Below are 99,519 nucleotides of genomic sequence, written 5' to 3' on the forward strand. Positions count from 1 at the left end.
GGCGTCCGGCTGTTCCGGCTGCTCCTGCGCTAGTGTCCGCCGATACCGGGAAGCTGTTCGCGGCCCTTGACGTTGAGCTTGGCGTAGCTGCGGTAGAGATGGCCTTCAACCGTGCGCACGGACACCTGGAGTTCGGCGGCAATCTGCCGGTCGGTGAGGCCGCGTACAGCGAGCGCCACAATGTCGCGCTCGCGCCGGGTCAGTATGCCGAGCGAGTCATCGCTCTTGGCCGCTTCCTCACCGGGGAGGTCGTCGGCCCGGTCCAGGCACCGCTTCCGCTGGGAGTTCGCCATGCGCTCTCTCAGGGTGTCGCCGGCGGCCCGGTAGGCGTGCGCCGCGGCGTCGTAGGCAAGGGCGGCAAAGGCCCACAGTTCCGCAGCTTCACAGGTTTTCGCGGCCTCAAGGTGGTCTGCCGGGTTGTCCGTGCTGATGGCTGCGGCGTAGGCGCAGATTGCGGCGGGCCGTGGGCCCTCAAGCCCGGCCCGGAGTTCGAGCAGCCTCGGCGCCGAGTCAGTGTCCCCCAGGGCCAGGCAAAAGGCCAGCGCGTCGAGTTCGAGGCCGGGGGTGTCCAGCTCCGGGTCCGGGTGTCCGAGCCGCTTCAGTTCCGCGATGGCGCCCGGGTAGTTCCCGAGCCGCGCTTTCCCATAGACCACGGCCATCGCGGCCAGCGAGCGCATGTACCGCGGCAAAGCCGCGGGGGCGGCCTCGAAGTCGGCGAGGAGAAGCTCCGCCTTCGCCTGGGCACCGACTTCGGCGGCCGCCGCGAAGGCCATGGCCGCCGTGAGGGCGAACAGCTGCTGGGGGTCGGTCAACCGCAGGGCTTCGAGCGCGGCACTCAGGGTGTTCAGGGCTTGGGTCGCCTTGCCTTGATAGAGCAGGATGACGCCGTGGGCCGCATGGACTCCCCCGCCGAAGGAAATCAGGCTGGGCCCGGATCCGGCGACAAAGCTGGTCAGGAGCGTTTCCGCCCCCTGCCAGTCCCCGGAGTGGATTGCGGCGGCGGCGGAACGGACCACCAGGAAGTCAGTGAGGAAGTACAGCTCATCGTGATCGGCTCCGGCGGCCTCGATTGCCCGGGACATCACGGCGACGGCGCTCAGTCCCTTGCCGCCGGCGAGGAGCCGCTCCGCGTCGAGGCAGAGCCGGAACACCTTTTCGAGAGTGTTCGCCGCCGGCCGGGGAGCGGCGCCCGCCACCTCCGCAGCCGGGGCGTCCGCCGTGGCGGGGGCCGCCGCGTACTCGCCTGCCAGCGCCAGGACCATGGCTTCCATGGTGTCCAGCCGCGCCGTTGTGGCACGCTGAATGGCTTCGGCGTCGTCCGGCCGGGCCGCGGCGAGGCGTTCGGCGGCACGTTGGAGCACCTGCGCCCGTTTCATGATCTCTGCCGGCGTGTGGCCCAACGCTGACATGACGGCGGCCCACAGGAGCGATCCGGCCAAGAGGCCGGGGACGCTGTTGCCCTCGCCGAAATCGGCGTCGAGGATGTCCCGCGCCGCTAGGTAGTCGGAGGCGTTGTAGCGGGTCCGTGCTATCACGGCACGGGCCGCCATCTGCAGTTCCGGATCCTTGACAAGGGCCGCAGCTTTCCGGGCGAGCTCATCCTCGAAGAGCCGGCTGGCCAGCACGGCCGCGCGAAGGAGCTGCCGGTCCTCGACTTCCGCACCGCATTCGATCGACCAGCTGACGTGGCGCAGCAGACCTTCGGCCGACGTCGGCTCGCTGTCCATCTTGCGCAGCAGGCTCTGCCGAAGTTGCAGGCTCCTCGCCGGCGAGATCAGGTTCCGCAAGGTGTCGCCGTACACGGTATGCCACAGCCGCAGTTCTCCGGTTGCGCGGTCCGTCACGCGGATCAGTTCACTGTCGATCAGCGATCCCACGGCCTCTTCGCCGGCCACAGACTCGATCAGGTCCCTGGACACGGGTTCAGCCAGCGCCACCAGATTCAGGGCCTGCCGTTCTTCCGGCGAGCGCAGCATCAGCTGACGGCGCACGACGTCGGTCAGCCGTTCGCCGTGGCTGTTGAGGTGCCGGGTAAACAGCCAGACACCGTTGCGCCGGAGCAGCGTCCCGTCGTTCTTGGCGTCGTCGAGCAGCCCGTTGAGGAGCATCGGGTTGCCGCCGGAGGCCTCCCAGAGGATCTCGGCGACGTTCGGCAGCACTTGGGAGCCGAGCTCGCCCTCCAGCATCTCTGTGGTTTGCGGGAGGGTGAGTGGGCGCAGGTCGTGCCGTTCGGCGATGCCTTCAAACCACAGCTGCAGGAGCGGTTCCGGCAGTCCGGGCCGGGCGGCCGCACCCACGAGCAGTTTCGCCCAGCCGGCCGCAGCCAGTTCCGCCAGGATACCGGCCGTCGCCTCGTCGAGGTCGTGGGCGTCGTCGACGACGAGCAGCAGAGGCTTCTGGGTGGCACGCTTCTGCTCCTCCAGGTGCGCCCACAGCGTTCTCAACACGGCCAGCTGCGACGTTGCTTCCTGGACCGGCAGTCCGACGATAAAGGGGCCGAGGACACCGTACGGCACCTTGGTCAGCGACGCGCTGCCATGGATCGGCACCGGCGTCACCTCGGCGCCCAGCTCCGCCACAACGGCTTCGATGAGTCTGGATTTGCCCATCCCGCTGTCGCCGAGGACGAATACGGCCACATGGCTGCCGCCTTGAAGGGCCTCGACTGCCGACAACAAATCTTCCGACCTCCCGGTCAAGGCGCGGGTCGGCGCCGTGCCGGGGTTTCCGGCCGGACCCTTAGATGAGTCCAAGGAGATCACTTCGCGAAGAAACGCCGAGCTTCGTGAACACCTGGTACAGGTGGCCCTCCACAGTTCTGACGGAAATGCCCACTTCCAGGGCGATGTCCTTGTTGGAGACCCCGTTCCCGGCAAGGGTGGCGATCTGCCGCTCGCGCTCCGTAAGCAGCGGGCCCTTATTGCGGGGGATGATGGGCAGCGCCGGAACGGATTCCGAGAGGCTCTCGAGCATGCTGTACGCGGCGTTGGCGCTGGCGGTCAGCCCGGCGCCCTTCGCGAAATCGAACGCGAGTGCCGCGCACCTGGCCTGGACAGCGTCCAGTTCGAGGGCCGCGGCCTGCTCGGCGGCTTCGAGCATGATCGCTGCGTCCTTCTTCCGGCTGCCGACGGCGACCGTTCGGGACAGCTCGGCAAGCGGCCCCTGCCGCAGCCCGGCGATTTCCTCCATGAAAAGAAAGTCCTTGACGGTTCCGTTGACAGTGGCTCCGAGCATGCAGATGCCGGCCAGGGTGTGGCGGCCCTTCCGAAAATGTGCCTCCGCCGACCGTACCAGCCGGTTCTTCGCCTCGGGGTCACCGAGCCACCGCGAGGCCATGTCCAGGCAGAACTCCGTGGAAGTGCCGACAGTGAAGCGGGCCGGGCCGTCAGCCGAACGGGCCCGGTCCAGGTAGATCGTGGCCTGGACCGAGTTGCCGGTCTGGGCGTAGGCAAACGCGGTGGCGGCATAGGCCTGGCGCAGGGACTGCAGGCTCGCCCGGACCTCCAGCTGGGCGATCGCGGCCAGCAGCGGGTCCAGTGCCATGTAGCCGCGGCCGGCATAAACGTAGGCGAGCCCGACCGCGAGGTCGGTGGCGGCGCTGCCGGAATGCAGCCCGTGCCCTGCCCGGCCGCTGGCGTCCTTGAGCATGTCGATGGCCTGGCGCCACAGGCCGGAGACGAGCAGCACGTTGAAGGAGCGCCAGGCGAAGTTTTCGCGGATGCGCGGCACGTTGGACCACTCGCCCAACTGTCCGCCGATTTCCCGCATGAGTTTGCGGGCATCGAGTTCGTGACCCGTGAGGGACCAGGCCTCCATCAGGATGATGGCCGACCTGAGCCGGTGCACGGGGTCTGCGCCCGGGACGTCTGTGGTGGCCGCGGTGGTGAGCCGCTCCATCATGGGCTCGAAATCACCGATAAAGGAGAAGTAGTTGAACTCGCAGAGATCCAGGCACAGCGCCGCCCGGGCAAGTGCCGCAGGGGCGGCGGCCGGCCCGTCCAGGCTCAGGTCTTGGAGCCGGGCCCTGGCCTGCCGGAGCAGCTCGGGAACCTGGCCGGAGCGGTCCTCAAGCCAGGTCATGCAGTCAGCTTTCGCCGCAACGAATTCGGCAAAGTTTTCTGCCGCGAGATCGTTGACATGCTGTTCGGAGACATCGTCCAGCGCGGACATGGCCTGCAGCGGCAGGCCGAGCTGAAGGTAGGCCGCCGCTTTTTGGAGCTGTCCCTCGGCCCACTCAGGGTCTGAGGGAGACAGGCTGCCGGCGCATTTGAGGGCAAACTTCGGGTCGAAGAGCCTGACGGCGGCGCTGGCAGCGGCCACAGCGTGGGCGGGTGCGAGCTGGGCGTTGCAGTCATGGGTCCACGCCGCGTAGGCCAGCAGGTCCTCGACTGTCAGCTCATCCAGCTCATGTTTCTGGTGCCCGGGGACCTTGTCCCGGAGCTCCAGCCGGCGCTCCACGCTAAGCCAGTTGCGGACGATGTCGCCGAGGTAGCGGTCGCCCAGCGTGACGAGGTGCCGGTCCGTGCGGTCAACGACGATCTGGCCCGCTTCTTCCATGTCCGCGATAACACCGGGGCTGTACATCCTGGCAAGCCGGGACAGGGGCAGCGTCCGGGCGCATGAGAGGACGTCGATGACCTCCCGGGCCTCGGGCGTTTCCCTGGCATACCTGGCCCGGACAATATCCTCCAGCGCCGTCCGGCCATCCAGCACCACCTCATCGACGAGTGTCCACACCGATCCAGACAGGACAAGGTTCCCGCGTTCGATTTGTTCGGAGACGACGGCCTGCAGGAGCGTGGGGCTGCCGCCGACCAACTGGTGCAGCTGGCTTGCCAGGGCGGTCGAGACCCGATGGCCCAAGGCTGACTGCAGGACCTCTAGTGTTTCGAGTTCGGTGAGGTTGGCGAGCCGGACCTCGGCAAGCTGGCCCGAGGTGATGAGCCAATAGAAGTCCGGCGGAAGGTCGGTCGTGCGCTGGGCCGTTGCGATCAGCCGGGCGGTCCGGGTCTGCAGGAGGTTCAGCAGGACCCCGGTACTGAGTTCGTCGAGGGACCCGGCGTTGTCGAGCAGGATCACGCACTGGCGGCCGGCGGCGTCGTCGCGGATCAGCGAGGTAATGCCGTGCAGGATGGCGGTCGGGGAGCCCAGGGAGCTCTGCGGGAGCCGCGCGAGGGTGAAGGCGAGGCAACCGTACGGGGTTGCCGAACCCGGCCCCGAGCTGCGGAGCTGGATGGTGTACACCTCGGGGCCGAATTCCGCGAGGGCTGTCCGGCCGACAAGCGTCTTGCCCACTCCGCGGTCGCCCGTGATGACAACGCCCATCCGGTCCTGCGCCAGCAGTTCCTTGCGGACACGCTCGGCATCACCGTGCCGCGCCAAACCGGACCAGCCGTGCCTCGCGACCGGACCGGCAGCATGTTCTTCTTCGGCGGGTGCCAATGTAGTGGAAACATTCCCCCAGCCCAGCGAATCCCTCGACATGTAGTTTCCTTCGTACCGCTTTGCAGACAGCAACCCCGGACTGCCCACTTAGAAGTAGCGTATCCCTATCCCCCGACAGGAGAGTAGACAGATCATAGCCGGAATGCCGAAAGCTTGAAAAGGAAACACGTAATGCGGATGCAACTCAACCGCCCGGTGCCTGCCGCGGAGCCGGGACCACGGCGTTTAAGGGCGCTTTGGCCGCGTTGACGTAAGGCGGCGTTTTACTGGCCCTTGGCTTACTGGGCCTTGGCCGGGTGGAACTTTTGTTGGGCGGCGGACAGACCGTCCCTGACCAGGACTTCGACGGCGTCGGCCGCTGAATCGATGAGGAAGGGCAGTTCCTTCTTCTCCGGCGCGGAAAAATCGCGCAGGACGAAGTCCGCAGTCTCCATCCGGCCGGGCGGACGCCCGACGCCCACCCGCACGCGCAGGTAGTCCTTGGTGGCCAGGGCCTTGGAGATGTCCCTCAGTCCGTTGTGGCCGCCTTCGCCGCCGCCGATCTTGAGCCGCACGGTGTCGAAGGGGATGTCGATCTCGTCATGGACGGCAATGACATGGGCGGGGTCGATGCCGTAGAACTGGGCCAGGGCCGAGACGGGGCCACCGGAGACGTTCATGTAAGACAGCGGCTTGGCCAGCACGATCCGGGGCCCGCCGATGCCCAGACGCCCTTCCAGGACCTGGGCGCGCGACTTGTGCGACTTGAAGCCGCCGCCGACGCGCGAGGCGAGTTCGTCCAGGACCATCTGGCCGACGTTGTGCCGGTTGTGGCTGTACTCGGATCCGGGGTTGCCAAGGCCTACGATCAGCCAGGTGTCGGTCATGGATCAGTCCTTCGGTGGGACGCGGCAGGGTGGGACGACATCAGAGACGACGGCGGCCGGGCCCCTGAGGGACCCGGCCACCGGCAAATCGCAAGAATTACTCGGCTGCGACCGAGGAACCTTCGGTGGTTTCAGCCGAAGCCTCTTCCTCGGAGACCTCGGTGGCCTCGGAGATGTGAACGACGAGAGCCTCGGCGTCGGCCAGCAGGACGGAGCCCTTCGGCAGGACGAGGTCGGAAGCGTGGATGTGCTCGCCGGCGGTGCGGCCCTCAATGCTGACCTCGATGGCGGTCGGCAGGTGGGTTGCCTCGGCCTCAAGGGAGACGGTGGTCATTTCCTGGTTGTAGACGTTGCCCGGAGCCAGTTCGCCGTTCAGGTGGACGGGGACGTCAACGGTGACCTTCTCGCCGGTGCGAACGGTCAGCAGGTCGAGGTGCTCGATGATCTGCTTGATCGGGTTGCGCTGGATGTCCTTGACGAGGGCCAGGTGCTGTTCGCCGTTGATGTCCAGGGTCAGCAGGGCGTTGGCCTTGCGGACGGCCAGGGTGGTGGCCTTCGCCGGCAGGGTGATGTGGATCGGCTCGGCGCCGTGGCCGTAGATGACGGCCGGGATCAGGTTGGCCATGCGGGCGCGGCGGGCGAAACCCTTGCCGAATTCGGTGCGGACTTCTGCTGCGAGCTTCTGCTCAGACATGGATATCTCCTCGTGGGATTTCAAGCTGTGGGACTAAACGGTATTCAGCAAGGGCGGAGGTCTGTTTGCGACCTTCAACGCCGGGCTGCCGTGCAGCTGCCCTTCCGAAGGAGATTCAGACCCAGTCGATAACGGAGACCAGCAACCGGTTGCCGATTAATTTTCATTAATACGGATTACCGGCGCTCTCCCTCGCCAAGGTTTCGGTACAAGGCTACCAGCGGCGGGCCCGGATTCTAAATTCGGGCCCGCCGCGGGCCGGATCAGGCCTGGCCGTCGAACAGGCTGGTGACGGAGCCGTCGTCGAACACTTCACGGATGGCGCGGGCGATCAGCGGTGCGATGGACAGCACAGTCAGCTGCGGGAAGCGCTTGTCGGCGGTGATCGGCAGCGTGTTGGTGACCACTACTTCGCGGGCGCCGGACTCGGACAGCCGGCGGGCTGCCGGGTCGGAGAACACGGCGTGGGTCGCGGCGATGATGACATCCTTGGCGCCGGCGTTCTTGAGCACCTGGACGGCGCCGGAGATGGTTCCGCCGGTATCGATCATGTCGTCGATCAGGACACAGGTGCGGCCTTCGATCTGGCCCACGACCGTCTTGGAGACGGCCTGGTTGGGCACGGTGAGGTCCCGGCTCTTGTGCACGAAGGCCAGCGGCGCGCCGCCGAGGCGCTCGGCCCACTGCTCGGCGACGCGGACGCGGCCGGTGTCCGGCGAGACGACCGTGACCTTGTCCGAGCCGACGCGGGTGCGGATGTAGTCGGCCAGGAGCGGGATGGCCATGAGGTGGTCCACGGGGCCGTCGAAGAAGCCCTGGATCTGGGAAGTGTGCAGGTCGACGCTCATGATGCGGTCGGCGCCGGCGGTCTTGTACAGATCGGCGACGAGGCGGGCCGAGATCGGCTCGCGGCCGCGGCCCTTCTTGTCCTGCCGGGCGTAGGGGTAGAACGGGGACACGACGGTGATGCGCTTGGCGGAGGCCCGCTTGAGCGAATCGATCATGATCAGCTGTTCCATGAGCCAGTTGTTCAGCGGGGCCGGGTGGGCCTGGATCACGAAGGCGTCGGTGCCTCGGACGCTCTCGCCGGCCCGCACGTAGATCTCGCCGTTGGCGAAGTCGTAGGCGTCCAGGGGCAGCAGTTCGGTGCCCAGCTCCTTCGCGATCTCCTTGGCCAGCTCAGGGTGCGCGCGCCCCGCGGCGAGCACCAGCTTCTTCTCGCCGTGTGCCGTAATTTCGCTCATGATTGCTAGCCCTCTTCTGTTGGTGCCGGAGTAGTGGAGGATGTTGGGGCGACGCTGGGGGCGCCTGTATCGACCGCGCCGGCGGACTCGGCCAGGGCGGACTGGGCCAGGGCGGCGGAGGCGGAGCCGGGGCGGTTGGCCGCAACCCAGCCTTCGGAGTTCCGCTGCTTGGCCAGGGTGACGGCCAGGGCGCCGGCCGGGACGTCCTGGCGGATGATCGCGCCGGCCCCGCTGTAGGCGCCGTCGCCCACGCGGACGGGAGCGACGAACACGGTATTGGAACCGGTGCGCACGCCCGAGCCGATCACGGTGCGGTGCTTCTTTTCGCCGTCGTAGTTGGCGGTGATGTTGCCGCAGCCGATGTTGGTGTCCTCGCCGATTTCCGCGTCGCCGGCGTAGCCGAGGTGGGACAGCTTGGAGCCGCGGCCGATCGTGACGTTCTTGGTTTCGTAGAACGCACCGATCTTGCCGGTCTCGCCCAGGACGGTGCCGGGGCGCAGGTAGGTGAAGGGGCCCACGCTGGCGCGCGCACCGATCGTGGAGCCGGAGCCGTGGGTGCGGATCACCTTCGCGCCCGCCCCCACGGCGACGTCGGTCAGTGTGGTGTCCGGGCCCACGACGGCGTCGCGCGCCACGGTGGTGGCGCCGTGCAGCTGCGTGTTGGGCAGGAGGCGGACGTCCTCGTCGAGCGTCACCGTGGCGTCGATCCACGTGGTGGCGGGATCCACGACGGTCACGCCGGCGCGCATCCAGGCTTCGACGGTGCGGCGGTTGTGTTCGGCTCCGAGCACCGAGAGCTGGACGCGGTCGTTGACGCCCTCCACCTGCCAGCGGTCCTCGGTCACGACGGCGGCGACGCGGCCGCCCGCGGCGCGGGCCAGGGCCAGGACATCGGTGAGGTACTTTTCGCCCTGGGCGTTGTCCGTGGTGACGTGGACCAGCGCGTCGCGCAGCACGGCGGCGTCGAAGGCGTAGATGCCGGAGTTGACCTCACGGATTTCGCGTTCGGCGCTGGTGGCGTCCTTGTGCTCGCGGATTCCCGTGACGGTCCCGTCGTCGGCACGGAGAATGCGACCGTAGCCGGTGGCGTCGTCGAGCACGGCGGTGAGGACAGTGACGGCGTTGCCCTCGGCCTCGTGAGTGGCGACGAGCTCGGCGAGGAGGCCGCCGGTGAGCAGGGGGACGTCGCCATAAGTGACAACGACTGTTCCGCTCAGCGGACCTTCAGCGTCGAGGGCTTCCAATGCGGCTTCGACCGCGCGGCCGGTGCCGGGCACGTCATCCTGGTCCACGATCAGGGCTTGCGGATCGAGGGCGGTGACGTGGGCGGCCACGAGGTCGCGTTCATGCCGGACCACGAGGGCCAGTTCGCGGGGGTCGATACTGCGGGCCGCCTGGAGCGCGTGGCCGACCAGGGAGCGGCCGCCGATCTCATGGAGAATTTTTGGGGTACGGGATTTCATCCGGGTACCGGCCCCTGCAGCTAGGACAATCACGGCGGCTGGGCCAGTGTTCTCGGGGCTCACGTATTGGCTCTCCTTGCTAGGTTGCGCAGTGTCTCTCGCCAGTTCCGCCCATAGGACTCGAACCTATACTCCACGGCTCCAAAGGCCGGGGTGCTGCCATTACACCAGAGCGGACCGTGCCGGGCTTGACCTGTGGCACGAGAACCAATTCTGCCACGAAGGTTGATGCTCGTGCGACTCAGCGCCGCGAGAAGGGCTGCGGGCCGGCGCGGCCGGACGGTAGGGCGGCGGGTGGGGCCGGTGGGGCGCGTGGGGCCGAGCGGTAGGGAGCGGGGCGGTGCGGTGGCGGGCCGGTGCGGCCGGACCGTAAGGCATGATGGTGCTGTGAGCAAGAGTGCAGGGGCATCCGGTGGGGCGGACGGCGGCAACGGCGGGCCCCCGCGTGCCCCTGGCCACGTTGTCCGGCCCCGCATGACTGGCCTGCAGCGCCGCACGCAGTTGATGGGTATCGGCCGGGGGCTTTTCGCTCTCCGCGGCCTGGACGGCACCACCATCGAGGAAATCGCCGCCTCCGCGGGCGTCTCCAAACCGGTGATCTACGGGCACTTCGGCTCTAAGGAAGGCCTGTATACGCAGGTGGTGGAATATGAGTTCCGCATCCTGCTGGCCTCCATCAACGATGCCCTGGCCGAGGACGCCAAGCCACGCGTCCTGGTGGAACGGGCCGCCCTTGCCCTGCTGACCTACATCGAGGACCGGACTGACGGCTTCAAAATCCTCATGCGCGACGCGCCGCCGTCCCAGCCGGAAGGGGCCTTCTCCACGCTGCTCTCGCAGGTGACGTCCCGGGTGGAGCACATCCTCGAGGACGAGCTCGCACGCCGCGGCTTCAGCCCCGCGGACGGGGCCATGTACGCCCAGATGCTCGTGGGAATGGTTGCGATGACCGGCCAGTGGTGGCAGGACAGCCGGACGCCGGACAAACGCGAAGTCGCCGCGCACCTCGTGAACCTGGCCTGGAACGGCCTGACCGGGCTGCAGAAGGATCCGGGGCTCCGCAGCCAGGACTGAATCCCTGGCTGGTGGGGCTCGCTTGCTGCCGCGGGACATGCTCAGTGGGATTCACGCGCTCCGCGGGACATGCTCAGCGGGATTCACGCGCTCCGCGGGACATGCTCAGTGCTAGTCCCGAGGAATGGACATAACACCAACATGCCCATCCCTGGCCCGCGCCGAGGCACATGTCCAGCGGTTTTTCAGCCCGGCGAGGGACATGCTCAGTGTTGGCCTGCGCAGTGGGACATGTCCTGGGGCCATCCAGCCCTCCAGGGATGTCTTCCTCGGTGCGCGCCGAGGCCCCTACGCGCTCCCCTGGACATGCTCAGTGCTGGTCCCGAGGGATGGACATAACACCAACATGCCCATCCCTGACCCGCGCCGAGGGACATATCCAGCGGGATTCAGGCGCTCCGTGGGCATGTGGGACATGTCCAGCGGGTTTTCAGCCCGGCAAGGGACATGCCCAGTGTCGGCCCGCGCAGTGGGACATGTCCCGTGGGGGACACGCGCTCCGAGGGGCATGTCCAGCCGTGCCTGAACGCACTGGGCATGTCCCGCGACCCGCCAGGAGGTTACTCCCCCAGCACTTCCAAGGCCTCGAGCCATTCGAGTTCGAGGGCTTCGCGTTCGCCGGCAAGTTCCTGGAGTTTCGCGTTGAGCCCGGCGAGCTGGTCGAACTTGCTGGCGTCCCCGGCCCCGGCCGTCATCTGGGCGTGGATCTTGTCTTCCTGCTGCTTGAGTTTGCCCAGCTGGCGGTCGATCCGGTTCTTGGCCTTGCGGGCGTCGCGCTTTTCGGCCTCCGAAGGGCCGGCGGCGGCCTGCGCGGCACCCCCTCCGGAGGAGGTGACGGGGTTCCCGCCGCCAGTGATCGTGGAGCCCGCGAGGGCGCCTTCGCGCAGTTCGAGGTACTGGTCGACGCCGCGCGGCAGGGCGCGGATCTTGCCGTCGCCGAGGAGCGCCATCTGGTGGTCCGTGACGCGCTCCAGCAGGTACCGGTCGTGGCTGACCACAACGAGGGTGCCGGGCCAGCCGTCGAGCACGTCTTCGACGGCGGCGAGGGTATCGGTGTCGAGGTCGTTGGTCGGTTCGTCAAGCATCAGCACGTTCGGCTCGCCCACGAGCAGGCGCAGGAGCTGCAGCCGCCGGCGTTCGCCACCGGAGAGGTCCTTGACCGGGGTCCACTGCTTCTCGTTGGTGAAGCCAAGCTGCTCCACGAGCTGGCCGGCGGTGAATTCCTTGCCGCCGACGTTGAAGGAGCGCTTTTCACGCTCGATCACTTCGATCACGCGCAGGTCCGAGACGTCGTCGAGTTCCTTGACCTCCTGGGTGAGTACCGCGGTGACCACCGTCTTGCCGCGCTTGAGCTTCCCGGAGCTGGGCTGGATCTCGCCGTTGAGGAGCTTGAGCAGGGTGGTCTTGCCGGCGCCGTTGACGCCCACGAGGCCCAGCCGCTCCCCCGGTGCAAGCCGCAGCGTGATGTTGTCGAAGAGCTTTTGACCGGCGTCTCCGCCCAGGAAGTCCAGTGAGACGTGCTCGAGGTCCAGGACGTCCTTGCCGAGCCGGGCGGTGGCCATCTTGCTCAGCGCCGTCGAGTCGCGCGGCTCGGGCACGTCGGCGATCAGGGCGTTGGCTGCCTCGATCCGGAACTTGGGCTTGGCGGTGCGGGCCGGGGCACCGCGCCGGAGCCAGGCGAGTTCCTTCTTCACGAGCTGCTGGCGCTTGCTTTCCACCACGGAAGCGGAGCGGTCACGTTCGGCGCGGGCCAGCACATAGGCGGCATAGCCGCCGTCGAATGGGTCCATGATCCCGTCGTGGATTTCCCAGGTCTTGGTGCAGACTTCGTCCAGGAACCAGCGGTCGTGGGTGACCACGAGGAAGGCGCCCTGGTTGGCCCGCCAGCGGGTCTTCAGGTGCCGGGACAGCCACGCGACGCCTTCGACGTCGAGGTGGTTGGTGGGCTCGTCGAGCATGATGACGTCGTGGTCCTCGATCAGCAGCTTGGCCAGGGCCACACGCCGCTTCTGCCCGCCGGAGAGCGCGTGGACATTGGCGTGCCAGTCGACGTCGGACACGAGTCCGCCCATGACTTCGCGGATCTGGGGGTTGCGGGCCCATTCATAGTCAGCCTGGTCCCCAACGATCGCAGCACCGACGGTGAGGTCACCGTCGAGTACGTCGCTCTGGTCCAGGTAACCGATGTTAACCTCGCTGCGCTTGGTCACCCGGCCGGAGTCCGGGGTGGAGCGCATGGCCAGCAGCCGCATGAGGGTCGACTTGCCGTCGCCGTTGCGGCCCACCATGCCGATCCGGTCGCCCTCTTCAAGGCCGAGGGTAATGCCGTCGAGGACGGTACGGGTTGCATACGAAACCGTGAGGTTCTCGCCGCCGAGCAGGTGTGCCACTGGGAACTGCTTTCTTAGGTGTATCGGTGAAGTGATGCGGTGAAGTCATGGGATGCGGTGCGCCAAAAGCTCCTAAAGGAGCGTATCGGAGATGATGCGGGCCCCGTGCACCGGGCCGTGCACCGCCATGGCGTCGAAACTGTGGTGCCGAAGATCATCGGCCAGCCCCTCGGCCGCCGCCGGGTTGTGCGCAAGGAACGCGACCGTGGGTCCGGAGCCGGAGACGATTCCGGCGATCGCCCCCAGGGATTCACCGAGTCCGAGGGTGTCCCTCAGGCCCGGGGCGAGTTCGATCGAGGCGCGCTGCAGGTCGTTGACCAGGACACGGCTCAGGGCGTCGGCGTCGCCTCCGCGCAGGGCCTGGAGGATCATCGGGTCCACGGCGGTGGGTTCCTCGATCGCCGCGCCTTCGGCCACGCGCAGCCGGTCCAGGGCCCGGTAGACCTCCGGGGTGGGCAGGCCGAAGTCCGCCGTGACGAGTACCCAGTCGGTCTGGGCCTTGACGAGGGCGGGCGAGAGGTCGTCGCCCAAGCCGAGCCCCACCGCCGTACCGCCGAGCAGCGCGAAGGGGACGTCGGCTCCGAGTTCGGCGGCCAGGTGGGCCAGCTCGTCGCGGGACAGGCCGCTGTTCCACAATGCGTCGCAGGCCAGCAAGGTGGCGGCGGCGTCGGCGGAACCGCCGCCCATGCCGCCGGCCACGGGCACCCGTTTCGTGATCTCCAGGTGGACACCGGTGGAGTGTTCCGAGACGTCTGCCATGATGGCTGCCGCCTTGTAGGCCAGGTTGCGGTGATCGAGCGGGATGTCCACGCCGTCAAGTTCCAGAGTGCTCGCGTTGCTGATGCTGACGGTGATCTCGCCGGTATCGGTGCTGGTGGCGGCAACTTCTTCATAGAGTGAGACGGCCAGGTAGACGCTGGCAACCGAGTGGTAGCCGTCCGGTCGCAACGGTCCGACGTCCAGTGAGACGTTTACCTTGCCTGGAGCCTTGACTCGAACAGTCCTCGCGGCAAAGCGCTCTCTCACTGCGTTCATGGCTCCACGCTATGGCATTGCGGCCCGGGCTCCAAGCAGGGAACTGCTCCCATGGGGACCCATAAGGAGCTCACGACGATCTCAGGCGACCGGCTGCTCGTGGGCTTCGGCGATTCTGGCGAACGCCGCAATGTCGATCACCTCACCGCGGGCGGCGGGGTGGACGCCGGCGGCCCGCAGGCAGCGTTCGGCTTCGGCGGCACTGCCGGCCCAGCCGGCCAGTGCAGCCCGGAGCGTCTTGCGGCGCTGCGCGAAGGCGGCGTCAATCACGGCGAAGACCTGCTCCCTGGTGGCAGTCGTGACCGGGGGCTCCCGGCGTGTGAACGCGACGAGTCCGGAATGGATTTTGGGCGCGGGCCAGAAGACGTTCATGCCGATCACGCCGGCCTTGCGCATGCTGCTGTACCAGGCGGCCTTGACCGAAGGCACGCCGTAGGTCTTGGACCCGGGCCCTGCCGCGAGGCGGTCGGCGACTTCATCCTGGACCATGACCAGGCCGTGCTGCAGGCTCGGGAAGTGCTGCAGGAGGTGCAGCACCACGGGGACGGCGACGTTGTAGGGAAGATTCGCCACGAGCGCGGTCGGCTCGACAGGAAGCTCGGTGACCCTCATGGCGTCAGCCAGGACGAGGTGGAAATTCCCGACGGCGTCCGGCCGCCACTGGCCCACCGTGGCCGGCAGGCGCCCGGCGAGGACCGGATCGATTTCGACGGCGACCACACTCCGGGCGGCGTCCAGCAGGCCAAGGGTCAGCGACCCGAGTCCGGGACCGACTTCCAGGACTGTCTCATCGGCCCGGATGCCAGCGGTATTCACGATCCGCCGGATGGTGTTGCCGTCGATGACGAAGTTCTGGCCGAGGGTCTTCGTGGGCCGCACGCCGATTTCCTCTGCCAGCCGGCGGATATCGGAGGCACCCATCAGCGGTGCGGGCGCCGCTCCGGGGAGGCTTTCGGGGGCGGAGGGGCTCGGTTCAGTCACCTAGGTATCCTATCCCGGCGCCGGTACGCCACAGGCCGGGTCCGGAGGGAATCCGGACCCGGCCTGTGCGGTCCCCTGGCTGTGGTCAGCAGCCGCGGAGTCGGGCGGTTAGTGGTCGGCCCTCAGCCGCCGGGCTGGCGTACTGATCTGGCCTACTGGTCTGGCTGGCTAGCTGGAGGCGGCCCAGCCGCAACCCCAGGGCTGCAGGCCGCGCTGGGCGTAGACGCGGTTGGCGACGTCGATCTGCTGGGCCTTGGTGGCCGCAGCGGCGTTCGGGGCGTAGGCACCGCCGCCGGAGCTGAGCCAGGTTCCAACATCGAACTGCAGACCACCGTAGTAGCCGTTGCCGGTGTTGGTGGACCAGTTGCCGCCGGATTCGCACTGGGCGATCTTGTCCCACATACCCTGGTTCATCATGGCGGGGGCGGATGCACCGGTGTTGGCGGCCGGCTCAGGCTTTGCCTTGGTGCCGACAGTCACCTTTTCGGTGACGGGCTGGGCGCTGACGGTCTCGGATACCAGGGTCCGGGAGGCTTCGCGGCCGTCCACGAGGACCAGCTTGAAGCTCTTGCTGACGGTGCCGGCGGCGCCGGCCTGGGTGACCTTCTTCTCACCCTTGAACATGTCCGTGCTCTCGGTGGTGAGTGTTTCGAAGGCGATGGGCTCGGTGGTTTTGGCCGTCTTGCTGACGTCGACGCGGGACACCTTGATCACCATGTCATTGACCACGGGAGCGTTCCCGGGCTGGGAGACGCGGTCGCTGGCCCCCAGCTTAAGCCCGGCGTCCTCCAGCACCTTGGCCACTGTGGCCGCCGTCGTGGTGGTCGCGGCTGCCTTGCCGTTCGCCACGATGCTCACGGTCTTCGGGGTCGAGATGGCAACGAAGGAGCCGGAGACGGCGAGCTGGGCGTCCTTGGGCACGGAGACCTGCGAGGCACTGGCCACACCGAGTTCGGTCACGAGCCCTTCGACGGTGGGCGAGGTAGTGGAGATGGTCCGTTCGGCGCCGTCCAGGCTGACCTTGACGGCCTTTGCGAGGTTCACGTTGATGACTGACCCGTCCTGCACATGGGCGTCCGCCGAAGGCGACACCTTGTCGGATGGCTGCAGTTCAACCTTGGCACCCTTGACGACTTCCCCGACAGTTCCGCCGAAAGACTGGACGGAGCTGACTTTGCCATCCACGTTGAGTGTGATCGTCTTGTTGTTGCCGACGAAGGCCACTAGGCCCAGCACCAGTGCCACCAGCACTACGAGCTGCGTGCCAACCTTGACGAAGCTGAACTTGCCGTCCGATGTGAAGAACTTGACCACAATTGCCCGAATCTCTTGGACCTTCCGGGCACGGGGATAAGTGCACGTCACCACCCTCCGTGAGCGCGCCAACGGCGGCTCCGGACAGCGTCCGGAGTGTCACGGAACATGCGTGCACTGCCTCACCCAAAACGAGAGCGCACATGTGGTTCGTTGGCCACAATGCACGCCCTGCTGGAGTGAAATTATCCGTAGGCCTTCCCCGACCCCGGCTAATAGTTGACCACTGTAATCGAAGCGTTATAAAGGAGCCAAGAAATCATGCATACCCGGTATCTATGCCGGGGGCCTGAAAGGGGGCGATTCAGTCCCAGGATCCGTACGCCCGCACAGTATTAGCGGCGATCTGCGCGCACAGCTCGGAAAGCTCCGACCCAGTCATATCGGCCATGGCCCGAACCGTATACGGAACCATATAGCTCGCGTTCGGGCGGCCGCGGTGCGGGTGCGGGGTGAGGAAGGGCGCGTCGGTCTCGACCAGGATCCGGCTCGGCTCCGCGACGGCCAGCGCTGCCCGCAGGTCCGCCGCGTTCTTGAACGTCACGGTTCCGGCAAAGGACATGTACCAGCCCTCCTCGTTGCAGGTCCGGGCGAGGGCTTCGCCGCCGGAAAAGCAGTGGAAGACCACGCGCTCCGGGGCCCCCTCTTCGCGCAGCACCTGGACGACGTCGTCGTGGGCATCGCGGTCGTGGATTTGAAGCGTCAGTCCGAGCCGTTTGGCGATGTCGATATGGCGGCGGAACGAATAGCGCTGGTGCGCCAGGCCCTCCCCCTCGGTCCGGAAGAAATCGAGGCCGGTCTCACCGATCGCCCGGACCCTCGGATGGCCGGCCAGGGCCTCGATTTCGGCCAGGGCGGCCTCCAGTCCGCCGCGCCGGGCGTAGCCGGGGGCGTCGTTGGGGTGGAGGGCAACAGCGCCCAGGAGCCGCGAATCAAGGTCCACCGCCTTGACCGTAAACCGGGACGATTCAAGGTCGCAGCCCACCTGCACAGCACCTTGGACCCCCACCGCTGCGGCGGCGTCGAGGGCGTCCTTGATGCCCACCACGAGCTCCGCATCGGGAAAGTCCAGATGCGTGTGGTTGTCCATGACCGGTACGGGAAGCGGCTCCGGAGCGGGCGGATACCCGCTGCGTCCGGTACCGTCATTTCCGGGCGCCCGGAACGGGACGGGAGTAAGGGGATTGAGCATTCATCCACCCTAACCGGCACCCAGAAATCCCCGGAACTCTCTGTCAGGCCCGGCAGTTGTGTTAGTAGTCTGTTAGTACTCTGTTATTTCCCCGTTAGGAAACAGGCGAACGCCACTGCGGGGTCCGGCGGCCGCTGGCGGTCAGTTCCGGGACCCACCAGGGCTGAAAGGCTGCCGATGGATTACCAGCGCACTTCCGTAGACGACATGCTCCCCGAAGGACAGAGCCTCCGGGGCCGCCCGGCCATGGACCCAGCCGGACACCGGTCCACGGGGCCGGCCATGGACGCGGACGCCTTCCACTCAGCCAGCACCCGGATCCTGACGGCCATTAATACAGTCATCGACGGCAAGGCCGAAGCGGCCAAGCTGGCGCTCACCGTGCTCCTCGCTCAGGGCCATCTGCTCCTGGAAGACGTCCCGGGGGTGGGCAAGACGTTGCTGGCCAAGACCCTGGCCCGCACCATCGACTGTTCCGTCAGCCGGATCCAGTTCACGCCGGACCTGCTCCCGTCCGATGTCACGGGCGTGTCCATCTACAACCAGGCGACCCGGACCTTCGAATTCCGGCACGGCGCGGTCTTCGCCAATATCGTCATCGGCGACGAAATCAACCGCGCCTCGGCCAAGACCCAGTCAGCACTGCTGGAATGCATGGAGGAGCACCAGGTCACGGTGGACGGCACGTCCTACCGGCTGGATGAGCCGTTCATGGTGGTGGCGACGCAGAACCCCATTGAGATGGAGGGCACCTACCCGCTGCCGGAAGCGCAGCGGGACCGCTTCATGGCCCGGATTTCCATGGGCTACCCGGACCGTGAGTCCGAGATGGAGATGCTCGAAACCCACCAGGCATCGTCTCCGCTGGCCCGCGTGACGGCAGTGGTCACCGCGGCGGAAGTAGCCGCCATGATCGCCACGGTGCAGCAGGTCTACGTGTCCCGTTCCATCAAGGAGTACACGGTGGCCCTAGGACGGGCCACGCGTGACAGCGGGCTTCTCCGGCTCGGTGCCAGTCCGCGGTCCATGCTGCAGCTCTTGCGTGCGGCCAAGGCAACCGCCGCGCTGGAGGGCCGGGACTTCGTGCTGCCGGACGACATCGTCAGCGTCGCCGAAGCGGTGCTCGCCCACCGGATCATCCTCGACCGCAAGGCGGCCAGCGCGGGCGAGACGCCGCAGAGCGTCATCCGGGCCATCATCGCCAAGATCCCCGTCACCCCGGAAGTGACGGGTTCAACCAACGGAACCGGCCGCCCTGGCCGGAAGAAGGCCTCGGCCATGGCGGCCGCGCCGTCACCCAAAACGCCGAATCCGCGCTAGGAAATGGTTCCGCCGTGGCGTTGAGGGATCGGTTGCCCGGACACTTCTTCAGCACCCGCGGCTGGGGCTTGCTCGGCGCGGGTGCGCTGTCCCTGCTGGCCGCGCAGATCATGGGGCGCCGGGACCTGCTGGCGCTGGCCGTGCTGCTGCTTATCCTGCCTGTGCTGGCCCTGGCCGGAACCCGTGTCCTGAAGCCGAGGTTCGAGGTCTACCGCGAATTCAGCCCGTCTCCGGTCGAAACGTCCGCGCGCACCACGGTGCGCCTGGCCGTCGCGCGGAGCGGGGCCGGGGCAGGGCACGCGGTTATGGAGGAACACTTGCCGGACCGGTTCGGCGAATCCCCCGTCTTCCGATTCCCGGCACGTGCGGCCGCCGGCGGCACCAGCCGCTATGAGTACCACCTTCGCTCGGCCCGGCGGGGCCAGTTCCTGATTGGGCCCGTCACGGCGGAGTTCAGCGACCCCTTCGGGCTGTCCTTCCACCGCCACGCGATTGACGACGGCGACCTCCTGACCGTGACGCCCGCCGCCGTGGAGCTCCCGGAGACGGGGCTGGCCGGCGCCCGCGGACACGACGGCGTCACGCCCACGCGGGCCCGGGCCAATCCAAGCGACGACGACGTCATGACGCGCGAATACCGCCACGGGGATCCACTGCGCCGCGTGCACTGGGCCGCGACCGCCCGCCATGGGTCCCTCATGGTGCGGCAGGAGGAATCCGTCACCACCCCGGAGGCGACCATCATCCTGGATCAGCGCCTCTCGGCTTATCCTCACGGCGTGTTTGGCCACAGCGCCCATTCTTCGGGCGGCCACTCCGGGAGCGGGGACGGGGACCGCCATGATTTGCTGACCTGCGACGCCTTCGAATGGGCCGTCACGGCGGCGATGTCGATCGGCGCGCACCTCGCGGAACGGAACTACTCGCTGCGGTTCCTGGACAGCGCGGGCGCGCCCGCGTTCCGGAACTCGCCGTCCGCTCCCGATCCGGAGGCCGAGGAATACACCGGAACGGCCGGGCTGCAGTCCATCGCGGAAAGCCTGGCCGCCATCCAGCTTTCCGGCCCGCACCACCCGCACCACCACCCCCACCCGTATCGTGACCGCGCCCCGCAGCCCCGCCCGCAGGAGGCGGCGGCGGGAGCCAGCGCCGCACCTTCCGGGCAGCGTGCCGTCCGCGCCCGGAGCGCCGGGGGCCCTACAGGCACTCCGGGCGCCGTGGGCCCTACAGGCACTACAGGCACTACAGGCACTACAGGCACTACAGGCACTACGGGCGCCCGGGGCGCCCGGGGCGCCCGGGGCGCCGGGGGCACTACGAGCACTACGGGCGCCGGGAACGCCCCGCACGTCTTCGACGACGCCCTGATGGACAAGCTCTCCGCCCATCGGCTGCGGGGACCGGTCCTGGCGGTCCTGGGCAGCCTGTCCCCGGCGGAGGCCCGGGCGCTGTCCGCGGCAGCCGGGTTCGGCGCGAATGCCTTCGCGCTGCTGGTCAGGGACCATGCACACGACTCCGGTGAGATGCCCGAGGTGCTGGAGGCCTTGCGGCTGGGCGGATGGCGGGCCGTGGCGGTAACTGCGCGGAGCTCGCTGCCGGACGCATGGGCAGCCTTCGACCAGGCAGACCCGGCGATGTCCGCTGCGGCCGACGTCCGCCGCGGCATGCGGGGCCGGCCATGACACTCGCACCGCACCGCAGCTCCGGATCTGACACCGGCACGGCCGGCACGGAAGATCCGACAGTCCTGTCCCGCGGCCCGGCGTCCCGGCCGGACGGCCCCGGCGCCCAGCCCTGGGTGATGGGGACCGCCGTCGCGGTGGCAGTCGCGGGCGCCGCGCTCGGCTTCAATGGCGTTCTGCGTGGGTGGGCCTGGTACTCCCCCGTGTTCAGCACCGTTCTCTCGGTCGCGTTCTCCATGGCGATGCTCCGGTCGCTGCGGGCCCGGACATGGCTCGTCGCTGCCGGCGGCCTGGTGGCGCTCATAGTGGCCCTGACCTTCATTTTCTTCCGGCAGCACAGCATTGCCGGGTTCATCCCGGTCCCGGAGACCATGAACTACTTGGGAAAGTTCCTCCGGCGGGCCAGCGAAACCGTCCTTGCCGAGAGCACCCCGGTGGCCCCCAACGCCGGAATCGTCATGCTGATCTGCGCGGTCCTCGGGCTGCTGGTGATCCTCATCGATGCCCTGGCGTTCCCGCTGTCGCTGCCGGCCACGAGCGGGCTGGGGATCCTGGCCATCCTCGTGGTGCCGGCCATGGTCAAGCCGCAAAGCGTGGGAGTGCTGGGGTTCGTGGGCGCCGCCGTCGGGTATCTGTTGATTCTCGGGTGCAGCCATTGGTTCAAGCCGGATGCCCGCACCCTGGCCGACACCGGCCGGAACCCCGGGCAGCTCCGGCGCGGAGCGGTCACGGCCGTCGCGGCGCTGACCGTCACGCTGCTGCTGCAGCCTGTCATCCCGGGTTTCGATCAGGGCACGTTCCCGCAGGGCTCGCGGCTGAACCCCTTCGGCAAGGCCACTGGCCTGAATCCGATGATCAGCCTGGGCAACAGCCTGCGCAGCCCCTCGGGCGAGGGCCGGATCACCTTCGCCACGAACGCGCCGACGACTCCGTACCTGCGCTCGGTGACGGTGGACGGCTTTGACGGCGATTCCTGGTCACCCGACGACCGGGAGTCGGCCCGGCAGCCGGGGACCGGCAGGATCGAGTCCGGGCTTGATAGGGCTCCCACCGAGCTCCGCGTGATCACGGCCGTCAACACCGGCCAGTACACGAGCCCGTACCTGCCCGCGCCGTATGCGCCGGAAGCCGTCAACGGCCTCACGGGGCGCTGGAGCTGGGATCCTGCCACGCTGAGCATCAAGGGGGTCGACACCAACTCCCGCGACCAGCAGTACGTGGTCACGTCCGTCACCCCGCAGCTCACCGCGGCGCTGCTGGCGGGGGCCTCCGAGCCGGTGCGCGGGATCCCCGAGCAGTTCCTGCGGCAACCGTCGAACGTTCCGGAGGTTGTGACGAGCACGGCCAAGACCGTGACGGCCGGAGCCGCCTCGCCGTATGCGCGGGCCATGGCCATCCAGCGGTACCTGCGCTCTACCGAGTTCAGCTACTCCCTGCAGTCCCCTGTGCAGGGCGGCTACGACGGCAACGGCCTGTCCGTGCTGGCCGATTTCCTGAACCAGAAGAGCGGCTACTGCATTCATTTCGCCTCTGCCATGGCCGTGATGGCCAGGCTGGAGGGCATTCCGAGCCGGATCGCCGTGGGCTACGCGCCGGGACGCCCCACCGGGGCCACGGTGGCGGTCTCGGGCCAGGGTCCGCTTCCGGAGTTCGAGGTCGATGCCCGGGACGCGCACGCCTGGCCCGAACTCTACTTCCAGGGCGTCGGCTGGGTCGCGTTTGAGCCGACCCCGTCCCGCGGCGTCGTTCCGGCCTACGCCACGGATGCGTCCTCGCCCAGCGGCGCCAGCACCAACGACCGCAACGACGCCCTGACCCCCGGGGACGGTTCCACGCAAGCACCGGTCCCGGCCCCGGGGACGGTTCCGCTGCCCGGGGCGGGGACGCCGGCGCCCGGGGACGGGGGAGCGGCACAGGCGCTGTCCGGGATTGGTGCGGTGCTGCTGCTGGCGCTGCTGGTGGCCTCCCCGCGGCTGGTGCGCAGCGGCGTGCGGCGCCGCAGGCTGACGACGGCGGCCCGCGGCTATCCCGGCGCCGCGGGCGGGTCGGCCCTGCCGGCCTGGGCGGAACTGCGGGACCTGGCCACGGACTACGGCGTGGCGCCCGGAGCGAGCGAGACGCCGCGACATTTCGCGGAGCGGTTGCGCGCCTCGGCGGCGTTGGGGGAACCCGGCGGCGCGGACGGGCCCGGGCAGCGGGCAGCGGCCGCCCTGACCGAGGACTTTGAACGTGAGCAGTACGGCCGCCCGGGCGGCGCCGCCGGACCGGCGCAGAACGCAGACTCCCAGAATCTTGCCGACTCGGCCGCGGCCAGGATCGCCCTGGTGCAGGCCTCGCTGCGGGCCAACGCGAGGCCCTTGGTCCGGCTGCGCGCGGCCTGGCTGCCGCCGTCGGTTATGTCCGGCTGGCGACGGGCCCTCACGCTGCCCCGCGGGATCCTCTCCCGGACAGCACAGCGCACCCGGCAGGGGTTCGCGGGATCCTGGGGGAAGATCCGCAACTCCGTCCGCCGGGTGCGCCGCGGCTAGCTGGTGTGACTAGCCGGCGTACGGGTCGGCGATGCCGATGTACTGGGTGTAGAGGTATTCCTCGATGCCCTCCAGGCCGCCTTCGCGGCCCAGGCCGGACTGCTTGACGCCGCCGAACGGGGCGGCCGCGTTGGAGACCACGCCGGCGTTCAGGCCCAGCATGCCGGTCTCGAGCCGTTCGCCCATCCGGATTCCCCGGTTCAGGTCCCGGGTGAAGACGTAGGCCACCAGCCCGTACTCGGTGTTGTTCGCGAGCCGGACGGCCTCGTCCTCGGTGCCGAAGGTGATGATCGGGGCGACGGGTCCGAAGATTTCCTCGGACAGGATCCGGGTGCCCTCGGTGACGCCGGTGAGGATGGTGGGCTGGTAGAAGTAGCCCGGGCCCTCGACGGCGGAACCGCCGGTCACCGCGACCGCGCCGGCGGCGACGGCGTCGGTGACGAGCTCGTGGACCTTGTCCCGGCTCTTGGCATCGATCAGCGGGCCGACCTTGGACTCAGCCTCGGTGCCCCTGGCCGTGGTCATCTCCTTCATCTTCGCGGCGAACTTTTCCGCGAACTCCTGTGCGACGGACTCGTGCACGATGAACCGGTTCGCCGCGGTGCAGGCCTCACCCATGTTCCGCAGCTTCGCCAGCATCGCCCCGGCGACGGCGGCATCGACGTCGGCGTCTTCAAACACCACGAACGGGGCGTTCCCGCCGAGCTCCATCGAGGTCCGCAGCACCGTCTCGGACGCATCCGAGAGCAGCCGGCGGCCGACCTCGGTGGATCCGGTGAAGGACAGTTTCCGCAGACGCTGATCCTTGATCAGCGGCCCTGTCGTGGCGCCGGCGGTGGAGGTCGGGATGACGTTCAGGACACCGGCGGGCAGCCCGGCCTCGACCATCACGGCCGCGAACAGCTGGGAGGTCAGCGGGGTCAGGTTCGCGGACTTCAGCACCATGGTGCAGCCGGCGGCGACGGCCGGGGCGATCTTCCGGGTCGCCATGGCCAGCGGGAAGTTCCACGGTGTGATCAGCAGGCACGGGCCCACCGGCTTCTTCGTCACCAACAGCCGGGACTTCCCGTCCGGGGAAACCGAGTAGCGGCCGAAGGCGCGAACGGCTTCCTCGGAGAACCAGCGCAGGAACTCCGCGCCGTAGGTGACCTCGCCGCGGGCCTCGGCCAAAGGCTTGCCCATCTCCAGGGTCATCAGCAGCGCGAAGTCCTCGGCCCGCTCGGTCACAAGCTCGAAGGCGCGGCGCAGGATCTCGCCGCGTTCCCGGGCCGGAACCTTCGCCCAGGACTCCTGCGCGGCAGCGGCCGCGTCCAGGGCCGCCTTGCCGTCCTCGGGACCGGCGTCGGCGATGCTGAGCAGGACCTTCCCGGTGGCGGGGTCCTCGACGTCGAAGGTCTTCCCGGACGCGGCCGGACGCCACTCGCCGTTGATCAGCAGGCCCGTCGGAACGGAGGCCAGCAGGGCGCTCTCCCGCTCCGCGGAAACAATAGGCTGGGCAGTTACAGTCACAATGACTCCCTCGTCAGCAATTCGGTTGGCCCGAGTTAGTTGGTACTAGTTTGGTGGAATTAGTTTTGGTGCAGGCGCTCGTTCCCGCAGGCAGGCTCGGCGTCTGGATTACTGCCACGGTACTGCTGCGCTCACGGGCAAGTCTATGCATGCGCGCACTACTCGATCCAGAATATGCTGTGCAGCTGCACAACCGCCCCGTGCGACCCGTGGGGATCCGGCTCCAACCAGCCGATGAGGCTCGGAGGCGCCCGGAACCCGCCGCTTTCATCACCGCGCGGCGAGGACCGCGGCGTAGAGTTCGCGCTTGCTGACTTTCGCGTCGTCGGCCACTGCGGCGACGGCCTCCTTCAGCCGGATGCCTTGGGCTATCAGCCCATTGACGGCAGCCACGTGATCCTCGGGACGGCCGGGTTCGCGTTCGGCAGCGCCGCCCACCACCACGGCGATTTCGCCGCGTACCTCGTTGGACTCGGCCCATTCGAGCAGTTCGCGCAGGGTGCCGCGGATGACCTCTTCGTAGGTCTTGGTGAGTTCACGGCACACGGCGGCCCGGCGGTCGGCGCCGAAGCTTTCGCGCAGCGCCCTCAGCATGGGTTCGAGCCGGTGCGGCGCCTCGAAAAACACCATGGTGCGCCGCTCGGCGTCGAGGTCTCCCAGCCGCGAGGAGCGTTCGCCCGCCTTGCGGGGCAGGAATCCCTCGAAGCAAAAGCGGTCCGTCGGCAGCCCGGAGAGGGCCAGGGCGGTCAGCACGGCGGAGGGTCCCGGCGCCGCGGTGACGGTGAGGCCGGCCGCCACCGCGCCTTCAACCAGCCGGAACCCCGGGTCCGAGACGGACGGCATGCCGGCGTCGGTCACCATGACCAGAGTCTTGCCGGACCGGACCTGGTCCAGCAGGTCAGCAGTCTTGGCTGCCTCATTGTGCTCGTGATAGCTGATGATCCGGCCGGCCACGGTGATGCCGAGGTTCTGCACGAGGCGGTGCAGCCGCCGGGTGTCCTCCGCGGCGACGATGTCGGCCGTCGTGAGCAACTCGACGAGCCGCGCCGAGGCGTCTCCGGCGTTCCCGATCGGCGTCGCCGCGAGGACGATCCTGCCGGGGCCGCCGACGGTGGGAACAGGGGCAGGGACGACGGCGGCCGTGCTGTCGTCGAGGGGAGGAAGGGGGGAAGTGCTGGGTTCGTGGTCCACAGGACCAGCCTACTGCCGACGGGGCGCGGCCCTGCGAGCACAGCTGTGAAAGGTAGCATGGGCAACGTGACCCAGACCCCCACGCGGCCGCCCGAGACGGACCCAGCCGCATCGCCGACAACAGGTCCGAGCAGCGCCAACGGCAGAACCGGAGGCAGCGCCAACGGCAGAGCCGGCGGCCGCTTCGGCACCGGCCGCAATCTGGAGGGACACCGCTGGATCGGCCGCCCCGCCGAGGCCAACACCCCGGAGGCGCTCCGGGATCGCCTGATCGGCAGCCTCCAGAGCTGGCGGGACTACCCGGCGTCGCTTCGGCTCTGGTACTGGCTCGTTCCGGCCCTCACGGCCGCGCTGGGCGGCGTCCTGCGGTTCGTCCGCCTGGACACGCCGCGAAACCTCGTCTTTGACGAAACCTACTATGTGAAAGACGCGTACTCATTCCTGGTCAGCGGGTACGAGCGCAGCTGGCCCGACCGGGCGAACGACTCCTTCATCGCCGGCAACCCCGGAGTGCTGCTGAACACGCCGGAGTACGTGGTCCACCCGCCGGTCGGCAAATGGATGATAGCCGCGGGCATGTGGCTGTTCGGGGCCGACAATCCTTTCGGCTGGAGGTTCGGTGCCGCCCTGACGGGGACGCTGTCCATCCTCCTGCTGGCCCTGATCGCGCAAAAGCTCTTCCGCTCGCTGACCCTGGGCGCTGTTGCGGGCCTCCTGCTCGCGGTCGACGGCCACCACGTCGTCATGTCCCGGACCTCGCTGCTGGACATCTTCCTCATGTTCTGGGTCCTCGCCGCGTTCGGCGCCTTGCTGATGGACCGGGACGACGGCCGGCGGCGGCTGGCGGCCCGGCTCGGCCGGCAGGCCGAAGCCTCTGCCACGGGACGCCCCACGGCGCTCCAGCTCACCGCCGGGCCCTGGCTCGGCGTCCGGTGGTGGCGCCTCGCGGCGGGAGTGTGCCTGGGCCTGGCGGTCGGCACGAAATGGTCCGCGCTGTTCTTCCTGGCCGGGTTCGGCCTGCTGACCGTCTTCTGGGACCTCAGCGCGCGGCGCATAGCCGGCGTGCACGCCTGGATCAGCGGCGGCATCCTCAAAGACGGCGTCCCGGCCTTCCTGAGCATCGTTCCGGTGGCCGCCGTAGTCTACGGCGCCACGTGGACCGGCTGGTTCCGGTCCACGGACGCCTATTTCAGGCACTGGGCGGAGACCAACCCCTCGGCCGAGTGGGGCTGGCTGCCGAACGCCGTACGGTCCCTTGCGCATTACCACCTTGAGGCATACAAGTTCCATCAGGGCCTGAGTTCCGACCACCCGTACGAGGCCAGCGCCTGGAGCTGGCTGGTCATGGGCCGGCCCACGTCATTCTTCTACGAATCCCCCGGGCGGGGCAGCCCGGGCTGCGATCTCAGCAACTGCACCACCGCCATCCTCTCCGTGGGCAACCCGCTGATCTGGTGGAGCGCGGCCGTGAGCCTGGGCGTCCTGCTCTTCTGGTGGGCGGGCCGGCGCGACTGGCGCGCGGGCGCGGTCCTGGCTGGAGTGGCCGCGGGTTACCTCCCCTGGTTCATGTACCCGGAGCGCACCACCTTCTTCTTCTACGCCGTCTCCTTTGAACCGTTCCTGGTGCTGGCGCTCGTCTATTGCCTGGGGCTGGTGCTCGGTCAGCGCGGCGACCCCCTCTGGCGCCGGCGATCCGGGTTCTACCTGGTGGCGCTGTTCGTGGTGGCGGCCGTGCTTGTGTCCGCGTTCTTCTACCCGGTCTGGACCGCCGAGGTGATCCCGTACCAGGACTGGCGTATCCGGATGTGGATGCCGTCCTGGATCTAGGGCAGGATTGCAGGGGAAAGTCCGCCGGACTCCGGGCGGACCAGGAAATGGAGACTCGGCTGTGAGAGAAGCAAGCACCGGACTGCTCGTGGAGCTGGACCCGGAGAGCAACGTGACGGACCTGCTCCTGGAGCAGCACGCGAAGGACCCCGTGCACGCCCTCTACTCCCGCAAGGGCCCCGGCGGCTGGACCGATGTCTCCGTCCAACACTTCCTGGAGCAGGTCACGGCCCTGGCCAAGGGCCTGATTGCCGGCGGACTCACCCCGGGCGAAACTGTCGCCGTCATGTCCGCCACCCGGTATGAGTGGACGGTGGTGGACTTCGCCATCTGGTTCGCCGGTGGCGTCACCGTCCCGATCTACGAGACCTCCTCCGCGGCCCAGGTCGAATGGATCCTCCACGACTCGGCGGCCCGGCGGGTGTTCGTCGAGAACCACGCCAAGGCCGCCCTCGTCCAGGGCGTCCTGGACGCTTCCACCGTGCTCGGGGACCGGCTTGTCTCCCTGGTACGGATGGAGCACGACGGCGCGGCACCGAACTTGGCGAGCCTGGCCGCGGCCGGCACCGGGGTGACCGACGCCGAGCTCGAACGCCACCGGTCGTCTGCGTCCCTGGCCGACGTTGCGTCCCTGGTCTACACCTCGGGCACCACCGGCAAGCCCAAGGGCTGCGAGATCACCCACGCCAACTTTGCCCTGGTCGCGAAGAACATCGTCCTCTTCCTGCCCGAGATCCTCCTGCAGCCGCGCTCCCGGACGCTGATGTTCCTGCCCCTGGCGCACGTTCTGGCCCGGGCGGTGCAGGTCATCTGCCTGAGCTCCGGCTCCACCGTCGGCCACAGCGCAAACGCCAAGGAGCTTCTGGAAGACCTGGCCAGCTTCAAACCCACTTTCCTGCTGGTGGTCCCCCGGATCTTCGAAAAGGTCTACGCCGGAGCCGCGCAAAAGGCTGCCGCCGCCGGCAAGGAGCGCATCTTCACGGCTGCGGCGGCGGCCGCGATCGGCTACTCCAAGGCCCTGGACGCCGCCTCCCGGGGCAACGGCCCGGGACCCGGGCTCTTCCTGCGTGCCCGCCATGCAGTCTTCGACCGGCTGCTGTACCCCCGGCTCCGGCAGGCCTTCGGCGGCCAGCTGCGGTATACGGTCTCCGGTGCCAGCCCACTGAGCTCCAGCGACGCCCATTTCTTCCGCGGCGCCGGCATCCCCGTCTTTGAAGGCTACGGCCTGACGGAAACCACGGCGCCGTGCACGGCCAACACCCCGGCACGGACCAAGGTGGGCACAGTCGGCATCCCGGTGCCGGGAACCACGGTCCGGGTGGCCGACGACGGCGAGATCCTGGTCAAGGGCATCGGCGTCTTCAAGGGCTACCACGCCGACGAGGCCGCCAACGCGGAGGCGTTCGTGGACGGTTTCTTCCGGACCGGCGACCTCGGCTCCCTCGACGAGGACGGCTTCCTGACCATCACTGGCCGGAAGAAAGACCTGCTGGTCACGGCCGGCGGGAAGAATGTCGCCCCCGGCCCGCTCGAGGAGAAGATCCGCGAGCACCAGCTGGTCGGACAGGCCGTGGTCATTGGAGACGGCCGGCCGTTTGTCTCGGCACTGGTCAACCTGGACCCGGACGGACTGCATGACTGGTGCACAGCGCGGAAGATGCCCGTCATGGCTCCGGCCGAAGCCGCCGCCAACGAGACGGTCCGGGCCTCGATCCAGGGCGCCGTCGATGAGGCGAACCTCCTGGTCTCCAAGGCTGAGTCCATCCGCAGCTTCGTCATCCTGGACACCGACTTCACCGTGGAGTCAGGGCACCTGACCCCCTCGCTCAAACTCAAGCGGGCCGCCGTCGTGCGGGACTACGCAGAGCACATCAACCGCATTTACGGCTGACCCCCGAGGGCAACTGGCCCCCTTAGACGGTGTGCCGGGTGTGCGCTGTTCCCTCTGCCTCGGTGACGGTGCTGCCGGCCGGCCCGGCCGCCGCGGGCGCAGCCTCGGCGGTGGCGTCAGTGCCGGCGTCAGTGGTGGTGTCCCTGGATCTGCCGGCCTTCTTGCCAAGGCCGCGGCGCCGGCGCGTGGGCCAGGTCAGGATGAGGGTGAGAACGGACGCAAGCAGAACAAGGGCCCCGATGACAATCCCGGCGTCCATCCAGAACTGGCCCGGGAAGAGCCTGATCAGGGTGTCCTGCAGCGTAAATGTCCAGGTTCCGTTGGCGAAGAAAATATGGTGGAAATCGGTGAAGAACTGCTCCCAGCCGAGCACCGCCAGGGTTCCAAGGCCGATGATGATCGCGAGTGTGACGATCGAGCCGGCGAACAGGCCGCGGCGGACTCCCCCGTTGTGTTTCCGCTTCAGGTAGATCACGGCAACCAGGCCCAGCAGGATCAACAGCGTGCCGGCACCGAACGTGGACAGGATGACCGCCTTGACGTCGGCCATGTGGCTGACTTCGCCGTCCTTGAACAATCGCTCGCCGCTTTGGTCCACAAGATCGCCGAGGTAGCGCGGGCCCGACCAGTTGCTGAGGTAGTCCACCGCGTAGGAGCCGTAGGTCATGCGGTCATCGGCGCTGAAGCCGTAGCCGTCGCCGGGGAAGCCTGGACGGTTGTATTCCACCCAGAGGAACAGGGGGCTGGTCACGGCGCGGACGGCGAGCACCAGCAGGATGATCGGGTAGAACACGGCGAGCAGCACCTGCATCACCCGCGGCAGCACGGGCTTGGCCTTGGCCGCCTGCTCGCGTTCGGCATTGCGGCGTTCGGCATTGCGGCGTTCGACGTCCTCCTCCGACGGGACAGCTTCCGACGGAGCAGCATCCGACTGGCCAGCATCCGAATGGCTTGTAGCGGCGGCCTCCGCCGCCTTGCGGTCGGCGCGGCTCTCGGGCTGGCTGGCGGTGGGCGCTTCCGACGGCGCTGCCGTGCCGGTTGCGACCGTTCCGGTTGCTGCCGTGCCGGTTGCTCGCGCGAGAGGGTCGTTCTTGGCTGCCGGCCCGGCTGCCGGGCTGGCGGTGGACTTGGCCGTGGGGGCCGGCTTCATCCAGTCGAACGCCGGTTCGTCGGTGTCGTCCGTCGGATCCAGGTGAGGATCCGGCCGGTCGGGAGGGGTGGGACTCTTGTCAGTCACGTGGAGCTTCGCTTCCGTAGGCTTCTGCGCTGCCCGGCCTGCACCGGCTGCGCAACTTATCTGGCTCCGAGCCTACCGTCAGAGAATTAGGCTCGGCGGGGTGCCACCCCGTCAGTTGGCGTATTTGGCCCAAGGGATGTTCCAGTCCCCGTAGCCGTCGTCGAAGTTGGCGTACTCCCCCTCGGTGTTGACCACCTGGACGACGTCGCCGGTGGTCATGTGGTCGAAGACCCACTTCGCGCCGTCCGGGCCGAGGCCAATGCAGCCATGGGAGAGGTTCTTCTTGCCGATGTACGGCATTGCGGAGTCCGTGGCCTGGTGGATGAACTCTCCGCTGGGCGTCAGGCGGGTGGCGTAGTTCACGTCAAGCTGGCCATAGTAGGCCGGGTCCCCGGGTTTGAGCCCGATGGTAGAGGCGTCCATGTGCTCCACGCGGTGCTGTTCCATGAGGACCAGGTAACCCCGGGCCGAGGGGAACCGTTTGTCACCCATCGTCGCCGGCCACTTCCCGGCCGGCCGGCCGTTGATGCTGACCGAGAACGTGTGGGCCTCGGCGTCGGCGACCGCGACCTTCTTGTCGCCGATGCGGATGGTCACCGTCTTGTTGAAGTTGCCGACCTGCCCGTTGCCGAGTCCGACGCCGAACAGCTTCATGTCCATGGTGATGGTGCTGTTCGCGGTCCAGAAGTCTTTCGGCCGGTACCTGACGGTGTTCTTGTTGAACCAGTGGAAAGCGCCCACCTGGCCGGAGGTGGAGGTGATCTTGATGGCCTTTTCGACGGCGTCACGGTTCAGGACAGGCTCGCTGAAGACAATCTGCAGCGGCTGGGCCACGCCCACCTTCATCCCGTCCAGCGGGTAGATCGCGGCGTCAGCCTCGTTGGCGGTGGAGACGGTGGTGAATTCGCGGGTGCTGTCGGTCGTGCGTCCTGCTCCATCAAGCACGGAGTACGTGTAGCTGTACCGGGTGTTGAATTTCAGGTTGCCGGTCGAGGTCCAGGCCGATCCGTCCGCGCTCTGGGTGCCGTCCACGGCGTCGCCGTCATCGCTTGTCAGGGCCACCCGGTCGATCCGGCCGTTCGTCACTTTGAGGGACACCGGGGCCGCGGGGTTGACCTGCTCGGCGCCGTCGGCGGGCGTGACGGCGAGTTCCGCGGGAGCCACCACCGGGACGGCAAGGCCCGGAGTCGTCCGTGCCGGCGATCCCGCTTCGGAGGAAATCGTGGACTGGGCAAGCCCAGGGGCCGCCGCGGCGAAGGCCCCGCCGCCGCCGGCCAGGGCACAGACCACCCCCAGCAGGGCGATCTTGCGGCCGGTACTCCAGGTTTTCAGGGCCATCACAGGACCCCGGCGTTTCCACACGTCATCCTGCCAGCATAATTGAGTTAGCTTGGAACCCCGGCCGGATTCGACCACGATCCGGTTACAAAAGCGTTCCCAAAACGGTCACAGCGAGCTCCCAACATAGTCCAGCAAGGGACCCCGGACTATCGTCCGGGGTCCCTTGCTGGATTCTAGTAGCGGTAGTGACCAGGCTTGTACGGGCCGGCCACCTCGACGTCCAGGTACTCGGCCTGTTCCTTGGACAGCTCGGTCAGCTCCACGTCGAGGGCACCCAGGTGCAGGCGGGCGACCTTCTCGTCCAGGATCTTCGGCAGGACGTAGACCTGCTTCTCGTATTCACGCTCGCCCTCGGGCTGGCCGGCCTTCGTGAACAGTTCAATCTGGGCGATCGTCTGGTTGGCGAAGGAGTTGCTCATGACGAAGGACGGGTGTCCGGTGGCGTTGCCGAGGTTCAGCAGGCGGCCTTCGGACAGGACGATGATGGAGCGCTGGGCGTCGGTGCCTGCTTCGAAGACCCACTCGTGAACCTGGGGCTTGATCTCGACCTTCTTGATGCCGGGGACCCGGGCCAGACCGGCCATGTCGATCTCGTTGTCGAAGTGGCCGATGTTGCCCACGATCGCCTTGTCACGCATCCCGGCCATGTGCTTGGCCATGATGACGTCCTTGTTGCCGGTGGTGGTGATGAAGATGTGGCCTTCGCTGAGGACGGATTCCAGTTTGGCGACCTGGTAGCCGTCCATGGCCGCCTGGAGCGCGCAGATCGGATCGATTTCCGTGACGATCACGCGCGAACCCTGGCCGCGGAATGCCTCCGCGGCGCCCTTGCCGACGTCGCCGTAACCGCAGACGACGGCGACCTTGCCGCCCATCAGCACGTCAGTGGCGCGGTTGATGCCGTCCGGCAGGGAGTGGCGGATGCCGTATTTGTTGTCGAACTTGCTCTTGGTGACGGAGTCGTTGACATTGATGGCCGGGAAGAGCAGCTTGCCCTGCTCCGCCAGCTGGTACAGGCGGTGCACACCGGTGGTGGTCTCCTCGGTGACGCCGAGCAGGAGCGAGCCGATGCGGGTCCACCTCTGCGGGTCGGCCTGGAGCGAAGCGCGCAGCACGTCGAGGAAGACCCGGCCTTCCTCGGAGTCGTCCTCGGTGGCGGCGGGCACAGCACCGGCGGCTTCGAATTCGACACCCTTGTGAACCAGCATCGTGGCGTCGCCGCCGTCGTCCAGGATCATGTTCGGACCCAGCTCAGGGTTGGCGTCGGCGCCCGGCCAGGTGAGGATCTGCTGGGCAGTCCACCAGTATTCCGCCAGCGTCTCGCCCTTCCAGGCGAAGACGGGGACACCCTGGGGGTCTTCGACGGTGCCGGCGCCGACTACCACTGCGGCAGCGGCTTCATCCTGGGTGGAGAAAATATTGCAGGAGGCCCAGCGGACTTCGGCGCCGAGGGCGGTAAGGGTCTCGATCAGCACCGCGGTCTGGACCGTCATGTGCAGCGATCCGGCGATCCGGGCGCCCTTGAGCGGCTGGCTGGCGCCGAACTCCTCGCGCAGGGACATGAGTCCGGGCATCTCGTGCTCGGCGAGGCGGATCTGATGGCGGCCCGCCTCGGCCAGGGAAATGTCCGCAATCTTGTAATCGAAAGTCATGTGAATCCTTTGTTGTGGCCGGTGTCGTTGCGTGTCTGGAGCTGCGTAGTTCTAGGTGATTCTGGCGCTAATCAGCCATTCGCTGCCGTGGGCGTCCGTGATGGGTGGGCGGCAGGTTTTTTGGGCGCCCGTTATTCCGCGGCGTGGCGCGGGGCTGTGCCGTGCTGGCCGGCGTCGTGCTGATCGGCGGCTGCCGCCGCTGCGGCCGGCAGGAGTTCTGGCGGCAGCAGCAGAGGGATTCCGTCCTCGATCCTGTACCGCAGCTTGTTCCCGGCTTCATCCGCCGTGACGGTGACGAGCTCGTCGCCTTCCTGCACCAGGCCGGACCCGGTGACGGGGCATCGCAGGACAGACAACAGTTCGGGGCTGAGCTTGGGCATGGTGAACGCTCCCTGATGGGCGCCGCGAAAGGGCGCCGGTGGCTGACGGCTTTTTGCAGTTTCCACCCTACCGCCAGTTGGCGCCTTAGGAAGGTTCGCGCAGGACGCGCAGATGCCCGCGCCTGGTGCCCTCCGCCGGGGCCGGTGCTTCCAGCGCCGGGTGCAGCGTGCGCTGCCCCTTTGCCGGTTCCGCCGCGGCCGAACCGGAGGCGGCCTCGCGGACCGCGTTGGCGAGGGCCAGAAGGTCGTCGGGGCCGGGACCGGCCGGGGTTGCCGGCATTGCCAGCCGCATGACTTCCCAGCCCCGCGGTACGGTCAGCGAGTCGGCGTGCTGTTCGCACAAGTCGTAGCAGTGCGGTTCGGCATACGTGGCGAGCGGGCCCAGGACGGCCGTGGAGTCGGCATATACGTACGTCAAAGTGGCCACCGCAGAATTGCGGCAGGCAGACCTCGAACACAGACGAATTGCACCCACGACATGACAGACTACTCCCCCTCGGGCCGGGGGCTGCGCATTGAAACGACTGTTGTTGTGCCGCGGCAGGGCCGCGGCGTGGCGGCGGCGGATCGCCGCCTGCCCATATCGCGTAAATCATTCCGCGGGTTTAGAGTCATGATATGCAGTCATCGCACCACGATTCGGGTTTCACGGTCCGGTTGGCTGACCCCGACGCCGGACGTACAGGCGCCAGTTCCGGCCCCGCCGGCGCGCCTCTGACCGGATCGCCCGCCGCTGTCCAGGGAAAGAACTTCCGAGAGCGCCGCAGGAACCGGCACGGCCGGGGGCTTCGCGGCGAGCTCATGCTCCCCACGCTGCCCGGCTACCGGACCCGCTCCGACCGCTTCGATGACTTCGTCCTGGACTCGGCGCAGCGGCTGCACGACATCTGGGGCAAACCCCTCGACGGCGTCCGCTTCGCCGTCGACGAGATCCCTCCGGGCCTGGAGCAGCTCGTGGTGGACCGCACTCCCGCGCCGATGGGCGCCTTCACGGCCGCGACGGCCGAGGACGGACCGGTCATCACGCTGTATCGCCGGGTGGTGGAACAGGCGTGCGGAACCCGGGACGAGCTCCAGGACCTGGTGCACGACGTCGTCGTGGAATACACGGCCGAGATGCTCGGCGTCCCCCCCGAGTCCCTCGACCCGGTCTATCGCCGCCGGTACTAGCCGGACCTAGTACCCCAGCGTGACGGGGACCTGTCGTTGTCCTGCCGCTTCCGGTGCCACGGGAACCGCGGAAATGTCCTGCCGGCCCTCCCGGCCCAGGACCAGCGCCCCGTAGGCCGGGTCCCCGGCGGCGGACACCACATAGCCCACGAGCGGCGAGCCGCCCAGGGCCGCGGGGACCTTGATGGACACCGTGGTTCCGCCGGCAATATCGGCTCTGCCGGCAGTCCGGATCTTGCCATCCGCCGTGATGGGTGTGTAAGAGACTGTCGCCCGGCCTGCGGGTGCACCGAAAACGAGCCGTCGGTCGCCCATGCTGGGAACCGGAACGATGTGCTGGCTGCCCAGCCGGGCCGAGGCTGCGGAAAACGCAACGTCCGCGGCGTCCCCGGACTGCAGTCCCCGCGTGAGCCGGGCAGTGGCGGCGAAAGAGACATCCGAGCTCGCCGCGACTGTGTAGGTGCCGGCCGGGACCCCCGCCAGCGAAACTTCCGTGACCGCGCCGGCCTTCGCCGTGACCACGCCGCCGCGGGGCAGCGCCTTCTGGCCGTCGCGTCCATACAACTTGATCTCGACCACGGCGTCCGCGGCGCCGGGCACTGCGATTTCCAGCGCCGGTCCTGCATCGGCGAAGCCGGGCTTCGCCGTGAGCGCGGCCAGGGCCGCCGGATCCTGGATCTCGAGACCCCCGGCCACCTGGCTGACGGACGGGGCGGTGCCGGGGGTGATGAAATCGACGCCGCCGGGAGTGAGGCCGCGGAGCACGCTTTGCTGGATGACGGCAGCCACCGGGCCGCCGGTGCTGCGGACCCGCACGCCGAGCCGTTCCTGTCCCGGCGCGAGCCCGGCCAGGACTATCGAGCGGGTGCTGTCGGGCGCCACGAGCAGGCCGCGGCTTCCCGGCGCCTGGATCAAGCCCTCCGAGCCAAAGAGATCCAGGCTCACCGTCGCTGGCGTGCTGGAGGCATTGGTGAGGTTCAGGACTGCCGACCGGCCCAGGGCCGTGTTGGCGCCGACCAGCCAGAGATCGTTGCCGGGTTGCTGGCAGGCGGCGGCCGCGGAACCTTGGAGGTCCCCGTCCTCGGCCGTGTAGCTCAGGACGGCGCCGGCAGCTGCCTGGCGGTTGTCCTGGGCATCGGCGCTGAGGACGCTGATGTTGTCCACCTCCCGCTGGGGCACGACACCGGCGACCAGCGCGGGCGTGCGGGCCGCAGCCTCGGAGGCGGCCGGCGCAGCCGCGGCGCGCTTGGCGATTTCGGCGAGCGGTGCGCCCGTGAGCGGCGCCAGCCGGCTGCCGGGAATGACGCCCGCGCTTGAGCCGAGCACAGCGGCGCTGACGGCGGTCTTCGCGGTGGCGGAATCCGGACTGAACTGGGGGTCGGTTCCCACGGGAGTGCCCTCGAGCAGCCTGGCCGGGCCCGGGCAGACGCCGACGCTGCTGCCGGCCGGTACCGAGGCCACGGGGGCCTCGAGATGCCGGCTGGCGGGGCTTTGGGGTGTCAGGGACGCCGCCGACACGAGGCCTCCGCCCGCGGCAACGAGGGCGACCGCGGAGAGGATACCGCCGATCACGCCGGCCCGCGGCACGCCCCACTTTCGCAGCGCCGCACCGGCGCCGGACAGAACAGCGGCCGGCGCACCGGCGCCGGTAACGCCAGCGTCCCGGGTTTCGGTCATGGAAGATGCGTCGGTGGAGGTGTCCGGGCCCGGACCGTCCTGCTTTATGTTTTCGTTGTTGTTTTCGCCCTTAGACATGCTGATGTTCCTTACGCAGGGAGGCTTCGTCCCTGGACAGGCCGGCGTTGGACCGGCGGGCAGGCATGGGCACGGCCAACAGGACGGTCAGTCCGATCATCGCGGCCTGGGCGATTCCGATCAGGACGGCCCAGGGCGCTTCATAACGGATGCTCAACTGGCCGCCCTGGGCGGGCAGGGTGAATGCCTGGGCCCATCCCGACGTCGTTGAGGTCAGACGGCGGCCGTCGAGCCAAGCGCTCCAGCCCGGATCGGCACGGTCGGCAAGAACCACCAGGCGGCCCTCGGGGCCGGCCGGGACAGCGCCGGCGGCCGAGACTTCCTCCGAGGGGAGCAGGCCGACGGCAGCGCCGGTGCCGTCCACCACGCGGACCCTGTGTGCGACGTCGGAAGCCTTGATACCGGGCCGGTCCAGCGGACTGACCCGCCAGAGCCAGCCCGTACCCGTCTGTCCGACGGCCACGAGCCCGGGGACGGCGTCCATGCGGCTGGCCGTCAACTCGGAGGCTGAATCGGCAACCCGGAGCACGACAAAGCCGACGCCGAGCCGCTCGAGATCTCGCCGCGGATCCACGCCTTCGCCGGCCACAATGGTGGCCACGACGTTCCGGAGCGATCCGGCGACGGCGTCGTCGTCGCGGACCGTCTCCTGGCCCGGCTCCCCCATGATGCTGCGGGCCGCGGCGATCGTGGACAGGGCGTCCAGAGTGGTGCCGGCGCCGCGCATGAGTGTTGCGTCGAAGCTTCCGTCCTCGTTGCTGGCAATCAGCAGCGTCCTGGACTGTTCCGGGCCCTCACCGCGGTCAACGGCCGTGGCGGGTAGGGTGCGGGCCTGGGCAGGCTGGACGAGCCTCGGGGTCCCGAGGCCGGCGGGGTCTCCGCCGGCTGCCGGTGCCGGTGCCTGTGTTGGTGTCTGCGACGTGGACTGCAGCAGGTTTTGCGCGCTCCACAGGGTGAACCCGGCCAGGGGGGCGGCCAGCAGAAGGACCAGGGCTGCCGCGGCCGTGCCGCGGATCAGGACTTTCCGTGCCGCCCCGGCACCGGCCGTCCGGTCGGCGGCGTCCAGGAGTCCTTCTGCCGCGATAAGGGCGGCCCCCAGGAGGGCGAAGGCGGCCGCCGAGACGGCGGGGCCGGGGAACGGCGTGACCAGGACATCGGCGCTGGCGCCGGAGGCGACGTGCCCGGCGAGCCAGCCGCCGGCCAGCATCAGGACGGCGACGGCCCACAGGCAGCGTGCCGTCCAGGTGCGTCCTGCCAGCACCAGCCGGCGCGGCATGAACAGCGCGGCGAGGGCCAGCAGCAGCACCGGCAGCCCGAACAGCAAGGCCAGCAGGAGTGCCCACGGCAGCCCGGCCGAGCCCGCGGCGGACCCGCCGAAGGCGCTGAGTCCGGTGAGTCCGGCGTCGGCGTCGAAGCTCAGCGGCTGGCCCAGGGCCTGCTGCCACAGCGGGGCGGCGTCAAAACCGAGCGGCAGGCCCGGGTCGGCCAGGAGCGCCCGCGGCCGGTCCAGGACCGTGAACGCGAACGGCAGGAACAGTGCCAGGCTGGGCAGGAGCGCCCACCACACCGTGCGGCCGCGGCTGCCCAGAAGCACGCCGCACAGGGCAACGACGGTCATGGAGGGCACCAGCAGCGACGGCGCCGCGGCGGTGACCACGGCCATGGCGAGGCCCGCAGCGGCCGCAGCTGTCCAGGAAGGCGTCCCGTTGATGCCGGGGCGGGCGGCGGGCAGTGGGGTGAGCCGGGCGTGGCCCGGCGCCGGGACGGCATGGACGCCGCGGCCTGCCGCCGTGCCGGTCGCCCGGAGCAGCGCCAGGACCAGCACCGGGATCATGACGTGCGCAATCAAGGCGCCCAGCCGGCCCTGATTGAGGGAAACCTGGAGCGCCGGTGCCGCGGCCCAGACCAGGGCGGCCGCCAGGCGCAGCCTCCTGCGCGCGGTCAGGGCGCCGGCAGCGAACCACGCGCCGAGCGCGCACAGTGGCATGGCCAGGATCAACAACCAGCCGACGGCGCCATTGGCGTCGCCGGCACCGAGCACTCCCAGCACCCACAGGAGGTAGCCGAAGGGGTCGCCGTGGCCCGGGAGGCCCGCGCCGAGACTGATCCACCAGGTGGAGGCATGGTTCCAGATTTCGGAGAGGCGCAAGGAGACAGGGATCAGCGCGCCGCCCGAAACTGCCGGGGCCCGGAACAGACTGAGCAGTCCGGTCAGGGAGACCGCCAGGGTCAGGAGGATGGCCAGCACGGCACCGTTGCCCACCCAGCCGCGGTCCGGGGCGGCGATGGCGGCGAAGTCGTCGGCATCGCCGGTTGGCTGCTCCGCCAGCGGATCGGTGCCTGTCAGTCCGCCGCCGAAGTCGTCGGCGCCCAGCGCCTCGATCAGGGAGCGCCGGTGCGCCCAGACCTCACGGCGCGGCGTCTGCAGACCTTTGATGACGGAGCGCCGGATCCGGCGCGTACGCGCGGCGTTGCGCCGTCCGCGGATCACCGCGGCCGGCCGGCCCAGCGCGGCAAAGGTTGCCAGCAGCTGGGAGAACCCGTGCCCTGGGTCCTTGACTGCAATGCTGAGGATGAGTTTGAAGAGGCTCCCCAGGAGCGCGCCGGCAGCGTGCAACGGGACTTTCCAGCCGGCCGCGTGCTTGAGCCGCAGATGGACCTGTGCCTTGCGCGCGGCGGCCGCGTTGCCCAGGGCACGGGGACGGTGCGCGACATGGAACATCTTGGCGCTGGGGACCACCACCACGCGGTGCCCGGCGAGGCGGTTGCGCCAGCAGAAGTCGACGTCGTCGCCGCTTCCCGGCAGTGCCGGATCGAAGCCCCGCAGTTCCTCCCAGATCTCGCGGCGGACCAGCATGCCGGCGGAATTGACGGCAAAGGTATCGCTGCGGCCGTCGTACTGGCCCTGGTCGAGCTCGTCGGCGTCGATCAGCGTCAGCCGCTCGGCCCAGCGGCTCGTGGAGAGGCCGACGTCGATCAGCCGCCGCTCGGCATGCCAGTCCAGCTGCTTGCAGCCTGCCACCGTGACCGACGGCGCGCGCTCGACCGCGTGGAGGAGTTCGGCGAGGGCCTCGGGTGCCGGTGCGGCGTCGTCGTGCAGCAGCCAGATCCACTCGGCGCCCGCCGCACCGCCGGCACCGTCCGCAGGCCACGGCGCGAGGGCCTTGAGCCCGGCCATGACGGCGCCGCCCATCCCGGACCTCGGCTGGTCGAAGACGGTGACGTTGGCCTTGCCCAAGTGCTGCTCGAGGAGGGCGGCGGAGTGGTCGCGGGAGCCGGTGTCGACACCGATTACGGCGTCGGCAGGCCGCGTTTGGGCCGCCAGCGCCGCAAGGGTCCTGGGGAGAAAATCACCGCCGTCGTGGGAGACCACGACGGCGGTGACTCGTACTTCTTGAAGAATTAGACTGCTCGCTTCCTAAGCCGGCGCCGCTCGCGCTCGGAGAGGCCTCCCCAGATCCCGAAGCGCTCGTCGTTGGACAAGGCGTATTCGAGGCACTGTGAACGCACGTTGCAGGCGCCGCAGACCTTCTTAGCGTCGCGGGTGGAGCCACCCTTTTCAGGGAAGAAGGCTTCAGGATCCGTCTGGGCGCACAGCGCATCGGTCTGCCAGCCGAGCTCGCCCTCGTCGTCGAATTCCTGCCGGGACGGCAGTCCGATCCAGACGGGCTGCGCGGGGGAACCGGAACCGGATGAATGGAGCTCCATCGGCGGGTCGAGGGGATCGCTGTCATGATCCGGGCCAGCAAGGAGTTCGTCGTGCGCTGCGAGGAAGGCCGTGGCGGCGTCCTGCAGGGAATCCTGGGTGTGTTCGTTATAGCGGTCAGCTGCGTCCGGATCGGCCGGATCTACGTACCAGTCACTCGGCACGCCGCGTGAACGGTATTTCGCCGTGGCCTGGCCGGAAACTACAGCATCGTCATGGATACGCTCTGCTAGCCCCATGGCGTCCCCCTCCTGATTTGCAGCCACTGCAAGACCCCCTTGGCACTCGGTTGAGTGCCGGTTTATGCGCAGTGGCTTTAGATAACTAATTACACGCGTGTAAGTATCCGGGAGTCAAGCCACGGCGGAGATAATAATCAACTTGATACACAAAGTGCAGGCACGCCACGCCCGGAATTTTTTCGGCTCTTCCGCAGGAACCCGCGGAATAATCAGGGTACTGAGCACTTCTGGGGGTTTTCATTGAGTTCTCGGGAAATTTTTCCGACCACCGCGCGAAGGCCGCCGGACGCGGCAATAGCCGGCGTGATGGACGTCACGGCGGTCGCGGCTGATTGGCCGTCACAAGAGCCGTGACAAGATGAGGACATGAGCATTCCGGCAATCGATTTGATGACAGCGCTGCGGTCCGGCCAGTCCACAGCGCCCCGGCTGACCTGGTACGGCCCCGATTCGGAGCGGGTTGAACTCTCTGGCCGCGTGCTGGACAACTGGGTGGCGAAGACCTCCAACCTGTTGCAGGACGAACTCGACGCCGAGCCCGGAATGCGGCTGCGCCTGGACCTGCCCGCGCACTGGAAGTCCGTGATCCTCGCCCTGGCGGCCTGGCAGCTCGGCATGGAAGTGGTCTTCGACGACGCGGAGGCGGAGCTGCTGGCCACCTCGGACCCGGGGCCGGGCGCTGCCGGGGGCGGGTTCGACGCCGTCCTGGCTGTGTCCTTGCCGGCGCTGGCCATGCGGTGGACAGGCGAACTGCCCACCGGCGTCCTCGACTACGCCGCCGAGGTCCGCTCTCACGGGGACATCTTCATGCCCCACGTGGACCCGGAAGCAGAACGCCTCGCGGTCCGCACCTCGGACGGCACGGTCCATGCGCACGGCGCGCTCCTGGACGATTTTGCCTCGGGCCGCGACACGGGCCTACGGCTGCTCATTCCGGCGGCGGACGGCCTCGAAGCGGTCCTCGCGCAGTCACTGGGAACCTGGAAGGCGGACGGTTCCGTGGTCCTGGTGCACCCCGAGGTCGAGGTGACCGGCAAGCTGCGGGCCGCCGAGCGCATCAGCGGGAACTGAACCTCAGGTACTGAACTTCAGTTACTGAACCCGAAATACTCAACCCCAAATACTCAACCTCAGGCCGGCGGGCCGGGCAGCTCCGGATCCTTGACGGCCGTCCTGGAAACGCTTGCGCTCGGCTGTTCGTCCTGCAGCGCGTGCGGGTGCCGTTCGATGATCTCGTGGTCGTGCGAGAACTCCGGCTCTGCGTCGAGTTCCTGGTTGAACACGAGGAAGCGGTAGGCAAAGAACCGGACCACGGTCGCGACAAGGATGCCGACCACCCCGGCCAGGAAGAGCATGTTCTTGTCGGTGACACCCATGCCGTACTTCGCGATGGCTGTGAGGCCGGTGGAGATGCCGATGCCGATCCCGTTGATGATGAGGAACATCACGAATTCGCGCAGCACGTTGGCCTGCCGGCGGTGCCGGAACGTCCAAAATCGGTTCGCAATCCAGGAGAACACGGTGGCCACGCTGGCCCCGAAGAAGCGGGCCTTGGCCTCGCTGTCGGTCATGGGGCCGTGCATCAGGTAAAACGTCAGGCCGTTGTCGATGACGAACGCTATGCCGCCGACGGCGCCGAACTTGGCCACCTCGCGCCAGAACAGCGAGACCAGCCCGCGCATGCGCTCGTTAACTGTAGTAATCATGACCCTCCGTGGCCTTCTGGAACTGTCGGCCATTGGGCCAAACGCCTATTTTAGCGCCGTTTCCCGGGAGTCCGCCCTCAGTGGCCGTTCAGACTGCTCCCTGCGCACCCGACGCCGGGCGGCGCCGGAGCGGGCACGAACCCTCCAATCGGCGCCCTTCCCGCCCTTGCCAATCCCTAAAAGACGGGTTCCCGTGAGGTTTTCGGTAGGCTGGGACTTGTGACTTTTCCTGTAATCGGTGTTGTTGGCGGCGGCCAGCTTGCCCGAATGATGGCCCCCGCCGCGACCGCCCTGGGCTTTGAGCTCCGTGTTCTCGCCGAAGGCGAGGACGTCTCTGCAGTCTCTGCCGTGGCCAACGCCCCGGTCGGCGACTACACGGACCTGGAGCATCTGCTCGAGTTCTCCCGCGGCCTGGATGTTCTGACCTTCGACCACGAACACGTCCCCACGGCGCACTTGCGGTCCTTGATCGGCGCCGGCGTGAACGTCCATCCCGGCCCGGATGCCCTGGTCAATGCCCAGGACAAGCTGGTGATGCGGGCCGCGATCGACCGGCTCGAGCTGCCCAACCCCAAGTGGGCCGCCGTCGCCAATGTCGCGGACCTCGTCACCTTCGGGGAGCAGACCGGCTGGCCGGTGGTTTTGAAGATGCCCCGCGGCGGTTACGACGGAAAGGGCGTGCGCATCGTGTCTTCGGCCGAGGACGCGGCAGGCTCCGCCGACTGGTTCGAGGCCATGTCCCCCCTGCTGGCCGAAGCCAAGGTGGACTTCAGCCGCGAGCTCTCGGCCATGGTCGCAAGGACGCCGGACGGTGAAACGCGGGCCTGGCCGGTGGTGCACACGATCCAGGTCGACGGGGTGTGCGATGAAGTGATTGCCCCTGCCCTGGGCATCCCCCTCGATGTTGCCGCGGCCGCGGAGAACGCCGCCGTCCGGATCGCCAGCGAGCTCGGCGTGACCGGTGTCATGGCCGTCGAACTCTTCGAGACGCCGGGCGTGGGCGCGGGCTTCCTGATCAACGAGCTCGCCATGCGCCCGCACAACACCGGGCACTGGACCCAGGACGGCTCGGTGACGAGCCAGTTCGAGCAGCACCTGCGGGCCATCCTGAACCTGCCGCTGGGCGCCACGGACCTGCTGGGGCCCGTCGTGGTGATGAAGAACTTCCTCGGCGGCGCCAACCAGGACCTCTATTCCGCCTACCCAGCGGCCCTCGCGAACGAGCCGGCCGCGAAGGTGCACTGCTACGGCAAGGCCGTCCGGCCGGGCCGGAAGATCGGCCACGTCAACCTGGTCGGGACCTCAGCCGCCGACGTCGACTCCGTGCGGCAGCGGGCCACTGCCGTGGCCGACATCATCCGCAATGGCCGGGCCCACGCCGGCACTATGCCGGCAACCTCCGAGGAGACCGCATGAGCACCGCACGCAGCCCCAAAGCCAACACCGCAGCAACACCACTCCCCGGCACCCGCGCGGACACCCCGATCGTGGGCCTCGTCATGGGCTCGGATTCGGACTGGCCGGTCATGGAAGCCGCCGCAGAAGCCCTCGCAGAGTTCGGGATCCCGTTCGAGGCCGACGTCGTCTCGGCCCACCGGATGCCCACGGAGATGATCCGCTACGGCCAGACCGCCCACGAGCGCGGCCTTCGCCTCATCATTGCCGGTGCCGGCGGTGCCGCCCACCTTCCCGGCATGCTCGCCTCGGTCACCCCGCTGCCCGTGATCGGCGTGCCCGTACCCTTGAAGACCCTGGACGGCATGGATTCCCTGTTGTCCATCGTGCAGATGCCGGCCGGTGTTCCGGTCGCCACCGTCTCGATCGGCGGGGCGCGCAACGCCGGCCTCCTGGCCGTGCGCATGCTGGCCTCGGGCACGGACGAACTCGCCGTCCAGCTCCGGGCGGACCTCCTGGACTTCGCCCAGGAACTGAACGACGTCGCCACCCGGAAGGGCGCGAGCCTGCGGCACAAGGTCAGCGAAGTGTTCGCCGGCGGCAATGTCGCCCCGCGTAGCAGCAAATAAGGCAGCCATTAGGATTCCCGGTATGAGCAGCAGCTACGCCCCCACGCACCGCACTGAGAGCCCTGGGCAGTCCGGGCGGGTACTGAGCGACCCGGTCCGGCACCCCTCCGGAGCCCCGGCCCCGGTGCTGACCAAGCGGGCGTTCGTCCTGATCCTCCTGACGCTGCTGGTGCCCGGCAGCGCCCAGATCGTCGCGGGCAAGCGCCGGCTCGGTCGGGCTGCGCTGCGCGTGACCTTCACGGTCTGGGCGCTGGCCCTGCTGGCCGTGTTGCTCCTGCTCGTGTCCCGCTCCACGCTGATCAACATCCTCGCCGGCCCGGTGCCCTCACTCTTGCTGGTGCTCGGCCTCGCGCTGCTGGCCATCGGCTGGGCTGCCCTGTTCCTGAACACCCTGCGGCTGATCCGGCCCGGGCTGCTCGCCCCCGGGATCCGCCCCGCGGTGGTGCTGTCGCTCGTGCTGGCCATGATCCTCAGCAGCGGGTCCCTGGGCTACGCGGCCTACCTGCTCAACGTCAGCCGCGACGCCATCGGCACCATCTTCTCCGGTTCCGGCCCCGCCCTTGAGCCTTCCGAGGGCAGGTACAACTTCCTGATGATGGGCGGCGACGCCGGGGCCGACCGCACGGGCCGCCGGCCGGACAGCCTCTCAGTGATCAGCGTCGATGCCAAGACCGGCAGCACGGCGATGATCTCCGTGCCCCGCAACCTCCAGAACGCCCAGTTCAGCGCGGAATCCCCGATGCGCCAGGTGTATCCGGAAGGCTACAACTGCGGCGACGAATGCCTGATCAACGCGATCAACACCGAGGTCACTAACGAACATCAGGACCTCTATCCCGGGGTGGCCGACCCCGGCGCGCAGGCCACCCTGGAAGCAGTGTCCGGAACGCTGGGCATCAAGGTCCAGGCCTACGTGCTCGTGGATATGGACGGTTTTTCCAAGCTCATCGACGCCATGGGCGGCATCCGGATCAAGGCCGGCGGCTGGGTCCCCATCAGCGGACCGACGGTGGATGAGGCCAACGGCATCCACGGCATGCCGGAGGGCTGGATTCCGGCGGGCAACCAGACGCTCGACGGCTTCCACGCCCTCTGGTACGGGCGGTCCCGGGAATTCGTGGACGACTACGCCCGCATCCAGCGCCAGCAGTGCGTGCAGCAGGCGATGCTCAAGCAGCTCGACCCCGCAAAACTGCTGGCCAAGTTTGAGGACATCGCCAAGGCGGGCACCAAGGTGGTCGAATCGAACATCTCCTCCGGCCAGCTCGGCAGCTTCGTTGACCTGGCCATGAAGGCCAAGGGCCAGAACGTCAGCCGCCTGACCATCGGTCCGCCAGACTTCAACGCTGCCTTCTCCACGTCGCCGGACTTCAACGTCATCCACCAGAAGGTGGCCAAACTGCTGGCCAGCCCGTCCGCCGGCGCCGCTGAGGACACCGTCGTGGAGCCCGGCACCACCGCCGGGCCGCTCTCCGCCGCCGGGCCGCTCTCCGCAGCCGGTGCCGCGCCTGCCACCGAGCCCCCGCCCTCGCCGTCGGACTTCACCCCGGTGACCACGACGCCGGACGGGCGGCCGATCACCGAAGAGATGCTCAACCAGTTCAAGCTAAACGGGGACGAACAGTCCATCCGCGACCTCGTTGCCACCAACGGCAAGTGCGCGCCGCTCTAATGCCCGGCCGCACGGCGTCCACCCGCGCCCGCTGCCCGCGGCGCGGGTGCCCGGATCAGAGTGACCACCTTTCATTGACGAGACATTTCATTTGAGAAGACAGGGACCAGGCCATGTACGAACTTGAGAACGTCCTCCGGCCCTATGCCTGGGGCTCCCCGACGGCCATCGCCGAACTGCTCGGCAGGCCGGCTTCCGGCGGTCCCGAAGCGGAGCTCTGGATCGGCGCCCACCCGGATTCCCCGTCCGTCGTGCTGACGCCGGCGGCCGGCGGTGCCGGACGGCATGCGCCCGAAACGCAGGACGGCGGACGGCTGGCGCTGGACGCCCTGATCGCCGAGAATCCGGAACATTGCCTGGGCGGCGCGAGCGTGGCTGCCTTCGGTCCGCGCCTGCCGTTCCTGCTCAAAGTCCTCGCGGCCGATGCGCCCCTGTCCCTGCAGGTGCACCCGACGCTCGCCCAGGCCCGGGAGGGCTTCGCCCGCGAGGAAGCCGCCGGCGTCGACCCTGCCGCCCCGGAACGCAACTACAAGGATGCCTTCCACAAACCGGAAATGATCCTGGCGCTGACCCCGTTCGAGGCGCTCTGCGGTTTCCGGCCGGCCACGGAATCGCGCGCACTCTTCCTGCACCTCGCGGCGTGCTTCGAGCTCGCCGGGCTGGAGCTGCCCCCGCTTGTTCCGCTGCTGCTCGAAGATCTGGCGCAGCCGGACGAGCCGGCGGCCCTCCGCTCCGCCTTCGAGCGGCTCATCGCGGGCGGCGAGGACGTCTCGCACGCCACGGCGATGATCGTGGCGGCCCTCGTCTCCGGTGCGTCAATGGGAACGCACGTGGCGGAGCTGACCACGGTGGTGAACCTCAACCATGACTACCCCGGAGACCCGGGTGTCCTGATTTCGCTGCTGCTGAACCGGATCTCGCTGGCTCCGGGTGAGGCCGTCTACCTGCCGGCCGGAAACGTCCATGCCTACCTGCACGGCCTCGGGATCGAGGTCATGGCGTCCTCGGACAACGTGCTCCGCGGTGGGCTCACGCCGAAATTCGTGGACGTGCCGGAACTGCTCCAAACGGTCGCGTTCGAGGCCGTCGCCGTGCCCATGCTCCCCGCCGAGACCACAATGCTCGGCCAGGAACTCTTCCGGCCGCCGTTCCGGGAATTCCAGCTGCAGCGCATTGAACTGGCGCCCGGGGCGGAGCCCGTCCCGCTGGCGCAGTCCGGTGCCGCCGTCGTCATTGTCACGGGCGGCTCCGTCCGCCTCGACTCCCCGAAGGGTGAGCTCCGGCTGGAACGGGGCGCCAGCGCCTTCCTGCCTGCTGCGGAGGCCCCGGTCAACGTCCACGCCGTCTCCGGCGCCGCCGGCCCCGCCCTGGCATTTGCCGTCACCACCGCATTGGAAGCCTGACACCATGGATTATTTCCTGCAAAGCCCGCAGTGGGCACAGTTCCAGCGCGCTCTGGGACGCACCGTCCACGAACAGTCCGGGCCCGGGTGGCGCTTCCTTGCGGTGGAGGAATCCAACCCGGCCGGCAAACTGCTGTACTCCCCTTACGGCCCGGTCGCCGAGTCGCTGGCAGCGTTCGACGCCGCACTGGCGGCCCTCACGGACCTCGCCCGGACCAGCGGGGCCGTGTTTGTCCGCGTAGAGCCGGTCACCGCAGGGTTCACTGCCGCCGAGGCCGACGCGGTACTCCGCAGCCGCGGCCTGCAGCCGGCTCCGGTCAGCCAGCAGCCCGAGCTCAGCTGGATTGTGGACCTCGACCGGGATTTCAAGGACGTCCTGGCGGACATGAAGCCGGCGAACCGGAACCTGTTCCGCAACATCCACAAGAAGGGCGTGACATTCCGTTCCAGCCAGGATCCGGCAGAGATCGCCGTCCTCCTGGAGTTCTTGCACATGACGGCCGCCCGCAACGGCTTCAAGCCGCAAAGCGACGAGTACCTGAGCCAGGTGGCCCGCTCGCTGATGCCCGCCGGTGCCGCAACGCTGTTCATCGCGGAGCTCGACGGCCACCCCATCGCCGCAGCCCTGGCCTACGATTCGGCCGACACCCGGACCTACGCCCATGCCGCCCTTGACGACACCCACCGCAAGCTCAGCGCGGGCATTCCCCTGCTCGTCACCCTGATCGCGGACGCCCAGGCCAAGGGCCTCAAGCACGTGGACCTCTGGGGCGTGGCGCCCGCGGACCAGCCCGACCACAAATGGGCCGGGTTCACGGCGTTCAAGAAGTCGTTCGGCGGCCGCGGGATCGCGTATCCCGGAACGTGGGACCTGCCGGTCCGGAAGGTCCGGTACAGCAGCTACCAGCTGGCCCGCAAGGGTGCCCAGCTCGCCAAGAAGCTGCGTGCCCGGTCCCGGGTCCTCGCAAACCGCTAGGACCCTGCCGGCGCCCCTGGCGCCGCGGCCGGCCGGCCTGCGCTAGCTGGCAGCGGTAATCGCGCGGCGCTGGGCGTCGTAGGCGCTGGCCACCATCTGCTCCACGGAGTGCCGCATCTTCCAGTCGAGATCGCGGGCAGCCAGCGTGCCGTCGGCCACGATCCGGTCCGGATCCCCGGCCCGGCGCGGGCCGATTTCCGGTTCGAAATCGATTCCCGTGACGTTGGCCATCGCCGTCATGATCTGGCGCACGGACAGCCCGTCCCCGGATCCGAGGTTGTACACACGTTCCAGCGGCTTGCCCGCCGCGAGGGCCTGGGCGGCGGCCACATGCGAGGTTGCAAGGTCGGCCACGTGCACGTAGTCGCGTACGCAGGTTCCGTCCGGTGTGTTGTAATCGACGCCGTTGATCCGCGGCGTCTGGCCCGCTGTGAGCGCCCGCAGCACAATTGGGAATAGGTTGTGGGGGCTGGTGTCGTAGAGCTCGGGCGCGCCGGAGCCCACCACGTTGAAGTACCGCAGCGAGGTGTGGTTCAGGCCCCGGGCCCGGCCTTGGTCCCGGATCAGCCATTCGCCGATGAGTTTGCTCTCGCCGTAGGGCGATTCCGGGTTGGTGGGCGTGGCCTCGGTGACCACGTCACCGGGGGGCGTGCCGTAGGTGGCCGCGGACGAGGAGAAGACCAGTTTGTCGACGCCGGAGAGCTCCATGGCCTTGAGCAGCTGCGCGGTGCCCGTGACGTTCTGTTCGTAGGTCAGCAGCGGCTCCTGGACGGAAACCCCGGCGTACTTGAAACCCGCCAGGTGGATCACGCCGGTCACCGCGTGGTTCCGCAGCGTGTGGGCCACGAGGTCGGCGTCGAGGATGCTGCCGTGGATGAACGGCACGTCGGCCGGCACGAACTCACGGTGCCCGCTGGAGAGGGAGTCAATCACCACCGGCTGGATCCGGGCCCCGCGCAAGGCGGAAACCACATGAGAACCGATATATCCTGCACCGCCAGTTACGAGCCACGTCATGGCTCCACCCTATCTAATCCAGCGGGCCCTGGCCGCCCCGCGGCAATAGACACGGCATCAGCAATAGACGCGGCATCAGACACCGCGATTAAGACGACGAATCCCGGGACGCGGAGGCGGCCCGGGATTCGCGGTATTCAGTTGTGCAGTTCAATGTTGCTACGCAGGTGCTAGCTCTTGCGGGCGTAGCCTTCCCACTTGCTGGCCTGGTGCTCGCCGTCGACAAAGCGGATGGTGCCGGACTTGGAGCGCATCACGATGGACTGAGTGAGGACCTTGTCCTTGGAGTAGCGGACGCCCTTGAGGAGGTCGCCGTCGGTGATGCCGGTGGCCGCGAAGTAGCAGTTGTCGCTCGAGACGAGGTCGTTGGTCGAGAGCACGCGCTCAAGATCGTGGCCGGCGTCGATCGCCTTCTGCTTCTCGTCGTCGCTCGTGGGCCACAGGCGGCCCTGGATGACGCCGCCGAGGGACTTGATGGCGCAGGCCGCGACGATGCCCTCCGGGGTTCCGCCGATGCCCATGAGGGCGTCGACGCCGGTGCCGGCACGCGCAGCGGCGATGGCCCCCGCGACGTCGCCGTCCATGATGAACTTCGTGCGGGCGCCGGCTTCGCGGATTTCCTCCACGAGGGGGCGGTGCCGGTCGCGGTCCAGGATCATGACGTTGAGCTGGTTGACCTTGACACCCTTGGCCTTGGCGATCAGGTGCAGGTTCTGCTTGACCGGCAGGCGCAGGTCCACCATGTCGGCCGCTTCCGGACCCGTGACGAGCTTTTCCATGTAGAACACGGCGGAGGGATCGAACATGGAGCCGCGTTCGGCCACGGCCAGGACCGCAAGGGCATTGTTGATGCCGAGGGCGGTCAGGCGGGTTCCGTCGATGGGGTCGACGGCGACGTCGCACTCGGGGCCGGTGCCGTCACCGACGTGCTCGCCGTTGAACAGCATCGGGGCTTCGTCTTTTTCGCCCTCGCCGATGACCACGACCCCGTTGAAGTGCACCGTCTGCAGGAAGGAGCGCATAGCGTCGACGGCGGCGCCGTCGGCCTTGTTCTTGTCGCCGAAGCCCACCCAGTGACCACCGGCGATGGCCGCGGCCTCGGTGACGCGGACAAGTTCCAGTGCGAGGTTGCGATCAGGCTCGTCGATCCCGACAGCGAGCGACGGGGAAAGCGTGGAGTACTTCTGGGACATGGGCGCTGGTGTCACGTGAACCTCTTCTTCGAGTGGCGGTCGTTGAACCCGTACGGCCAGGATCGATCCGTCGCGGTGATTCGTCTGATAATGATCATAGTCGGGGCGGGCCCGCAAGGTCATGGGATGACCGACGCGTGACGCACTTCACCTCTGGGCGGCCTCTGCGCCGCGAATGTGAGATCGGCCCGGACATGCGCGACTATAGAGGGGTGAGTGAATTGCAGGACACCTCCCCCGCCGCCCCCGGTTCTCCGGCTGGCAGCTCCCCCGCGGCAGGCCCGGACACCTCCGGACAGCCACCGGTGAAGCCCGTCATCGCCGCCGCTGCGGCCAAACGCGCCAACGCCTCTGTCATGGGCATGATCATCGCCCTGGTGGTGAGCATCGCCGCGTTCCTGCCGATCGTCCTCATGAACCCCTCCCCCAAGTCCGACGGGTACCGGCCCAACATCAACGTCAGCGCTACCGCGCAGAATGCGGCGGGTGTGGCGGGGTTCACACCCGTGGCGGCCGATACCGGCGACACATTTAGCGCCAACTACGCCCGCTGGGAGTCCGGCGCCGGCAGCGGCGTCCCCACCTGGGAAGTCGGCTACGTGACGCCCAAGGAATCCTTCATCGCCCTCGTGCAGACCCGCGAGACAAACCCCACCTGGCTCCTTCAACAGACAAAGAACGCGCCTGTGACCGGCATCCGTAACACGGGCGGCCGGAACTGGGAACTGCGCGACACCGGCAAGGGCGAGAAATCCATGGTGCTGGCCGAACGCGGCACCACCGTGATCTTGTCCGGATCCGCGACGCTGGAGGAGTTCTCCACCCTGGCCGAGGCAGTGGTGAAGTCGCTTGAGAGCAATCCGCCTGCGGGCAAGCCGGCGCTCACGCCGGGCGCAACAGTTTCCCCGTCGGCCGCAGCAAAGAAGTAAAGTCGGGGCGTGGCCACTTATCTCACCCCTGCACTTGCCTGGCGGCGTCTCCGCGAAGGCAACGAGCGTTTTGTCTCCGGCGCGTCCTCACACCCCAACCAGGACGCCTCGCGGCGCTCGTCGCTTGTGGAGAACCAGCACCCGTTCGCCGTGATCTTCGGTTGCTCCGACTCCCGCCTCGCGGCCGAGATCATCTTCGACCTCGGCCTGGGGGACGCGTTCGTGGTCCGGACCGCGGGCCAGGTCATTGACGACGCCGTGCTCGGCTCCCTGGAATACAGCGTCAGCGTCCTCGGCGTGCCGCTGATCGTGGTTTTGGGGCACGACCGCTGCGGTGCGGTCACCGCCACCAAGACGGCCGTGGAGACCGGCCAGATGCCGGTCGGATTCATGCGCAGCCTGGTCGAACGCATCACTCCCTCCGTGCTGACCTCGCTCCGTAACAATCAGGACGACATCAACGACATGGTGGTCGAGAACGTCAAGCAGACCTCGCAGCGCCTCGTGGACAGCTCCCGTGTGATTTCGGACGCAGTGGAAAGCGGCCGTGCCGCCGTGATCGGCCTCGCGTACAGCCTGGCCGACGGCAAGGCTGGCCTCGTGTCCGGAATCGGCGAGCTCTAGGCTCAACTCTCCAAGCCTGCGTTCCCCGCCACGGCTGCCGCGGCGGCAGCCGTTCACGGTTTTCGATGGGACCCCCACTCCCAATAAGCTAGGCCCATGACTTCCACAGATGAGTTGAACACCGAAGAGTTCCGCATTGAACACGACACGATGGGCGAAGTCCGCGTTCCCGTGAACGCCCTGTACCGCGCACAGACGCAGCGGGCAGTCGAGAACTTCCCGATCTCCGGCAAGACCCTCGAGCGCGCCCACATCGAAGCCCTGGCACGGGTGAAGAAGGCTGCTGCCCAGGCGAATGCAGAACTGGGGGTGCTCGATGGCGAGCTCGCCCAGGCGATCGCCGACGCCGCCGACCAGGTTGCGGCCGGCAAGTACGACGGCGACTTCCCGATTGACGTCTTCCAGACCGGGTCCGGCACGTCCTCGAACATGAACACCAACGAGGTCATCGCCGAGCTCGCCTCGCGGGCCCTCAAGTCCGCCGGGAGCGACAAAGTTGTCCACCCGAACGACCACGTCAACGCCTCACAGTCCTCCAACGACGTCTTCCCCACCTCCGTCCACGTCGCCGCCACGTCCGCGCTGATCAATGACCTGATCCCGGCCCTCGGCTACCTGGCAGAGTCGCTGGAGCGCAAGGCCGCCGAGTTCAAGGACGTCGTGAAGTCCGGCCGCACGCACCTTATGGACGCCACCCCCGTCACCCTGGGCCAGGAGTTCGGCGGCTACGCCGCCCAGGTCCGCTATGGCATCGAGCGCATCAATGCCTCCCTCCCCCGCGTCGCCGAGGTCCCGCTCGGCGGAACCGCCGTGGGCACCGGCATCAACACACCGGCCGGCTTCCCGGAGCGCGTGATCGAACTGCTGGCGGCCGACACCGGGCTGCCCCTGACCGAGGCCCGCGACCACTTCGAAGCCCAGGCGAACCGCGACGGCCTCATCGAGGCATCGAGCCAGCTGCGCAACATTGCGATCTCCTTCATGAAGATCAACAACGACCTGCGCTGGATGGGCTCCGGCCCCAACACCGGCCTTGGCGAAATCGCGATCCCGGACCTGCAGCCGGGATCCTCGATCATGCCCGGCAAGGTCAACCCGGTCATCTGCGAAGCCTCCATCATGGTTTGCGCCCAGGTGATCGGCAACGACACCGCCATCGCGTGGTCCGGCACCAACGGCGCCTTCGAGCTCAACGTCGGCATCCCGGTCATGGCCGCCAACCTCCTTGAATCCGTGCGCCTGCTGGCCAACACCAGCCGCGTCATGGCCGACAAGATGATTGACGGCATCACCGCCAACGTGGAGCGCGCCCGCTTCCTCGCCGAGGCCTCGCCGTCGATCGTGACCCCGCTGAACAAGTTCATCGGTTACGAGAACGCCGCCAAGATCGCCAAGAAGGCCGTGGCCGAGGGCCTGACCATCCGCGAAACCGTCGTCTCCATGGGCTTCCTCGAGCGCGGCGAACTGACCGAGGAGCAGCTGGACACCGCCCTGGACGTCATGTCCATGACGCGCCCGCCGCACAAGGCCTAGCGACTCCGGGCCCCGGCCCCGCCCCGCGGAGAACATCCCCGCCGCCGGCCGGCACCTTTCCTGGAAGGGTGCCGGCCGGCGGCATTTCTGCACCGCATGTCAGAACACCGCATCTCTAAAGCTAGATCCGGCGCGGTTCCCCGCCGGCTGCCTCCCGCTCCTGCGCCGTGTAGGCCGCTGCCGCGGCGGCGTCCGCCATGCTGGCACCGCCGATCCGTGCCTCCCGCAGCCGCCGCGTCTTGGCGGACTGGACGGAAAAGGCGGCATCGACGTTCCCGGCGGCATAGGTCAGGGCGTCTTCGGCGCGGATGCCCAGGCCGCCCGCCGTCATCACGGCGTCCTGATTGGCGCCCAAATACGTGAATTGCCAGCCCCACTGGCTCTGCTGCCGCTGGACCAGGGCCTTGACCAGATCGCCGGTGGCCTCGCGCGAGGAGTTCTCGTGCCCGTCCGTCAGCACGGCCACAAGCACGGTGCCGGGGCGCTGGTCCTCCGGGAGGCCCGCGAGTTCCGCACCCGCCTCCCCGATCAGCCGAACCATGGCATCGTGCAGGGCGGTGCTGCCCCGCGGCTGCAGGTCCAGGGCCGGCACGTCCTGGATGTCCACCGAGGCGTAGACACGCTCGTAGGTGTCATCGAACTGCGCGAGCGAGAGCCGGCACCGGCCCGCCACCGCCTGCTGTTCGCGGACGAACGCCGCAAACCCGCCCACTGTGTCATCGGCGATGGCGCTCATCGACCCGGAACGGTCCAGAAGGACGTACACGTGGGTCAGGGCTGAATCTGTCATGCTTCCCCATTTCCGGCCTGGACGGGGCTTCCGCCTCGTCGTGGGCCACCTGTTGCCAGCAGAAAGGCTGGACAGGAGCAGGCTACGGCCGGGCAACGACAATATTGTCCCCAACAGCCCCGCAGCGTCTTTTGCACTATTTATGAACAAGTGCAAAAATACACTCTATGGGAAACAGTGCAATTAATGCGGGCGGCCTCCGCGAGCGCAAGCGGGCCGCAACACGGGCGACCATCACCGCCGTCGCGCGTTCCCTGACCGCCGAACGCGGCCTCAGCGGTTACACCGTGGAGGAAGTCTGCGAACGGGCGGGCATCTCCCGCCGGACCTTCTTCAACTACTTCCCCACCAAGGAAGACGCGATCCTCGGCCACATCGACGACGACTTTCCGGAAGAGGTGGTGGCTCGGTTCATGGCAGGCGGCGCAGGCTCGCCCGCCGGCGAAATATCGGCGTCCCTTCTCGACGACCTCGTGCGGCTGTCCCTCGATCTCTCCGAACGGATGAGCGCCTCCGAGGAAGAGACCCGCCAGCTGATCGGGGTGATCAAGAAGGAACCCCAGCTGATGCTCCGGATCATCGGCGCCACGGAGGAACGCGAGGCCGACTTCGCCCGACTGCTCGCGGCCAGGGAGGGCGTTGCTGCCGACCATCCCGTGGTCCGCATGGCCGTAGTCCTCCTGGGCAACGTCGCCAGGAAAACCAGCGCCGACTACTTCTCCGAAGGCAACACCCGCCCGTACAAGGACATGCTGCTGGAAAACATTTCCGCCGCCCGCACGCTCTTCTCCCTGCCGTTCACCATGTCCTCATCCGACACCTCCCAGTCCAACCCTTCCGAAGGAGCGCAATGAGCGCCGCCGTCAGCACCAAACCAGCAGCCGAGCCGCTGCTGCTGACCCAGAAACGCATCTGGATCATCTTCTCCGCCCTCATCGCCGGCATGCTGCTCTCCAGCCTTGACCAGACCATCGTGTCCACCGCCATGCCCACGATCGTCGGCAAGCTCGGCGGCGTGGAACACCAGGCCTGGATCACCACGGCCTACCTGCTGGCTACCACCATCGTCATGCCGATCTACGGAAAATTCGGCGACATCCTGGGGCGCCGGAACCTGTTCCTCATCGCCATCGGGCTCTTCACGCTCGCCTCTGTCGGCTGCGCCCTCGCCACGGACTTCTGGGGCTTCGTGATCTTCCGCGCCGTCCAGGGCCTCGGCGGCGGCGGCCTGATGATCCTGTCCCAGGCCATCATCGCCGACATCGTTCCGGCCAAGGAGCGCGGCAAGTACATGGGCCCCCTGGGTGCAATCTTCGGTCTCTCCGCCGTCGCCGGACCCCTGCTGGGCGGTTTCTTCGTGGACCACCTGACCTGGGAATGGGCCTTCTACATCAACATCCCGATCGGCATCGCCGCGTTCACGATTGCCTGGTTCACCCTGACGCTGCCCAATAAGAAGGCCGAGAAGCGGATCGACATCCTCGGCGTCCTGCTGCTCTCCACGGCCACCACGTGCCTGATTTTCTTCACCGACTTCGGCGGCAAGAAAGACGAGGGCTGGGATTCGCCGCTGACGTGGGCGTTCGGCGCCGGGCTGGTGCTCGCCGCAACCGCCTTCGTCTTGGTGGAGCGCCGGGCCGAGGACCCCATCATTCCGATGAGCCTGTTCAAGAACCGCATCTTCGTGAACTCCACCGCCATCGGTTTCACCCTGGGCCTGGGCATGTTCGCGGCGATCGCCTTCGTCCCGACCTTCCTGCAGATGTCGTCCGGCACCTCCGCCGCAGAATCCGGCCTGCTGATGCTGCCCATGATGGTAGGGCTCATGGGCATGGCCATCTTCTCCGGCATCCGCATTTCCAAGACCGGCAAGTACAAGCTGTTCCCGGTCCTCGGGGCCATCCTGACCATCGCGGCAATGCTGTGGTTGACCACGCTCACCGCCGCCACCCCCATCTGGGTCATCTGCGTGCAGCTGTTCGTCTTCGGCGCCGGTCTGGGCTCGATCATGCAGGTGATCGTCCTCGTGGTGCAGAACTCCGTGCCGGCGGACCAGATCGGCACGGCGACGAGCACCAACAACTACTTCCGTGAGGTCGGCGCCTCCCTCGGGGTCGCAGTGTTCGGCTCTATCTTCACCACCCGGCTCTCCGAGTCCCTGACCAATGCCTTCACCGGAGCCGGGGCGTCTGCTGAGCAGGCGTCGCAGTCCACCCGGACGATGGACCCGCAGATGCTCAGCCAGCTCCCGGCGCAGCTCAAGGATGCAATCATCAACGCCTACGCTGACTCGCTCGCCCCTGTCTTCTGGTACCTGCTGCCGTTCCTGGGCATCGCCCTGATCCTGGCTCTGACCCTCAAGGAGATCCCGCTCTCGGACACCGCCGGCATGGTGGCCCGCGGAGAAGCAGTCGGCGGCGAGGAAGCCGAGCGGCTCGAGGCGGAACGGACCGCAGCCCGCAACGCCGCCGACAGCTCGGACCACACGAACGCCGATCAGCCGGAAGGGCCCACCGCGCACAGCAACGCCGGCGAGCCCAGTCACGACGACGAGCTCACCCGCCTGCGCGGCTGACGGCCCGGATTCGGGCCCAGCCGCCGGCTCCCGCCAGCGGTGCGGGCCAGCGCCAGCCAGGGGCGCCGCAATCTTTGGGGGTTGCGGCGCCCCTGCTGCGTGCCGGGCCGGTCGGCTGGCCAGCCCGGCCCGGTGCCGCTTTTCATCCCGTAGCGTGCTGTTGGCTTCGGGGCGAAGATAGTTCAGGATTTGAGCATCAGGTTCAGCGGCACGGCGCAGAACAGCCGGGCCCATGCACCTTTACTCGCGCCCAGGGGGAAGCGGACGATGAGCGGAATCGACGATCTCATGCCCAAGTCCAACGACCGTTGGGCCACCGCCACAAGAAGAGCGCAGGGCATTGCAGACCTGGGCCTCGGGGGTGCACTGAAGACCTACTACACGCTCTATTTCCCGGCCGGCGTGATCATCCTAGTGGCGGCGGGGACCGTCGGCGGGACCCTGGCCTTCGGCGGCGCCCCGGCGGACTGGCCGTCCTTTTTGGTGTTCGGATTTTTCCTTGCAGTGCTGGGTGCCGCGATCGGTGGACTCATTTACAACGCGAAGAAAATCGCGCCTGCAGCGGAGCTGGGCAGGATAGACGTGCTGCTGTCGCTGGAGGACAAAGAGCGAAAAGACATCCGGCGCCAGATTCTCGGGAAGACACCCGTTGACCCGGATCACCTTGTCGTCTCGCGCGCCGCCGCCGTGCAACTTCGAAAGAACCTCGCCACGCAGCTCGTCTGGATGCCCGTGCTCCCGCTTGTATTCATTCCCCAAGTCATACGAGGAGCCGGGTTCATCTCCTGGTTCATGGCGGCTGGTGTGGCCGTCTTGGTGATTGGGGCGATTTACAGTGTCCGAGACTTCCAGCGGGCCGGCAGCTTCCTTGCCCGCACAGCACAGTCGGGCGCCCCGGACAGCAACGGGTGGGATCAGCGCCGGTAGTGGACTTCGCCGGCGGGGTCAGTCGCCCGCCGGATCATCTCCAGATGGCCGGGCATGAGCTCCGGGAAGTCCCCCGGGCGGAACCATCCGACGTCGAGGGATTCGTCGTCGTTGACCCTGGCCTCTCCCGAGACGAAACGGCAGCGGAACACCAGGGTCAGAAAATGGCACACGTCGCCGTTGGGATAGCGGGTCGGACCCCCGGCATCCACCGAAACCAGCCGTTGGGCCGCGGCCACCACGCCGGTCTCTTCGAGGATCTCCCGCAACAGGCCCGGCACGGGGTCCTCGCCCAGTTCCAGGATCCCGGTGACCAGGCCCCATTGCCGGTTATCGGCGCGCTGGCCGAGCAGGACCCGGCCGGCGTCGTCGAACACCCTCCCGCGACGCCGGGCAGCCAGAGGGTCTCGTGTCCGATCTTCTCGCGCAGTTTCAGGATGAAATCCGGGGTGGCCATGCTTGTCAGCCTAACCGGCCGGAATCAGCAGCATGGCGGTCGCAGCGCCGGCCAGCATGAACGGTCCGAAGGGAATGGCCGACTGCAGATTGCCGCGCCGCGCGGCGAGCAATCCGAGGCTCCACAGGCCGCCGAGGACGAACGCGGCAAAGGTCCCGGCCATGACGTGCCCCCAGCCCAGGAATCCGAGGTACATCCCCAGGACGCCCGCGAGCTTCACGTCACCGAATCCCATTCCCGGCGGATACACCGCGTGCAGGAGGAAGTAGAAGAGCCAGAGGGCCGCCCCGCCGGCGAGGACACGCAGCCCCGGCACGCCGAACACCCCGGCGTCCGCCGTGCCGGCGACGTCCTGGCCGCCGTGCAGGAGCTGGCTCGCGGCCGCGCCCAGCAGGAGGACTCCGGCGATGGCATAGGACGGGAACACGATCCTGTCCGGGAGCAGGTGGTGCCGGACGTCGATGACGGTGAGCCGGACCGCCATCACGAAGAAATAGGCGCACGCGGCCAGGGCAAGCCAGAAGGCCAGCGGGTTGGCGGCGCCCAGGGTGCCGAGTCGTTCGATCACTCTCGGATGCTACTGGATATTCGTCCGGCCCGGCGGTCCCCGCGCGTAAACTGTGGATATGGTCGCATGGGACAGCAGGGACGGGCGCGGGCGGCTCGCGCCCCGCGGCCCGGCGAACCCGGCTGCGGCCTTCCGGCACCTGTGCCGGTCCTCGCCCTGGAAGTGGCAGTCGCTGAGGTTCGAGTACCTGGACCGGCCCCTCACCAGCTCCACAGGCTCTGCGACAGCCGCTGCCCCTGACGGCCTCATCAAGGCGTGGCTGCGCAGGCCCGGCGCGTTGCGCCTGGAAACCGCCGACGGGCTGGTGATCGCCAGCACCACCGGCATCAACGATTCACGTGGCGGCTTCTATGTCAGTTCCACGCGGAAGACCTGGCTCCTGCCGCCGCACCTGGTCACCCCGGTGTACGACGACGACGGGTTGGTGCGCCGCCGTCCGGAGGCAGCCTACGGCGAGCCGTCGTTCGGAAACGGCCGGTTTGCCGCGGCCCTGGACCCGGTGGAGCTCGCCGGGAATTCCCCTGTCCCGCTGGAGTTCCCCAACGCCAACGCTGTGGAGCTTGGCCCCATCACGGAAGTTGACCACGAGGGCCGGCCCACCCTGGAAACCACGCTGAGCCCGAACCCCTCGTATCGTCCCGCCGATCCCGGAGCCCCGCTGTGCCGGCCCGGACGCACGCTGCTGAGGATTGACGCCGGCACGGGCGTCTGCGTTGCCAGCCGCTGGCTGGACGCACCCGGGGCTGGCAACGAGCAGAACGGCTACGGCCACTGGCTGAGGATCCTGGGCGTCGACGAATACATGCTCGATGACCTGTTCCTGGCCGAATCGATGAACCTCACAGACGTCCGGCGCCACATCAGCTGGGATGTTCCCGCCGAGTAGCCGGCCTGTGACTGGCATCCATCCGCCAGCACGGTTAGGCTTCCCCGATGATTGCACCCGCCGACTACTGGCCCCCTTTCGGCCTGACTCTGACCACGCCGCACCTTGAGCTTCGCCCCATCCGCGACGAGGAGATTCCCGCCGCGGTAGAGGCCGCCCTGAGCGGCGTGCACGAGCCGGGCCGCAGCCCCTTCAGCAAGCCCTGGGCCGAATCCCCCGCTGAGGAGCTCGGCCCGAACATGGCCCAGTGGTACTGGCGGTGCCGCGGCACCATGACGCCGCAGGAGTGGACGCTGCTGCTCGGTATCTGGCACGACGGCGAGTTCATCGGCTGCCAGGACGTCGAGGCCAAGGACTTCGCCACGCTGAAGACGGTCAGCACGGGCTCCTGGCTCCGCCAGAGCGCCCAAGGCCACGGCCTCGGCAAGGAGATGCGGGCCGCCGTCGCCCTCTACGCCTTCGACTACCTAGGCGCAGAAGTGGCGGAATCCGAGGCCGCCGCCTGGAACCAGCAGTCCCTGGGTGTCTCACGCTCCGTCGGCTATGACCTCAACGGCGTCACCCGCGCTGCCTGGGGCGGCAAGGCCCAGGAGGTCCAAAAAGTCCGCCTGACCCCCGCCACCTTCAAGCGCCCGGACTGGAATCTGCACGTAAAGGGCCACGACGCAACAGCGAAATACCTGGGCATCCAGAAATAACCGGCAGCGTTGCTGCGGCGACCCGGCGTCATGAAGACAGCTCCCCTTCGGTGGGTTGCCGTGGTTGGGTTCGCCAAGACACGGCCTTTCGCCGTCGCTTAGACACGTCGCATGGGACCCGCTGCGGTCGCGGGGCGACCTTCGGGATCCGATGCGCCGCGATGCGCTCCTTTACGAAAGACCGCGTCCCGGCTGGTGAGCGTCCCACCTTCGCGGGGCTGCGGTGTCCCGCTAAGGAGCGCATCGCCGACCAAAGCGCAGCGAAGGTCGCCCAGCGACCGCAGCGTAGCGACGGGAGGTGTCTAAGCGACGGCGGGGCGCCGTAGCGCCGCAAACCCAACCACGGCAAACCCAACCACGGCGAAGAGCCGCGGTCCGGCAAACCCGGCCCCGGCCCTTCGCGCAGAAGAGTGAGAGCCTAGATTTCTGCCCCCTCCAGCAGCTCCGTCACCAGGGCCGCGATCGGCGAGCGCTCCGAGCGGGTGAGGGTGACGTGGCCGAACAGCGGGTGGCCCTTCAGCGTCTCGACGACGGCCGCCACGCCGTCGTGCCGTCCGACCCGCAGGTTGTCCCGTTGGGCGACGTCGTGCGTCAGGACGATCTTCGAGTTCTGGCCGATCCGGCTCATCACCGTCAGTAGCACATTCTTCTCCAGCGACTGCGCCTCGTCGACGATCACGAACGCGTCGTGCAGCGAGCGTCCGCGGATGTGGGTCAGCGGCATGACCTCAAGCATGCCCCGGTCCATGACTTCCTCCACGACCTCCTGGCTGACCAGCGCGCCCAGGGTGTCAAAGACGGCCTGCGCCCAGGGGTTCATCTTTTCCGCTTCGGAGCCGGGCAGGTAGCCCAGTTCCTGGCCGCCCACCGCGTACAGGGGCCGGAAGACGATCACCTTGCGGTGCTCCCTGCGCTCCAGGACGGCTTCGAGCCCGGCGCACAGGGCCAGCGCGGACTTGCCCGTGCCGGCGCGGCCGCCGAGGGACACGATGCCGACCGACGGGTCCATCAGGAGGTCAATGGCCAGCCGCTGCTCGGCCGAGCGGCCGTGGAGTCCGAAGACGTCGCGGTCGCCCTTGACGAGCCGGACCTGCTTGTCCGCCCCTACCCGTCCGAGGGCCGAGCCGCGGCTGGAAAGCAGGACCAGCCCGGTGTTGGTCGGCAGCTCGGCAGCGGCCGGGATGAAGACCGGCTCGTGCCCGTACAGGGTCGCAACCTCGTCCTCGCCCGCGTCGAGCTCGGCCACGCCGGTCCAGCCGGAGTCCTTGACGAGCTCATTGCGGTATTCGTCGGCAAGCAGCCCCATGGCGGAGGCTTTGACGCGCATCGGCAGGTCCTTGGAGACCACCGTCACGTCGCGGCCCGCGTTGGCCAGGTTCTTGGCCACCGCCAGGATGCGGCTGTCGTTGTCAGCCCCGCGGAAGCCGGCGGGCAGCACCTCGGCGGAGATGTGGTTCAGCTCCACCATGAGCGTGCCGCCGTCGGGGCCGAGCGGGATGGGACGGTCCAGGCCGCCGTGCTCGAGCCGCAGGTCATCGAGCAGCCGGAGCGCCTTTCGCGCGAAGTAACCCAGTTCCGGGTCGTGGCGCTTTCCTTCGAGCTCGGTGATAACGACGATCGGCAGGATGACCTCATGCTCGGCGAAGCGCAGGAGGGCCCGCGGATCGGAGAGCAGCACGGAGGTATCGATCACGAAGCTGCGGGCCGTGCCCCGACGTTCTGTTCCTTCCCCGGAAACAGCAAGACCGGCCGCAGCGGAATCCGCTGCACCGGTCTTTGAGGTGGCTCGCTTGGCGCGAGAGGTAGCTTTCTGTCCCTGGTCGGAAATGACGTCGGGCAGTTGCTCAGAAATAGCCACATCGACTCCAGCCCCGGGCAATGCCCGGAATTGTTATTGGTGAGGCGGCTCGGCCTGGAGGCCGGACGCGGCCTCCCATACACCCGGTGCGAAAATCCGCTCCATGTACTGGCCTCCCCGATCGGCCGGCGAATTGCCTGCCGATGGGATCAATGTAAGTCTTCGGGGGCGGCTTTGTCCGCCTATTCCCCCGGCGATTCTTGTTGCCCTCGTGTGAACTCCGTGTGAACGGCTCAGGCGCCGAAGCGTCGCTGCCTGCCGGCGTAATCGCGCAGGGCGCGCAGGAAATCCACCTTGCGGAACGCCGGCCACAAGGCCTCGCAGAAGTAGAACTCACTGTACGCGCTTTGCCACATGAGGAACCCGGAAAGCCGCTGCTCCCCGGAGGTCCGGATCACCAGGTCAGGGTCCGGCTGGCCCCGGGTGTAGAGGAACCGCGAGATGTCATCCACGGTGAGGTCATCGGCCAGTTTTCCGATGTCCGCGCCCCGGGCCACGGCGTCGTGCAGCAGTTCCCGGACGGCGTCGACAATCTCCCGCCGTCCGCCGTAGCCGACGGCGACATTGACGTGCAGCCTCTCGTGCGCGGGCGTGCGGGCCGTAAGGTTGTTCAGCCGCTCGGCGAGGTAGTCCGGCAGCAGTTCGGGGGCGCCCATGGCGTGCACCGAGATGTTGGCGTCCTCGTCCAGCCGGTCCAGAGTGTTGGCGATGATGCCCATCAGGAGATCGAGTTCCTCGCCGGAGCGGTTCATGTTGTCCGTGGAGAGCATGTACAAGGTGACCACCTTGATGCCCAGCTCCTGGCACCAGCCGAGGAATTCGTGGATCTTGTCCGCGCCGGCCTGGTGGCCCTGGCTTGTGGGCGCGTTGAACTGGCGGGCCCAACGCCGGTTCCCGTCGACCATGACGCCGACGTGCCGGGGGATTCGTTCCGGGTCGAGGGAGCGCTGCAGTTTGCGCTCGTAAAAGCCGTAGAGGAGCCCGGGCATTTCCATCCGGAGGTTCACCTGGCTTCCTTGAGGTACTTGTTCAGTGCACATCCTAGGCTACCTGCCGGAGGACCTTGGCGGGTGCAGGTCCGTCACCGGACAGCCCCGGAAAGCTTGTTACTCATCGGTAACTTACCAGGGCGTAGGTTATTATTGCGGGATGGAAAGCAACAGTCTTGAGCCCCGGTCGGAGCCTCCGGCCAAGCGGGGAACCCCGGTGGACGACGCCGCGGTGAGGCTTGCCGAACTGCTGATGATCAAGCCCAAATGGCGGGGCTGGATCCACACCGTGACCGCCCCGCTGGCGCTGGCCGCCGGGCTGGTGCTGGTCATCCTTGCCCCGCCGGACCTGAAGGTCGCCTGCGCCGTCTATGCGGTCACCGGGGTCCTGCTGTTCGGCGTCAGTGCCGTCTATCACCGCGGCAACTGGTCACCGCGCGTCAAGATTGTCCTGAAGCGGCTGGACCACACGAACATCATGCTGGTGATCGCCGGAAGCTACACGCCGCTCGCCTGGGCCCTGCTGGACCGGCAGCAGGCCGAACTGCTGCTGTGGGTCATCTGGTCCGGTGCCATCCTCGGCGTGCTGTTCCGCCTGCTGTGGACCAATGCCCCGCGGTGGCTCTACGTGCCGATCTACATCGCCCTGGGCTGCGGGTCGCTGTTCTACCTTCCGGACTTCTTCGCCGCCAATGTTGCCTCGGCAGTGCTGATCTGCATCGGCGGCGTCCTGTACATCACCGGGGCCGTCTTCTATGCGCTGAAGAAGCCGAACATTAGTTACGAGCACTTCGGCTTCCACGAACTGTTCCATGCCCTGACGGTTCTCGCCTTCGCCGCGCACTACATCGCCATTGCCATCGCGGTCCTGGGCTGACGCTGCCTGCCTGCCTGCCTGCGCGGATTCTCCCCACCTTTGACACTCCGACGCCGGGACTCACCGGCGGTTCGGCACGACATGCCGGGCGCCGACTTCAAAAGTGGGGAAATTCCGGCGTCGAAGGCCCTGCCCTGATTGACTGACAGTTCAGCCGGGCCGCCCTGCCGCGATGAGCTCGGGGAGCCGCCGCATGTCTGAAAATACGGTGGTCCCGGGACCGGCCAGGCGTGCAGCCGGGGTGACACCCCCCGCATATGCGAAGACGTGCATTCCGGCCGCCCGGGCGGCCTGGACGCCGTAGGCACTGTCCTCGACGACGGCGCACCGCTCGGCCGCGGTGTTGAGGCTTGCGGCGGCGTGGAGGAACAGGTCCGGCGCCGGTTTGCCGTTGGCGACCTCCGTAGCGCTGTAGATGCGGCCCTGGAAGCGGGGCAGCAGCCCGGTCTTGCCCAGGGTCCGGTGCATTTTTTCGTGGCTGCCGCTGGAGGCGACACAGTGCGGCAGGGACAGCCGGTCTAGGGCCTCCTCGATGCCGTCGACGGCTTCGAGGTCGCGTTCAAACGCCTCCTGGTACCAGCGCCCGTAGTCCCGGTCCCAGCCGTCGGCCAGCCGGACACCGAGCTGTTGTTCAATGGCGGCGACAAAGTGCGCCTCGGACTTTCCGACGAACCGTTTCACGATTTCATCGAGTTCCAGTTCCCAGCCGAGATCTGCCAGCACGCGCTGGTCCACCCGGATGGAGATCACCTCGGACTCAACCAGCACACCATCGCAATCGAACACCACCAGCTCAAAGCCGTCTTGACCAGTCATGAGGACATCCTAGCCAGCCGCTCCCGTATCCCTGCGGCGGAAGCCGTGGGAAGGTCACAGACCATGCCGCGGCACAGGAACACCTGCGGAGCGCCGTCCGGGCCCGCGCCGCGGCCCCGCAGCAGCGGCACAGGCCGGGCGGCGTCGTCGTCCTGGACCGCGACCACCAGCCCGGGGCTGGCCGAGAGCAGCAGCTCCCGGTGCAGCTCGGCCCGTTCCGGCGTGTCCGGCCCGGCGACGGCGGCCTCGACCGGACCGGCAAGGGCGGCCTGGGCGGTCGCGAGCAGCCAGCCGGCCGCGCGGGGTGCCCGGACCGCGAGCGGAGGCAGCAGCAGGGCCAGGATGTTGGCCGCCAGGGTGCGGTGTTCGGACGAGCCGGACAGGGCCGAGTGGGTCACCAGGGCGCCGGCCAGCGCGGCGGCGCCGCTGGGGGTGGCACTGTCGAACAGCTCCAGACCGTCCCGGCCGCCCTGGGCGGTTGTGACCTGCGCCGACTCGCCCGCCGCGTCTCTCAGGCTGCCGTCGGCTGCGAACCGCCTGCAGGCAGCGTCCAGGATGGCCTCGGCCAGCTCATACCAGCGGGTGTGCCCAGTAACCCCGTAAAGCGCGAACAGCCCCTCGGCGCAGAAGGCATAGTCCTCCAGCAAGCCGCCGATTCCGCGCGCCACCCCGTCGTGGGAGACGCGCATGAGCCGGCCGGGGCCATCCGTTGCCGGCCGCCAGTGCACGCGCTCAAGGTAGGCCGCGATCCCTTCCGCGGCGTCCACGAGCTCCGGCCGCGCCAGGACGGCACCGGCCTCGGCGAGCGCCGCGACGGCGAGTCCGTTCCAGCCGGCCACCACCTTGTCATCCCGGCCGGGCTGGGATCGTCCGTTGCGCGCCTGCGCCAGCAGCGGGCGCACCCGCTGCCACAGCGCGGCATCCCCGCCGGTTATCGCCCGGCCCGGATGCAGCGGCGAACCGTCGGCGCCCACGCTCCCGGGCGTGCGGACGTTCATGAGGGCAGCCACGGCGGCGCCGTCAGCAGGTCCCAGGAGCGACTCGAGCTCCTCGGGGGTCCACAGGTAGCTGGCCCCCTCGGCGTGCACGCCGTCGACGACCGTATCGGCGTCCAGCGACGACGCCAGTGCCACGACCCCCGCGTCCGGGCCCGCCGCAGGACCAGGCGTCAGCCCTAGGCGGGCCAGGAGCCAGTCGGAGGTGCGCCCGGCGATCCCTGCAGCCTCGGCAGCCGGGTACTCGGGAGTGCCGCCCAGCCGGACCCAGTGGGCGTAGACGCGCAGCAGCTGGGCGTTGTCGTAGAGCATTTTTTCGAAATGCGGAACGGACCAGTCGCGGGTCACCGAATAGCGGGCGAAGCCGCCGTCGAGCTGGTCGAACAACGCCGAACGGGACATCGCCGCGAGGGTCCGCCCGGCCATGTCACGCGCCGCAGCAGCGGTGTCCGGGGCCGCGGCCGCCGGCGGCGCTCCGTCCGAGGGCACTGCGGCGTGGCGGATCAGGAATTCGAGCACGGCCGCGGGCGGGAACTTTGGCGCGCCGCCAAAGCCGCCGTGGGCCTCGTCCTCGGAGCCGGACAGGGCGGCAACGGCTTCGCCAAGGAGCGCGCCGTCCAGGGGTTCGGGCGGCCCGTCGAGGCGCAGGGCGGCGGCTGGCTGGGACGCGGCGATGCCGCGCGCCAGGGTGGCCGCGTTGGCCTCGACAGCGCCACGGCGTTCCGTCCAGGCCTCGCTCACGGCCTCAAGGACCTGCCGGAGGGACGGACGGCCCGGCATGGGCCGGGGCGGGAAGTAAGTGCCGGCATGGAAGGCCCGGCCGTCGGGCAGGAGGAAGACGGACATCGGCCAGCCGCCCTCGCCGCTGATCGCCTGCGTGGCGGCCATGTAGACGGCGTCGACGTCGGGGCGCTCTTCGCGGTCCACCTTGATGGAGACGAAGTGCGCGTTGAGGTAGTCGGCGGTGTCCTGGTCCTCGAAGGATTCATGAGCCATGACGTGGCACCAGTGGCAGGCCGCGTAGCCGATTGAGAGGAACACCGGCACGTCCCGGACGGTCGCGGCGGCGAAGGCCGCGTCACCGAAAGGCTGCCAGTGCACGGGGTTGCCGGCGTGCTGGCGAAGGTACGCAGAGGGTTCCGCGGCCAGGGCATTTGAGGCTCCGGACCGCGGGTTGGGGGAACCGCCGTCAGCGGTTTCCGGGTCCCGCATCGCCGTTGACTTCCGGCCGGGAAACCCCGCCGTCGGCGGGCAATGCGGTGCCGTCAGCGCGGAAGGCAGCGCCGTCGGCAGGGAATACGCCGCCCGGGGCCCCTGCCTCTTCGGCTGCTTCCTCGGCGGCCGCACGCTCTTCCTCTACCTGGGCACGGTAGCGGACCCGGCGGATACGCCGCACCATGTCCACGATCAGCAGCGCGGTCAACACCACGATGAAGGCTGTCAGCAGGAAGCCCAGCAGACCCGGGGAGACCTGGTCCTCGGACAGGCCCGGGCGCAGCGACGGCGTTGGGGTGGGCGCCGGGGTTGTTGCCAGAGCGATGAGCAAGGAATGCACGGTGAGAACCTTCTGTGGAAACTGGTGTCTTTTCTACGGCGTCTTTTCTATGGTGTCTTTTCTACACCGGATAGAAGAGCCCTTTCGTCTCTATCTTAGCCCGGCGAAGAGATCCGTTTCGGGCAGTTCCGCCGGGATCCTGGACTCGATCAGGGAGTAGTCCTCCCACGGCCAGGCCTTGCGCTGCATGGCCGCGGAGACCGCGAAGAAGAATCCTTCCGGGTCCACCTGGGTGCGGTGGGAGCGGAGCGCGTCGTCTCGGGCTTCGAAGAAATCCCCGCACTCGATCTGGGTGCTGGTGGGGTGTGTCGGCGGCGGCGGGGTGTGCCCCTCGGCGTCCGCTTCCAGCCAGGCGGCCAGCCGCTCCGCATACGGCGACTGCAGGCCGGCCTCTTCCAGCGCAGAGTGGAGGGCGCGGAAGCGGTCCGGGCTGAAGGCGCGGTCGTAGTAGAGCTTGCTGGGCTCCCAGGGGTCCCCGATGCCCGGGTACCGGGCGGGATCGCCTGCGGCGGCGAAGGCCTCGACCGCCACGCGGTGCGCCATGATGTGGTCGGGGTGCGGGTAGCCGCCGTTCTCGTCGTAGCTGAGGATCACGTGGGGCTTGAAGTCCCGGACCAGCCGGACCAGCGGCGCGGCCGCCCGCTCCAGCGGCTGCAGGGCAAAGCATCCGGACGGCAGAGCCGGCAGGGGGTCGCCCTCCGGCAGCCCGGAATCGACGAATCCGAGCCAGCGCTGCTGGATGCCGAGGACCTTCGCGGCGGCGTCCATCTCGAGCCGGCGCGCACCGGCCATGTCGCGCTTGGGGTGCGGCTGTCCCTCCATCGCGGGGTTCTGGATGTCCCCGCGGGAGCCGTCGGTGCACGTGGCCACGAGGACGTCCACACCGGCGGCGGCATACATCGCCATCGTGGCGGCACCCTTGCTGGATTCGTCGTCGGGATGAGCATGGACCGCCAGCAGACGAAGCGGTGCTGACGGGCTGGGGGATGCTGTCATCGTGGGACGGCTCCTCTTTCTGCTGTTCTGCGCTGTTGGGGTGCGGCTGTTGGGGTGCGGCTTGATCTGTATGGCCAGCGGTCCCGGATTAATCCCGGTCCGATCCACACTAAACTGGACGGGTGACTTCCGAGGATCAGCCTGCCGCACCGGCTCCTACCAGCCTAACCAATCGTTACGGCCGCCAAAAGCGCGCGCTGACCCGCAAGGTCAAACGCAATATCCTGATCGCAGCCCTTGCCGTGGGCATTGCCTTCCTGGCCTGGGTATCGACGTCGGCGGCCACCAACAGTGTCAGCTTCAAGGATGTCGGCTACAGCACCCCCGACGCGACGCTGACGGAAATCGACTTCCAGGTCACCAAAGACCCCGCATCGGATGCGAAATGCGCCGTCAAGGCCATGGACTCGAAGTTCGCGATTGTGGGCTGGAAAGTCGTGGACATCGGGCCGAACGCGGCCGACGCCGGCACGGACGGCGGCCGCACCACCGCCCACCGCACCCAATTGCGCACGGAATCCCAGGCGGTCTCCGCTGTCGTGGACAGCTGCTGGATTCCCGACGCCGGAAAGTAGGACGCGCCAAACGCGGGACTCCCGGCCCCCGCACCGAGGCTGTTGAACTGGTCATCCACCGTGTCGCGGCGCCAATCAAGGAGCTCAAACAAGGTGTCCCGGGGAGGGACATCCTTGCGCCGGAGACCTATGCTTGTGCCAGCGACTCGTCGGTCTCGAGTGCAGGGCCCTGACCGAGGCGGCATCGGTCCGTCGTTGCTGCACGCGTCAACAAGAAAGCGGGATGCGCATGAACCCCGAAAAGTCGAAAGGAACCATTGGCCGGGGCGCTGCCGGCCTGTGGGTGCTGGCAGCGGCAACAGTCCTGGCAGTTTCGGGCTGCCAGCCAGGGTCAGGCGCCGGTAGTCGGGCGCCCGAGGTGGGCGCCCACGCGGACCGCCCGGGGCATGTGTTTGTGATCAATCTCGAGAATCAAGGATTCGACACGGCCTGGGGCGCTGACTCGGACGCTCCGTACCTCTCTGAGACGCTTCGTTCCAAGGGCGTGTTGCTTACCAAGTACTACGCAATCGCCCATCACTCCACTCCCAATTACATCGCGCAGATTTCGGGGCAGGCCTCCAACCCCATGACCCGGAACGATTGCGGCACATATGTCCCGTTCGTTCCAGCGGGCACCGCCCAGCCGGGGCAGGTGAAAGGTACCGGCTGCATTTATCCCGCGTCGGTACCGACCGTCGCGGGGCAACTCAGCGCGGCCGGTAAGACTTGGAAGGGCTACATGGAAGGGATGAAGAGCCCATGCCGCCACCCTGAGGCCGGGGCCGACGACGAAAACCAGGAGGCCTCCCCGGATGATGAATACGCGACCCGGCATAATCCCTTTGTGTACTTCGCGGCGATCACGTCCTCTCCGGATTGTCAGAAGAACGTGGTCGACTTCACCGAACTTGCCGGCGATCTTAAGTCCGCACAGACCACCCCCAACCTTTCCTACATCAGCCCCAACCTATGCAATGACGGGCATGACAGTCCCTGCGCGGACGGCAGGGAGGGAGGCCTGGTCAGCTCCGACGTCTGGGTGCAGAAACAGATACCCGCGATCCTGGACTCCCCCGCCTATAAGCAGGACGGGATGCTGGTCATTACCTTTGACGAAGCTGACGGTGCCAAACAAGGCCCAAAGGGGGTTCCCGGAGGAACAGCCGGGGGCCGCGTCGGCGCCTTGGTGCTCTCCCCCTTCGTCCGGGGCGGCACGACATCGGACAAGACATACACCCACTACAGCCTTCTGGCCACGATCGAAGACATTTTCTCGCTGCCGCGCCTCGCCTATGCCGGTGCGCCCGGAGTCGATGGTTTTGGACCCGACGTCTTCAACTCGCGGCCGTGACCAGCCCCACGGCCTGAACCGGTCTGCACGGCGGAGGAGGACAACTTAGTGTGACCTGCACCGCAGTGCTCTTTGGTTTATCCACAGCATTGACTACAATGGATCAATACCTTTCCCCCGCTGAGCTGGTTACTGCGTCATAAAAGTGGCCACCGTGGCGGGGTCTTTGCTTGTATGACCACCCAAAGGAGAAGTCCGTGTCTACCACCAACAGCGCAACTGCGGCTTGGCTTACCCAGGAAGCTTTTGACCGCCTGAAGGCAGAGCTGGACCACCTTTCCGGCCCCGGCCGGGCAGAAATCGTCCAGAAGATCGAAGCCGCGCGCCAGGAGGGCGACCTCAAGGAGAACGGCGGCTACCACGCCGCCAAGGAGGAGCAGGGCAAGATCGAGGCCCGCATCCGCCAACTCACGGCCCTTCTCCGCGACGCCCACGTCGGCGAGGCCCCGGCCGACGACGGCATCGTGGAGCCCGGCATGATCGTCGAGGCCAAGATCGCAGGCGACAAGGAAACCTTCCTCCTCGGCTCCCGCGAGATCGCCGGCGACTCGGACCTGGACGTCTTCAGCGAGAAGTCCCCCCTCGGCGCGGCCATCGTCGGGCACAAGGCGGGCGACAAGCTCAGCTACACCGCACCGAACGGCAAGGACATCACGGTGGAGATCATGTCCGCCAAGCCGTACGCCGGCTGACCCCGCAACACGTTTTGTTCCGTGACGGAACACTTTCACGAAACAACGACGCCGGTCTCCCCTTCGCGGGGAGGCCGGCGTCGTGTTTTCTGCCTGTTTGCAGGGGCAAATTGGCGGCTCGGCCTGGAACGAGGCCCGTGCAGGGTCGTCCAGGGATCGTCAGCGTCCTGGTCGTCAGCGTCCTTGGTTTTCAGCGTTCTTGGTTTTCAGCGTCCTGGGGACAGCGCCCCAGGGCGCCGGGTGCTCAGCAGCAGCGCCGCTACGACGCCGCCGATCGCCCCGCCCAGGTGGGCCTGCCACGAGATGAAACTGGCCACGGTGGGCAGGACGCCGAAGAGGATGCCGCCGTAGGCCATGAACAGCACCACGGACAGCACGATCTGCCACCAGTTCCGGTTGATGAAGCCGCGGACCAGGAGGAACGCGAAGAGTCCGAACACCAGACCGGAAGCGCCCACGGTGACGCTGGCGCCGCCGATGAGCCACACGACGAGCCCGGACGCCAGCCAACTGGCGGCCAGGGCGGTGATAAACACCCGCCGCCCGGACAGGAACACGAGGAAGCCGAAGATGACCAGCGGGAGCGTGTTGGACATGAGGTGGGCAAGGCTGGAGTGCAGCAGCGGAAACGTCAGGATGTCCAGGATTCCGTCCGGGCTGCGCGGCCGCAGCCCGAACGTGCGGTTCAGGGAATGGAACAGCGCGGTGTTGAGGATCTCGATCACGTACAACAGCACGACGAAGGAGCCGACCACCAGCAGTCCCCGGCGGGCCCGTGCCGCGGCGTTGTCCCCCACTCCCGGCGGCCCGCCCGGGGACGCGTCCGTCACCATGGCCCCTAGTGCACCACGATCGGCTGGAAACCCTCGGCGCGCAGCGCCGCGAGGACCTGGCTGCAGTGCTCGTGGCCCTTGGTTTCCAGGTTGACGGTGATGGAGACGTCGCCCATGCTGATGGAGCCGCCCACCCGGGTGTGGTCCAGGCCCGTGACGTTGGCGTCGTTTTCGGCGATGATGCGGGCGATTGTGGCCAGCGAGCCCGGACGGTCGTCCAGCATCATTCGCACGGTCATGTACCGGCCGGCGGCGGAGAGGCCGCGCTGGATGACCTTGAGCATCAGCATGGGGTCGATGTTGCCGCCGGAGAGAACCACCGCAACGGTTCCGGGGTTTTCGATCTTGCCTTCCATGAGCGCCGCCACGCCGACGGCCCCGGCAGGTTCCACCACCATCTTGGCGCGCTCCAGCAGGAAGATCAGCGCCCTGGCCAGGGCGTCTTCGCTGACGGTGACGACGTCGTCGACGAGCTCGCGGATGATGCTGAACGGCAGCTGGCCCGGCCGGCCCACGGCGATGCCGTCGGCCATGGTGGAGACCCTCTTGAGCGGGACGAGGGCGTCGGCGGCGAGCGAGGGAGGGTAGGCGGCAGCGTTCTCGGCCTGGACGCCAATGATGCGGATGTCACGGCCAAGTTCCTTGGCGCGTGACTTCACGGCGACGGCAACGCCAGCGAGGAGGCCGCCGCCGCCGACGCCCATGAGGATGGTGTCGACGTCGGGGACCTGTTCGAGGATTTCCAGCCCCACCGTCCCCTGGCCTGCGACGACGTCGACGTCATCGAAGGGGTGGACGAAGACGGCGCCGCTTTCATCGGCGTAGCGCTTGGCTTCGGCCAGCGCCTCGTCCACGTTGTGGCCGTGCAGCACCACTTCGGCGCCGTGGCTGCGGGTGGCGGCGAGCTTGGGCAGCGCGACGCCGAGCGGCATGTAGATCCGGGCCTTGATGCCGAGGCTCTTGGCTGCGACGGCCACGCCCTGGGCGTGGTTTCCGGCGGAGGCCGCCACGACGCCGCGCTTCTTTTCGGCGTCTGAGAGCTTGGCCATCCGCACATAGGCGCCGCGGACCTTGAAGGAGCCGGCGCGCTGCAGGTTTTCGCATTTGAGGAAGACTTCGCCGCCCACCGTGGCGCCGAGGGCCCGCGATGATTCCACGGGCGTCCGCGTGATAATCCCGTCGAGCAGCTTCTGCGCCTCTAGGACATCGTCCAGCGTGACGGGCAGGCTCTCAAGGGTATTCACGAACTGTTCTCCTTCTTCGGATCAGGCGTCGGTGCCCCGTCCGGCATCGCTGCCCGGAGCACCGCTGTTGGGTGCGGCGCCCTCGCGGCCGGGGGTTCCGCCCGGCAGGTGGACGTCTGTGAAGGTGGTGTCTGCGCCGGGTTCGAGGGCAGGGCTGCCCCCTGGTCCCGCGGTTGCCAGCACTTCATCATGTTCCCACGTTCTGCCCGCAATGTAGCGAATCGACGAGTTTGCTACGGCCAGGATCGGAACGGAGAACAGTGCGCCGGGGATCCCGGCGAGGTAGGAGCCCGCCGCGACAGACAAGATCACGGCCACGGGGTGAAGGGAGACGGCCTTGCCCATGACGAGCGGCTGCAGGATGTGGCTTTCGAGCTGCTGGACGCCGAGCACGATCGCCAGCATGATGAGGGCGTTGACGGGCCCGTTGGCGACCAGTGCCAGCAGCACGGCGATGGCGCCCGTGACCAGCGCGCCGACCACGGGGATGAAGGAACCGAGGAAGACCAGGACGCCCAGCGGCAGCGCGAGCGGCACGCCAATGATGGCGGCGCCGACGCCGATTCCCACGGCGTCCACGAACGCGACGAACATTTGGATGCGCGCGTAACTGACCATGGAAGTCCAGCCGCGGCGGCCCGCACCATCCGTGGCGCGGCGCGCCTTCCGGGGCAGGAGGCTGACGAGGAAGGCCCAGATCCTGTCGCCTTCAAGCAGGAAGAAGATCAGGATGAACAGCGCTAGGACCAGGCCGGCGGCGAAGTGCCCGGCCGTGCTCCCGAACGTCAGGGCCCCGCTGAGGATGCTGCTGCTGTTGTTTTGCAGCGCGGCGGTGGCGTCCTCGATGTACTTGTCGATCTGTGCGGCCGTCAGGTGGAGCGGGCCTTCCGACAGCCAGGTCTGGACCTGCTGCACGCCAGTGAGCGCCTGGGACCACAGCTCGCCGAAGCCCTGCATGAGCTGGCGCCCGACCAGGGTCAGGGCACCGATGATGATGCCGATGAAGCCGAGCACCGTGATGGCGACGGCGAGCCCCTTCGGCACACTGCGTTTGGCCATCCAGCGCACTGCGGGGCTGAGGAGCCCGGACAGGAGGGCGGCGACCATGACGGGGATAATGAGGAAGCTGACATGGCTCAGCAGCCAGACCAGGCCCCCGAGCACGAGCAGGATAAGCCCGCCGCGCCACGCCCAGGCGGCGGCGATCCGGACGCCGTAGGGAATGTCCTGGTCGATCTCGCGGTCGGTCCGTGGCCTGGCTCCGGAACGTACCCCGGTCCCGGCCGCGGAAGGGGAAGGGCTTGTGGCGGGTGCGGCGTCCTCAGCTGGCGTCATAGCCCCATGATTCCGCAGAGGCCGATTAATAGGAAACCAGGAACCGGCAGCCAGCAACCGGCAACCGGGTCGCAGCCCGCCGGGTCAGCCTGCAGTGGCAGTCAGCGAGGCCGAGATGCCCCAGGTCATGGAGAACTGCTCCCCCGGCGCGAGCCAGCGCAGGCCATCGCCGCTGTTGAACGCGTTGGCCGGACCGGTCATCGGCTCGATCGCGACCGCCTTCGACCGGCCTGGAAACTGGGTCGTCACGAAGACATGGACGTAACCGCAGCTCGCGTCCTGCCACAGGCTGACGGTCCGCCCGTCCGGTGACCGCAGCGTGTGCCGGGCGACGCCGCCGTCGAAGTCCAGGTCCGTGTACGCCGAATCGAGGTCCAGTGTCCCCACGGGCCGGCCGCCGCGCAGATCGAAGTCGCCGCTGACCGGCTCGGTGCTGCGCGGGATGAGGCGGTCATCGGCCACCAGCCGGGTCCGGGCGTCCACGCTCACGGTGAGCTCCTCGCTGGGCACGTCCCCCAGCCGCAGGTACGGGTGTGCGCCAAGCACGAACGGCGCGGGGTCCTGGGAGTCATTGATCAGGGTTTGGCGCACCACCAGCCCCAGGTCCTCCGCCAGTTCGTAGCGGACCCGGTGCCTGAGCAGGAACGGGTAGCCGTGCTGCGGGAAGACCGCCGCTTCCAGGGTCACGGAGAACTCGTCCTCGTCCACGAGTTCGTAGGAGGAGTTCCGCAGCAACCCGTGGCTGGCGTTGTTGCGGGAGACCTCGGTGATGTCGAGCTGCAGCTTCTTGCCGTTGAGGTACCAGACACCGTCTTCCACCCGGTTGGCCCACGGTGCCAGGGTTATTCCGGCGGCGCCGGGCGGGATGTCGGCATCGCCATAGCTCTCCGTCAGGGCAGTGCCTCCGCGGCTGTACAGCCGCAGGCCGGCGGCGAGTTCGGTAACGACGGCCAGGGCATCGCCGCGCCGTAGCTCGTATTGTCGTCCGGTCGCGTACCGCCGCATGGTTTCATCGGGGCCGGGAGCCGAGGGGGTCGCTGAGAGATCCATGGTGACCACCGTACAGACCCGCCCGGCAACCCGTATACCTTGGATCCATGACTTCCAGCAGCGCAGGCGCCAGGCCATGAATCCGTCCCTGGACAGCAGCGGGCTCGCCGCCCGGTTTGAGGCGGTCTTCGGCGGCCGGCCCGACGGCGTGTGGCGGGCACCGGGACGCGTCAACCTCATTGGCGAGCACACCGATTACAACGAGGGCTTCGTCCTGCCATTTGCCATCGACCGGGCAGCCCGGGTGGCCCTCAGGGTCCGTCCGGATTCCACCGTGCGGATGCTCTCCACGTTTGGTAACCAGGGGCTGACCACCGCGGACACCGGCTCGCTGGCCCGCGCTAGCGCCAAGGGCTGGACCAAGTACCCGCTCGGGGTCATCTGGGCTCTGCAGCAGCAGGGCCTCCCGGTTCCCGGAGTGGACCTGCTCCTGGGTTCCGATGTCCCCCGCGGCGCCGGCCTGTCGTCCTCCCACGCCATCGAATGCGCCGTGATTTCGGCCCTTAATGAGCTCATGGGCGCTGGCCTGTCCGCGCAGGACATGGTCTTGGCCACCCAGCGGGCGGAGAACGACTTCGTCGGCGCGCCCACCGGCATCATGGACCAGTCCGCCTCGCTCCGGGCCACGGCCGGCCACGCCGTCTTCCTCGACTGCCGGGACCAGAGTGTCCGGCTGGTGCCGTTCGACGCCGACGCCGCAGGGCTGGTGCTGCTGGTCATCGACACCCGGGTTTCCCATTCCCACGCCGACGGCGGGTACGCGGCCCGGCGGGAATCGTGCGAACTCGCCGCCGAGGTCCTCGGCGTGCCGGCGCTGCGCGACGTCGGGTTCGAGGACCTCGAGGAGGCCAGCGGGCTTCTGGACCAGGAGACGTTCCGTCGCCTCCGGCATGTCGTGACCGAGAACCGCCGCGTCCTGCAGACGGTCGAGCTGCTGGACACCTTGGGCCCGGCCGCCATTGGCCCCCTGCTGGACGCGTCCCATGCCTCGATGCGCGATGACTTCGAGATCTCCTGCGCCGAGCTGGACCTGGCCGTGGAAACGGCGCGGTCGGCCGGCGCGATCGGTGCCCGCATGACTGGCGGCGGCTTCGGTGGCTCCGCGATCGCCCTGACCCCGGTGGGATCGGCACAGCAGGTGCGCGCCGCCGTCGAACGGGCCTTCGCCCGGGCCGGGTACGCCGCGCCGGAGATCTTCAGCGTCAGTCCCGCGGCGGGGGCCATGCGGCTGGCATAGTCGGGGCGTAGTCTGGGCGCATGCCTGAAGCTGTCATCGTTTCCACCGCCCGAAGCCCGATTGGGCGCGCCTTCAAGGGGGCCCTGAAAGACGAGCGGCCGGACGACCTCGCCGCCGCCATGGTCACGGCGGCCCTCGCCGGGATTCCGGCGTTCGATGCCGCCGCCGTGCCGGGCCGTGGCCTGGACGACATCTATCTGGGGTGCGCCGAGCCGAGCGGGGAGGCCGGTTCCAACATGGCCCGCGTGGTCAGCATCCTGGCCGGTCTGGACAACGTTCCGGCCGCCACCATCAACCGTTTTTGTGCCTCCAGCCTGCAGACGCTCCGGATGGCATTCCACGCCGTCAAAGCCGGCGAAGGCCAGGCGTTCGTTGCCGCCGGCGTGGAGGCGGTGTCCCGCTACCGGGACTGGGCCGGTGCCGGTGAGACCGACGCGACCACGCACAACCCGCGATTTGAGGCGGCCCGGAAACGCAGCGAGGCCCGGGCGGCCTCCAACACACCGTGGACCGACCCGCGCCTGGGCGGCCGGATGCCGGACGTGTACATCGCCATGGGCCAGACGGCGGAGAACGTCGCCACAAGCTACGGCATCACCCGCGCGGAGCAGGATGCCTGGGCGGTGCTCAGCCAGAACCGGGCCGAGGCAGCCATCGCCTCAGGGTTCTACGCCCGCGAAATCACCCCGTATACCCGCGCGGACGGCACGGTGGTCGACCGTGACGATTCGCCGCGTCCCGGCGTCACAGCCGAGGCCGTCGGCGCGCTGCAGCCGGTCTTCCGCAGCGGAGGCACCGTGACGGCCGGGAACGCCTGTCCGCTCAATGACGGGGCCGCCGCCGTCGTGGTCATGAGTGACGCGCGGGCCCGGGAGCTGGGCCTCGAACCGCTTGCCCGGATCGTCTCCACCGGTGTCAGCGCCCTGTCCCCGGAGCTGATGGGCATGGGCCCGGTGGAAGCGACCCGCCGGGCGCTCACGATCGCCGGGCTGACCATCCGCGACATCGAGCTCGTGGAGCTCAACGAGGCGTTCGCGGTCCAGGTGGTGGCCAGCGCCCGGGAACTCGCCGTCGATCCGGAGAAGCTCAACGTCCACGGCGGCGCCATCGCCCTGGGGCACCCGTTCGGGATGACCGGCGCCCGCATGACCACCACGCTGATCAACGGGCTCCGCGCCCGCGACGCTTCCCTCGGCCTGGCCACGCTGTGCGTCGGCGGCGGCCAGGGCATGGCTGTTGTGCTGGAGCGGCTCAGCTGAGGCGTTGCAGCTGATGGGTTGCGGCAGGTGCCCGTTGCCGCAAACACGAGGAGCCCCGCCGTTGGTCGGGGCTCCTCGTTAGAAAAACAGGGCGTTCAGGAACGACGCCGGTTACTCGTCGCCGCGGAGGATGGCCAGCAGTCGGATGATCTCGACGTAGAGCCAGACCAGCGTGACCGTGAGGCCGAAGGCGGCGGTCCAGGAGAAACGCTGCGGGGCCCCGGCGCTGATGGCCGCCTCGATGGACGTGAAGTCCATGATCAGGGAGAAGGCGGCCAGGCCGATCGCCAGGAAGCCGATGAAGACGCCGAGCGGGATACCGGCTATCTCCACGCTGGTGCTCAGGCCAAACGGCGTGGTCACCGCCCCGGTCATCATCATGACGACGTTGACGAGCGCGAACACCGCATAGCCGATCAGGGCGATCATGAAGAACCGCATGAGCTTGGGCGTCGCCCGGACCTTGCCGCTCTTGAACAGCACCAGTGTCACGGCGAAGACGGACAGCGTCCCGACGACGGCTTGGATGCCGACGCCCGGGAACAGGTTGTCGAGGATGCGGGTCAGGCCGCCGAGGAAGAATCCTTCGAGCAGCGCGTAGGCCAGGATCAGTCCGGGGGACGGCTGCTTCTTGAAGGTGTTGACCATCGCGAGGGCGAAGCCGCCGAGGGCCCCGAGGATCATCAGCATGGATCCGGTGCCCTGCGGGACGGCGAGCGCCACTGCGGCACCGACCACCAGGATGCCGAGGCACCCGGCAGTCTTGACGATGACGTCGTCGTACGTCATCCGGCCGATGTCAGCCGGGCCGGCCGCTGGGCGGTTGTACAGGTCCTGGAGCTGTTCCTGGCTCATGCCCTGCTGTGCAGAGTTCCACCCGCCCTGGCCCGGGGCCTGGCCGTAGGCGTTCTGGCCGTAGGCGTTCTGGCCATACGGGGCCTGCGGGGCAGGCGGTGCCTGGGTGGCTTCGCGGAAATTTTTTCCGCTGAAGATCGGGTTTCCGCCAGATGCCATTGCGGGTGCCTCCAAGATAAGGGGTGATGTTCCGGTGCGATGCGGACGACCCGAAAAGGGTCTTTATATAGTCACGCTACCAAGTCCCACGGCCGACGGGGAGGGATAGTTCCCCCCGGGGGTCGCCGCAACCGAACCGTGACCTAGGCAAGCGGGATATTCAGGGCGTCACCAAGGAATTGGTCGAGCCGCTTGGACGGATCCCTCGGCTGCGGCAGCGGGCCGGGAACCGGCGCCGGCGTTCCCGTACCGCTGTTGACAATGACGTCGTCGATATAGATGTCGGCCATTTGCTGATCGTGTTCGGAGCCGAGCTGGACCGTGTCGAGCGTCGTCGCGGAAATGCTGACAGTGCCCGCGTAGACGGAACGCCCGTCCCACCAGATTTGGACGTTGGTCTGGGGACCGTTGGGAACCACGTGCATGACCAGCCGGTGCCAGGAGTCTGAGGGGACATCCCGCCGCAATGTGGTGTAGGCGTAGCCTGCCGGTGACGAGGTGCGCAGCACCAGCTCATGGGAGATGTTCTGCCGGAAAACATCCAGGACGCGGACGCGGCCGGAAAAGAACCGGAAGTAAGGAACATTGTTCCCTCGCATTCCCTCAGCGGCGATATTGAACCATCCGTCCGCATACGCCTCGGTATTGCCAGGGGTCAGGCCCACTGCCAGCCTGGCGGTGGAACCGGGTTCAGCGGTGGTGTGCAGGCGGGCGGCGCAGCTACCGGAGTGCGACAGCCCGGTGGAGACGGAGGCACTCCCCGTCCCGTCCGAGGAGACGCCGAATCCGTCCAAGGTGCCCGCTTCAAAGCTGGAGGCTGCCGCCCTGATCCCCGGATAGGGGTCGGTGATTGCCCCTGTCGAGGGAACGCAGGCCTGCGCCCCGGCGGTTTCGGGGCCGAGGCTCAGCGCCGGAATGCCCAGGACCGCCAGCGCAAGCGAACCCGCGAGGCACAGCTTGACCACCCGCTTCATCACTCGGCCCTCCAAAATCGATTCAGGCGCTCTTTGCACCATAACGCCGCCGGACTTTGAAAAAGCTTGGATTCACATGTTCCGCATACCGGAGCGGACGTGCCCGGCCGGCGGCACCGGCACCAGGTTGGCCGGGCGAATCGGGGGCCGGGCCGGCCACTGTTTAGGCATACTCGGAATCAACAAAAGTTTTCTTTAGCCGGGCTACATCAAGGTGGCTCCGCGACTACACGGTTGTTACCCGATCGCGACGTTCTGCCTGCTCGCAGCGGCATTCTTTGACCCGCCCGGGCTGTAGCATAGGCCACACAGGGTGACGGACATCACAACAAATGATCGCATCTGCGAGACGCTCGTCCCCTGACCGTTCGCAACGGTTGCAAAGGCGCAACCCACAGCACCCCCATGTGGAGGTTTTCAATTTGAGAAGCACAACGAGCGGCCTGTCGCAGAGACGGCGCGGCAGACTACTGAAGGCTGTGGGGGCAGTATTTGCCGCCATGGCTGCGCTACTGCTCATAGTTGCCCCGGCGTCCAGCGCCGCGACCCCCTCGCCGACACCATCTCCGTCGGCGACCCAGTTCACGAACAGCATCAGCGGCTTCCTGCGCGGTGACGACCGCGCACCGATCCCCGGGGTAACCATCACCGCCACGAGTGGCGATTTCACGGGAACCACGAAATCGGGAGCCAACGGCGCCTGGACCATAGGCGTCCCCACCCAGGGGACCTACGAGGTCAAACTCGACGAGTCCACGCTTCCGCAGGGCATCAAACTGGCTGAGGGCCAGGAAAACCCCCGCAAGGTCACCTTCAGCCAGACCTCAAACCTTTCGGTGATCTTCACCTTTGGCAAGGGCATCGTCGTGGCCGAGGAGAACTTCGGGCAGAACCTGCTCAACCGGCTGGTGGCCGGCCTGAGCTTCGGCCTGCTGCTCGCCCTCGCGTCCGTCGGCCTCTCACTGATCTTCGGCACCACCGGCCTGACGAACTTCGCCCACGGTGAAATGGTCACGATCGGCGCCGTGCTGGTGTTCGCCTTCAACCAGATGCACCTTCCGTTCTGGCTTGCCATCATCCTGGCGGTCGTCGGCGGCGGCGTGTTCGGCTACGTCCAGGACGCGGGCCTCTGGAAGCCCCTGCGGCGCCGCGGAACCGGGCTTGTTCCGATGATGATCGTCAGCATCGGCCTCGCCCTCGCTGTGCGGTACATCATCCAGTTCTACTTCGGCGGCGCCACCCAGCAGCTGCCGTTTGCCCAGAGCGCGGAAATCCTGATCGGCCCGGTCTCGATCTCCCCCAACAACCTCTGGTCCCTCATCATCAGCGCCGCGGTGATCGCCGCCCTCGGCGTCGTCCTGCTCAAGACCCGCCTCGGTAAGGCCACCCGCGCGGTGGCCGACAACCCGGCGCTGGCCGCGGCCTCCGGCATCGACGTCGACTCCGTCATCCGGATCGTCTGGGTGGTCGGCGGCATGCTCGCTGCCCTCGGCGGCATCCTCTGGGCCTACTACCGACCCGGCGTCACCTTCGACATGGGCTCGCAGATCCTGCTGCTCATCTTCGCCGCCGTCACTCTCGGCGGCCTCGGCACAGTCTGGGGCGCCCTGGTCGGTTCCATCATCGTCGGCATCTTCGTTGAGCTGACCACCGTGTTCGGCCTCGCAGCCGACCTCAAATACGTGGGAGCGTTGTTCATCATGATTGTTGTCCTTTTGTTCCGGCCTCAGGGCATTCTGGGCCGCCGCGAGCGCGTGGGTTAGGAGACAGCCATGGATTTCGGATTCATATTTTCCAGCGCCGCCGGCGAACTCTTCAGCCCGACGACAGCTGCCTACGCCCTGGCCACCCTCGGCCTCGCGGTTCACTTCGGCTACACCGGCCTGCTCAACTTCGGCCAAGCAGGCTTCATGGCAGTGGGGGCCTACGGCTTCGCCATCTCCACCCTGACGTTCCACGTGCCGTTCTTCGTCGGACTGCTCATCGCCGTCATCTGCTCCGCCATCTTCGCTCTACTGCTGGGCATCCCGACGCTGCGGCTGCGGGCGGACTACCTGGCCATCGTGACCATCGCGGCGGCCGAAATCGTCCGCTACATCGTCACGACCAACCAGCTGACCGCCATCACCGGCTCGGCCAACGGCCTGGCCGCCTTCGAGGGCGATTTCTACGCTATGAACCCCTTCCCGCCGGGGACCTACATTGGCATGAACAACCGCGACTTCTTCATCCGGGTGGTCGCCTGGGCAGTCGTGGCCCTCTTCTGCACTCTGGTGTGGCTGCTGATGCGAAGCCCCTGGGGTCGGGTCCTCAAGGGCATCCGCGAGGACGAGAACGCCGTCCGCTCGCTCGGCAAGAACGTGTACGCCTACAAGATGCAGTCCCTGATCATCGGCGGCGCGCTCGGTGCCTTGGCAGGCATGATCTTCACGATTCCCCGCGGCGCGGTGCAGCCGGCCAACTACGGTACGGAACTGACCTTCTTCCTCTACACCTGCCTGCTACTCGGCGGCCTCGGCACTGTGCTCGGTCCGGTGGTCGGCGCCATGATCTTCTGGGTGGTGCTCTCACTCACCCAGGGCATCCTCTACGGCCTGATCGAGTCAGGCACCATTACGTGGCTGAACACGGTCCAGGCCGGGCAGCTGCGTTACATCCTGGTCGGCGTGGCGCTCATGCTGCTGATGATATTCAGGCCCCAGGGCGTTCTCGGCAATAAGAAGGAGCTGGCATTCGCATGAGCATTCCAAGCGAAGAGTCACGGGACGAACCCCGCACGTCGGAAGAAATCGACTACATGACGGACACCCGTCCGATCGCCGTCGGCGAGGCCGCCCCCGGCTGCAAGAAGCGTGATCCGATCGTGGTGGCGGAAAACGTCACCCGCAGCTTCGGCGGCATCAACGCCGTCGACGTCCAGTACCTCGAGATCCCGCGGCACAAGATCACCGCGCTGATTGGCCCCAACGGCGCCGGCAAGACCACGTTGTTCAACCTCCTCACGGGATTCGACACCCCGAACTCGGGAACATGGCAGTTCGAGGGCAACAACATCGCCGGCGTCTCCTCGTACAAGGTTGCCCGGATGGGGATGGTGCGCACGTTCCAGCTCACCAAGGTCATGGGCAAGCTCACCGTCCTGGAGAACATGCGCCTCGGCGCCTCCAGCCAGTCCGGCGAACGACTGTCGAAGGCCTTGTTCAAGGGCATCTGGGGCGGTCAGGAAAAGAAGATCACCCAGGAAGCCAACGTGCTGCTGGAGAAGTTCAAACTGGACGCCAAGAGGGACGACTACGCGGCGTCACTGTCCGGCGGGCAGCGGAAGCTGCTGGAAATGGCCCGCTCCCTCATGGTGCGGCCCAAGCTGGTCATGCTCGACGAGCCGATGGCCGGCGTCAACCCGGCGCTGACGCAGTCGCTGCTGGACCACATCAAGAACCTCAAGGCCGAGGGCATGACCGTCTTGTTCGTCGAGCACGACATGAACATGGTCCGCCACATCGCCGACTGGGTGGTCGTGATGGCAGAGGGCAAGATCGTGGCCGAAGGGCCTCCCGCCGAGGTCATGAAGAACCCCGCAGTGATCGACGCCTACCTCGGCGCACACCACGACGTGGATCTCGGCGACGCTGAGGGCATCAAGGAACTGGCCGCGGAGCTGGTCGCCGACGAGGAATCGATTGTCGGCACCGAAAACGCCGGCATCATCTCCGCCGATATCCTCACCACCGAGGCGGAGGAAGCGGAGACGAACGGGACGACGCGCGGCCGCCGCAGCGCAGGAGAGCCGAACCGCGCCGAAGAGCCGAATCGCACAGAGAAGGACACAGAATGAGCGCCACCAGCGCGGCACCGGCCGCCCAGCCCGCCTTCGATGGCGACTCGGTCGTGAAGGTCACCGATCTGGTGGCCGGCTACATCCCGGGCGTCAATATCCTCAACGGCTGCAGCATCGAAGCCCGCAAGGGCGAGCTGATCGGCATCATCGGTCCCAACGGCGCCGGCAAGTCCACGCTGCTGAAGGCCATGTTCGGCCTGGTCAAGGTCCACTCCGGCTCGGTAGTGGTCCGCGGGCAGGACATCACCGGGCTCAAGGCCAACAAGCTAGTCAGCAAGGGCGTCGGCTTCGTTCCGCAGAACAACAATGTGTTCGCCGCCCTGACCATCGAGGAAAACCTGCAGATGGGCATGTTCCAGCGGCCCAAGGACTTCGCCCAACGGTTCGACTTCGTCACCGACCTGTTCCCGGATCTCGGCAAGCGGCGCGCCCAGCGGGCCGGCTCGCTCTCCGGCGGCGAACGCCAGATGGTCGCCATGGGACGGGCCCTCATGATGGACCCGGCCGTGCTGCTGCTCGATGAGCCCTCCGCAGGCCTCTCCCCTGTCAGGCAGGATGAGACCTTCCTTCGGGTCCACGAGATCAATCGGGCCGGCGTCTCCGTCATCATGGTGGAGCAAAACGCGCGCCGCTGCCTGCAGATCTGCGACCGCGCCTACGTGCTGGACCAGGGCAAGGACGCGTACACCGGTACAGGCCGGGAACTCATGAAGGATCCCAAGGTCATCCAGCTCTACCTGGGGACGCTCGCAGACACTGCCGAATAGCACTTCGGGCAGGATCCCCGCAAGGGCCGTCACCAGCCGGTGGCGGCCCTTCTGCGTGCCCGGCGTACGTGGCGGGGCCCAGGCCTCTGGCCGCGGCCTCCGGGCGCCTCCGCAGCCACTTGCTCGGCGCCTGCGCTCGTTCCTCCCCGGCGGCCCTGTCCCCTCGCAAGCTCGGGCAGGGATCCCTACCGCCGTGGGCCCAGCAACAACGGCGCTTTCACAAGCGCCTGCCTCCGTCGCCCTCAGCGTTTGTCTCACCGGCCGCTCCCCCGGCGGAACGGCGACGGCGCCCGCGGCGCTGGGTTGGGGCGGGCATCTAGCGGGCTGAACCGGATTCCCGGCGTCGAACTCGTCTGGGCCCGGACGCTCCTGCCCCGCTCCCCGCACGCAAAAGACCCCCGTCCAGTGGACGGGGGTCTTTTGTTTGTCGGTGGGAAGCGGCTTACAGCTTGCCGAATTCTTCCTTGACCGGCTTGTAGGTGTTGTCATCCTGGAACTCGTAGATGCCGATGTAGGCTTCCGTCGGGTCGCCGGCGTCGGAGAACGATACGGGGCCGGACTGGCCGTCGTAGTCGATGTCCTTACCGTTGCGGAGCAGGGTGACGCAGCTCGGGAACGTGTTGCACTTCTCTCCACCCTCAGAAACTGCCTTGAGCTGGGCCGCGATGTCGGTGCCCTTGGTGCTCTTGGCGGCCTCGGAAGCCAGTGCGATCAGGTTCACGGCGTCGTAGGACTCGCCGGAGTAGCTGTAGTCCTTCAGCGCCGGGTCGATCGTCAGGAGCTTCTTCTTGAAGTCATCCTTGGCGAAGGTACCCGGGATGGTGCCCTGGGCGCCCTTCAGCGTTCCCGCCTGGAAGTCCTTGCTGTAGTCGGACATGTTGCCGTCCACCATGAAGATCTGGGTGGGCTTGACGCCCTTGCCCGTCATCAGCGGAACGATGCTCTTGGCCTGGTCGAAAGTGATCAGGGCAATGGCGTCCGGCTTAGCGGCCAGAACCTTGTCCACCTGGCTGCTGAACTGGGAATCGCCCTCATTGAACAGCTCCTGGGCAACAACCTTGCCGCCGGCTGCCTCGAAAGCGGACTGGACGTTCTTTGCAAGGCCGGTTCCGTAGGCGTCGTTCAGGACGATCATGCCGACCGTCTGGGCGCCACAGGTGGCCATGTAGTTGCCGAGGACCTTGCCCTGGAGCACGTCCGAGGGGGCGGTGCGCCAGTAGAGGCCCTTGTCATCCCACGCGGTGAAGTCCGGCGAGGTGTTGGCCGGGGAGAACTGGACGACGCCGGCACCGGTGATCTGGTTGATCACGGTCTTGGAGACACCCGAGGACGCGGCGCCGACGATTGCGCTGACGCCCTGTCCGAGCAGTGCCGTGGTGGACTGGGTAGCGATGTCGGTCTTGGTGTCGCCGGAGTCGCGGTGAACGACCTGGACAGGCTTGCCGAGGACGCCACCGGCATCGTTGACCTCCTTGATGCCGAGGTTAACACCGGCAATTTCGGGCGGGCCGAGGAAGGCCAGCGAACCCGTCGTCGGCAGGAGCGAGCCGATCTTCAGGGGCGTGGGGGTGGTGGTGGCCGAAGCGGGCACGGTGCCCGCGTCGCCAGCGGCGCTGGTACCGCCGCCGGTGGCGCTGGGTGCCGGGCATGCGATGCCGGCGGCCGCGGCTGAGCTGGATCCCGTCGAACTCGGGGCGGGTGAACCACCACAAGCCGTAGCCAGAAGGGCGACGCCGAGGCTAAGCACTGTGAGCTTAGCGACGCGGGGCGCAACCCGGGGGAGTGAAGTCATGTACAAGCTCCTCGATCTAAAGGTGCGAACGGCCTTTGACGCGAAAGATCAGGTGTTCCTGATTCCACTTCAAGCTAGTGCAATTTCGACGTGAAAATAAGTGACTACGGTCACATCCTTATAACACTCGTTGCATAGAGGAAATCTGGAGGGTTCCGCCGCCGCCGCAGGGCGACGCATAACAAAGTGCCCCAGGTGGGACTCGAACCCACAACACGCGGATTTTAAGTCCGCTGCCTCTGCCAATTGGGCTACTGGGGCGCCCGGTCAATGGTATCCCGTCGCCGGCCGGATCAGCCCGAAAAGGGGCCAGCGTACCGGAAGGTGCCGCTAACGCCGCCGGGCCAGACGGCGAGCGGGAGCAACTGGAAGTGCGCGCCCCAGCCGGCCTCCGGCGGTGCCACCCCGAGCGAGGTGGACGGTACAAAGCCAAAGCGGGAGTAGTAGTCGGGGTTGCCCAGCAGCGCGATCCCCCGCTCCCCCGCGGCGTTGGCCCGCGCCACCGTCTCGTTCATGAGCGCGGTGCCGATGCCGTGGCGCTGCAGCCGCGGCACCACCCCGATGGGCCCGAGCCCGAGCAGCTCCAGCTCGCCCACCCAGGCGCGGGTGCTGATCACATGCCCCACGATTTCGCCGTTGAGTTCCGCAACGACGCTGAACTCGGGGAGGTATTCCTGGCACTCGAACAGCCGGGCCAGCAGCTTCACCTCTTCGGGTTCGCCGTCGACGTGATGCCCGGTGACGGGCGAGATGGCAAACGCGGCGGCCGTGAGGGCGAGGATTTCCGGACGGTCCGCCGGTTCCTCGGTGCGCAACACGAGTTCCGGTGCCGGCTTGTGCTCGCCATGGTCGGCGACGAGTTCGTGCAGAATCTCCAGCGCACGGTCGGTGTCGGCCACGGGGACGAGCAGGTGGTCATGGTGGAAGCCGGCCAGGACGTTGCAGCTGATCTTCGCCTCGGTCAGGGCGGCGCTGACGGCTGCCGTCAGGCCGATCGCCTCGAGCGAAGAGTGCACCTGGAGGGTGATCCATGCTGCGACGAAGTCGTAGGAGAGCCCCAGGCTGTCCGCTTCGTCCCGCGGAAGCACGACGGTCAGCCCTTCCGCCTCGCGGACGGCGGCCGCGATTGCCCCGGCCAGGGGTTTGCCGTGTGGCCACAGGGCGTAGACGTACTCGCCGTCGCGCAGTTCGGGGTGCATGGTGGCCAAGAGGGTGTGCAGGTCCTTTTCAGCTGTCATGGAGCCAGTCTAGGCGCGGGTCGTGCGCACCTGTCCGCTCCCGCTGCCCCTGCGGCTGCCCGCAACGAAAACGGCGGCTGCTCCCCCGGAGGGGAACAGCCGCCGTCGTAAGTCAACCGCCAGAGTACTGGAAGCCGTTAGGGCCAGCAGTTATTTGGCGTCTGCCGGGACCGATTCATTCGACGCCGCCGTGGTGCCAGGCTTGGCTTCAGGCTTGGCTTCGGCCTTGGCGGCTTCCGGGGCAGCGGCCGGCTTCGGGGCCGGCGTCGCTGCGGCCACGAACGCGCCGCGCGGGTTGTCCAGGTCCATCAGCTGCGTGGTGTCGCGGCCCAGGAAGAACGCCCAGATCCAGCCGGAGATGACGCGGATCTTGCGCTCGAACGTCGGGATGGCCATGCCGTGGTAGCCGCGGTGCGCCAGCCAGGCCAGCGGGCCCTTGAGGCCGATGCGGCCCAGGAGGTTGATGTTGGCAACGCCCTTCCATTCGCCGAAGCCGGCGACGGCGCCCAGGTTCTTGTGCTTGTAATCCTTGAGCGGCTTGTCCCAGCGGGAGGCCCACAGGTTCTTGGCGAGGCGCTTGGACTGGCGCAGCGCGTGCTGGGCGTTCGGCACGCAGGTGCCGTCCGGCAGGCCGCTGCCCGTGAGGTCGGGAACGGCAGCGACATCGCCGGCGGCCCAGGCGTTGTCGATGATGCCCTCGTCGCCTGCGATGCGCAGGTCGGCCAGGACGCGGACGCGGCCGCGCGGCTCGAGCGGGAAGTCGGTGGAGCGAACCATCGGGTTGGCCTGCACGCCGGCAGTCCAGACCAGGGTGTCAGTCTCGAATTCCTGGGCCGGGCTCTTGTCCGGGAGGTTGATGAGCTTCAGGGAACCCTCGGCGTTGTCGAGGGAGGTGTTCAGCAGCACCTCGATGCCGCGGCTACGGAGGTGTTCGACGACCCATTCGGCCTGCGGCGCCGTGACCTCGGGCATGATGCGGCCCATTGCCTCGACCAGGACGAAGCGGACTTCCTCCTGCTTGATACGCGGGTTGTTCTTGACCGCGGCGCGGGCGAGGTCTTCCATTTCGGTGATGCACTCGATGCCGGCGAAGCCGCCGCCGACGACGACGAACGTCAGGGCGCGGGCGCGCTCAACGGGGTCCGTCATGAGCGAGCCGGTCTCGATGCGCTCGAGAACCTTGTTGCGCAGGGCGACGGCCTCTTCGATGGTCTTCAGGCCGATGCCCTTTTCCGCGAGGCCCTTGATCGGGAACGTGCGGGTGATGGCGCCAGCGGCCAGGACGACGTCGAAGTAGGGAACCTCGAAGGTGTCGCCACCGTCGGAGGGTGCGACCACTGCCGTGCGGTTGGCGTGGTCGATTGAGGTGACGCGGCCCTGGATGAGTTCCGTCTGCTTCAGGTGCTGGCGGTGCGAGACGACTGCGTGGCGCGCCTCGATGTTGCCGCCGGCAACCTCCGGCAGGAAGGGCTGGTAGGTCATGTAGGGCAGCGGATCCACGAGGGTGACGATGCCACCTGCATTCGCGATCTTTTTCTGAAGTTTAAGGGCTACATACAGGCCGACGTACCCGCCGCCGACGACGAGTACCCGGGGACGGTCCTGGAGCTGAGGGGAGGATGCCATGCGTCAAGAATACCGTAGTTTGTGAAAACCTTCACTAACTATGACGGGTTGCTGGAGGCCGCCGGATCCGCGGCCCCGGGTTCGGCGCCGGGTTCGGATTTGTCCGGTCCGTCGGGCCCGTTCTTTGGCGGCCTTCGCATCGCGGCCCGCAGCTGGACGGCAGCGGCCACCACGATTCCCACGAGCAGGCAGCCGAAGCCCAGGACCACCGCGGCCGGCAGGGCGCTGTCCAGCTGGGACGGCTTCTCCGCGACCGGCACGGTCGCTTCGGGCAGCGTGGGCGCAGCGCTGGAGGGCGCGGGCGCCGCAGCAGATGCAGTCGTGGCGAGGTTTCCGCGCCGGTGGACCCGGATCCAGTCCGAAATCGATCCCAGCGGATTGACCTTGGTTTCCGGAACATCGGCCTTCAGTGCGGCCTCGGCGTTCAGCACGCCGAAGCCGTAGAGCGGATCCTTCCCTGGCGCCCCGGCGTCCTTGGCCGTGCTGACGATCCGGTTGATGACCTGGCTCGCGGACATCTCGGGCCATTTGGAGCGGATCAAGGCAGCGACGCCGGCAACGATGGGCGTGGCCCCGGACGTGCCCGCCCACTCGGCATAGCCGCCGTTGGGCATGCCGCCGACCAGGTCCTCGGCGGGAGCAGCGACGCCGATGCTGATGCCCTGTGAGGAGGAGTCGATGCTGGCCGCGCCCGTGCGGTCCAGGCCCGCGACCGTCAGGACACCGGGAATCGTGGCCGGCGCGCCGACCTGGACGTTTCCGCCTACGCGGTTGCCCGCGGCGGCGACGATTACGACGTCCTTCTGTTCTGCGTAGAGGAATGCCGCGTCCCAGCTCTGCGGCCATGCCGGCGACGTGCTGCCGAGGGAGATGTTGATGACGCGGGCGCCGTTGTCGACGGCCCAGCGCACTGCCTCCGGGATCTGGGCCTGGTCACTCTTGCCGCCCGGGTTGGCGGAACCCAGCCAGGTGGAGACGGACAGCAGTTGGGCTTCCGGGGCGACGCCCACGATCCCTTCCGGTCCAACGGCGGGGCCAGAGCCGGGTGTGGCGCTGGCGCTCGGTTTGGCGCTCGGTTTGGCGCTTGCGTCGGGCGCCTGATGCCCGCGCCCGGCGAGCATGGTGGCCACCAGGGTGCCGTGTTCGGGTTTGGCGCCGATGCTCGCCTGGCCGTTGGCACTGCCTGCGCCGGAGATGTCGACGCCGCCGCCGAGCACGCCAGCCAGATCCGGATGTTTGCCGTCCACGCCGCTGTCAATCACGGCGACTTTGACGCCGGCTCCCTTGGAAACGTCCCAGGCTTTGGTGATGCCGGATTCGGCGAGCCAGTATTCCTTGTCCCGCCAGGAGTCGGCGTAGGCGGGTGTGGCTAGGGTCAGCGCCGCCGTAGACGCTCCGCCGGCAAGGGCCAAGGCCATCAACGCGGAGGCGGTCCGGCGGCGCCGGGCTGTTGCTCTGGTCATTCAGGTCCTATCGGCGGATGCGCCCGCGGCACGGCGCGCGCGGGGGCACAACTGCTGGGGGTCATCGGATGCTGAGGGCAATTCCGTCAAGAATATCGTGTTCACTGCTCACTGCCGTGGTGATGCGCCCGCCCGTGACATCGGCCAGGCGTTGCAGTATCCGCCGCCAAACGAGGCCGCCGGCGCCGATCACGTCCACCCGCCCGGGGTGCATGTACGGCAGCGCGGCCCGTTCCTCGCGGGTCATTTCGAGCAGCTCGGTGCATGCCTTCCAGACCGCGTCCAGGTCCAGTTCGGTGCCGTGGATCGCGGCCGGCGAATACTCCGGCAGGCGCAGCGCATGCGCCGTGATGGTGGTGACGGAACCCGCCACGCCGACGACGACCGTGGTGCGTTCCAGCGGAACGGTTTGTGCCGCCTCGCTGATGGCGGCGTCGACGTCGGCCTCAGCCGCTGCGATCTGCTCCGGGGTGGGCGGATCGCTGCGCAGGTGCCGTTCGGTCATCCGGACGCAGCCGACGTCGACCGAACGGGCGGCGATGACGCCGTCGGCGTTGCCCAGCACGAACTCCGTGCTTCCGCCGCCGAGGTCCACCACCAGCACGGGGTCCTCCCCGCGGGAGGGCTGGACACTGCTGGCGCCGGCGAAGGACAGCGCGGCTTCCTCGTCGCCGGTGATCACCTCGGGTTCGACGCCGAGGATGCCGCGGATGCCGTCGACGAAGACCTGCCGGTTGCTGGCATCGCGGGTGGCGGAGGTGGCCACGAAGCGCACTTTGTCGACGCCGTGCTCTTGGATGAGGGCGGCGTAGTCCCGGGTCGCGGCGAAGGTGCGCTCGAGCGCTTCCTGGGCAAGTTCACCTGTGGAGTCCACGCCCTGGCCCAGCCGGACCACGCGCATTTCCCGCACGATGTCGGTCAGCCGCGGCGTGGGTTGCCCGGTTGCGCCGTCTGTATCTGTGTTCACGCTCGCGCCCACATCTGCGATGAGCAGGCGGATCGAGTTGGTGCCGCAGTCTATGGCCGCGACCCGGGTCACTGGGACTCCCCCGCATCGGCGGTGTCAGCAGTGCCGGCGGTGTCAGCAGTGCCGGCGGCGGCCCGGGACTTGCGGACAGGGGCGGGCCGGCCCACGATCTCCGGCAGGCCTTGCGGTCCATGGCGGCTGAGGTCCCGGGACGGGGCCTCGCCGCCGGTGTCCCAGGCGCCGACGCAGTAGCAGCGGTCCACCGTCCACCATTCGGCGATGGCCGCGATCGACTCGTCACCGAGCGGGTTCACGCCCGGCCCGGCGGCCAGCGAGTGCCCCACGAGAACGTGCAGGCATTTGACGCGCGCCGGCATTCCGCCGGCCGAGACGCCGTCGATTTCCGGAACCGCACCAATGCCGGAGCGCGCGCCGATCTCGGCACGGGAGGCCAGATACGCCTCGTGGGCGCCGCGGTACCGGGCCGCGAGGCCGGCGTCGGCGGCGAGCCTGTCGTTCATTTCGTTCATCAGCCCGGCGGCCTCCAGCCGCGACACCGCCGAGGTGATCACCGGGTGCGTGAGGTAGAACGTGGTGGGGAACGGCGTACCGTTGCTGAGCCGCGGCGAGGTGGCGGCCACGAGCGGGTTTCCGCAGACGCAGCGGGCCGGGATTTCGACGACGTCCCGCACGGGCCGGCCCAGCTGGCGGCTCAGGACCTCGAGGTCGTGTGGCGACGGCAGGCGGGAGGCCTCCGGGGTGCTGGCCCTGTGCCGTGGCGCCGGAGTCTGGGCTGTCTGCACCGGGGTGCTCTCGTCCGCTCGGTTCTGGTCCACTCGGTTCTCGTCCACGGGAGTGGCACCTTCCTGCCCTGTTCCGGATTGTCCGCGGGACAATCCCGGCGGCGGGCGCCGCTTCTAGTCTGTTGCCGATCGCCTGATGGACTCCCAGAGGGAGTCCACCCACGGCAGGTTGGCCGGGTCTTGTGCTGATGCTGCACCCGCCGCGCCACTGGGCTGTGAGGCAGGAAGATCGCTGCCGAATACCCAGTAGCCCGTCTCTCCGGGCATAACCATGTTAATGCGGTCGCGGGCCTGCTGTTTCACGTAGTTGGGATCCTGCCACCGCGAAACCTGGCGTTTGAGGTCCTCCTGCTTGGTCTGCTTGGCCGCGATGTCGGCCTGCAGCGCCGCGATTTCGGCGCGTTTGTCGAGGAAGATCTTGACGGTGGGGGCCAGCAGGATGGTGATGGCAATCATCACGACGCCGAGCGCAAGCAGCCGGCCCGAGAACGCCTTGGCGGGCACCGGGTCGAGGGATTCGTCCGCATTTCCTGCGGCGGTCCCGTTCGCGGCTTTGCCGCCAGCCTTGCCGGGTGCCGGCCGGGTTGCCGGTTTTGCGGCGGCTTGCTTGCCCGCTGCGGGTGCTGACGCACGTGGAGAGGCAGGCGCAGCGCCGGAGGGCGTTGCCGGCGTCGGCGCGCCGCTGCGGGAGCCGCCAAAGTCCGCCTGGATGACTTCGCCGCCGTCGTCTGCTGCCCCCAGGCCAGTGGCCGCAGGCTTGGCGGCAGCAGCCTTGGCGGCCGCAGGCGTAGCCCGGGGAACATTGGGGCGTCGGGTAGCCATGTCACTCCTTCAAATGCGGACCAAAAACAGAACCGGTGGCCATGGTCTTTCAACCATAGCCACCGGTTACCGGTTTTCGCGGCTAACTAGCCTTTGAAACGCGGGAACGCGCTGCGTCCGGCGTACCGTGCGGCGTCATCGAGTTCCTCTTCGATGCGCAGCAGCTGGTTGTACTTGGCAACGCGCTCGGAGCGTGCCGGGGCACCGGTCTTGATTTGTCCCGCGTTGGTGGCAACGGAGATGTCGGCAATGGTGGTGTCCTCGGTTTCGCCAGAGCGGTGCGAGGTGATGGTGGTGTAACCGGCACGCTGGGCCAGTGACACGGCGTCCAGCGTCTCGGTCAGGGAACCGATCTGGTTGACCTTGACGAGCAGCGAGTTCGCGGTCTTGGTGTCGATGCCGCGCTGCAGGATGGCCGGGTTGGTGACGAAGAGGTCATCGCCCACGAGCTGGACCTTGTCGCCGATGCTGTCGGTGAGGGTCTTCCAGCCTTCCCAGTCGTTCTCGTCCAGCGGATCCTCGATCGAAACCAGCGGGTAGTCGGCCACGAGCTCGGCGTAGTAGGCGCTCATCTCGGCGGCGGAAAGTGCCTTGCCTTCGAATTGGTAGGCACCATCCTTGAAGAACTCGGAGGAGGCGACGTCCAGGGCCAGTGCGATGTCCTTGCCCGGGGTATAGCCGGCGTTCTTGATGGCTTCCTGGATCAGGTCCAGGGCGGCACGGTTGGACGGCAGGTTCGGGGCGAAGCCGCCCTCGTCGCCCAGGCCGGTGGACAGGCCCTTAGCCTGCAGGACGGACTTGAGGTTGTGGTAGACCTCGACACCCCAGCGCAGGCCCTCGGAGAAGGTCTCGGCGCCGATCGGGACAATCATGAATTCCTGGATGTCCACGTCGGAGTCGGCGTGCGAGCCGCCGTTGAGGATGTTCATCAGCGGCACGGGCAGGACGTGCGCGTTGGGACCGCCGAGGTACTTGTACAGCGGCAGGTCTGCGGAGGCGGCGGCAGCGTTGGCCACGGCCAGGGAGACACCCAGGATGGCGTTGGCGCCGAGCTTGCCCTTGTTGGGGGTGCCGTCCAGGTCGATCATGGCCTGGTCGATGCTGCGCTGGTCAGTCGCGTCGAAACCGGTCAGGGCCGGGGCGATCTGGTCGATGACCGCGTCGACGGCCTTCTGGACGCCCTTGCCGAGGTAGCGGCCCTTGTCGCCGTCGCGGAGTTCAACGGCCTCGTGCTCGCCGGTGGAAGCGCCGGAGGGAACTGCTGCGCGGCCGATCTGGCCGTCCGAGAGCAGGACTTCAACTTCTACGGTCGGGTTGCCACGGGAATCGAGGATCTCGCGGGCGTGGATGGCATCGATAAGCGCCATGGATATGCTCCTTTGGGTGAAGCGATCTGCAGGGAATCTGACTGCTTGGACTCTGGATGTACATCAAGTACGAAAAAGCCGACGTCGTCGTCGCTACTAGCGTAGTCGAGAGCGGGATAAGTTACGGAAACCTATCCAACCCCCGGACGTCATGATGCCGACGGTATTTTTCCTGCGCCATTGTGGCGGTATTTTGCGCTATTGCGCCGAGGGCGTCGAGCCGTTGCTGTCCTGGAAGCGGCGGAGGGCTCCGCGGAGAGCGCGCTCGGCGTCGAGCCCGCCGGCCCGAGCACCCGCCGCGATCCCGAACAGGAGGTCGCCGAGTTCCTCCTCGGTGGCCGGGATTTCGACGGCGGTGCCGACGGCGGTTTGGCCGGTGGCCGGTGGCAGGTGCGCGCGTTCGGCCCGGTCCAGGAGTTTTTGGGCCCGGGCCAAGGCCGGAAGGGCGGCAGGAACGCCGTCAAAGACATGGCCGCGTTCCGGTTTTTCGGCCTTCTTGACGGCATCCCATTTCAGGACGATCTCCTCCACCGTTGCCGGGAAGGAATCCTGCAGCGAGCCGTCGGGCCGGAACACGTGAGGGTTGCGGCGGATCATCTTGGCGGTCAGTCCGCGGGCGACGCCGTCGAGGTCGAAGGCGCCGCGCTCCTCGGCGAGCCGGGCGTGCAGGACCACCTGAAGCAGCACGTCGCCCAGCTCGGACTTCAGTTCGGCGTCGCCGCCGGCCGTCTCGATGGTCTCCGCGACCTCGTAGGCCTCCTCCAGGAGGTACTCCACCAGGGACTCGTGGGTGAGGGCACCCATCCAGGGGCAGTGCTCGCGCAGGGCCGCAATCGTCCCCACCAGCGCCCCGACCTCGCAAGCTCGGCCGGGGACCCCGGCTGGCGTGGGCCCAGCCAGCCCCTGGATGGGTGGGGTGTCCTCGTTAGCCAAGGTCGGCGTAGGCCTCGTTGATGTATTCCACGAGGGCTTCCTTCTCCTCGAGCGGGAGGAAGGCGGCCTCGGCTGCGTTCAGCGTCAGCTCCAGCAGGTCGTCGAGGTCGTAGTCGAACGTCTCAACCAGGAGCTCGAACTCGTCGGTCAGCGTGACTCCGCTCATGAGCCGGTTGTCGGTGTTGATGGTGACGTTGAAGCCGAGCTGATAGAGCATGTCCAGCGGGTGGCTTTCGATGCCCTCACCGAAGCCGGCGATAGCGCCGGTCTGCAGGTTCGAGGAGGGGCAGATCTCCAGGGCGATGCCGCGGTCGCGGACCCAGCTGGCGAGCTCGCCGAGGGTCACCATGCCGATGGTGTCGTTGACTTCGTCGCCCTGGGCGTCCGCGTCTTCGTCATCTTCGAATTCGATCGTGACGTCCTCGGCGATCCGGACGCCGTGGCCCAGGCGCAGGGCCCGGCCGTCGACGAGTGCCGACTGGATGCTGTCCAGGCCGGCGGCTTCGCCGGCGTGGACGGTGGCCGGGAAGTTGTGCTGGGCCAGGTAGGTGAAGGCGTCCTTGAAGCGGGACGGCAGGAAGCCGTCCTCGGCGCCGGCGATGTCGAAGCCGACGGCGCCGTTGTTGCGGTGGCGGACAGCCAGTTCGGCGATCTCCTGGCCGCGATCGGCGTGGCGCATGGCGGTGATGAGCTGGCCCACCTGGATGTCGCGGCCGGTCTCGGCCACGGCGTCCACGCCGGCTTCGAGGCCTGCCTGCACGGCCTCCACCACTTCGTCCAGGCTCAGGCCCTTCTGCAGGTGCTGTTCGGGCGCCCAGCGCACCTCGCCGTACACGACGCCGTCGTCCGCCAGGTCTTCGACGAATTCCTTCGCGACGCGGAACAGGCCTTCCTTGGTCTGCATCACGGCGATGGTGTGGTCGAAGGTCTCGAGGTAACGGACCAGGGAGCCGGAGTCGGCGGATTCGCGGAACCACTCCCCCAGCGCGACGGGGTCCGTGGAGGGCAGCGTGTGGCCGGCAGCCTCCGCGAGTTCAATGATGGTGGCCGGGCGGAGTCCGCCGTCCAGGTGGTCGTGCAGGGAAACCTTGGGAAGGACCTTCAGGTCGAAGTCGAGGTCAGGGGCAGCGTCAGGAATAGTCTCAGTCACGTTCCAACCATAGGGTCGCTGGGCGCCGGAAGCTACTTTCTGGATACCCCGGCCTCAGTAGACGGACCGGCCAGCATCGTGCCCTGCATCCCGGAAGCGGATTCCGGGACGAATTCGGCGTCGGCCTGGACGGGCCCGGCGTCGTTGCGGCCAAGGCGTTTGTGCCACCAGCGCAGGAGGTGGTCGATGAGGACGCCGAGCACAATCGCGAACACCACCGCGATCCCCGCGCTGAGAAGCGGGTTATGGTGCAGCCACGGGAAGGAACTGGCCAGGACGCCGATGCCGATCGAGTAGCCCACCCACGTGAGGCACGCGAAGGCGTCGAGGAAGAAGAATCTCCTGTGCGGGAACGCCGTCGTGCCCGCCACGTAGTTCACGGCGACACGGCCCCACGGGATATATCGGGCGGTGAAGATCAAGACGGCGCCGCGCTTCTCGAGTTCATAGTGTGCCCACCCGAAGACCTTTTGAACCTTCGGTTTTCGCATCCACCGGAACCGCTCAAGGCCAATCTTGCGGCCGAGCATGTACGCCATGTTGTCGCCGGCCATCGCCCCAACGAGCGCCGTGAGGCCGAGAATCCACAGATTGGGCTGGCCGCTGTGCACGGAGTACGCCGCAAGGGCAACGATGAGGGTCTCGCTGGGGACCACCATCGCGAAGCCGTCCACGAAGAAGAAGACCAGCAAAAGGGGGTAGATCCACCACTGGCCAGCGGCATGGAGCACGGCCTCGTTTATGAACTCCATGCGAGCGGCGCTCCTTGATGACTGGGAACGGACAACTAAGCCGTAACGTACATGCGATGACAGTGGGTGGAACGTTGGACGAAGTGCGGCCAGCTAGCGTGACGCAAATCGCTCCTAAGTGTCCCACGGGCTGGGCCAATCCGCCTAGGACTCGGCGGGCGGAACGGAATGCGTTGGTTCCTCCGGACTGCGGCCGCGCACCTTGCTGATCACGCGGTCCAGGATGACGCCCAGGACAATGGCGCAGACGATCGCAATGGCCGCGCCCAGCACGTGGTTTTTCGCAAACCACGGGCCAACAAACAGGCCGATCCCCACCGAGTAGCCCGCCCACAGCAGCGCCGAAAGTACCGTCAGGCTGACGAATCTGCTCCGTGGATAGTGTGTGGCGCCGGCGGTCAGGTTGACGGCCACCCGTCCGATCGGGACGAAGCGCGCCACGAGGATCAGTGAGGCAGGGCGTTTCCGCAGCTCCCGTCCGGCCCAGCGGAAGGCCGCCTGCATGCGGGGGCCGCGCATCCATGCCCAGCGCCGCGTTCCGGCCCGACGGCCGATCAGGTAAGCCAGGTTGTCGCCCAGGAATGCACCTGCGGCGGCGGTGGCGATCAGGAGCGCCGGATTGGGAACATCCGCCGTGGCGGCGACTGCAGCCAGGCCCACCACCACCGACTCGCTCGGGATCGGCGGAAAGAAGCCGTCGATCACGCAGCAGGCGAAAACCAGGACAAGGACCCAGGGCTGCCCTGCGGCGGCGAGGATGAAGTCGTTGATTGCCTGCACAGCTTCCTAACGCGCGGCGGGACCAGATAGATCCAAGCGCAGGCTCGGCCGGAGCCGGGCCTGCGCTTGAAAGGGTACTGCTGTGGAGTCAGTGTACCGCCGGCCGCTGCCGCCGCTTGCCCTATCACCTATGGCGGCTAAACCGGGGGCAGAGTCATATGGTCGCAGCAACGCTCTGACTGATGGAGCGTTTGATGGTCAATGTGTTTTCCCTGGATGCGCGCACTGAGTTCTTCGATCTGGTGTGCGCAGGGATGTCGATTCTTGCTGCGGCCCGGCGTGTCGGAGCCACTCATGGGACCGGGAGGAACTGGTGGGCCCAGTCTGGCCGGATGATGACTGTGGACATGGGGCCCGTCGGGGGTCTTTCGGATCCGGCGCCCACGGCCGAAGGGCCGGGGGGCCGGGCATTGAACCTGGCTGAGCGGGGAATGATCCAGATGGGCCGGCGGGGCGGGCTCAGTTACGCCAAGATTGGCGAG

General features: G+C 67.8%; 81 protein-coding genes, 2 tRNA genes and 1 pseudogene. 31 read left to right on the plus strand and 53 right to left on the minus strand.

From position 1 onward, the window contains the following. Positions 1-29: 29 nt before the first annotated feature. The 7 genes from BLS42_RS04050 to BLS42_RS04080 form a co-directional block, all read right to left on the minus strand. Positions 30-2,762, minus strand: coding sequence for a LuxR C-terminal-related transcriptional regulator (locus tag BLS42_RS04050; protein WP_371129507.1), 2,733 nt, complete (start codon positions 2,760-2,762; stop codon positions 30-32). After that, positions 2,740-5,484: a helix-turn-helix transcriptional regulator gene (locus tag BLS42_RS04055; protein WP_090576814.1), complete on the minus strand. Its 2,745-nt coding sequence runs from the start codon at positions 5,482-5,484 to the stop codon at positions 2,740-2,742. Before BLS42_RS04055 ends, BLS42_RS04050 begins: the two co-directional genes overlap by 23 nt. Positions 5,485-5,723: 239 nt before the next feature. Continuing rightward, the gene (gene pth, locus BLS42_RS04060) at positions 5,724-6,311 is read right to left on the minus strand and encodes an aminoacyl-tRNA hydrolase (protein WP_090576817.1); all 588 of its coding nucleotides are present in this window, start codon (positions 6,309-6,311) and stop codon (positions 5,724-5,726) included. Positions 6,312-6,408: 97 nt separating this feature from the next. After that, complete coding sequence (locus tag BLS42_RS04065; RefSeq protein ID WP_090576821.1) at positions 6,409-7,005, minus strand: 50S ribosomal protein L25/general stress protein Ctc; 597 nt, start codon at positions 7,003-7,005, stop codon at positions 6,409-6,411. Positions 7,006-7,268: 263 nt separating this feature from the next. Further along, on the minus strand, positions 7,269-8,249 hold the full coding sequence (locus tag BLS42_RS04070; protein ID WP_018774662.1) for a ribose-phosphate diphosphokinase: 981 nt from the start codon (positions 8,247-8,249) through the stop codon (positions 7,269-7,271). 5 nt (positions 8,250-8,254) lie between these two features. Beyond that, positions 8,255-9,775 carry a bifunctional UDP-N-acetylglucosamine diphosphorylase/glucosamine-1-phosphate N-acetyltransferase GlmU gene (glmU, locus tag BLS42_RS04075; protein ID WP_090576824.1) on the minus strand — a complete coding sequence of 507 codons (1,521 nt, stop codon included), beginning with the start codon at positions 9,773-9,775 and terminating at the stop codon, positions 8,255-8,257. 42 nt (positions 9,776-9,817) lie between these two features. Then, positions 9,818-9,889 (minus strand) — tRNA-Gln (locus BLS42_RS04080). 297 nt (positions 9,890-10,186) lie between these two features. On the opposite strand from BLS42_RS04080, the gene BLS42_RS04085 reads away from it, so the two are divergent. After that, complete coding sequence (locus tag BLS42_RS04085) at positions 10,187-10,786, plus strand: TetR/AcrR family transcriptional regulator (RefSeq protein ID WP_090576826.1); 600 nt, start codon at positions 10,187-10,189, stop codon at positions 10,784-10,786. 560 nt (positions 10,787-11,346) lie between these two features. On the opposite strand, the gene BLS42_RS04090 is transcribed toward BLS42_RS04085, so the two are convergent. The 5 genes from BLS42_RS04090 to BLS42_RS04110 form a co-directional block, all read right to left on the minus strand. Beyond that, positions 11,347-13,176, minus strand: coding sequence for an ABC-F family ATP-binding cassette domain-containing protein (locus BLS42_RS04090; protein ID WP_090576828.1), 1,830 nt, complete (start codon positions 13,174-13,176; stop codon positions 11,347-11,349). Between the two features lie 72 nt (positions 13,177-13,248). Next, complete coding sequence (locus BLS42_RS04095) at positions 13,249-14,211, minus strand: 4-(cytidine 5'-diphospho)-2-C-methyl-D-erythritol kinase (protein WP_090576831.1); 963 nt, start codon at positions 14,209-14,211, stop codon at positions 13,249-13,251. An 81-nt stretch (positions 14,212-14,292) separates the two neighbouring features. Further along, a complete protein-coding gene (gene rsmA, locus BLS42_RS04100) occupies positions 14,293-15,132 on the minus strand; it encodes a 16S rRNA (adenine(1518)-N(6)/adenine(1519)-N(6))-dimethyltransferase RsmA (RefSeq protein WP_176803179.1) in 840 nt (279 codons plus the stop codon). Positions 15,133-15,360: 228 nt separating this feature from the next. Next, positions 15,361-16,506: a resuscitation-promoting factor gene (locus BLS42_RS04105; protein ID WP_090576837.1), complete on the minus strand. Its 1,146-nt coding sequence runs from the start codon at positions 16,504-16,506 to the stop codon at positions 15,361-15,363. Between the two features lie 304 nt (positions 16,507-16,810). After that, positions 16,811-17,698: a TatD family hydrolase gene (locus BLS42_RS04110; RefSeq protein ID WP_090576840.1), complete on the minus strand. Its 888-nt coding sequence runs from the start codon at positions 17,696-17,698 to the stop codon at positions 16,811-16,813. 177 nt (positions 17,699-17,875) lie between these two features. Between BLS42_RS04110 and BLS42_RS04115 the strand changes: the two genes are divergently transcribed. The 3 genes from BLS42_RS04115 to BLS42_RS04125 are packed head-to-tail and all read left to right on the plus strand — an operon-like array spanning position 17,876 to position 23,228. Beyond that, positions 17,876-19,018: an AAA family ATPase gene (locus BLS42_RS04115; RefSeq protein ID WP_090576843.1), complete on the plus strand. Its 1,143-nt coding sequence runs from the start codon at positions 17,876-17,878 to the stop codon at positions 19,016-19,018. Between the two features lie 14 nt (positions 19,019-19,032). Next, positions 19,033-20,700: a DUF58 domain-containing protein gene (locus BLS42_RS04120; protein WP_090576846.1), complete on the plus strand. Its 1,668-nt coding sequence runs from the start codon at positions 19,033-19,035 to the stop codon at positions 20,698-20,700. Further along, positions 20,697-23,228, plus strand: a complete 2,532-nt coding sequence (locus tag BLS42_RS04125; RefSeq protein ID WP_090576851.1) for a transglutaminase TgpA family protein — start codon at positions 20,697-20,699, stop codon at positions 23,226-23,228. The genes BLS42_RS04120 and BLS42_RS04125 overlap by 4 nt, the downstream gene beginning before the upstream one ends. A gap of 9 nt (positions 23,229-23,237) precedes the next feature. On the opposite strand, the gene BLS42_RS04130 is transcribed toward BLS42_RS04125, so the two are convergent. Together BLS42_RS04130 and rsmI are read right to left on the minus strand one after the other, a co-directional pair. After that, a complete protein-coding gene (locus BLS42_RS04130) occupies positions 23,238-24,737 on the minus strand; it encodes an NAD-dependent succinate-semialdehyde dehydrogenase (RefSeq protein WP_090576854.1) in 1,500 nt (499 codons plus the stop codon). 270 nt (positions 24,738-25,007) lie between these two features. After that, positions 25,008-25,928 carry a 16S rRNA (cytidine(1402)-2'-O)-methyltransferase gene (rsmI, locus tag BLS42_RS04135; RefSeq protein WP_371129509.1) on the minus strand — a complete coding sequence of 307 codons (921 nt, stop codon included), beginning with the start codon at positions 25,926-25,928 and terminating at the stop codon, positions 25,008-25,010. Between the two features lie 57 nt (positions 25,929-25,985). Here rsmI and BLS42_RS04140 point away from each other — a divergent pair, with 57 nt between their 5' ends. Together BLS42_RS04140 and BLS42_RS04145 are read left to right on the plus strand one after the other, a co-directional pair. Next, positions 25,986-27,755: a dolichyl-phosphate-mannose--protein mannosyltransferase gene (locus BLS42_RS04140; protein ID WP_090576857.1), complete on the plus strand. Its 1,770-nt coding sequence runs from the start codon at positions 25,986-25,988 to the stop codon at positions 27,753-27,755. Positions 27,756-27,816: 61 nt separating this feature from the next. After that, on the plus strand, positions 27,817-29,646 hold the full coding sequence (locus BLS42_RS04145; protein WP_090576860.1) for an AMP-dependent synthetase/ligase: 1,830 nt from the start codon (positions 27,817-27,819) through the stop codon (positions 29,644-29,646). A 22-nt stretch (positions 29,647-29,668) separates the two neighbouring features. Here the strand turns inward: BLS42_RS04145 and BLS42_RS04150 are convergent, their stop codons facing one another. From BLS42_RS04150 to BLS42_RS04170, 5 genes are all read right to left on the minus strand, one after another. After that, on the minus strand, positions 29,669-30,883 hold the full coding sequence (locus tag BLS42_RS04150) for a TIGR01906 family membrane protein (RefSeq protein WP_090576863.1): 1,215 nt from the start codon (positions 30,881-30,883) through the stop codon (positions 29,669-29,671). 111 nt (positions 30,884-30,994) lie between these two features. Next, a complete protein-coding gene (locus BLS42_RS04155) occupies positions 30,995-32,221 on the minus strand; it encodes a L,D-transpeptidase (RefSeq protein WP_090576866.1) in 1,227 nt (408 codons plus the stop codon). Between the two features lie 176 nt (positions 32,222-32,397). Beyond that, the gene (gene ahcY, locus BLS42_RS04160; RefSeq protein ID WP_090576869.1) at positions 32,398-33,876 is read right to left on the minus strand and encodes an adenosylhomocysteinase; all 1,479 of its coding nucleotides are present in this window, start codon (positions 33,874-33,876) and stop codon (positions 32,398-32,400) included. A 131-nt stretch (positions 33,877-34,007) separates the two neighbouring features. Next, a complete protein-coding gene (locus BLS42_RS04165; RefSeq protein WP_090576872.1) occupies positions 34,008-34,256 on the minus strand; it encodes a Trm112 family protein in 249 nt (82 codons plus the stop codon). 85 nt (positions 34,257-34,341) lie between these two features. Continuing rightward, entirely contained in the window at positions 34,342-34,731 is a 390-nt protein-coding gene (locus tag BLS42_RS04170; RefSeq protein ID WP_090576875.1) for a DUF3499 domain-containing protein, read from the minus strand. Positions 34,732-34,874: 143 nt separating this feature from the next. Here BLS42_RS04170 and BLS42_RS04175 point away from each other — a divergent pair, with 143 nt between their 5' ends. Beyond that, positions 34,875-35,426, plus strand: coding sequence for a metallopeptidase family protein (locus tag BLS42_RS04175; RefSeq protein WP_090576878.1), 552 nt, complete (start codon positions 34,875-34,877; stop codon positions 35,424-35,426). A 6-nt stretch (positions 35,427-35,432) separates the two neighbouring features. Here the strand turns inward: BLS42_RS04175 and BLS42_RS04180 are convergent, their stop codons facing one another. The 3 genes from BLS42_RS04180 to BLS42_RS04190 are packed head-to-tail and all read right to left on the minus strand — an operon-like array spanning position 35,433 to position 41,126. Further along, on the minus strand, positions 35,433-37,181 hold the full coding sequence (locus BLS42_RS04180; RefSeq protein ID WP_256336231.1) for a DUF5719 family protein: 1,749 nt from the start codon (positions 37,179-37,181) through the stop codon (positions 35,433-35,435). Continuing rightward, positions 37,174-40,554 carry a glycosyltransferase family 2 protein gene (locus BLS42_RS04185; RefSeq protein ID WP_090576881.1) on the minus strand — a complete coding sequence of 1,127 codons (3,381 nt, stop codon included), beginning with the start codon at positions 40,552-40,554 and terminating at the stop codon, positions 37,174-37,176. Before BLS42_RS04185 ends, BLS42_RS04180 begins: the two co-directional genes overlap by 8 nt. A 29-nt stretch (positions 40,555-40,583) precedes the next feature. Next, the gene (locus tag BLS42_RS04190; RefSeq protein ID WP_090576884.1) at positions 40,584-41,126 is read right to left on the minus strand and encodes a WhiB family transcriptional regulator; all 543 of its coding nucleotides are present in this window, start codon (positions 41,124-41,126) and stop codon (positions 40,584-40,586) included. 369 nt (positions 41,127-41,495) lie between these two features. Between BLS42_RS04190 and BLS42_RS04195 the strand changes: the two genes are divergently transcribed. Further along, a complete protein-coding gene (locus BLS42_RS04195; protein ID WP_090576887.1) occupies positions 41,496-42,200 on the plus strand; it encodes a TIGR03089 family protein in 705 nt (234 codons plus the stop codon). A 59-nt stretch (positions 42,201-42,259) separates the two neighbouring features. Here BLS42_RS04195 and BLS42_RS04200 read toward each other — a convergent pair whose 3' ends face one another. After that, entirely contained in the window at positions 42,260-42,835 is a 576-nt protein-coding gene (locus BLS42_RS04200; RefSeq protein WP_090576890.1) for a GtrA family protein, read from the minus strand. A gap of 267 nt (positions 42,836-43,102) precedes the next feature. On the opposite strand from BLS42_RS04200, the gene BLS42_RS04205 reads away from it, so the two are divergent. The 5 genes from BLS42_RS04205 to BLS42_RS04225 all read left to right on the plus strand — a co-directional run bounded on the left by BLS42_RS04205 (position 43,103) and on the right by BLS42_RS04225 (position 48,910). Next, a complete protein-coding gene (locus BLS42_RS04205) occupies positions 43,103-44,251 on the plus strand; it encodes a 5-(carboxyamino)imidazole ribonucleotide synthase (protein WP_256336243.1) in 1,149 nt (382 codons plus the stop codon). 83 nt (positions 44,252-44,334) lie between these two features. Then, entirely contained in the window at positions 44,335-44,859 is a 525-nt protein-coding gene (gene purE, locus BLS42_RS04210) for a 5-(carboxyamino)imidazole ribonucleotide mutase (protein ID WP_090577121.1), read from the plus strand. A gap of 22 nt (positions 44,860-44,881) precedes the next feature. Beyond that, positions 44,882-46,531, plus strand: a complete 1,650-nt coding sequence (locus tag BLS42_RS04215; protein ID WP_090576895.1) for an LCP family protein — start codon at positions 44,882-44,884, stop codon at positions 46,529-46,531. 113 nt (positions 46,532-46,644) lie between these two features. After that, the gene (gene manA / locus BLS42_RS04220) at positions 46,645-47,934 is read left to right on the plus strand and encodes a mannose-6-phosphate isomerase, class I (RefSeq protein ID WP_090576898.1); all 1,290 of its coding nucleotides are present in this window, start codon (positions 46,645-46,647) and stop codon (positions 47,932-47,934) included. A gap of 4 nt (positions 47,935-47,938) precedes the next feature. Continuing rightward, positions 47,939-48,910 (plus strand): lipid II:glycine glycyltransferase FemX, encoded by a 972-nt coding sequence (locus tag BLS42_RS04225; RefSeq protein WP_090576901.1) that lies wholly within the window; start codon positions 47,939-47,941, stop codon positions 48,908-48,910. A gap of 42 nt (positions 48,911-48,952) precedes the next feature. Here the strand turns inward: BLS42_RS04225 and galE are convergent, their stop codons facing one another. Beyond that, entirely contained in the window at positions 48,953-49,927 is a 975-nt protein-coding gene (gene galE / locus BLS42_RS04230) for a UDP-glucose 4-epimerase GalE (RefSeq protein ID WP_090576904.1), read from the minus strand. 170 nt (positions 49,928-50,097) lie between these two features. Next, complete coding sequence (glpX, locus tag BLS42_RS04235) at positions 50,098-51,120, minus strand: class II fructose-bisphosphatase (RefSeq protein WP_175460428.1); 1,023 nt, start codon at positions 51,118-51,120, stop codon at positions 50,098-50,100. A gap of 194 nt (positions 51,121-51,314) precedes the next feature. Between glpX and BLS42_RS04240 the strand changes: the two genes are divergently transcribed. The 3 genes from BLS42_RS04240 to BLS42_RS04250 all read left to right on the plus strand — a co-directional run bounded on the left by BLS42_RS04240 (position 51,315) and on the right by BLS42_RS04250 (position 54,206). Next, positions 51,315-52,049 (plus strand): DUF4245 domain-containing protein, encoded by a 735-nt coding sequence (locus BLS42_RS04240; protein ID WP_256336232.1) that lies wholly within the window; start codon positions 51,315-51,317, stop codon positions 52,047-52,049. A 9-nt stretch (positions 52,050-52,058) separates the two neighbouring features. Then, the gene (locus BLS42_RS04245; protein ID WP_090576913.1) at positions 52,059-52,673 is read left to right on the plus strand and encodes a carbonic anhydrase; all 615 of its coding nucleotides are present in this window, start codon (positions 52,059-52,061) and stop codon (positions 52,671-52,673) included. Between the two features lie 96 nt (positions 52,674-52,769). Continuing rightward, positions 52,770-54,206 (plus strand): class II fumarate hydratase, encoded by a 1,437-nt coding sequence (locus BLS42_RS04250; RefSeq protein WP_090576918.1) that lies wholly within the window; start codon positions 52,770-52,772, stop codon positions 54,204-54,206. Positions 54,207-54,327: 121 nt separating this feature from the next. Here BLS42_RS04250 and BLS42_RS04255 read toward each other — a convergent pair whose 3' ends face one another. Further along, positions 54,328-54,996 carry a vWA domain-containing protein gene (locus tag BLS42_RS04255; RefSeq protein ID WP_090576921.1) on the minus strand — a complete coding sequence of 223 codons (669 nt, stop codon included), beginning with the start codon at positions 54,994-54,996 and terminating at the stop codon, positions 54,328-54,330. A 167-nt stretch (positions 54,997-55,163) separates the two neighbouring features. On the opposite strand from BLS42_RS04255, the gene BLS42_RS04260 reads away from it, so the two are divergent. From BLS42_RS04260 to BLS42_RS04270, 3 genes are all read left to right on the plus strand, one after another. Continuing rightward, entirely contained in the window at positions 55,164-55,850 is a 687-nt protein-coding gene (locus tag BLS42_RS04260; RefSeq protein WP_090576924.1) for a TetR/AcrR family transcriptional regulator, read from the plus strand. Next, positions 55,847-57,571 carry an MDR family MFS transporter gene (locus tag BLS42_RS04265; protein ID WP_090576927.1) on the plus strand — a complete coding sequence of 575 codons (1,725 nt, stop codon included), beginning with the start codon at positions 55,847-55,849 and terminating at the stop codon, positions 57,569-57,571. Before BLS42_RS04260 ends, BLS42_RS04265 begins: the two co-directional genes overlap by 4 nt. A gap of 267 nt (positions 57,572-57,838) precedes the next feature. Next, positions 57,839-58,498 carry a hypothetical protein gene (locus BLS42_RS04270; RefSeq protein ID WP_090577124.1) on the plus strand — a complete coding sequence of 220 codons (660 nt, stop codon included), beginning with the start codon at positions 57,839-57,841 and terminating at the stop codon, positions 58,496-58,498. On the opposite strand, the pseudogene BLS42_RS04275 reads toward BLS42_RS04270, so the two are convergent. Further along, positions 58,486-58,955: pseudogene (locus BLS42_RS04275) on the minus strand (NUDIX domain-containing protein). The gene BLS42_RS04270 and the pseudogene BLS42_RS04275 sit on opposite strands and share 13 nt — an antisense overlap. A 10-nt stretch (positions 58,956-58,965) precedes the next feature. Beyond that, entirely contained in the window at positions 58,966-59,523 is a 558-nt protein-coding gene (locus tag BLS42_RS04280) for a prepilin peptidase (protein ID WP_090576930.1), read from the minus strand. 58 nt (positions 59,524-59,581) lie between these two features. Between BLS42_RS04280 and BLS42_RS04285 the strand changes: the two genes are divergently transcribed. Both BLS42_RS04285 and BLS42_RS04290 read left to right on the plus strand, forming a co-directional pair. Continuing rightward, positions 59,582-60,409 (plus strand): hypothetical protein, encoded by an 828-nt coding sequence (locus BLS42_RS04285; RefSeq protein WP_090576934.1) that lies wholly within the window; start codon positions 59,582-59,584, stop codon positions 60,407-60,409. Positions 60,410-60,456: 47 nt separating this feature from the next. Then, entirely contained in the window at positions 60,457-61,107 is a 651-nt protein-coding gene (locus tag BLS42_RS04290; RefSeq protein WP_090576937.1) for a GNAT family N-acetyltransferase, read from the plus strand. 418 nt (positions 61,108-61,525) lie between these two features. Here the strand turns inward: BLS42_RS04290 and BLS42_RS04295 are convergent, their stop codons facing one another. Together BLS42_RS04295 and BLS42_RS04300 are read right to left on the minus strand one after the other, a co-directional pair. After that, positions 61,526-62,965: a PhoH family protein gene (locus BLS42_RS04295; protein ID WP_090576940.1), complete on the minus strand. Its 1,440-nt coding sequence runs from the start codon at positions 62,963-62,965 to the stop codon at positions 61,526-61,528. A gap of 233 nt (positions 62,966-63,198) precedes the next feature. Further along, the gene (locus BLS42_RS04300) at positions 63,199-63,960 is read right to left on the minus strand and encodes an isoprenyl transferase (RefSeq protein ID WP_090577127.1); all 762 of its coding nucleotides are present in this window, start codon (positions 63,958-63,960) and stop codon (positions 63,199-63,201) included. Positions 63,961-64,114: 154 nt separating this feature from the next. Here BLS42_RS04300 and BLS42_RS04305 point away from each other — a divergent pair, with 154 nt between their 5' ends. After that, positions 64,115-64,831 carry a PAQR family membrane homeostasis protein TrhA gene (locus tag BLS42_RS04305; protein ID WP_256336235.1) on the plus strand — a complete coding sequence of 239 codons (717 nt, stop codon included), beginning with the start codon at positions 64,115-64,117 and terminating at the stop codon, positions 64,829-64,831. Between the two features lie 150 nt (positions 64,832-64,981). Here BLS42_RS04305 and BLS42_RS04310 read toward each other — a convergent pair whose 3' ends face one another. The 4 genes from BLS42_RS04310 to mca all read right to left on the minus strand — a co-directional run bounded on the left by BLS42_RS04310 (position 64,982) and on the right by mca (position 69,193). Further along, the gene (locus tag BLS42_RS04310) at positions 64,982-65,647 is read right to left on the minus strand and encodes an HAD family hydrolase (RefSeq protein ID WP_090576943.1); all 666 of its coding nucleotides are present in this window, start codon (positions 65,645-65,647) and stop codon (positions 64,982-64,984) included. Next, a complete protein-coding gene (locus BLS42_RS04315) occupies positions 65,644-67,854 on the minus strand; it encodes a thioredoxin domain-containing protein (RefSeq protein WP_090576946.1) in 2,211 nt (736 codons plus the stop codon). The genes BLS42_RS04310 and BLS42_RS04315 overlap by 4 nt, the downstream gene beginning before the upstream one ends. Beyond that, complete coding sequence (locus tag BLS42_RS04320) at positions 67,832-68,197, minus strand: hypothetical protein (protein ID WP_090576949.1); 366 nt, start codon at positions 68,195-68,197, stop codon at positions 67,832-67,834. Before BLS42_RS04320 ends, BLS42_RS04315 begins: the two co-directional genes overlap by 23 nt. Before the next feature lie 90 nt (positions 68,198-68,287). Beyond that, complete coding sequence (gene mca, locus BLS42_RS04325; protein WP_090576952.1) at positions 68,288-69,193, minus strand: mycothiol conjugate amidase Mca; 906 nt, start codon at positions 69,191-69,193, stop codon at positions 68,288-68,290. A 122-nt stretch (positions 69,194-69,315) separates the two neighbouring features. On the opposite strand from mca, the gene BLS42_RS04330 reads away from it, so the two are divergent. From BLS42_RS04330 to greA, 3 genes are all read left to right on the plus strand, one after another. After that, on the plus strand, positions 69,316-69,768 hold the full coding sequence (locus tag BLS42_RS04330) for a DUF4307 domain-containing protein (protein WP_090576955.1): 453 nt from the start codon (positions 69,316-69,318) through the stop codon (positions 69,766-69,768). A gap of 394 nt (positions 69,769-70,162) precedes the next feature. Then, positions 70,163-71,101, plus strand: a complete 939-nt coding sequence (locus BLS42_RS04335; RefSeq protein WP_256336236.1) for an alkaline phosphatase family protein — start codon at positions 70,163-70,165, stop codon at positions 71,099-71,101. A gap of 197 nt (positions 71,102-71,298) precedes the next feature. Then, positions 71,299-71,793, plus strand: a complete 495-nt coding sequence (gene greA / locus BLS42_RS04340; RefSeq protein ID WP_090576959.1) for a transcription elongation factor GreA — start codon at positions 71,299-71,301, stop codon at positions 71,791-71,793. 206 nt (positions 71,794-71,999) lie between these two features. Here greA and BLS42_RS04345 read toward each other — a convergent pair whose 3' ends face one another. The 4 genes from BLS42_RS04345 to BLS42_RS04360 form a co-directional block, all read right to left on the minus strand. Beyond that, positions 72,000-72,626, minus strand: coding sequence for a rhomboid family intramembrane serine protease (locus tag BLS42_RS04345; protein WP_090576962.1), 627 nt, complete (start codon positions 72,624-72,626; stop codon positions 72,000-72,002). A gap of 5 nt (positions 72,627-72,631) precedes the next feature. Beyond that, complete coding sequence (ilvA, locus tag BLS42_RS04350; protein WP_090576966.1) at positions 72,632-73,870, minus strand: threonine ammonia-lyase; 1,239 nt, start codon at positions 73,868-73,870, stop codon at positions 72,632-72,634. A gap of 21 nt (positions 73,871-73,891) precedes the next feature. Further along, positions 73,892-75,205, minus strand: coding sequence for an AI-2E family transporter (locus BLS42_RS04355; RefSeq protein WP_176803159.1), 1,314 nt, complete (start codon positions 75,203-75,205; stop codon positions 73,892-73,894). Positions 75,206-75,289: 84 nt separating this feature from the next. After that, the gene (locus BLS42_RS04360; RefSeq protein ID WP_090577139.1) at positions 75,290-76,255 is read right to left on the minus strand and encodes an aldose 1-epimerase family protein; all 966 of its coding nucleotides are present in this window, start codon (positions 76,253-76,255) and stop codon (positions 75,290-75,292) included. 76 nt (positions 76,256-76,331) lie between these two features. Between BLS42_RS04360 and galK the strand changes: the two genes are divergently transcribed. Next, complete coding sequence (galK, locus tag BLS42_RS04365; protein WP_090576969.1) at positions 76,332-77,492, plus strand: galactokinase; 1,161 nt, start codon at positions 76,332-76,334, stop codon at positions 77,490-77,492. Positions 77,493-77,512: 20 nt separating this feature from the next. After that, positions 77,513-78,751 (plus strand): acetyl-CoA C-acetyltransferase, encoded by a 1,239-nt coding sequence (locus tag BLS42_RS04370; protein ID WP_090576972.1) that lies wholly within the window; start codon positions 77,513-77,515, stop codon positions 78,749-78,751. Between the two features lie 111 nt (positions 78,752-78,862). On the opposite strand, the gene BLS42_RS04375 is transcribed toward BLS42_RS04370, so the two are convergent. Further along, positions 78,863-79,765 carry a Bax inhibitor-1/YccA family protein gene (locus tag BLS42_RS04375; RefSeq protein ID WP_090576975.1) on the minus strand — a complete coding sequence of 301 codons (903 nt, stop codon included), beginning with the start codon at positions 79,763-79,765 and terminating at the stop codon, positions 78,863-78,865. A 143-nt stretch (positions 79,766-79,908) separates the two neighbouring features. Then, the gene (locus BLS42_RS04380; RefSeq protein ID WP_143019137.1) at positions 79,909-80,742 is read right to left on the minus strand and encodes a hypothetical protein; all 834 of its coding nucleotides are present in this window, start codon (positions 80,740-80,742) and stop codon (positions 79,909-79,911) included. Between the two features lie 497 nt (positions 80,743-81,239). Here BLS42_RS04380 and BLS42_RS04385 point away from each other — a divergent pair, with 497 nt between their 5' ends. From BLS42_RS04385 to BLS42_RS04400, 4 genes are read left to right on the plus strand one after another with little or no spacing between them, the layout of a single operon-like run. Further along, positions 81,240-82,502 (plus strand): branched-chain amino acid ABC transporter permease, encoded by a 1,263-nt coding sequence (locus BLS42_RS04385; RefSeq protein WP_256336237.1) that lies wholly within the window; start codon positions 81,240-81,242, stop codon positions 82,500-82,502. A gap of 9 nt (positions 82,503-82,511) precedes the next feature. After that, complete coding sequence (locus BLS42_RS04390) at positions 82,512-83,480, plus strand: branched-chain amino acid ABC transporter permease (RefSeq protein WP_090576984.1); 969 nt, start codon at positions 82,512-82,514, stop codon at positions 83,478-83,480. Further along, entirely contained in the window at positions 83,477-84,574 is a 1,098-nt protein-coding gene (locus BLS42_RS04395; RefSeq protein ID WP_176803163.1) for an ABC transporter ATP-binding protein, read from the plus strand. Before BLS42_RS04390 ends, BLS42_RS04395 begins: the two co-directional genes overlap by 4 nt. Next, positions 84,571-85,344, plus strand: coding sequence for an ABC transporter ATP-binding protein (locus BLS42_RS04400; RefSeq protein WP_090576987.1), 774 nt, complete (start codon positions 84,571-84,573; stop codon positions 85,342-85,344). Before BLS42_RS04395 ends, BLS42_RS04400 begins: the two co-directional genes overlap by 4 nt. A 442-nt stretch (positions 85,345-85,786) precedes the next feature. Here the strand turns inward: BLS42_RS04400 and BLS42_RS04405 are convergent, their stop codons facing one another. The 13 genes from BLS42_RS04405 to BLS42_RS04465 all read right to left on the minus strand — a co-directional run bounded on the left by BLS42_RS04405 (position 85,787) and on the right by BLS42_RS04465 (position 99,037). Next, a complete protein-coding gene (locus BLS42_RS04405) occupies positions 85,787-87,136 on the minus strand; it encodes an ABC transporter substrate-binding protein (RefSeq protein WP_090576991.1) in 1,350 nt (449 codons plus the stop codon). 187 nt (positions 87,137-87,323) lie between these two features. Then, a tRNA-Leu gene (locus tag BLS42_RS04410) sits at positions 87,324-87,397 on the minus strand. A 32-nt stretch (positions 87,398-87,429) separates the two neighbouring features. Beyond that, entirely contained in the window at positions 87,430-88,374 is a 945-nt protein-coding gene (locus BLS42_RS04415) for an N-acetyltransferase (protein WP_090576994.1), read from the minus strand. Positions 88,375-88,524: 150 nt separating this feature from the next. Beyond that, positions 88,525-90,000: an NAD(P)/FAD-dependent oxidoreductase gene (locus BLS42_RS04420; protein WP_090576997.1), complete on the minus strand. Its 1,476-nt coding sequence runs from the start codon at positions 89,998-90,000 to the stop codon at positions 88,525-88,527. Between the two features lie 38 nt (positions 90,001-90,038). After that, the gene (locus BLS42_RS04425) at positions 90,039-91,463 is read right to left on the minus strand and encodes a S8 family serine peptidase (protein WP_090577002.1); all 1,425 of its coding nucleotides are present in this window, start codon (positions 91,461-91,463) and stop codon (positions 90,039-90,041) included. A 61-nt stretch (positions 91,464-91,524) separates the two neighbouring features. Next, positions 91,525-92,502 (minus strand): Ppx/GppA phosphatase family protein, encoded by a 978-nt coding sequence (locus tag BLS42_RS04430; RefSeq protein WP_090577005.1) that lies wholly within the window; start codon positions 92,500-92,502, stop codon positions 91,525-91,527. Then, entirely contained in the window at positions 92,499-93,233 is a 735-nt protein-coding gene (locus BLS42_RS04435) for a DUF501 domain-containing protein (RefSeq protein ID WP_256336244.1), read from the minus strand. The genes BLS42_RS04430 and BLS42_RS04435 overlap by 4 nt, the downstream gene beginning before the upstream one ends. Positions 93,234-93,347: 114 nt before the next feature. Further along, on the minus strand, positions 93,348-94,055 hold the full coding sequence (locus BLS42_RS04440; RefSeq protein WP_090577008.1) for an FtsB family cell division protein: 708 nt from the start codon (positions 94,053-94,055) through the stop codon (positions 93,348-93,350). An 86-nt stretch (positions 94,056-94,141) separates the two neighbouring features. Continuing rightward, positions 94,142-95,422, minus strand: a complete 1,281-nt coding sequence (eno, locus tag BLS42_RS04445; RefSeq protein ID WP_090577011.1) for a phosphopyruvate hydratase — start codon at positions 95,420-95,422, stop codon at positions 94,142-94,144. Between the two features lie 198 nt (positions 95,423-95,620). Continuing rightward, positions 95,621-96,226 (minus strand): MazG nucleotide pyrophosphohydrolase domain-containing protein, encoded by a 606-nt coding sequence (locus BLS42_RS04450; RefSeq protein WP_090577014.1) that lies wholly within the window; start codon positions 96,224-96,226, stop codon positions 95,621-95,623. A gap of 121 nt (positions 96,227-96,347) precedes the next feature. Next, entirely contained in the window at positions 96,348-97,505 is a 1,158-nt protein-coding gene (locus BLS42_RS04455) for an adenosine deaminase (protein WP_090577017.1), read from the minus strand. A 32-nt stretch (positions 97,506-97,537) separates the two neighbouring features. Then, positions 97,538-98,257, minus strand: a complete 720-nt coding sequence (locus BLS42_RS04460; protein ID WP_090577020.1) for a DedA family protein — start codon at positions 98,255-98,257, stop codon at positions 97,538-97,540. A gap of 144 nt (positions 98,258-98,401) precedes the next feature. Further along, the gene (locus BLS42_RS04465) at positions 98,402-99,037 is read right to left on the minus strand and encodes a DedA family protein (protein ID WP_090577023.1); all 636 of its coding nucleotides are present in this window, start codon (positions 99,035-99,037) and stop codon (positions 98,402-98,404) included. Positions 99,038-99,519 lie beyond the last annotated feature (482 nt).

Origin of the sequence: Arthrobacter sp. ov407 (assembly GCF_900102895.1) — a bacterium.
GTDB lineage: Bacteria > Actinomycetota > Actinomycetes > Actinomycetales > Micrococcaceae > Arthrobacter.

What these genes read in the sequence shown, in the direction of transcription:
- BLS42_RS04055 (WP_090576814.1), bottom strand. Translation starts at nt 5,484, where the DNA reads ATGTCGAGGGATTCGCTGGGCTGGGGGAATGTTTCCACTACATTGGCA.
- pth (WP_090576817.1), bottom strand. Translation starts at nt 6,311, where the DNA reads ATGACCGACACCTGGCTGATCGTAGGCCTTGGCAACCCCGGATCCGAG.
- BLS42_RS04065 (WP_090576821.1), bottom strand. Translation starts at nt 7,005, where the DNA reads ATGTCTGAGCAGAAGCTCGCAGCAGAAGTCCGCACCGAATTCGGCAAG.
- BLS42_RS04070 (WP_018774662.1), bottom strand. Translation starts at nt 8,249, where the DNA reads ATGAGCGAAATTACGGCACACGGCGAGAAGAAGCTGGTGCTCGCCGCG.
- BLS42_RS04085 (WP_090576826.1), top strand. Translation starts at nt 10,187, where the DNA reads ATGACTGGCCTGCAGCGCCGCACGCAGTTGATGGGTATCGGCCGGGGG.
- BLS42_RS04095 (WP_090576831.1), bottom strand. Translation starts at nt 14,211, where the DNA reads ATGAACGCAGTGAGAGAGCGCTTTGCCGCGAGGACTGTTCGAGTCAAG.
- rsmA (WP_176803179.1), bottom strand. Translation starts at nt 15,132, where the DNA reads ATGGGTGCCTCCGATATCCGCCGGCTGGCAGAGGAAATCGGCGTGCGG.
- BLS42_RS04110 (WP_090576840.1), bottom strand. Translation starts at nt 17,698, where the DNA reads ATGCTCAATCCCCTTACTCCCGTCCCGTTCCGGGCGCCCGGAAATGAC.
- BLS42_RS04115 (WP_090576843.1), top strand. Translation starts at nt 17,876, where the DNA reads ATGGATTACCAGCGCACTTCCGTAGACGACATGCTCCCCGAAGGACAG.
- BLS42_RS04125 (WP_090576851.1), top strand. Translation starts at nt 20,697, where the DNA reads ATGACACTCGCACCGCACCGCAGCTCCGGATCTGACACCGGCACGGCC.
- BLS42_RS04140 (WP_090576857.1), top strand. Translation starts at nt 25,986, where the DNA reads ATGGGCAACGTGACCCAGACCCCCACGCGGCCGCCCGAGACGGACCCA.
- BLS42_RS04155 (WP_090576866.1), bottom strand. Translation starts at nt 32,221, where the DNA reads ATGGCCCTGAAAACCTGGAGTACCGGCCGCAAGATCGCCCTGCTGGGG.
- ahcY (WP_090576869.1), bottom strand. Translation starts at nt 33,876, where the DNA reads ATGACTTTCGATTACAAGATTGCGGACATTTCCCTGGCCGAGGCGGGC.
- BLS42_RS04165 (WP_090576872.1), bottom strand. Translation starts at nt 34,256, where the DNA reads ATGCCCAAGCTCAGCCCCGAACTGTTGTCTGTCCTGCGATGCCCCGTC.
- BLS42_RS04175 (WP_090576878.1), top strand. Translation starts at nt 34,875, where the DNA reads ATGCAGTCATCGCACCACGATTCGGGTTTCACGGTCCGGTTGGCTGAC.
- BLS42_RS04180 (WP_256336231.1), bottom strand. Translation starts at nt 37,181, where the DNA reads ATGTCTAAGGGCGAAAACAACAACGAAAACATAAAGCAGGACGGTCCG.
- BLS42_RS04190 (WP_090576884.1), bottom strand. Translation starts at nt 41,126, where the DNA reads ATGGGGCTAGCAGAGCGTATCCATGACGATGCTGTAGTTTCCGGCCAG.
- BLS42_RS04195 (WP_090576887.1), top strand. Translation starts at nt 41,496, where the DNA reads ATGAGCATTCCGGCAATCGATTTGATGACAGCGCTGCGGTCCGGCCAG.
- BLS42_RS04200 (WP_090576890.1), bottom strand. Translation starts at nt 42,835, where the DNA reads ATGATTACTACAGTTAACGAGCGCATGCGCGGGCTGGTCTCGCTGTTC.
- BLS42_RS04205 (WP_256336243.1), top strand. Translation starts at nt 43,103, where the DNA reads ATGATGGCCCCCGCCGCGACCGCCCTGGGCTTTGAGCTCCGTGTTCTC.
- purE (WP_090577121.1), top strand. Translation starts at nt 44,335, where the DNA reads ATGGGCTCGGATTCGGACTGGCCGGTCATGGAAGCCGCCGCAGAAGCC.
- BLS42_RS04215 (WP_090576895.1), top strand. Translation starts at nt 44,882, where the DNA reads ATGAGCAGCAGCTACGCCCCCACGCACCGCACTGAGAGCCCTGGGCAG.
- manA (WP_090576898.1), top strand. Translation starts at nt 46,645, where the DNA reads ATGTACGAACTTGAGAACGTCCTCCGGCCCTATGCCTGGGGCTCCCCG.
- BLS42_RS04225 (WP_090576901.1), top strand. Translation starts at nt 47,939, where the DNA reads ATGGATTATTTCCTGCAAAGCCCGCAGTGGGCACAGTTCCAGCGCGCT.
- galE (WP_090576904.1), bottom strand. Translation starts at nt 49,927, where the DNA reads ATGACGTGGCTCGTAACTGGCGGTGCAGGATATATCGGTTCTCATGTG.
- glpX (WP_175460428.1), bottom strand. Translation starts at nt 51,120, where the DNA reads ATGTCCCAGAAGTACTCCACGCTTTCCCCGTCGCTCGCTGTCGGGATC.
- BLS42_RS04240 (WP_256336232.1), top strand. Translation starts at nt 51,315, where the DNA reads ATGCGCGACTATAGAGGGGTGAGTGAATTGCAGGACACCTCCCCCGCC.
- BLS42_RS04250 (WP_090576918.1), top strand. Translation starts at nt 52,770, where the DNA reads ATGACTTCCACAGATGAGTTGAACACCGAAGAGTTCCGCATTGAACAC.
- BLS42_RS04255 (WP_090576921.1), bottom strand. Translation starts at nt 54,996, where the DNA reads ATGACAGATTCAGCCCTGACCCACGTGTACGTCCTTCTGGACCGTTCC.
- BLS42_RS04260 (WP_090576924.1), top strand. Translation starts at nt 55,164, where the DNA reads ATGGGAAACAGTGCAATTAATGCGGGCGGCCTCCGCGAGCGCAAGCGG.
- BLS42_RS04265 (WP_090576927.1), top strand. Translation starts at nt 55,847, where the DNA reads ATGAGCGCCGCCGTCAGCACCAAACCAGCAGCCGAGCCGCTGCTGCTG.
- BLS42_RS04270 (WP_090577124.1), top strand. Translation starts at nt 57,839, where the DNA reads ATGAGCGGAATCGACGATCTCATGCCCAAGTCCAACGACCGTTGGGCC.
- BLS42_RS04285 (WP_090576934.1), top strand. Translation starts at nt 59,582, where the DNA reads ATGGTCGCATGGGACAGCAGGGACGGGCGCGGGCGGCTCGCGCCCCGC.
- BLS42_RS04290 (WP_090576937.1), top strand. Translation starts at nt 60,457, where the DNA reads ATGATTGCACCCGCCGACTACTGGCCCCCTTTCGGCCTGACTCTGACC.
- BLS42_RS04300 (WP_090577127.1), bottom strand. Translation starts at nt 63,960, where the DNA reads ATGGAAATGCCCGGGCTCCTCTACGGCTTTTACGAGCGCAAACTGCAG.
- BLS42_RS04305 (WP_256336235.1), top strand. Translation starts at nt 64,115, where the DNA reads ATGGAAAGCAACAGTCTTGAGCCCCGGTCGGAGCCTCCGGCCAAGCGG.
- BLS42_RS04310 (WP_090576943.1), bottom strand. Translation starts at nt 65,647, where the DNA reads ATGACTGGTCAAGACGGCTTTGAGCTGGTGGTGTTCGATTGCGATGGT.
- BLS42_RS04315 (WP_090576946.1), bottom strand. Translation starts at nt 67,854, where the DNA reads ATGCGGGACCCGGAAACCGCTGACGGCGGTTCCCCCAACCCGCGGTCC.
- mca (WP_090576952.1), bottom strand. Translation starts at nt 69,193, where the DNA reads ATGACAGCATCCCCCAGCCCGTCAGCACCGCTTCGTCTGCTGGCGGTC.
- BLS42_RS04345 (WP_090576962.1), bottom strand. Translation starts at nt 72,626, where the DNA reads ATGGTGACGGACGCGTCCCCGGGCGGGCCGCCGGGAGTGGGGGACAAC.
- BLS42_RS04355 (WP_176803159.1), bottom strand. Translation starts at nt 75,205, where the DNA reads ATGACGCCAGCTGAGGACGCCGCACCCGCCACAAGCCCTTCCCCTTCC.
- BLS42_RS04360 (WP_090577139.1), bottom strand. Translation starts at nt 76,255, where the DNA reads ATGGATCTCTCAGCGACCCCCTCGGCTCCCGGCCCCGATGAAACCATG.
- galK (WP_090576969.1), top strand. Translation starts at nt 76,332, where the DNA reads ATGAATCCGTCCCTGGACAGCAGCGGGCTCGCCGCCCGGTTTGAGGCG.
- BLS42_RS04370 (WP_090576972.1), top strand. Translation starts at nt 77,513, where the DNA reads ATGCCTGAAGCTGTCATCGTTTCCACCGCCCGAAGCCCGATTGGGCGC.
- BLS42_RS04375 (WP_090576975.1), bottom strand. Translation starts at nt 79,765, where the DNA reads ATGGCATCTGGCGGAAACCCGATCTTCAGCGGAAAAAATTTCCGCGAA.
- BLS42_RS04385 (WP_256336237.1), top strand. Translation starts at nt 81,240, where the DNA reads ATGGCTGCGCTACTGCTCATAGTTGCCCCGGCGTCCAGCGCCGCGACC.
- BLS42_RS04390 (WP_090576984.1), top strand. Translation starts at nt 82,512, where the DNA reads ATGGATTTCGGATTCATATTTTCCAGCGCCGCCGGCGAACTCTTCAGC.
- BLS42_RS04395 (WP_176803163.1), top strand. Translation starts at nt 83,477, where the DNA reads ATGAGCATTCCAAGCGAAGAGTCACGGGACGAACCCCGCACGTCGGAA.
- BLS42_RS04400 (WP_090576987.1), top strand. Translation starts at nt 84,571, where the DNA reads ATGAGCGCCACCAGCGCGGCACCGGCCGCCCAGCCCGCCTTCGATGGC.
- BLS42_RS04405 (WP_090576991.1), bottom strand. Translation starts at nt 87,136, where the DNA reads ATGACTTCACTCCCCCGGGTTGCGCCCCGCGTCGCTAAGCTCACAGTG.
- BLS42_RS04415 (WP_090576994.1), bottom strand. Translation starts at nt 88,374, where the DNA reads ATGACAGCTGAAAAGGACCTGCACACCCTCTTGGCCACCATGCACCCC.
- BLS42_RS04420 (WP_090576997.1), bottom strand. Translation starts at nt 90,000, where the DNA reads ATGGCATCCTCCCCTCAGCTCCAGGACCGTCCCCGGGTACTCGTCGTC.
- BLS42_RS04425 (WP_090577002.1), bottom strand. Translation starts at nt 91,463, where the DNA reads ATGACCAGAGCAACAGCCCGGCGCCGCCGGACCGCCTCCGCGTTGATG.
- BLS42_RS04440 (WP_090577008.1), bottom strand. Translation starts at nt 94,055, where the DNA reads ATGGCTACCCGACGCCCCAATGTTCCCCGGGCTACGCCTGCGGCCGCC.
- eno (WP_090577011.1), bottom strand. Translation starts at nt 95,422, where the DNA reads ATGGCGCTTATCGATGCCATCCACGCCCGCGAGATCCTCGATTCCCGT.
- BLS42_RS04450 (WP_090577014.1), bottom strand. Translation starts at nt 96,226, where the DNA reads ATGGGTGCCCTCACCCACGAGTCCCTGGTGGAGTACCTCCTGGAGGAG.
- BLS42_RS04460 (WP_090577020.1), bottom strand. Translation starts at nt 98,257, where the DNA reads ATGGAGTTCATAAACGAGGCCGTGCTCCATGCCGCTGGCCAGTGGTGG.